The sequence below is a fragment of the Pseudomonas sp. NIBRBAC000502773 genome (genome assembly GCF_006517195.1).
Taxonomy (GTDB): domain Bacteria; phylum Pseudomonadota; class Gammaproteobacteria; order Pseudomonadales; family Pseudomonadaceae; genus Aquipseudomonas; species Aquipseudomonas marginalis.
Genome location: NZ_CP041189.1, coordinates 3,517,726 through 3,631,546, shown reverse-complemented (window position 1 = coordinate 3,631,546; position 113,821 = coordinate 3,517,726). Strand labels below are relative to the sequence as shown.

Below are 113,821 nucleotides of genomic sequence, written 5' to 3'. Positions count from 1 at the left end.
GACACCGCATCCGCCGCCACCGACCAGCCGTGATAGGCCTCCAGCACACTGAGCATGTCGCGCCCGCCGCTGTAGGCCCAGGCCAGGCGGATGGCCAGGTCGTTGGCCTCGGTGCCGCTGTTGACCAGGAACACCCGATCCATGCCCGGCGGCGCCAGCGCCAGCAAGCGCTCGGAAAACTCGGCAATGGCGGCATAGTGAAACCGCGAGTTGGTATTGAGCAGCGACCATTGCCGCGCCGCCACAGCCGCCATACGCGGGTGACCGTGCCCCAGCACGGCGACGTTATTGAGCATGTCCAGGTAGGAACGGCCCTGCATATCGATAAGGTGGTTGCGCCAGCCGCGCTCGATGCGTGGCGGGTCGACGTAATAGTGCTTCTGCGAGCGGGCGAAACTGGCATCACGCCGGGCCAGCAGGGCATGGGGGTCGAGTTCCGGTTCGGCATCGCAGGCCAGCCCCAGTAACCCTGCAGGCGAGGGGCACAAGGCTTGCCAGGCCAAGGCCCGGGACGGTGTACAAAACAGCGGAGGTTCGAGGTCGGCACGGCACAGTTGCACGGTCAGAGGCCCATGGACCTCACCGAGAACCTGCCCCTCCACCAGCAATGAACCGTGCTTCAACCGGGTGTCCACGCCCCACAACCGCACGCTCAGCTCCACCCCTTGCACGCTCACAAGGCCATCGGCGTCCTGATGCAGCGTTCCGGCAAAAGGCGCCTCCAACACCGTGCCGTGGGGCAGATGCAGCTCTACGTGGAGGGGGAAAGTCTGCGGTTCGGTGGCACTGTCCGGGCAGGTACGCGACAGCCGATATTGGCCATAACGACTTGCCGCCAGCCCATGCACGGCCGCCGCCTGATCCAGCAGTTGCCGATCAATGCCGGGCAGTTCCCAGTTGCCGGCTTCGAAATGCGGGCTGAGCACACCCAGGTCGATCAGCGCGAACTCACGCCCCACCAGGCCCGGTAGCAACGGCGCGAAGTCCTGGCTGGCAATCGACGGCAGCGTCTCACCGACACTGCCGAGAATCGCAGCCTCCATCAGTTCAAACGGCACCGACGTCGCCACATGGAAAATTTCCCACTCGTGTTCGGCGTTTTTCAACAGGTAAGTGTTGTCCGGATCCAGGCGTTGCTGCTGTTCGCTGCTTAATACCAACACTGCCGCACGGGCGACGATCAGCGGCCACAACGCCTGCAACTCCTCGCGCTGCAGTGGGGTCACGGCATGGCAGGCCCGGACCGCCGGCAGGATGGCAAACGGGTCGCCCTCGGCATGGTGCAACAGGGCCGCGCAGGTCACCGACAGGTCGGCAATCCGCCAGGTGTGCACCAGGTCGCCGAAATCGATGACGCCTTGCAGTTGCCAGTGCCGTTGCGCATCGCGCTGCCACACCACGTTGTCATCGGTGATGTCCATGTGCACCGCTTGCCAGGGCAGACGGTCGGCCAGGGGGCGAATACGCTGCTCAACCTGCTCGGCCACCTGTTCCAGCGCGGCGCGGTGGGGCAGGTTTTCCAGGGTGGCCAACAGATGGGGGATCAGTTCCCGGGCATGGCGCGGGTCCCATTGCAGGGTGCGGTCCAGCCCTGGGTGCGAGAAATCAGCAAGCGCGAGGCTCATGCGCCCGCACAGGTCGCCGAAGCCTGCGATCACGTCGCGTCCCAAATGCGGCAGATGGGTCAACGGCTGGCCGTCGATATAGTCCAATAGCCGCACGTGCAGGGGCTGGCCATCGACCGTCACGCTCAGCAGCTCTTCACCGCTCAGGGCCTTGATGACCTTGGGCACCCGCACGCCCTGCAGGGTGTCGAGGGCCGCGTGCTGGGCCTGCAGCTCAATCGCCGCATAGTCGCCCCGGCAGATTTTCAGAACAAACCGACCGCGGGCACTGTCGATTTTGTAATTGAGGTCTTGCTGGCTGCCCAGTGATTGCAGTGTGCCCGTGAGGCCGTAGTGCTGCTCGAGCAATTGCGCTGCCTGGTCGGGGCCTACTTGCGGGCAGGGTAGACTGGCACGATGGATCAACGTGGCGAGCAGCATGGGGGATGACCTCGAATTTTTAGAGGTGTATATCGCCACTTTTCAGGGGGGTTACGCAACCCCCATACACATGCCGTCCTGCCCGTCACGCCAACACAGGCTATGCTGCACTCGCTAAACGTTCGTCTAAGGAAAGGGCCCCCGACATGCGCATTCTCATTACCGGTGGCGCCGGTTTTATCGGTTCTGCTTTGATACGTCACTTGATTCAGCATACTGAGCACGAAGTGCTCAACCTCGACAAGCTCACCTACGCCGGCAACCTGGAATCGCTGACCAGCATCGCGTCCAATAGCCGTTATGAATTCGTTCAGGCCGATATTATCGATCAGGCCACCGTCAGCGCCGTGCTCGCACGCTTTGAACCCCACGCGATCATGCACCTGGCCGCCGAGTCCCACGTAGACCGTTCGATTGACGGCCCGTCGGATTTTATCCAGACCAATATCGTCGGCACCTACAGCCTGCTGGAGGCCGCCCGCGGCTATTGGCAAACACTCGCCGAGCCAGAAAAACGTGGATTTCGCTTCCACCATATTTCCACCGACGAAGTCTACGGCGACCTCCACGGCGTGGACGACTTGTTCAGCGAAACCACGCCCTACGCGCCCAGCTCGCCCTACTCGGCCAGCAAAGCCGCGTCCGACCACCTGGTCCGCGCCTGGCACCGCACGTACGGCCTGCCTGTGCTGCTGACCAACTGCTCCAACAACTACGGGCCTTTCCACTTCCCCGAAAAGTTGATCCCGCTGGTTATCCTCAACGCCCTCGCGGGCAAACCATTGCCGGTCTATGGTGATGGCTTGCAAGTGCGCGACTGGTTGTTTGTCGAAGACCATGCCCGGGCACTGCTCAACGTCGTGACACACGGCGTGGTCGGCGAGACCTACAACATCGGCGGCCACAACGAACAGAAGAATATTGACGTAGTACGCAGCATCTGCACCCTGCTGGAGGAATTGGCACCGCAACATCCCCACGGAGTGGAGCAATACACCGACCTGATCACGTTCGTTAAGGATCGCCCAGGCCACGACCAACGCTACGCAATCGATGCAGGCAAGATCGAACGCGAACTGGGCTGGGTACCCGAAGAAACCTTTGAAACCGGGCTGCGCAAAACCGTGCAGTGGTACCTCGATAACCTGGAATGGTGCCGCAGGGTCCAGGACGGCAGTTATCAGGGTGAACGATTGGGCAATACCGACACGAGGGATCTGATCGCATGATGAAAGGAATCGTATTGGCCGGTGGCTCCGGCACTCGCCTGCACCCCATCACCCTGGGAGTGTCCAAACAGCTGTTACCGGTGTATGACAAGCCGATGATCTACTACCCGATCTCGGTGCTGATGCTGGCAGGCATCAAAGAGATCCTGGTGATTTCCACCCCGGCGGACTTACCGCAATACCGCAACCTGCTGGGCGATGGCAGCCAGTTTGGCGTCAGCTTCAGCTACGCCGAACAACCGCAGCCGGACGGCTTGGCACAAGCTTTTCTGATCGGCGAACAGTTCATCGGCAACAACCCCGTTTGCCTGATCCTGGGCGACAACATTTTCCACGGCCAGCGTTTCAGCGAGCAGTTGCATGCAGCGGTCAAGCGCGGCAAAGGCGCCACGGTATTTGGCTATTGGGTCAAGGATCCGCAGCGCTTCGGCGTGATCGACTTCGACAGCGAAGGCCGCGCCCTGTCCATCGAAGAAAAACCGACCACGCCCAAATCAAGCTATGCCGTCACCGGACTGTATTTCTACGACAACGACGTGATCAACATCGCTAAAGCCGTCAAACCCTCAGCCCGCGGCGAGCTGGAAATCACCGACATCAATAACGCCTATCTAAAGCGTGGAGACCTTCACGTCGAGCGCTTCGGCCGTGGCTTTGCCTGGCTCGACACCGGCACCCACGACAGCCTGCTGGAAGCCTCACAGTACGTGCAGACCATCGAACATCGTCAGGGCCTCAAAGTGGCGTGCCTCGAAGAAATAGCCTATGGCAACGGCTGGATCGACCGCGACCATCTGCTCGAACGCGCCAAATACTTCGGCAAGACCGGCTACGGTCAATACCTGTACACGTTGGCGGGAGACAACCGGTGAACGTCGTTGACACCTCACTCCCCGGCGTACTGATCATCGAACCCAAGGTGTTCGGTGACGAGCGCGGTTTTTTCTACGAAAGCTTCAATGCTCGCGCCTTTGCAGCGGCCACCGGGCTCAAGCGCGAGTTTGTCCAGGACAACCACTCGCGCTCGCAGAAAGGCGTGCTGCGGGGCCTGCATTACCAGTTGGAGCACACCCAGGGCAAACTGGTACGGGTTACCGCCGGTGAAGTGCTGGACGTGGCCGTGGACATCCGCCGCAGTTCGCCGAATTTCGGGCGATGGGTGGGCGTGCGTCTGTCGGCACAGAACCATCGCCAGTTGTGGGTGCCGGAAGGGTTCGCCCATGGCTTTGTGGTGTTGAGCGACTCCGCCGAGTTCTTGTACAAGACCACCGACTACTACCAGCCCAGTGCGGAACGCAGCATCCTGTGGAACGACCCGACGTTGGCCATCGACTGGCAACTGAGCGAACCGCCGCAACTGTCCGCCAAGGACCAGGCTGGAAAACTGCTGATGGACGCCGATCTATTCCCATGAAAATCCTGATCACCGGCCAATATGGCCAAGTCTCCCAGGCGCTGCAAACGCAGCTCCAGGGCCTGGACGAACTGATTGTGCTCGGCCGCGAGCAACTCGATCTGGCCGACGCCGAGCGCATCCGCCAGCAGGTGCGCGCTCACCGCCCCGACCTGATCATCAACGCCGCCGCCCACACGGCCGTGGATCAGGCCGAAAGCGAAGCGGACCTCGCCTTCGCCATCAACGCCACCGCCCCCGGGATTCTCGCCGAGGAAGCCAAGACCCTGGGCAGCCCGTTGATCCACTATTCCACCGACTACGTGTTCGACGGCAGCAAGCCTGGGCCCTACACCGAAGCTGACACGCCCAATCCCCTGGGCGTCTACGGCCAGAGCAAACTGGCGGGTGAACAGGCGATTGCCACAGTGGGAGGCCAGTACCTGATCCTGCGTACCAGTTGGGTCTACTCCAACCACGGCAAGAACTTCCTGCTGACCATGCAGCGCCTGCTGCAAGAAAAACCCCACCTGCGTATCGTCGCCGACCAGATCGGCGCGCCGACGTGGGCCGGGACCATTGCCGCCAGTACGCGCGCCCTGATCGAACGCTGGCAGGCGGGCAAGGCCGGGGAATGGGGCATCTACCACCTGACCGCCGAGGGTGAAACCTCGTGGTTCGGCTTTGCCCAGGCGATCGGCGAACACCTGCGCGCCAGTGGCCGCGCGTCTGCCGAACTGGAGGCAATCCCGTCCAGCGCCTACCCGACGCCTGCCCGGCGCCCGCTGAACTCACGCCTCGATTGCAGCCACCTGCGCCAGCAATGGCACGTCAGTCAGCCCTTGTGGCAAGACGCATTGCGCGAGTGTCTTGCCGGGCAGCACTAGGCATAATGCGCCTGTACCCACAGGCGCACGACTCCCATGACTCCACCCCTTCCGCGAAGACCCCGCTGGCGCAGCCTTGCCCTGCTGGCCCTGTGCCTGGCACCGCTGCTGTGGCCGCTGGAGCACTTGGCCGAGCGTTACTATCGCAGCGAACTGACCGGGCAAAACCGCCAGACCCTCGATCTGTACGTCGCCAACCTGCTGGGCACCCTGCATCGCTATGAAGTGCTGCCGCAGATCCTCGGCGACTTGCCGGCCTTGCGCACGGCACTGGGCGCACCGCAGGTCAGCACCAACCTGGTCAACGCCAACATGCTGCTCAAGGACGTCGCCGCCCAGGCCGGGGTGGAAGTGATGTATTTGATGGACACCACCGGCAAGACCCTCGCCGCGTCCAATTGGGACAAGCAGGACAGTTTTGTCGGGCGCAACTTCTCGTTCCGGCCCTATTTCAGCGAAGCCATGGCCGGGCGCCTGGGACGGTTTTTCGGGCTGGGCACCACCTCGGCCAAGCGCGGCTATTTCTTCGCCGCCGCCGTGCGCGATGGCGACACGATCATCGGCGTACTGGTGGTCAAGGTCGACCTGGACCACACCGAAAGCCTGTGGGGCAATACCCCGGAACAACTGCTGGTCACCGACCACAACGGCGTGGTGATCCTCACGTCGCGCCCGCAATGGCGCTTCCGTGCCACCCGGCCGCTGACCGCCGAGGAACGCCAGGCCATCATCGCCATCCAGCCCTACCCCACGCGCGACCCGCAACCCTTGAGCCTGAGCAGCAGCGCATGGCTGCGCCAATCCACCGCCATTGCCGAGACCGGCTGGAATGTGGAGATCCTTGCACCGCAATCCTTGATCAGCCGCCCGGTGCGCACGGTGGTCGCCGTGGGCGGCGCCACTCTGCTGGTGTTGATGCTGCTGCTGGGCCTGTTGATGCAACGCCGCCGCCACTACCTGGAACGCATCGCCTTCGAAGCCAAGGCCCGCCGCGAGCTGGAGATGCGCGTGGTCGAACGTACCAGCGATCTGGAAGGCCTCAACCGGCGCCTCAAACAGGAAGTGCTGGAGCGCGAACACGCCCAGCAGGAACTGGTGCGCGCCCAGGATGACCTGGTGCAGGCCGGCAAGCTGTCAGCGCTGGGCACCATGTCGGCGAGTATCAGCCACGAACTCAACCAACCCCTGGCGGCGATTCGCAGCTACGCGGAAAACGCCGAGATCCTGCTCGACCACGAGCGCACCAGCGATGCCCGGGGCAATCTCAAGCTGATCAGCGAACTGACCGGGCGCATGGCCTCTATCATCGCCCACCTGCGCGCCTTCGCCCGGCGCGACCGGCACGCGCCGGAGAGCGTGGCCCTGCAACCTGCCCTCGACGACGCCCTGGCACTCCTGGCCAAGCGGCGGCGCTCGATGGAAGTGGAACTGATCCGCGATTTGCCGGAAGCGACCCTGTGGGTGCAGGCCGGCGAAACCCGCCTGCGCCAGGTATTGGGCAACCTGCTGGCCAACGCCCTCGACGCCCTTACCGAAAAAGGCCCGCCGCGCAAACTGTGGCTGAGTGCCGAAACCACCGCCCAGGGCGTCAACCTGTACATTCGCGACAACGGCCCAGGCTTTTGCATGGAAGCACTGGGCCGCGCCAGCGAACCGTTCTACACCACCAAGACCCGCACCCAGGGCTTGGGCCTGGGCCTGGCGATCTGTGACACCCTGATGCGTGCCTTTGGCGGCGAACTGCTGTTTGCCAACCACAAGGAAGGTGGCGCGCTGTTAACCTTGAAATTGCGTGCCGGCTCGCCGGGCGTCAGTCTGCAACCGTCCGAGGACCGCAGTGTATGAGTATCGATAACCAGATTCAGGTGGTGCTGATCGACGATGATCCGCACTTGCGTCAGGCCCTGTGCCAGACCCTGGACCTGGCCGGGCTGAACGTCCTGACCCTGGGCGAAGCCACCGGCCTCACCGCGCGCCTGTCGCGGGATTGGCCGGGCGTGGTGGTCAGCGACATCCGCATGCCCGGCATGGACGGCCTGGAGCTGCTGGCCGAGCTGCACGGCCAGGATCCGGACCTGCCGGTGCTGCTGATCACCGGCCACGGGGACGTGCCGCTGGCGGTGCAGGCCATGCGCGCGGGAGCCTATGACTTCCTCGAAAAACCCTTCGCCAGCGACGCCCTGCTCGACAGCGTGCGCCGCGCCCTGGCCCTGCGCCGGCTGGTGCTCGACAACCGCAGCCTGCGCCTGGCCCTGAGCGACCGCCAACAACTGAGCACCCGCCTGGTGGGGCACTCGCCACAGATGCTGCGCCTGCGCGAGCAGATCGGCGCCCTGGCCGCAACCCGCGCAGATGTGCTGATCCTCGGCGAAACCGGCGCCGGCAAGGAAGTGGTGGCCCGCGCGCTGCACGACCTGTCGAGCCGGCGCAGCGGGCCGTTTGTGGCGATCAATGCCGGGGCGTTGGCCGAGTCGGTGGTGGAGAGCGAACTGTTCGGCCATGAGCCCGGCGCCTTTACCGGCGCGCAGAAACGCCGCATCGGCAAATTCGAATTCGCCAATGGCGGCACGTTGTTCCTCGATGAAATCGAAAGCATGAGCCTGGACGTGCAGGTCAAGCTGCTGCGCCTGTTGCAGGAGCGTGTGGTGGAGCGCCTCGGCGGCAACCAGCTGATCCCGCTGGATATCCGCATCATCGCCGCCACCAAGGAAGACCTGCGCCAGGCCGCCGACCAGGGCCGCTTCCGCGCCGACTTGTACTATCGCCTCAACGTCGCGCCGTTGCGTATTCCGCCACTGCGCGAGCGCGGTGAAGATGCGTTGATGCTGTTCCAGCACTTCGCCGACGAAGCCAGCAGCCGCCATGGCCTGCCGTTGCATGAGCTGCAACCGGGCCAGCGTGCCCTGCTGTTGCGTCATAGCTGGCCGGGTAATGTGCGCGAATTGCAGAACGCTGCCGAGCGCTTTGCGTTGGGCCTGGAGCTGGCGCTGGACAGCACCCCGGACAACCCCGCCAGCGGCGTGCTGACTTCCACGCCGGGCGGCTTGAGCGAACAGGTCGAGCAGTTCGAAAAAAGCCTGATCGCCGCCGAACTGACCCGCCCCCACAGCTCCATGCGCAGCCTCGCAGAAGCCCTCGGCGTACCGCGCAAGACCCTGCACGACAAACTGCGCAAGCATGGCCTGAACTTCGCCAACCCAAGCACTGACGACGAATGACCCTCCCCACCCACCAAGAGGCCGCCATGAGCCGCGACAGCCGTTACCTGGAATCCATCCTCCACCACGACATCCCCTGACCCGCGAAATGGGCCTCAAGGTACTCGACTGGCAAGACGGGCAACTGCGGCTGCACCTGCCCTTGCACGCCAATATCAACCACAAGAGCACCATGTTCGGCGGCAGCCTCTATTGCGGTGCGGTGCTGGCGGGTTGGGGCTGGATGCACCTGCAACTGCGCGAGGAAGGGATTGAAGACGGACATATCGTGATTCAGGAAGGGCAGATCAGTTATCCGCTGCCGGTGACGCAAGACGCGACCGCCATTTGCGCGGCGCCGGAGGAGAAGGTGTGGAAGCGCTTTTTGGCGACCTACAGGCGCTATGGCCGGGCGCGGCTGGCGTTGGACACCTGGATCGTGAATGAGGGCAGTGAAGAGCGGGCCGTTACGTTCACCGGCCAATACGTCTTGCACCGCTAGAAGCCAATACACAAAAAAATATGGGAGGGGGCTTGCTCCCTCCCACATTCAGATCGGCTGAGGTATTAAGAGCGGGCCAAGGTCAGCAACCGCTCACGCCACGCCGCCTTTGCCGGCAACGCCAGGAAAAACGGATTCAGCAACGACGCCCGCGCCGGATAGCTGAACGGCTCGCCACTCAACTCCAGCACCTCGCCGCCCGCCCCTTCCAATACACCCTGGGCCGCCGCCGTATCCCACTGCGAAGTCGGCGCCAGGCGCGGGTAGCAATCGGCACTGCCCTCGGCCAACAGGCAGAACTTCAACGAACTGCCGATATTCGCCAGCTTCAACTCACCCAACCCTTCGCTCAAACCGTCCAGCAGGCGCTCTTGCTCGGGGCTGGTATGCCGGCGGCTGGCGACCACGGTGAACGCCTCACCCACTGCCGGCGCCTCGCGCACCTGGATCTGCCTGGGCGCTTCGTTCACGTCGGAACGCCACGCCCCCAGGCCGGCACCACCGAAGTAGCAACGGCCACTGGTGGGCATGGACACCACGCCGAACACCACGCGGCCCTGTTCGACCAGGGCAATATTGACGGTGAATTCTTCGCTGCCGGCGATAAATTCCTTGGTGCCATCCAGCGGGTCCACCAACCACCAGCGCTGCCAGCCGGCACGTACGTTCTGGTCGATGTCGGCGTCTTCTTCGGACAGCACCGGGATGCTCGGGTCCAGTGCGGTAAGGCCCGCGAGAATCAGATGGTGGGCGGCCAGGTCGGCCGCCGTGACCGGCGAATCATCGGCCTTGGAGGTCACCGCCACATCGGCGCGCCAGTACGGCAGGATCACTTCACCCGCCTGGCGGGCCAGTTCGATCACAGGGGCGATAAACGGGTGGCCTAAAAACAGTTCGCTCATGGGGTAAACGCTCCACGCTGAATCAACAAATCTCGTACCAGGTATAACGCCGCCAGGGCGCGGCCTTCGCTGAATTGCTCGTTTTGCGCAAGCTGCGACAGCTCGCGCAGGTTGACCCGGTCCACACGCATCGGCTCGGGCTCATCGCCTTCCAGGCGTTCTTCATAGAGTTGGGTGGCGAGCACCACCTGGATTTTCTGGCTCATGTAGCCAGGAGACAACGACAGCTCGGTAATGTGTTCCAACTGCCGTGCGCCGTAGCCGGCTTCTTCCTTGAGTTCACGGTCTGCCGCCGCCAGCACGTCTTCGCCGGGTTCGATCAGGCCCTTGGGCAATGACAGCTCATACTCATCGGTGCCGCCGCAGTACTCCTCAACCAACAACGCATGATCTTCGTCGATCATCGCCACGATCATCACTGCGCCGTAGCCGGCACCGCGGCCCACCAGGCGCTCGTAGGTCCGTTCAACGCCATTGGAAAAGCGCAATTGCACTTCCTCCACGCGGAACAAACGGCTACTGGCGACTATTTCGCGGGCGAGGACGGTGGGTTTCTGGCGCATAAGCGGCTCCTTGGCGTGATCGGGTTACTATACCGTGGCTTTTCCGATTGTCTGTGTCGGATATCTTTACTTACATGAGACCGCACCATGCCCTCTTTGCCCTGGCACGCCATCGACACCGTCCTGCTGGACATGGACGGCACCCTGCTCGACCTGCATTACGACAACCATTTCTGGATGGAACACCTGCCCCAGCGTTACGCCGAGCTGCACGGGGTGAGCCGAGCCATGGCCGAGATGGAGTTGCAGCCTCTGTTCGAGCGTAACGCCGGACAGTTGCAATGGTATTGCCTGGATTTCTGGAGTGCGGAACTGAACATCCCGGTGCGCGAACTCAAGCTGGAAACCGCCCACCTGATCGCCCTGCGCCCGGATGCCGACACCTTCCTGGCGTCGATCAAACGGGCAGGCAAGCGCGTGATCCTGATCACCAACGCCCATCGTGATTCGCTGTCGTTGAAATTGGAGCGCATTGAACTGGCGCCGTACTTCGAGCGATTGATCAGCTCCCACGACTACGGCTTCGCCAAGGAAAACCCGCAGTTCTGGGATGCCTTGCAGGCTGACATCCAGTTCGATCCGGCTCGCAGCCTGTTTATCGACGACACCCTGCCGATCCTGCGCAGTGCCCAGGCGTTTGGCGTGGGGCATTTGCTGGCGGTGAAAGAACCGGACAGCAAAAAGGGGCCAAAGGACACGGCTGAATTTGCAGCAGTCGGTGACTACCGCGATCTCATTGTCGGGCTCTGAACCCTGTGGGAGGGAGCAAGCCCCCTCCCACCTTTTCGCCCGTGTATTACTCAGGAATACGCAGCGTCTGCCCTGGGTAAATCTTGTCTGGATGGGACAACAGCGGCTTGTTGGCCTCGAAGATCTTGTTGTACAGGTTGGCGTTGCCGTACACCGTCAGGGAAATCGCGCTGAGGGTGTCACCCTTTTTCACCACGACGAAACGGGCGGCGGCCACTGCCGGACCGGTTACGGTGATCTGGTCATCCACACTGGCCACGCCTTGAATGTTACCCAGCGCCAGCAGAATCTTCTCTTTCTCTTCCTGGGTGGCGACTTCACCGGTCACGGTCACTTTGTCGCCATCCACCGTAGTCTGTACATTCGGATTCCCCAGACCCACCTTCGCTACGTGTTCCTTCAACTGCTCACTCGCGTTGGCGTTACCCGGCGTCAACAGGTCGACAATCTTTTCGCCGGCTTCTTTGATAAAGCTGAAAATGCTCATAGTGCGCTCTCCTTGGTAGTTGATTTCCAGATGCCCAAGACTAGACCAGTCCGGCAGACTTGGGTTCCAGCCCGGCCAAAGACGCAAACGCGCTAGAATCCCCCCGCCATTGGAATAAGCCCTGGAGCGAAGATGGACATCAAGCAGCTGAAATTCCTCATCGCCCTCGACGAGACCCGTCACTTCGGCCAGGCCGCGGCGCGTTGCCACATCACCCAGCCAACCCTGTCGATGCGCCTGCGCAGCCTTGAAGAAGAGCTGGACTTGCCGCTGGTCAATCGCGGCCAGCGTTTCGAAGGGTTCACCGCACCCGGCGAGCGCGTGCTGGCCTGGGCACGCACGGTGCTGGCGGCCTATGACGGCTTGCAGGCCGAAGCCGCCGCCTGCCGTGGCAACCTGGTGGGTACGTTGCGCCTGGGCGTGGTGCCGTTGTCGAGCTTTGATCCGCTGGCGTTGATGCAACAACTGCACAAGGAGCATCCGAGCCTGCGCTTTGAGCTGTCGGCCCTCAGCTCCGAGCAGATCCTCGAACAGTTGGCGAGCAATCGCCTGGACCTGGGCGTGTCCTACCTCGACCGCCTGGACAACGAGCGCTTCGACTCCCTGGCCCTCGGCGAAACCCGCATGGGCCTGCTCTACGACCAGCGCTATTTCAGTTTTGGCGACAAGCCGCTGAGCTGGGAGGCATTGATCGAACTGCCCCTGGGCATGCTCACCAGTGGCATGCACTTCCGTCAGTCCATCGACCACAACTTCCACAGCCGGGGCCTGCACCCGCAGCCGCTGTTACAAACCGACGCCGTCCATCAGTTGTTACAAGCGGTGCATGGCGGACTCTGCTGCGCCGTCATGCCGTTGGACGGCGGCCTGGACGCCCTCACCGAACATTTGCGCCTGCAACCCATCGAAGACGCCCACACCCTGGCGCGCCTGGGCCTGATCATGCGGCGCAGCGCGCCGCGTTCGGCATTGGCAGAGGCGTGTTTCGCGCTGTTTCAGAAATCGCAAAAAGAGTCTTGATCGACGTCATCTATCGGTAGATCAGTACTGGCAATTAGACGCGACGCTTTGTCGCGCCTAGTCTAAACACTGATCAATCCGCCGGTGGTACTGCCCCATGAACGCCAAGCGCCCAGTCTGCGCGGCGCCTGCTCCGGAAGCGTCCGCGCCCGTCGCCAGCCAGAGCTACCAGTTTTGCAACCTTGAGCACACTGAAGTCGCCAGCACCGCCTTGGCCGAAGAAGTGGCGTTGGCGATTGCCTATAACGACATCAGCCAGGCAGTCATGCTGGTCACGCCCACGGACCTGGAAGACTTTATTGTCGGGTTCAGCATCGGCAGCGGCATTATCGCCGACGTCAGCGATATTTATGATCTCAAACTCAGCGGTTCGGGTTCGGCCCAATACGCTCAGGTGCAGATCTCCAGCCGTGCGTTCTGGAACCTCAAGCAGCAGCGCCGCCAGCTGGCAGGCACCAGCGGTTGCGGCCTGTGCGGAGTGGAAGCGCTGGAGCAGGCGCTGCCGGACCTCCAAGTGCTGCCCGGCGCGCCCTTGCCGCCTGCCGAATGGCTCGACGGCCTGCGCCAGCGCATCAGTGCGTTCCAGCCTTTGGGCCAGTACAGCGGCGCTGTGCATGCGGCCGTGTTCATGAATAACCAGGGCGAATTGCTGATGGGCCGTGAAGACATCGGCCGGCACAACGCCCTCGACAAGTTGATCGGTGCGCTGATCCGCCAACGGGTCCCCACCGACGGCGGGCTGGCGATTGTCACCAGCCGTTGCAGCCTCGAATTGATCCAGAAAGTCCTGCGCGCGGGCATTCAGACCCTGGTCAGCCTGTCGTCGCCCACCGGCCTGGCCCTGCAATGGGCTCGCCGGCATCACCTCAATCTCATCCACCTGCCGCAGAAAAGTGCGCCGCGGGTCTACAGCCCTGCGATGGAGAACCAGCCGTGAGCAATCATCATCAAGCCGACCAAACCCCAACCCCGCGCTACAAGCCCTACAAGGGCCCGGCTGGCGGCTGGGGTGCGCTGATCAGCGTGGCACAGGCCTGGTTGACCAGCGACAACGCGCTGAAAAACCTGCGCATGATGCTCAAGACCAACCAGAACGGCGGCTTCGACTGCCCGGGCTGCGCCTGGGGCGACTCGCCGGAAAGCGGCATGGTCAAGTTCTGCGAGAACGGTGCCAAGGCGGTCAACTGGGAAGCCACCAAGCGCCGCGTTGACGCAGCGTTTTTCGCCAAGCACAGCGTCACCGCGCTGCTGGAGCAAAGCGACTATTGGCTCGAGTACCAGGGCCGCCTCACCGAGCCCATGCGCTACGACGCCGAAACTGATCGCTACCAGCCCATCAGCTGGGAAGCCGCCTTCGACCTGGTAGGCAAACACCTCAACGCCCTGCCCAGCCCGGACATGGCCGAGTTCTACACCTCGGGCCGTGCCAGTAACGAAGCGGCGTACCTGTACCAGTTGTTTGTGCGCGCCTACGGCACCAACAACTTCCCGGACTGCTCGAACATGTGCCACGAGGCCAGCGGCGTGGCCCTGGCCCAGAGCGTGGGCGTCGGCAAAGGTACCGTGACTTTTGATGACTTCGAACATGCCGATGCGATTTTTGTCTGGGGCCAGAACCCCGGCACCAACCACCCGCGCATGCTCGAACCGCTGCGGGAAGCGGTCAAACGCGGTGCCCAGGTGGTGTGCATCAACCCCCTCAAGGAGCGCGGCCTGGAGCGCTTCCAGCATCCGCAGCATCCGCTGGAAATGCTCACTAACGGCGACAAGCCGACCAACACCGCATACTTCCGCCCGGCCCTGGGTGGCGACATGGCGATCCTGCGCGGCATGGCCAAGTTCCTGCTGCTGTGGGAGCGCCAGGCTCAGGCCGAAGGCAAGGAAGCCGTGTTCGATCACGACTTCCTCAATGAACACACGGCCAACGTGCTGGATTACCTGGGCCAGATCGACGATACCTCGTGGGATGAAATCGTCGAACAGTCCGGCCTGACCCTGGTCGAGATCGAGCAAGCGGCGCGCATGTACGCCAAGGGCAAGAACGTGATCATGTGCTGGGCAATGGGTATTACCCAGCACCGCCACTCGGTGCCGACCATCCAGGAAATCGCCAACCTGATGCTGCTGCGCGGCAACATCGGCCGCCCCGGCGCCGGTCTGTGCCCGGTGCGTGGCCACAGCAACGTGCAGGGCGACCGCACCATGGGCATCAACGAACGCCCTCCGGTGGCGTTCCTCGACGCCCTGGAGCGACGCTTCCAGTTCCAGGTGCCGCGCACCAACGGGCACAACGTGGTGGAAGCGATCCACGCCATGCTTGAAGGTCGCTCCAAGGTGTTTATCGGCCTGGGTGGCAACTTCGCCCAAGCCACGCCGGACAGCCCGCGCACCTTTGAAGCACTGCGCAATTGCGACCTGACCGTGCAGATCAGCACCAAGCTCAACCGCAGCCACCTGATGCACGGCAAGGACGCGCTGATCCTGCCGTGCCTGGGCCGCACCGACATCGACATCCAGGCCGAAGGCCCGCAAGCGGTGACGGTGGAAGACTCGTTCAGCATGGTCCACGACTCCAACGGCCAACTGCAGCCGCTGTCGAAGTTGATGAAATCGGAACCGGCCATCCTCGCCGGCATCGCCGCCGCAACCCTGGGCAGCAAACCGGTGGACTGGAACTGGTTGGTGGCCGACTACAGCCGCATCCGCGACCTGATCGCCGATACCATCCCAGGCTTCAAGGACTTCAACGAACGCCTGAAACACCCCGGTGGTTTCTACCTGGGCAACTCCGCAGGTGCTCGGCGCTGGAACACGCCTTCGGGCCGTGCCAACTTCCGCCCGAACATCCTGCCCAAGGACCTGATCCACGAGCGCACCCACGCCACGGGCCACGTGCCGGATCTGATCATGCAATCGATGCGCTCCCACGATCAGTACAACACCACCATTTATGGCCTGGACGACCGCTATCGCGGGGTCAAAGGCCAGCGTGACGTGCTGTTCGTCAACGAAGCCGACATCATCCGCCTGGGCTTCAAGCCGGGGCAGAAAGCCGACATCGTGTCGTTGTGGGAAGACGGCCGCGAGCGTCGGGTGAAGGGCTTCACCTTGCTGGCGTTTGATATTCCGGCAGGGCAGGCTGCGGCTTACTACCCGGAAGTGAACCCGTTGGTGCCGCTGGAAAGCACCGGGGATGGCAGCCATACACCGACGTCGAAGTTCGTGGCGATACGTTTGGAAGCTGCCAGTGACAATGGGCTGATCATGGCGCGTTCCGCCTGACTGATCATTTCGGGCACAAAAAAGGCCGCTTTTGCATAAAAGCGGCCGTTCCGAAGTAGCTAAAGACTCGCAAAAACCACTTAAGTTCCCGAGCTAAAACAGTAACTTAGAGAATTGTGTACAACTCGTGTTACTGGTCGGATTTCTATTGTAACCATGTCAATACAGCCTCAGGATCGCGCCGTCATCCTCTTGAGGTCTCTCTATGAAGTTCTCCTCGATTCTCTTGTTGTCCCTTGGCCTGGTCAGTGGCGCAGCCATGGCCGGTGGCACCACCGAAGCCGGTGTGGGCGGCGCATTGGGCGGGGTTCTAGGCTCGGTTGTCGGCCAGCAGTTGGGCGGCAACACCGGTTCGACCATCGGCGCGGCCCTGGGCGGCGCAGGCGGTAGCGCGGTCGGCGCAGACAAGCGCAGCCGCGGCGAAGCAGCCATTGGCGGCGCACTGGGCGCAGCCGGCGGCAACGTGGTGGGCCGCAGTGTCGGCGGCAGCACCGGGGCACTGATCGGTTCAGCGGCCGGCGGTGGCGCGGGCGGTGCGCTGGGCAACTACATGGGCAACAAGAGCGATGACGATGATCGTCGTAGTCGTGATAACCGCCGTTATGACCGCGACGACCACCGCGGCCGCGGCCATGCCTACGGGCATCGCAAGAACAAGCATCACTACCGTCACCGCTAAGCGCTAAAGAACACTGCAAAATCAATGTGGGAGGGGGCTTGCTCCCGATAGCAGAGTGTCAGCCACCCGTGTACTGGCTGACCCACCGCTATCGGGAGCAAGCCCCCTCCCACATTGGGTTCCGTGGTTCCTGCAACGCCGAAGTCAGACAACCAACCGCTGCAACGCCTCGCGCAACATCCCCGGAATCGTCACCGGCTGGTTCGTCCCCCGATCCACGAACACATGCACAAAGCGCCCCGCCGCACAGGCCTCCTCTTCGCCTGCCTTGAACACCGCCAACTCGTACTGCACGGAGCTGTTGCCCAGCTTGCCCACCCGCAGGCCGATGTCCAGGCGGTCGGGAAAGGCAATAGACGCGAAGTAATCGCACGCCGAACTCACCACAAACCCCACCACCTCACCGTCATGAATATCCAACCCACCCTGTTCGATCAGGTAGGTATTCACCGCCGTGTCGAAGAAGCTGTAGTAGGTGACATTGTTCACATGGCCGTACACATCGTTGTCGTGCCAGCGCGTGATGATCGGCTGGAAGTGACGGTAATCGGCGCGTTGCGGCATTGAGTCAGGCATGGGCACGTCTCATGAAAGTAGGGTTACAGGTCACTCAAGTGGGCTTGGGCCCACTCACGCACGTCGGCGTAGGGGTAGTCTTCCAGCGCTGCGAAACCGGGAATGCCCCGCGCCTTCAACTTGGTAAACAACGGCACGCTGATACCCCCCAGGAACCGTGTCAGCCGCTCAGCGCCCGGCAGTTGGCCGGTGTGCTCATGATGCCTGTGGATAAAATCACCGCACAGTCCCATGAAGTTTTTATCCACAAGTGGCGGCAGGCTCGGCGGCGCCGGCAAATGCGCGACATGGCCGTGGCACACAGAGCAGTGCCCGCAGCGCTGCGGTGCATTTTCATCACCAAAGTAATGCGCCAGGCGCTGCCCCAGGCAATGTTCGGTGGCGAACAGATCGAGCATGGCGTGGATCCGTGCCACCTCCGTCACCTCGTGCTGCTTGAAGCCTGTGTATAACTCGGCGCTCAACACCTGTGGATCAAACTCGGTATCCAGCAGGCTGTAGACCTCCGTCATCTGCTTGCTTTCCAACTCGATCAGGCCTTGTTCCTGGAAGTAATCCAGGGCCTTCACCACCCGGCTGCGTTCGGCATTGTGTTGCTGGTAAAGCGCGTCGAAATCCACGGTCGCCCAGGTTTTCGCACGCTTGCACACCTGGATGATCGCCGCGACAAACTGCTGGCGCTCGCCGGAAAAACGCGCCAGCAGAGCCTCGGGCTCGACCAGGTACTTGAAGCGGTATTCGGCATAAAACGCGTAGCGCGGCGCGATCACGCCCTTGAGCTCCAATTGCACCAGCAGTGTCTTCAGTGGCAGTTCGCGGATGTTGCTGTGGTCCGACAGCGACCTCAGCAGGAACTCCCACTGCCCTTCACTGCGCGCTGCCTGCAACTCTTCCAGCACCCGCCGAATACCGTCCTGCTCCGGCGTATCGCCGTACACGAAGTTTTCCAGCACATTGAGGCTGTCACGGTTGGCCAGCACCAGGCAGTCCGAGGGCTGCCCATCCCGCCCCGCGCGGCCGATTTCCTGGCTGTAGTTCTCGATGGATTTGGGCAGGTCAAAATGCACGACGTTGCGGATATCGCTCTTGTCGATCCCCATGCCAAACGCGATGGTAGCGACGATGCAATTGGAGCGCCCGCCCATGAATCGCTGCTGGATGCCCTCACGCCTGTCGTGGGGCAAGCCGGCGTGATACGCCTCGGCCTGGATACCGTTGCGGTTCAGGTGCTCGGCAATCTGCTCGGCGGTTTTCTGCAAGGTGACGTAGACGATGCTGGGCTGGTTGGCTCGCTCGCTCATCCACTGCACCAGGCGACGACGCTTCTCCGCACCGGCGACCGGCTCCACCAACAGGTTGAGGTTGGGCCGATAGAAGCCCGTGGTGACCACGTCATCCGGCGCAATGGCGAACTTGGCCTGCATGTCGGCAATCACCTTGGGCGTGGCCGTAGCCGTCAGCAGCAGCGCTTGCGGGATCTTGAACTGGCGCTGGTAGTCCGGCAGCTTCAAATAATCCGGGCGGAAGTTGTGGCCCCACTCGGAAATACAGTGCGCCTCATCCACCACCAGCAGCGAGATCTGCACACTTTGCAGGAAGTGGCGAAAACGCTCGTTCTTCAAGCGCTCCACGGAAATCATCAGGATTTTCAGCTCGCCCGACCGCGCGCGGGCCATCACGTCATTGGCGTCCTCGCGGCTTTGCGCCGAATCGATACTGCCCGCCGAAATACCGTGACGTTGCAGGAAGCCCAATTGGTCCTGCATCAATGCCAACAATGGCGACACCACCAGCGTCAGGTGCGGCAGCAACACCGCCGACAGCTGATAACACAGGGACTTGCCCGACCCCGTAGGAAAAATGGCCGCAGCCGAACGACCTGCCAGTACGGCGCTGACCGTTACTTCCTGGCCCGGACGAAACTGTGGATAACCAAAGACCTGCTGGAGGGTGTCGTGCATAGGCTGTCACTCCATTGACCGCTGAAGGTGGCTTAAAAACGTAGCCCAGCACGTTCAGCGAATCGAGAAAGGTCGCATGGAAAAAAGAGACAGGATGATACACAGGGTGGGGGACGGCCTAGGGCCGAATCGGGAATAAACTGAGGAGGTTGCAGGAAAGACACAGATCCAAATGTGGGAGGGGGCTTGCCCCCGATGGCAATGGATCAGTTACCAATAACTGACTGACCCACTGCTATCGGGGGCAAGCCCCCTCCCACATTTTCAGACCTGCGCTACAGCTGAATCAGCGGTTCTGCACCCGCTCAATCGCCGTGTCATACACCGGGTTGGCCTTCTGCTCCTTGGCCAACTGGTAGTGACGCAATGCATCCGGGAACTGCCCCGCCGCTTCGTAGATCCGCGCAATGTTGTAGTAGGCACCTGCACGTACGGTGGCAGCATTGGCACCAGTGGCGAGGGCGATAGCCTTGCGATTGGCCCAGATCGACTCGGCAGTGTTGCCGGCTTTCTGATACGCCAGGCCGAGGTTGCCGTAGGCCTTGCCGAAGCCATTGTCCAACTCGATAGCCTGGCGGAACAGGTCGATGGCCTGGTCCAGCTTGCCGGCCTGGTAGGCCGCTTCACCCTGCAGGTTCAGACGCTTCGCATTGGTTTGTACGGAAGAACTGACGGTGACGGCGGTGACCGCCACGCTGTCATCCAGCAGCGGTTTGACTTCGTTCAGCACATTCGCCGCATTCACGGTCACGCCACTGAAAGTGTTGATGTCCTGGAAGTCGCCGCTGCCGGTCATGCGGAACACCGTCCACAGGTTGCCGCTGCGGTTCTTGGGCACGTAGTAGGTACGCACCAGCGATTGGCCCATGTACACGAACACCTTGGCTTCGCTGTCGGATAACTGGCGCGAGCCTGGGTTGCCGCCATTGCTGTAGTCATGCACGGCATAAACGTAGCTTTCGCCGTAGTGTTTTTTCTGCAGGGTGATGGTTTCCGGGCCGTAGCTGTCGGTGTCATCCACATCCAACTCGGCATCGGTACCCTTCTGGTTCTCGAAGTAGATGTTATTGCCGGGGAAAATCATGTGGGAGTCGAGGTCACTCGGCGTCTTGCCCCACGTCAGCACCACACGCAGGCCATCGAGGTTTTCCATCACCGGGCTGATGGCGTAGGTCATGCCCGCGCAGGGGCACTTCACCACCAGGTTGGAGTAGCCAGGCTTCTTGATGATCAGCAGGTTGCTCGCATCATCGGCGGCCTCACTGGTCAGCGTCACTTGGCCCTGGGCGTTGGTGCGGCCCACCACGTTCTGTGCGCCGTTACGTTGCAGCAGCACTTCGGCATCGGCGATTTTCTGGTCCTTGACCACCGCACTGAGCACTTCGATCGGCAACTGCCCGGCCTGGACCGAAAAAGCCACCGCACACAATGACATCGCCGAAGCAACACGAAGCAAACCCATGCCTAACTCCCTTTAAGTCGCGGGCGGAAATCGCCCTGCAAGATTTTGCGGTGAAACATACGCTGAATTCCGGGTGTCGGCGGACTTTTTATACAAAATGTGACGTGGTTTTTATCCCGCCTGCCCATTGAAGCATTGCGCTACAATCAAACCTTGCTACCCAGGAGTACGCTGCGATGAGCGAACTGACGTTTGAGCAAAAACAGGATCATTACCACAAGATCCGCCGTTCCAATTACCTGGCCAGCCTGCGCCTGGAAGGGTTCGACACCCAGCCGGCCGACGTCGACAAACCCCTGCCGACCCGCGAAGCCGTCCTTGCCAAGTACCGCAACACCCCACGCTGATGCTCGACAAATACGGGGTGGGCCAGGATCCGTACTGCTATCCCGGTAGCAGCGTCCTGCGCAACCGCCTCGATTTGCTCGACGACGCCCGCCTGCACCAGGCCGAGCGGGAATTATCCGAAATCGCCGTAGGCAGCCTCCCCCTCTTCCCCCCGCCCTACAACCTCGACCGCCTGCAACACATCCACCGCACGCTGTTCGGTGACATCTACGACTGGGCCGGTGAGTTGCGCAGCGTGAACATCCAGAAAGGCGACACCCTGTTCTGCACCCCGGAGCGCATCCCCCCGGAAGCCGCGAAGATCATCCGGCAGATGGAAGAAGCAAACTGGTTTGTCGGTGCCAGCCAAACCGAGTTGATAAGCAGGATTGCCGAAGCCTATGGCGACCTCAACGTCATCCACCCCTTCCGCGAGGGCAATGGCCGGGCGCAGCGGATTTTGTTCGAACAGATCATCGTCAACGCGGGGTTTTCAGTGAACTGGTGGCTGGTGAAACACGCGGCATGGATACCAGCGAATATTGATGCGGTGGCGTGTGATTATCGGGGGTTGGAGGCGATTTTTGAGCGGTGTGTCAGCAGGCCTGCAGGGCAGTGATCGTTCCTCACGCTCTGCGTGGAAATGATCTTGATCAACGGCGAGGCGATGGACCAGAAGAAACAGAGCGCCCTTGAGTTTTTCGCGAGCAATCTCGCTCCTACAAGCACTGCCAAGCCACAAATGCCGGAAACCGTTGTAGGAAACCTCCAAACACCGCGACAGCCCCTTCCCAAACTGCTCCAAACACCCGCTTGACCCTCTACAGAAGTTACCCGTAGCTGAATGAAAATAGCGCGGTCTCAACTTTCTCGGCAGAAACCTGTGAACATCGAAAGGGCTCAACACATCGGCCACTATGGCGTCATCTTCACAGTGACTCGCTTCACTGTTGTGCCTGACAATCGGCATGCTTTGGCCAATCTATCCCTGTTTGAAATAAAAACGGCAGCGCGACAAGTGCGCGATCAGATACGTAGGCTGTACGAAAAAATGCTGGCCAGAGACTTGCCATGGGAAATGGCGGTCGCGATTTCCCATCCTTTGAGACGGAATCAGGCCGATCGGTTAAACGACCAAAACGTGCTCATCAAACAAATAATCTCCGGAGCGGTTAAAGCACCGGGGATTGCCATTTCAACCGTAACCGCCGGCTTCGCTGGCGATACGATTTCCGGCAAGCTTCGTAGATATCACGCTGGAGACATCATCATCGGTCTGGATGCCAGTGTGAGAGGAGGCATAGGGCCTCAGCGGTCAACACTCTCAATGCATGTCTACTCGGACGGGTCTTAGTGACATGGCCCTTTACCTTCAATCCGCTTCCTTTCTCCTTATCTATTTGATGCTGCACTACCAAATCACAGACCCAATGCTCAGAAAGCACTTCGCAGTCACATTTCTTACAACAGGCCTTATTTTGACGTTCCTACTACCCTATGTAGCGGTGATCCTCAGAATGCCCCTCCTACCTGTCTTTGTATTTTTGATAGGCTTGGCGCTCTTCATCACTCGAAACAAATACCGCCTCCAACGCAACCAGCCCCTTCATCAACTCCTGCGTGCCCCCACCATGAACCTCGCCCCCAACTTCCCCGAAGACCCCGTGATGCAGCAACTCCTGCAACTGCTGCACGAAGAAATCGGCCTGCCGAAACACAAGACCATCCGCCTGCAAACCTCACTCAATTTCGACCTGGGCTGTGACGGCAGTGAAGCCAAGCAACTCATGGAAGCGCTGGAGCAGGAGTTCGCCCTCGACCTCGGCGACTACGACACTTATCGTTACTTCAACCCACCGGTCTTTGACGTGTTCCTCAAGCGTCGGGGCAAGGGGCATGGCGACAAGGTCCCGCTAACCATCGGCATGCTCTACCTGGCCATCAAGACCCACAGCTGGGACACTCAGACGCTGGAAAACCTGAGCTGAACGAAGATCAGCTCCAGGCACACCGCAACTCAAAGGTGGAGGGGCAATGATTCTGCGTATCGTCGACTAACCCTTCGCGCACAAAAAAGCCGCCCACTAGGGGCGGCTTTTTAACAGCTTGCGAATCTTACAACTTCGGACCCGCAGCCTTGATCGCATCGCTTACTTCAAACTTCTTGAAGTTCTCGATGAACAGACCAGCCAGCGCCTTCGCTGCTTCATCGTAAGCGGCCTTGTCAGCCCAGGTGTTACGTGGGTTCAACAGGCCGGTTTCAACGCCCGGTACGGCCAATGGCACGTCGAGGTTGATGGTGTCGAGGTGTTCGGTTTCAGCACCGATCAACGCGCCGCTCTGGATCGCCGCGATCACGCCGCGCGTGGTCGGGATGTTGAAGCGCTTGCCAACGCCGTAGCCGCCGCCGGTCCAGCCGGTGTTGACCAGGTAGACCTTGGAGCCGAAGCCGCGGATGCGCTTGATCAGCAGCTCTGCGTATTCGCCGGCCGGGCGTGGGAAGAAGGGTGCGCCGAAGCAGGTGGAGAAGGTCGACTTGATGCCGCTGCCGGAACCCATTTCGGTCGAGCCCACCAGTGCGGTGTAGCCGGACAGGAAGTGGTAGGCCGCTTGTTCTTCGCTGAGGATGGACACAGGCGGCAGTACGCCGGTCAGGTCGCAGGTCAGGAAGATCACCGCGTTTGGCTCGCCGCCCAGGTTCTTCTCGGAACGCTTGGCAACGTGCTCCAGCGGGTAGGCGGCGCGGCTGTTCTGGGTCAGGCTGACGTCGGCATAGTCGGCGTGCTTGGCCTCGTCGATCACGACGTTTTCCAGCACGGCGCCGTGCTTGATGGCTTTCCAGATAACCGGTTCGTTCTTCTCGGACAGGTCGATGCACTTGGCATAGCAACCGCCTTCGATGTTGAACACCACGCCTTCGCCCCAGCCGTGTTCGTCGTCACCGATCAGGTAGCGGCTTTCGTCGGCGGACAGGGTGGTCTTGCCGGTGCCCGACAGACCGAAGAACAGGGTCACGTCGCCTGCTTCGCCAATGTTGGCGGCGCAGTGCATCGGCAGTACGTCGGAAGCCGGCAGCAGGTAGTTCTGCACCGAGAACATGGCTTTCTTCATTTCACCGGCGTAGCGCATGCCGGCGATCAGCACTTTTTTCTGGGCGAAGTTGAGGATCACGCAACCGTCGGAGTTGGTGCCGTCACGCTCTGGCACGCACTCGAAGTTGGCCACGTTGAGCACTTGCCACTCGTCACGACCGGCCGGGTTGTACTGGGCCGGGTTGATGAACAGGCAACGACCGAACAGGTTCTGCCAGGCAGTCTGGGTGGTCATTTTCACGGCCAGGTAGTGGTCTTCGGCCGCCCCTACGTGAACGTGGGAAACGAAATGCTCTTGCGCGTTGTTGAACGCCTCGACGCGGGCCCACAGGGCATCGAACTTGTCGGCCGGGAACTTGCGGTTGATCGGGCCCCAGGCGATGGAATCCTGGGTGGAAGGCTCTTCAACGATGAAACGGTCGACTGGCGAACGGCCGGTACGGTGACCGGTTTCCACGACCAGCGCGCCGGTATCGGCAAGCACGCCTTCACCGCGCTGCAGGGCTTCTTTGACCAGATCGTCAACACTCAGATCGGTGTATACGGCGTTATTGGCTTGCGTCATGAGGTTCCCCGTCGGCCTGTGGCCGAGTGCTCCAAACGTTTTGTAGTAGAAAGTTGCGCACTACTACCGCGAAAAAAGTGGGCCGGATTATGCCAGAAAAGCCCAAAAAGAGTAGGGCCCTCCCGTCAGAACGCCTCTAATCCGGCATTTGACAGGTGATTTACCTGTGCTTAAACGTTTTAGTGGCGGGTGTCGGAAGGCGTGTCGATACCTGCGCCGGCGAACAATTGCGCTACATCGGCAGCGTCGAACAGGTAGCGCTCGTTGCAGAACTGGCAGTCGATCTCAATATTGCCACCGTGTTCCACCACCAGGTTCTGCGCATCTTCCAGGCCCAGGCTGACCAGGGCGTTACCCGAACGCTCGCGGGAGCAGCTGCAGTGAAAGTGCAAGGTCTGCGCGTCGAACAGGCGCACGGGGTCTTCGTGGTACAGGCGGTGCAGGATGGTTTCGTTGTCCAGGCCCAGCAGTTCTTCGGCTTTCAGGGTATCGGCCAAGGCAATGCAGTGCCGCCAGCTTTCAGCGCGATCTTCGTCGTCCTTGATACGGTCGGCCGGCAGTTGTTGCAGCAACATGCCACGGGCGCGCTTGCCGTCGGCGTTAAGCCAGAACTTGGTGCCCACTTGCTGGGACATCACGAAATAGTTGGTGAAGCATTCCGACAGCGTTTTGCCGTCGAGGTCGACGATGCCCTGGTAACGCTGGCCTGAGGTCGGGTCGACGGTGAGCGCCAGGACGCCGTTGGGCATCAGCTCGGCCAGGCTGGCGTCCGGGGCAATCTGGTCGGCTTCATAACGGGCCAGGCCACGGATTTCGCGCTCGCTGGAGCACTCGATCATCAGCAGCGGAATCGGCCCTTCGGAACGGGCTTGCAGGATCAGCAAACCGTCGAACTTCATGGTGCCCACCAGCAACGCAGCAGCAGCCATCAGCTCACCGAGCAGTTGTGCGACCGGCTCCGGATAGGGGTGCTTGGCGAGGACTTCGGCGTAGCTGCGCTCCAACGAAACCATTTCGCCGCGGGCGTCGCTCTCGTCGAAGATGAAGCGTTGGGTGAAGTCGGTATCCGGTAGATCAGTCATAGGTCTGGGTATCTGAATTGATGACAAATTGGTTACAAGGTTTATAAAATTAAACGCTTTAGCACCATCTTGGTGCGGCTTTCTCCTGGAAACAGAGAGCTTATTTAGAGCGAAGAGGGACAGTTTATGAACAATCCGGGTTTGTTCCAAGCCAAGTGGAACCTCCGGCGATGGGCTCTGTGCAATCTACTCGCTATCGGGCTGCTGTGTTTTTGGCTGTGGCCCACGGGGCAGATGCTGTGTGTGATTTTCGACGAGTGGCTATTTCACCTTCTCAACGACCCGCTGACGAGCAGCGCGACATGGCTGCACGTGTGGGCCGTGGCCAGTCTGCGGCCGTTTGATGCGGTGGTCGGGGTGATCCTGCTGATGCTGCTGATTCGCGGCGACTGGGTGTTCAAAGCCGCGCAGGCACGCCAGGCCCTGTTAGGTTTTGTCGGTATTTTGTTGCTCTTGCTGTTTATCCGCACGCTGTTTTCCAAACTCGCGGCGCAGATGGGCTGGCAACACAGCAGCCCGTCGATGGTCATCGCCGGGGCGATCCAGATGAGTGACTATTTCCCGGGGCTGGAGAAGACCTGGGAGCTGAAGGACCGCTCAAGCCAAAGCTTTCCGGGGGATCACGCCTCGGTGTTGCTGATCTGGGCAATGTTCATGAGCGTGTTCGCCAGACGTATCGGCCAGGTGCTGGTGATCTGGGGCCTGGCGCTGTTGTTCATGATGCCGCGGCTGGTGGCGGGCGCGCATTGGGGGCAGGACGATTATATCGGCGGGGTGCTGCTGGCACTGTTGGCGTTGGGCTGGGGTTATTACACGCCATTTGCGGCGAAAGTGTCGGCCGCGTTGTTACACGTGACGACGCCGATCTTCAGGTTACTTGGCAAGCTGCCAGTGATCAGTGGATTGAGCGTCGTGCGTACATCCCCTTAACGCTGCAAGCCCCCTCCCACATTTGAATGGGCCGCTGCGCAATCAGTCATCATTGCCACTGCCGCGAAACTTGAACAGGTCGCGGCGCTGCTTCTTGCTCGGCTTGCCATCGGTGGTCATCCCCGTGGCGCCCGCCTTGCGCAGGGCAGCCGCATTTTCGCGCCTGGCAATGCTGGCTTCGGTTTCGGTGTACATCGCCTGCGCTTCGGGGGCGCCACGGCGCACAGTGGAAAGTGCCTGAACCACCACGGTCTTTTCGTCAAAACCTATCCGAATCTGCAGCTCATCACCGACACGTGGCTCCTTGCCCGGTTTACAGCGCTCGCCTCGATGATGCACCTTGCCGCTCTCAATCGCGGCCTTGGCCAAGGCACGTGTCTTAAAGAAACGCGCCGCCCAAAGCCACTTGTCCAGACGGACCTTTTCTTCCTCTTCCTGCTTTTGAGCCACTTGAATTCCTCGCTCTGACAAATGTCGCAACTGTAACGTTGAAACCCTTCGACGCATAAACCTCAAGGCTCACCTAAGATACGCCAGGTAGCACCCTGTTTTCGCGAGGATACGCCGTGACCGACTTTCCTACTTCACTCACCTCGCCTGAACAGCGTTGCGCAGGCTGCCAGCAAAGCGAACCCCTGGGTTTCGAGTTTGCTTTCGCCTACCAGCCTATCGTAGACCTTCGGGACCATTCGATTTTTGCCCACGAAGCCTTGGTGCGCGGTACACAGGGCGAAGGGGCATTGTCGGTGCTGGACCAGGTCGACGAAAGCAACCGCTACCGCTTCGACCAGCGCTGCCGCACCCAGGCGATCGCCGGTGCTGCGGCCCTGGGGATGCAAACCCACCTTTCCATCAACTTCATGCCCAACGCCGTGTACCGTCCGGAGTTGTGCATCCGCAGCACCCTAGAGGCAGCTCGCGCGCACAACTTCCCGCTGAACCAACTGATTTTCGAAACACTGGAAAGCGAGCATGTAGATAACTATCGCCATTTGACGAATATTCTGCGTGAATACCGCGAGTTCGGCTTCAAGACCGCCATCGACGACTTCGGCGCGGGCTATTCGGGGCTGAATCTGCTGGCCGATTTCCAACCTGACTTGATCAAACTCGACATGGCGCTGATCCGCGATGTCGACCAGGATCGTGTCCGCCAGGTGATCGTTCAGGGGATTGTCACAATCTGTGAGCAGTTGAACGTTACTGTCATCGCCGAAGGCATCGAAAGTGCCGGCGAGCGCGACTTTCTGTCTGACTGTGGAATATTTCTGATGCAAGGCTACTGGTTCGCCAGGCCTGCATTCAACGCCCTGGCCGAGGTTTCTCCTCAGGCCTGGGCGAATTGACCGGTTACCCATATTGAAGACATTTGACCATTTGACCGTTGTAGGTCTGCGTGAGTGGGTGGCACTTCCCGACTTGGGAGTGGCAGGCCTGCGAGCCAAGATCGACACCGGTGCCAGCACCTCCAGCCTGCATGCCACCGACATCGAGCCTTTTGAGCGCGACGGTGAGAAGTGGGTGCGCTTTACCGCGCACCTGGGCAGCGTTGTGCAACTGCGTCACCGCCGCTGCGAAGCGCCCCTGGTGACGATGAAAACCATCAAGAGCTCCAATGGCCATGCGCAGGTGCGCTACGTGATCAGCACCACCCTGGCACTGGGTGATCGGGTATGGCGGGTGGAGTTCACCCTGGCCTGCCGCAAAGCCATGCGTTACCGCCTGTTGCTGGGCTCCAAGGCGCTGATTGACGGCCACCTGGTGGTCAATCCCGGCGTCAAGTACGTTCAAGACAAGCCGGTGTTCCCGGTCTCTACTATTTCTGCCCCAGGTGCTGCATGAAGATTGCTGTGCTGTCGCGAAACCCGCGTCTGTATTCCACCCGCCGCCTGGTCGAGGCCGGCACCGAACGTGGCCATGAAATGGTGGTGATCGACACGTTGCGTGCCTATATGAACATTGCCAGCCACAAGCCGCAGATCCATTACCGCGGTAAACCGCTGGAGGGGTTTGATGCGGTGATCCCGCGGATTGGCGCCTCGGTGACGTTCTATGGCTGCGCCGTGTTGCGCCAGTTCGAAATGATGGGGGTCTTCCCCCTCAATGAATCCGTGGCCATTGCACGCTCGCGGGACAAATTACGCTCGTTGCAACTGCTCTCGCGGCGGGGCATCGGCCTGCCGGTCACCGGCTTTGCCCACTCCCCCGACGACATTCCCGACCTGATCGAAATGGTCAACGGCGCGCCGCTGGTGATCAAGGTGCTGGAAGGCACCCAGGGCATCGGTGTGGTGCTGTGTGAAACCGCGACCGCAGCGGAATCCGTGATCGAGGCATTCATGGGCCTCAAGCAGAACATCATGGTCCAGGAGTACATCAAGGAAGCCGGTGGCGCGGATATCCGCTGCTTCGTGGTGGGCGACAAGGTGATCGCGGCCATGAAGCGCCAGGCCAAGCCCGGAGAGTTCCGCTCCAACCTGCACCGCGGCGGCAGCGCCAGCCTGATCAAGATCACCCCGGAAGAACGCATGACCGCGTTGCGAGCGGCCAAGGTCATGGGGCTGGCAGTGGCGGGTGTGGATATCCTGCGCTCCAACCATGGGCCACTGGTGATGGAGGTGAACTCGTCGCCGGGCCTGGAAGGGATAGAGACCACCACCGGGAAGGATGTGGCGGGGATCATCATCCAGCATCTGGAGAAAAATGGTGGGCCGAATATGACCAGGACCAAGGGCAAGGGCTAGAGACGCGGCTGTCAGCTTCAAGCTATAAGCTGCAAGAGAAAGGGCAAAAGCTGTCTGCCTTTCTCTTGCGGCTTCAAGCTTGAAACTTGCAGCTGTTTCTAGACCGCATCTCTGGGCAGCATCAGCCCAAGCGGCAAGCGTACCCGCGCCTCAAGGCCACCGTCTTCGCGGTTACGCAACTCGACATTGCCGCCGTGCATCGACGCAATCCGCCGTACGATCGCCAGCCCCAAGCCGGTCCCCTTGCCACCCCGGGCACGGTCGCCACGGGTGAAGGGGTTGAAGATACCCTCCAGTTCGTCCGGATCGATGCCCGCTCCCCGGTCCATCACACTCAGCACCACGTACGGCGCAGCACTGTCGCCAGACACATACGCAGCCACTTCAACATCCGAACCGGCATGGTGCAAAGCGTTGCCGATCAGGTTGTTCAGCAGGCGCTTCATCGACACCCGACGCAACGCAAACGGCTGGATCGGCTCAAGGCGCATGCGCACTTGCTCGCCATTCTGGTTGTAGGGCGCGACAACCTCACGCACCAGGTCCGTGAGATCGACTTCCTCCACCACCTCGTCACGACCATCGCGGATAAACGCCAGGAACTGGTCGAGAATCGCGTCCATGTCTTCGATGTCGCGAACCATGTCGTCGGTGAGGTCGCTATGGTTGCCCATCAGCTCCAGGGACAGGCGCAATCGCGTCAAGGGTGTGCGCAAGTCATGGGACACCCCCGCCAGCATCAGCTCGCGCTCGCGCCCGGCCTGTTCGACATCCTCCGCCATCTGGTTGAAGGCGCCATACACCTCGGTCATTTCACTGGGCGTATCGCTGACCGGCAGGCGCACGCTGCGCCCCTGGCCCAATTGGCGGGCGGCAAACACCAGCCGCTTAAGTGGTTGGTTAAGCTGGCGAACGAAAATCCACGCGGACGCTGTGGAAAGCAAGCCGATGGCCAGGAACCAGCCCAACACGTTCCAGATCTTCTGCCCTCGTAAAGGGTGCGGATACAGCGGGACCTTGATCCAGGCATCGCCAAGGCTCGGCGCCCTTACCCACAGCGCAGGTGAAACATGCATGCGCAAGCGCACCTCGGTGTCCTCGCCCAGTTCGGCCTGCATCTGGCGCTGGTAGATCTCGCTGTAGGGCCAATGCTGCTCACCCTCGGGTACACCAGCCCCGTCAACGCGGGTCAACGTCGAGGCCTTGGCTACCTTTTCGCGGTTCTCAGGGTCTACGGCCCAGTAACCACGCAGCGTCAAGGCGACACCGTGGCTGTACTGCCGGTCCACCAGCACGTCTTCGTTCATCAGCAGATAAACCAGTGTCAGCGCCTTGGAAAACAGCACGACGATCAGCACCAGCCAAAGGGTGCGGGAGAAGAAACTTTGCGGGAACCACAGAGGGGTTTTCATAGAAGACAGCTGGACACCTTGCAGGAACGAGCGGCGCTCGCAGAATTGCAGACGCCGGGCATCCCGTCGACCCTCATGGAGTCAAGCGCCAGGATGCCCGCCCTGCAAATCATCGGTCACTTGGTTGCGGTGCCATCCGGCACAAACACATAGCCCACACCCCATACCGTCTGGATATACCGAGGTTTGGACGGGTCCGGCTCGATCATCCGGCGCAGACGGGAAATCTGCACATCGATGGAGCGCTCCAGGGCGTCCCATTCGCGACCGCGTGCCAGGTTCATCAGTTTGTCGCGGGTCAGCGGCTGACGCGCGTTCATCACCAGGGCCTTGAGCACGGCGAATTCACCGGTGGTGAGCATGTGCACTTCGTCGCCACGCTTGAGCTCGCGGGTTGCCAGCGACAGTTCGTAGTCGCCAAAGGTAACGCTTTCGTCTTCGCTGCCCGGCGCGCCCGGTACCGGCGGTGCCTGACGACGCAACACGGCTTTGACCCGCGCCATCAACTCGTCTGGGTTGAAGGGTTTGGCCAGGTAGTCATCGGCGCCCAGCTCGAGGCCCTTGATGCGGCTCAGCTCATCGCCCTTGGCGGTCAGCATGATGATTGGAATCTGGTTGTTAGCGCCGCGCAGGCGCTTGCAGGCGGTGAGGCCGTCTTCGCCGGGCAGCATCAGGTCGAGTACGACCAGGTTGAATACTTCACGCCCCAGGAGACGGTCCATCTGCTCGGTGTTCGGCACCGCGCGGGCACGATAGCCCTTGGAGTTGAAGAAACGCTCCAGCAGGCTGCTCAGCCCCGGATCGTCATCAACGATGAGAATTTTTTCGCCTTCAGCAGTTTGTGCAGTGCTGCTCATTGGATGCTCCTCTTATCTCGGCGCGCATTATGGCGTAGCTGCCGTTATACGCACCGTGTGCATTGTTAGCAGATTTTTCCTCTACTGCCAGCGAACCCGCGCCTTCCAACCACTGGCGCAGTACCCCCAAGAGCAGAACGCTGGTTATAATGCGGCGCCTTCATGCAGGGCAACGTCAGATCGTTGCCGTTTAATGCCGGGCTTTTTTTCACCCGCTTGTCGTGATTTTTTCGATTTCGAGGGTCAATAGGCTGCCTCTTGACCCAGGTAGCGGCGCCGGTCGGGCCGCTCAACCAGCCGCGCAAGGCCTTGTTTTCCGGGCCTGCGGGCTGCTTTTCAGAATTTCAGGTGGTTTTATGGACAGCATCAACAGCCGCATCGCCGAAGAACTCGGCGTACGCCCACAACAGGTCGAAGCGGCCGTCGCTCTACTGGATGAAGGCTCCACGGTGCCCTTCATCGCCCGTTACCGGAAAGAAGTGACCGGCAGCCTCGACGACATCCAGCTGCGGCACCTGGAAGAACGCCTGCGCTACCTGCGAGAACTCGACGAACGGCGTATCAGCATCCTCGCCAGCATCGAGGAACAGGGCAAGCTGACCCCGCAGTTGGAACGCGACATCAAGCTCGCCGACACCAAGACCCGCCTCGAAGACCTTTACCTGCCATACAAACAGAAACGCCGCACCAAGGGCCAGATCGCCCTGGAAGCCGGCCTGGGCGAACTGGCCGACGGTCTGTTCAACGACCCGTCGCTGACCCCGGAGACCGAAGCCGCGCGCTTCGTCAACGCAGAAAAAGGCGTCGCCGACGTCAAGGCCGCCCTCGAAGGCGCCAAGTACATCCTGATGGAGCGCTTCGCCGAAGATGCCAACCTGCTGGAAAAACTGCGCAACTACCTGAAACAGGAAGCCACCCTCAGCGCCCGCGTCATCGCCGGCAAAGAGGAAGAAGGCGCCAAGTTCCGCGATTACTTCGAACACGACGAACCGCTGAAAAGCATGCCGTCCCACCGTGCGCTGGCGATTTTCCGTGGCCGCAACGAAGGCATCCTCAGCTCCGCGCTGAAAGTCGGCGACGAACTGCCGGGCACCATGCACCCGTGCGAAGGCATGATCGGCCAACAATTCGGCATCCAGAATCAGAATCGTCCTGCGGACAAGTGGCTCGGTGAAGTCGTGCGCTGGACCTGGAAGGTCAAGCTCTACACCCACCTGGAAACCGACCTGCTCGGCGAGTTGCGCGACGGCGCGGAAACCGAGGCGATCAACGTATTCGCCCACAACCTGCACGACCTGCTACTGGCCGCCCCGGCCGGGCCACGCGCCACCCTGGGCCTCGACCCGGGCCTGCGTACCGGCTGCAAGGTCGCCGTGGTCGATGCCACCGGCAAGCTGCTGGACCACGCCACCGTGTACCCACACGTGCCGCACAACAAGTGGGACCAGACCCTCGCCATCCTGGCCGCCCTGTGCGCCAAACATTCGGTGGACCTGATCGCCATCGGCAACGGCACCGCCAGCCGTGAAACCGACAAGCTGGCCGCCGAACTGATCAAGAAATACCCAGCCATGAAGATGACCAAGGTGATGGTCTCCGAAGCCGGTGCTTCGGTGTACTCGGCATCGGAACTGGCCTCCAAGGAATTCCCGGACCTCGACGTGTCGATCCGTGGCGCGGTGTCCATTGCCCGTCGCTTGCAGGATCCGCTGGCAGAGCTGGTGAAAATCGATCCTAAATCCATCGGTGTCGGCCAGTACCAGCACGACGTGTCACAGCTGAAACTGGCACGCGGCCTGGATGCGGTGGTGGAAGACTGCGTAAACGCCGTGGGCGTGGACGTGAACACGGCCTCGGTAGCGTTGCTGGCGCGTATCTCCGGCCTCAATGCCACCCTGGCGCAGAACATCGTCACGCATCGCGACGAAAACGGTGCGTTCAAAACCCGCGCCGCGCTGAAAAAAGTCGCGCGCCTGGGTGAAAAAACCTTCGAGCAAGCCGCCGGCTTCCTGCGCGTGATGAACGGCGACAACCCGCTGGACTCGTCCGCCGTTCACCCGGAAGCCTATCCATTGGTGCAACGTATCGCCGCCGAGACCGACCGCGATATCCGCTCGCTGATCGGCGACGCCGCGTTCCTCAAGCGCCTGGATCCAAAGAAGTACACCGACGAAACCTTCGGCGTGCCGACCATCACCGACATCCTGCAAGAGCTGGAAAAACCTGGCCGCGACCCGCGTCCCGAGTTCAAGACCGCCGAGTTCCAGGACGGCGTCGAAGACCTCAAGGACCTGCAACTGGGCATGATCCTCGAAGGCGTGGTCACCAACGTGACCAACTTCGGCGCGTTTGTGGATATCGGCGTGCATCAGGACGGTTTGGTACACATTTCTGCGCTTTCGGAGAAGTTCATCAAAGATCCGCGCGAAGCGGTGAAAGCCGGTGATGTGGTCAAGGTCAAGGTCATGGAAGTCGACATCCCGCGTAAACGCGTTGGCCTGTCGATGCGCATGGGCGACACCCCCGGCGAAAAAATCGACGGCGCCCGTGGTGCACGTCCTGGCTCGGCACCGCGCCAGTCGCAGAACCGCTCCGAAAACAGTCAACCGCGCAAGGAAACCGCCACCGCAGCGCCAAGCAACAACGCCATGGCCTCGCTGTTCGCCAACGCCAAGCAGTTGAAGAAACGCTGATGGAAATCCCCGCCGGTTTGACCCAGAGCGCGTTCAGCGAACTGATCGGCTGCCGCCTGCAACGCCTCGAAGAAGGCGTTGCCGAGGTGGCCCTGACCCTGGAGCCGCACCTGCGCAACCGCGCGGGCAAGCTCCATGGCGGGGCGATTTTCAGTCTGGTGGACATCACCATGGGGCTGGCCTGTTCCAGCGCCCATGGGTTTGACCAGCAGAGCGCGACCATCGAATGCAAGATCAACTACATCCGCGCCGTGGAAGACGGTGACGTACTGTGTACCAGCCGCGTGATTCACGCCGGTCGGCGCACGCTGGTGGTCGAAGCCGATGTGTATCAGGACGAAAGACTTGTCGCAAAAGCACAGGGCACGTTCGCTGTCCTATAGCTCCCCGCCCCCGATTTGAGTTAATTTCGGCGCTGCGATAACAGCGTCGGAATTTTCTTGCTGCGCTATAGCCCAATTCATGGAGTGAAGTAGGCTTTTTTAACGCGGGTCAAATCGACTCAAAACCAGGCGATCACGCCAGTTTTAACTTCACCCTTGTAGACCGTCCTGCCCACCCCCATATTGGGGCGACTGACGCGTGAAGGAATCCAACTTGAGCGAACTTCTCAACCGCCGCCTGGCCCTGCTCGGCAAGCGCGAACACCTCTCCCTGCTAGAGCAGTGCTTGCACGGCATCGAGCGTGAATGCCTACGTGTCACCGGTGAGGGTCGCCTGGCGCAAACGCCGCACCCCGAAGCCCTGGGCGCCGCGTTGACCCATGAACAGATCACCACCGACTACTCGGAATCGCTGCTGGAGTTCATCACTCCGGCGCTGCCCAACCCGGCCGACACCCTGAGCAGCCTGGACAAGATCCATCGCTTTGCCTACACCAAGCTCGGCAGCGAATACCTGTGGAGCCCCTCGATGCCGTGCCCGTTGCCGGCCGAGGAAGACATCCCGATCGCCTACTACGGCACTTCCAATATCGGACAGCTCAAGTACGTGTACCGCAAGGGCCTGGCCCTGCGTTACGGCAAGACCATGCAGTGCATCGCGGGCATCCACTACAACTTTTCCCTGCCGGAACAGCTGTGGCCGCTGCTCAAGGAGACTGAAGGCTTCGTCGGCACCGACCGCGACTATCAGTCCACGGCCTATATCGCGCTGATCCGCAACTTCCGCCGCTACAGCTGGCTGCTGATGTACCTGTTCGGCGCATCGCCGGCCCTGGATGCGGGTTTCCTGCGTGGTCGCTCGCACCAATTGGAAGTGCTCGACGCCGACACCCTGTACCTGCCGTACGCCACCAGCCTGCGCATGAGCGACCTGGGTTACCAGAGTAACGCCCAGGCCGGCCTGACGCCGTGCTACAACGACCTGGCCAGCTACACCGACAGCCTGCGCGAAGCAGTGGCAACGCCCTACGCGCCCTATGTCGAAGTCGGCACCCACAAGGACGGTGAGTGGGTACAGCTCAACACCAACATCCTGCAGATCGAAAACGAGTACTACTCCAACATCCGCCCCAAGCGCGTGACCTACACCGGCGAGCGGCCGATCCAGGCGCTGATGGCCCGTGGCATCCAGTACATCGAAGTGCGCTGCCTGGACATCAACCCGTTCCTGCCGATGGGCATCGACCTGCCGGAGTCGCGTTTCCTCGACGCATTCCTGCTGTACTGCGCGCTGAACGACAGCCCGCTGTTCGCCGACAACGAGTGCGGCAACGCCACGTCCAACTTCCTCAGCGTGGTCAAGGAAGGCCGGCGCCCGGGCCTGCAATTGCAGCGCAAGGGCCAGGCGGTGGACATGAAGGAATGGGCCACCGAGCTGCTGGAGAAGATTGCCCCGTTGGCTGCGCTGCTGGATGAAAGCCACGGCATCACCGAACACAGCCAGGCACTGGACGCCCAACTGGCCAAGGTCAAGGACCCGTCCCTGACCCCCTCGGCGCAGGTATTGGCAGCGATGGCCGAGCGCAAAGAGAGTTTCGCGCAGTTCTCCCTGCATCAGAGCGAGGTGCACGCCGAGTACTTCCGCCGCGAGCCGTTGCCCGCAGAAGAGCAGGCACGCTTTGAAGAGCTGGCGCGCACGTCGCTGGCGCAGCAGGCTGAGCTGGAGCAGAACGAAGTGGGCGACTTTGATGTGTTTGTCGGCTCGTACCAGGCGAGCATTCTGGCCATCAGCAACTAACTGAAGCCGAACCCGGCTCAAAATGTGAGAGGGGCTTGCCCCTCCCACATTTGCCCTCATCAAGCTCAAGATTCGCTTCAACCTTTCGCCCATAAGCTAATTCGAAAATGTTATTTATTTTCGGATTCTTAGATCATTTAGTCTCCTCACACGCCGACCCTCGGCCGCCTGATTGAGGAGCTTCCCCTTGAAACTGTTAACCCCTCTGCGCCTCCTGGCCGCGTTGTCCCTGGCCGGTGCCAGCCTGTTTGCCCAGGCGGCGGATGTAACCATCGCTTACCAGACCACCGTAGACCCGGCCAAAGTTGCCCAGGCCGACGGCGCGTATGAAAAAGCCACTAACGCCAAGATCGACTGGCGCAAATTCGACAATGGCGCCGATATCATCGCCGCCATCGCCTCCGGCGACGTGCAGATCGGCTACCTCGGTTCCAGCCCACTGACCGCTGCGATCACCCGCAAGGTGCCGGTGGAAACCTTCCTGGTTGCCACCCAGATCGGCGGTGCCGAAGCCCTGGTGGCGCGCAATGGTTCCGGGATCAACAGTCCCCAGGACCTGATCGGCAAGAAAGTCGCCGTACCCTTCGTTTCCACCGGCCACTACAGCCTGTTGGCCGCGCTGAAGCACTGGAACATCGACCCATCGAAAGTGACCATCCTCAACCTCGCACCGCCGGCGATCATCGCGGCCTGGAAGCGCGGTGACATCGACGCTACCTACGTATGGGACCCGGCCCTGGGCGTGGCCAAGGAAAACGGCAAAGTGCTGATCACCTCCGGCGAGCTGGCCAAGTTCGGCGCGCCGACCTTCGATGCCTGGATCGTGCGCAAGGACTTCGCGCAGAAGCACCCGGAAATCGTCACCGCCTTCGCCAAAGTCACCCTGGATGCCTACGCCGCCTACCGCAAAGACCCACAAGCCTGGCTCGCCGACACAGGCAACGTCGACAAACTGGTGAAACTCTCCGGCGCCAAGGCCAGCGACATCCCGCTGCTGCTGCAAGGCAACGTCTACCCGCTGGCCGCTGACCAGGTGACCCTGCTGGGTGCACCGACCACCAAGGCCGTGACCGATACCGCTGCGTTCCTCAAGGAACAAGGCAAGGTCGACGCCGTGCTGCCGGACTACGCCCCATACGTCAGCGCCAAGTTCATCACTAACTGATCCAAGGAGTTCATCGCGATGGCCTTGCTACAACTGGAGCGCATCAGCGCACAGTACCCAGGCGCCACAGAACCGGTACTGTCCGACATTTCACTCGACCTGGGGCCCCAGCAATTGCTGGTGGCCCTCGGCCCGTCCGGCAGTGGCAAGACTTCGCTGTTGAACCTGATTGCCGGCTTTGTCGAGCCTTCTGCCGGGCGCATCACCCTCGATGGCGTACCGGTCAAAGGCCCCAGCGCCGAACGTGGCGTGGTGTTCCAGGACGACGCCCTGCTGCCCTGGCAGGACGTGTTGGCCAATGTCGGTTTCGGCCTGGAACTGGCCGGCATGCCCAAGGCGCAGCGCGAAGTACGCGCCCGGGAAATGCTCGCGCTGGTGGACCTCGCCGGCTTCGACAATCGCCGCATCTGGCAACTCTCCGGCGGCCAGAAGCAACGCGTCGGCCTGGCCCGCGCCCTGGCCGCCGACCCGCGCGTGCTGCTGATGGACGAACCCTTCGGCGCCCTCGATGCCTTCACCCGTGAGCAGATGCAGGAACTGTTGCTGCAAGTCTGGCGGCGCACGGCCAAGCCGGTGTTCCTGATTACCCATGACATCGAAGAAGCGGTGTTCCTCGCCACCGACCTGATCCTGCTGGCGCCCAACCCGGGCCAGATCGTCGAACGCCTGCACCTGGACTTCGGCCAGCGCTACGCGGCCGGTGAGTCGCCGCGGGCGATCAAGTCCGACCCGCGCTTTATCGAAACCCGCGAACACGTGCTGGGCAAAGTGTTCTCACAACGGCAGGTGTCCGCATGAGCAGCTACGAACTCCCCGCCACCGCTGCCAAGCCGGTGGCCCACACCGTTATCCCGGTGCGGCGCAGCCTGAGCACACGCTGGATCAGCCTGTTGACCCTGGTGGCCTTGCTGGCCCTCTGGTGGGCCGTCACCGCCACCGGCCTGATCGAACCGTTGTTCCTGCCACCGCCCTCGGCCGTGCTGCAAAAAGGCTGGCTGCTGGCGACCACGGGCTATATGGATTCCACCTTGTGGCAGCACCTGGGCGCGAGCCTCAGCCGGATCGGCCTGGGCCTGGGCTTCGCGGCGCTGACCGCCGTGCCGGTAGGCATTGCCATCGGCGCCAACCGCATCGCCCGCGGCATTCTCGACCCGCTGATCGAGTTCTACCGGCCGATTCCGCCCCTGGCTTACCTGCCGTTGATCGTGATCTGGTGCGGTATCGGCGAGCTGTCCAAGGTGCTGCTGATTTACCTGGCGATCTTTGCGCCGATTGCCATCGCCACCGCGACCGGCGTACGCACCGTCGACCCGGCCAAGCTGCGGGCGGCGCAGTCGCTGGGTGCCACCCGTGCGCAGCTGATTCGCCATGTGATCCTGCCGAGCGCCCTGCCCGACATCCTCACCGGGGTGCGCATCGGCCTGGGTGTGGGCTGGTCGACCCTGGTCGCCGCCGAACTGATCGCGGCCACCAGCGGCCTGGGTTTCATGGTGCAGTCGGCGGCGCAGTTCCTGGTGACCGATGTGGTGGTGCTGGGGATCCTGGTGATCGCCCTGATCGCCTTCGCCATGGAAATGGGCCTGCGCGCCTTGCAGCGTAAGTTAGTGCCTTGGCATGGCCAGGCACATTGAGTGAGAACAGCATGAGCAGCCTGACCGTTACCCCCTTGAGTACCGCCCTGGGCGCCCAGATCAGTGGCGTCGATATCACCCAGCCGCTGAGCGCCGAACACCGCGATGCCATCGAACAGGCGTTGCTCAGCCATTCGGTGCTGTTCTTCCGTGGCCAGCCGATCACCCCGCAGCAACAGGCGCGGTTCGCGGCGAACTTCGGTGACCTGCACATCCACCCGATCTACCCCAACGTGCCGGAACAGCCCGAAGTGCTGATCCTAGACACCGCCGTCACCGACGTGCGCGACAACGCCGTGTGGCACACCGATGTGACCTTCCTGCCCACCCCGGCCCTCGGCGCGGTGCTGAGTGCCAAGCTGCTGCCGGCGTACGGCGGCGATACGCTGTGGGCCAGTGGCATCGCGGCGTACGAGGCGCTGTCCGAGCCGTTGAAGCGGTTGCTCGATGGGCTGACGGCTACCCACGACTTCACCAAATCCTTTCCGCTGGAACGCTTTGGCAACAGCGCCGAAGACCTGGCGCGCTGGGAAGAAACCCGTAGGAAAAACCCACCGCTGTCGCACCCGGTCGTGCGCACGCATCCGGTGAGCGGGCGTAAGTCGCTGTTTGTCAGTGATGGGTTTACCACCAGGATCAATGAACTGGAACCGGCGGAAAGCGAGGCGATCCTCAAGCTGCTGTTCGCCCACGCGACACGCCCGGAATTCACCCTCCGCTGGCGCTGGCAGGAGAACGACGTGGCGTTCTGGGATAACCGCGTGACCCAGCATTACGCGGTGGATGACTACCGGCCGCAACGGCGGGTGATGCATCGGGCGACGATTCTTGGGGATGTGCCGTTCTGACGATCTGATGAGCGGGCTCGCCGCACTCGAAAGCAAGCCGCTATGCTAGCAATGATTTCATTGATTGCACGAGGGCATTCACATGGCGAGCCTTACCATCCGTAATTTAGATGACAGCATCAAAGAGCTTCTGCGCATTGAAGCAGCCCACAATGGGCATTCCATGGAAGAAGAGGCGCGTCTTATCCTGCGCAAATCACTCATGAGCGTCGGCAAGGGGCGGGGGTTGGGCAGCAGGATTCACGCACGCTTTGCGCAGGCAGGAGGGCTGGATGCGGACGTGCCGGCACGCAATGCGCCCATCAGGACGGTGGAGTTCGATGAATGATCCTACTCGACACCAATGTCCTCTCTGAATTGATGCGACCCGAGCCTGCAACAGCGGTGCTTGATTGGATTGACAGCCATGCCGCCGAAGAGCTGTTCACCAGTTCAATGACCATGGCGGAGATTCTTCATGGCATTGAGCGGCTGCCCGACGGGAAGCGTAAGCACAGCCTGCACACTCATGCAGTGGCCATGTTTCAAGACGAGTTCGCCGATCGCATCCTTGCGTTCGATGCCTACGCAGCCGTCCACTACTCAAAGCTGGTGACCGCTCGCGAACAGTCTGGAAAGCCCATTGGACTCGCTGACGCTCAGATAGCCGCAATCTGTCGTGCCCAGCAGGCAAAGCTCGCAACAAGGAACGTCAAGGACTTTGAGGGCACCGAGGTGGATGTCATCAATCCCTGGACGGCGGCAATGGCTGGTTAACCCTGTGCTGAGATAGCGGCCATAGCAGAAATCAAATGTGGCAGGGATTTGCCCCTCCCACATTGACCCGGTGCTATCAGGTTATTCCGCGCTGGACGGCTTTTCCCACAGGTTAATCCCACCTTCCTGCGCAAACCGATCGATCTCCGCCAGTTCCTCCGCACTGAAGCTCAAGTTCTTCAACGCGCCGACGTTCTCGATGATCTGCTCCGGCCGGCTCGCGCCAATCAACGCGCTGGTCACCCGTGGATCGCGCAGGGTCCAGGCCAGCGCCAATTGCGCCAGGCTCTGGCCGCGGCGCTGGGCGATTTCATTCAACGCACGCACGTGGGCGATATTGGTTTCAGACAGGTGCTTGGCCTGCAACGAACCACCACCCGGGCGGTTGACCCGGGCGTCGGCCGGTACGCCATTGAGGTACTTGTCGGTGAGCAAACCCTGGGCCAGCGGCGTGAAGGCAATCACTCCGGCGCCGAGTTCTTCGGTGGTGTCCAGCAGGTCTTTTTCCACCCAGCGGTTGAGCAGGTTGTAGGCTGGTTGGTGGATCAGCAGCGGCACCTTCCACTCTTTGAGCAGCGCAGCGATTTCGCGGGTTTTCACCCCGGAGTAAGACGAGATACCGATGTACAACGCCTTGCCCTGTTGCACGGCGGTGGCGAGGGCGCTGGCGGTTTCTTCCAGGGGCGTGTCGGCATCAAACCGGTGGGAGTAGAAAATATCCACGTAGTCGACGCCCAGGCGTTGCAGGCTCTGGTCCAGGCTGGCCAGCACGTATTTGCGCGAGCCGCCTCCCTGGCCGTAAGGCCCCGGCCACATGTCCCAGCCGGCCTTGCTGGAGATGATCAATTCGTCGCGGTAGTGCTTGAAGTCTTCGCGCAGCAAACGACCGAAGTTGATCTCGGCGCTGCCGTAGGGTGGGCCGTAGTTGTTGGCCAGGTCGAAGTGGTTGATGCCCAGGTCGAACGCGGTGCGCAGCAGGGCGCGCTGGGTGTCGATCGGCGTGCTGTCGCCAAAGTTGTGCCACAGCCCCAGGGACAGTGCCGGCAGCACCAGTCCACTGCGGCCTACGCGGCGATACGGGATAGATTCATAGCGGTTTTCGGCAGCAATGTAAGTCATCGAATCCTCTCTTGGACGTAGGCAAATAAGGCCTGGGAATAACGATATTCCCAGGCCTTTTAACCAGCTGAATCGCTTAAGTCTGCCCTTTCGTTTTACAGCAATTTCCTACCAGAGTGGAACGACATAGCTGACATAAAAGCGGTTTTCATCCTGCACGGTGGCACCGGTAATGTCCGGACTGGCATGGGCGTTTTTCCACGTGACGCCGAGGCCTTTGAGGGTACCGGTCGGCACTTGATACGCCACCGCCACGTTTCGCTCCCATTCGCTGGTGGTGCCCTGGGCGGTGCGGATGTCATCGCCGTGGGCGTAGGCGGCGGAGAAGGTCAGACCGTTGAGGCCGAGTTTGCCGAAATCATATTTGTACTGCGCCAGCCAGGTGCGTTCGCCGGCATGCTGGAATTTGTTCAGCTGCATGTTGGTCAGCGCCGGGGTGTCGGCACCCGAGCCTGGGCCTTGGCGCGCGTCACCGCTGTTAAGGCCGGAGTCGAGGTACGGGAAGTCGCTGTCGCCGCTGTTTTTCTGGATGCCCAGGCCGACGGTATGGCCGTCCAGGCTGTAGCTCTCCAGCAGGCTGACGGTGGACTGATTGACGCGACCCTTGTTCACGCCATCGCCATACAGGCCCGCTGCGGCAAAGTCCTTGTCGCCGTCGGCGTTGCCGCCCACACCCAGGCTGCGGAACACGCGCACGTCGGTATCGATCGCACCGACCGACAAGGCGTCATGGCGCTTGGCGCCGAGGAAGAACTGCTGGTAGTAATCCTCAAGGTTGGAGTACCACAGGCTGACAGTGGTGTTCTGTATGCCGGTGTAATCCGCACCGCCGAACAGGAAGCGGTCGCTCTCTTTGGTCCCGCCAGCGGTGATCATGCCCTGGTCGCCGGTTTCGTTGCGGATCTTGGTCTTGAAGATATCGCCGCCGGTGAAGGTGAAGTCGCTGAGGTCCTTGGACACCAGTTGCACACCGGTATTGGTCTGCTGGTACAGGCGCCCGTCGGTGTTGGCGAGTATCGGGTTGTTGCCGTACAGCGTACCGGCGCGCAACTCATCCTTGGCAAAGCGCATCTTGAACGTCGGGCTGAGCACGCCGAACTGGTCGGCGGACTTGCCATTGTCCAGTGGGAACATGCTGCCGGGGTAGCGGCCCTGGTGATCCTTGTCGTTGAGGTCGCCGCCGGAGTCGAGCTTCAGGCCGTAAAACGCCTGCAGATCGAGGCCGAAGCCCACCGGCCCCTCGGTGTAGCCGGACTTGAAGTTGAATTCGAACCCCTGGCCCCAATCGCGAATGCTATGGGCCTTGGCATTGCTGCCCACCACGTCGCGTCCCTGCTGGTTGAGATAGCGGTTGAGCAGGGTCACGTCGGCGTGGCTGTCATCGATAAAATCCGCATGGGCGGACAGCATAAAGCTCGCCATGGCGGCTCCCACCACAGGGCTTAAAAACGTCTTCATGGGTACCGGTCTCCGTCACTGTTCTGAAATGAAAGCGTCAAACGCTTCACACAATTACGCAGTGGCCAGATGACAGTTACGCGTCAAAACAGCGTCTTGACGGATGAAATTAAGTTTAAGAAAGCCCCGTAGAACGGGGCTTTGCGGGGAGTTTAACGTCAGCGCACCAAGTGCAGGAACTGCAGGTGGCGCTCGTACTGGTCGAGGATGTCGTTGATGATCTGCTCCTTGGTGTAGCCCACCAGGTCGTAGTCCTGGCTGCCCTCGCTCAAGTGCACTTCCGCCCGGTAGTAGCGGCGATTGTTGAGCTGCTTGGACCCCATGCCGCCGCGTGCAAATGAGGGCGTGAAATAGCCGCGCATCTGCACCTGGTACACGAACGGATGCTCTTCGCCGTGGCCGATTTCCAGGCTGACGCTATCGTTGGACGGGTCGGGCTGGGTGACGACATTGAGGCCTTTTTCGACAAACACCGCCGTCACTTCTTCGATCGCCGGACGCACCGTGGTTTCAAGGAAGCGGTACACCTCGTCCCGCGACGGGAAATGCACGGCCTGGCTCAAACGCTGGCGCCAACCGCCGGTGCCCTTGCGGGAGCCCGACACCGGCGCCAGCGAATGCAACTGCGCAATCTGCTTTTGCGACTCGAGGTAGAAGGCCTTGTGCAGCCCCCACATCATCAGCAGCAGGATCAGCGAGAACGGCAACGAGGTCAGCACCACCGCCGATTTCAGCGAATCGATGCTGCCGGCAAACAGCAAGGCACTGGTGACCAGCGCGGTCATCGCACCCCAGAACACCCGCAGCCATTTCGGTCCATCTTCATCGGCGTTGCCGCCTTTGGACGAGAGGGTGGACAGCACTACGGTGCCCGAGTCAGCGGAAGTTACGAAGAACACGAAGCTGATGAACACCGTGACCGCGATAACCGTCTTGCTCCACGGGTAGGTTTCCAGCAGCAGGTAGAGGCTCATCGACGGATCATCGATGGCCGACTGACCGAGGGCGGCCATGCCGTGGTTGAGCACCTGGTCGATGGCGCTGTTGCCGAAGATCGACATCCACGCCAGGGTGAAGCCCAGCGGGATCAGCAGCACGCCGAACACGAATTCGCGGATGGTCCGGCCACGGGAAATGCGCGCGATAAACAGGCCTACGAATGGCGACCATGCAATCCACCAGGCCCAGTAGAACACCGTCCAGCCGCCCAGCCAGTCGCTCGGTTTGTCGTAGGCGTACACATCGAAACTCTTGGTCGGCAACGCGCCCAGGTAATCACCGATGTTCTGGATCAGGGTGTTGAGCAAGTGCTGGGTGGGCCCGGCGAACAACACGAACAGCAGCAGCGCGCAGGCCAGCAGCATGTTGATGTCGGACATCACCCGCACGCCCTTGTCGACGCCGGCCACGGCGACTAGGATCGCCGCGCCCATCATCAGAGTGATCAAGCCGACCTGGATCCACTGGGTGTGGGCAACGCCGAACAGGTAGTCGAGGCCGGAATTGAGGTGCAGCACGCCAAAACCCATGTCGGCCCCCAGGCCGAACACCGTGGCAATGATGCCGAAGCCATCCACCGCATAGCCGATAGGGCCATTGATGCGCTTGCCGATCAGCGGGTACAGCGCCGAGCGCAACGCCAGCGGCAGGTTATGCCGGTAGGCGAAATACGCCAGCGCCATGCCGACAAAGGCAAACACGCCCCAGCCGTGCAGGCCCCAGTGCAGGAACAGCACCTGCATGGCCTGGCGCGCGGCGTCGGCATTCATGGCCTCGCCCTGGGGCGGTTGCACCAGGTGCGTCAGCGGCTCGGACACGCAGAAGAAGAACAACGTGATGCTGATCCCGGCGGCGAACAGCATGCCGGCCCAGGACAGGTAACTGAATTCGGGCTCGTCGTGGTCGGCACCGAGTTTTATCTTGCCGTAGCCCGATAGCGCGGTGACCACCACGAAGACCAGATACAGGGTCATCGCCAGCATGTAGTACCAGCCGACCGTGTTGGCCGCCCAGTTTTGCGCCGCCAGCAACCAGGCACCGGCCTGTTGCGGGATAGCGATGACAGTGATGCCGAACAGCAAGATGAAGGTGGCGGCAAAGTAGAAGACCGGCGCATTCATGCGCACCAGGCCGCTGGATGGGGTGGACGATGCACTCATGAACAATGCACCCCGAGGGTGAGGGATGTGGCTGTATAAAACGGACTCAGCAAAGGTAAGCCTCCTGTTGTGAGCGGGCAGCGAACCACCGGGTTTAACTTGAACGAACGTTCAAGTTAAACATGAATAGGCGGTTTGGGGCTAATCGCAGGGCTGAGTGGTATGACGGGTGAGCAAAGGAAATCGTTCAGCGACTGCTGACTGAAATACGGCCTCCATGTGGAATGCCGTCAAAATGTGGGAGGGGGCTTGCCCCCGATGGCGGTGGTTCAGCCAATTCATTTTTGACTGACACTCCGCTATCGGGGGCAAGCCCCCTCCCACAGGGTTTTGTGTGATTTTTAAGACCGGCGCTATTTTTGCGCCCCATCATCATGCTGCAGATTCGCCTGCGTAATATTCGCCCCCGCCGGCACACTGCGGGTCAGCCACACATTGCCGCCAATGGTCGAGCCCTTGCCGATGGTGATGCGCCCGAGGATCGTCGCCCCGGCATAGATCACCACGTCGTCCTCGACAATCGGGTGGCGCGCATGGCCCTTCTGCAACTGCCCATCTTCGTCCGCCGGGAAGCGCTTGGCCCCCAAGGTGACGGCCTGATAGATGCGCACCCGCTCGCCGATGATTGCGGTTTCGCCGATCACCACGCCCGTGCCGTGGTCGATGAAGAAGCTCGGGCCGATCTGCGCGCCGGGGTGGATATCGATGCCGGTGGCCGAGTGGGCGATTTCCGCGCTGATCCGTGCCAGCAGCGGCAAGCCGGCGCGGTACAGGTGGTGGGCCAGGCGATGGTGAATCACCGCGAGGATCCCCGGGTAGCACAGCAGCACTTCATCCACGCTGCGCGCGGCCGGGTCGCCGTGGTAGGCGGCGAGCACGTCGGTGTCCAACAGGCTGCGCAAGGACGGCAAGGCCAGGGCGAAATCCTGGATCAGCCGGATGGCATGGGCGTCGATCTGGCTGTCATCCTCGCCGCCCTGGCGCGCGGCATAGCGCAATTCCAGGCGCGCCTGGGCCAGCAAGGCATTCAGCGCAACGTCGAGGGTATGGCCGACGTAGAAATCTTCACTTTCTTCACGCAAGTCCGCAGGCCCCAGGCGCATCGGAAACAGCGCACCGCAGAGGGACTCGAGAATCTGGGCAACGGCTTCACGGGACGGCAATTCGCGGCCGCCATGCTCGCCGCTCAAGCGGCCATTGCGTGTTCGCCACTGGTCACGGGCGCTGCGCAGTTGGCTGACGATGGTCTGTAATTGCCAATGGCTGGAACGCTCACTCACGGTATTCACTCCTGACGTAATGGCCATCACTTTACGGTATCCACCCTGGCCGCCCTTAAGAACCAATGGTGTGATGCTAAGAACCATCAGGCATAAGCGATTGGCGGTTGCCCGATGAAAAGTGCCTGCCTATAGTCGCTCCATCCCTCAGCCACCGTGCGTAGCCATGATCAAGCAACAGCTCGACCGTTTTAACCGCCTGGAACTGCTCGGCGGCGCCACCGCCCTGGAAAAACTCGAACGGCTGTCGACCTGGTTGGGACGCGACATCTACGTCAAGCGCGACGACACCACGCCGCTGGCCATGGGCGGCAACAAGCTGCGCAAACTCGAATACCTGGCAGCCGATGCCATCGCCCAGGGCGCCGACACCCTGGTGACCGCCGGCGCGATCCAGTCCAACCACGTACGCCAGACCGCCGCCCTCGCCGCCAGGCTCGGCCTGGGCTGCGTCGCCCTGCTGGAAAACCCCACCGGCACCGAAGACCCCAACTACCTGGGCAACGGCAACCGCCTGCTGCTGGAGCTGTTCGATGCCAAGGTAGAGTTGGTGGAAAACCTCGACAACGTCGACGACCAACTCAACGCCCTTGCCGATCGCCTGCGCAGCAACGGCAAGAAGCCATACCTGGTGCCCATCGGCGGCTCCAATGCCCTCGGTGCCCTCGGTTACGTGCGCGCCGGCCTGGAGCTGGCCGCACAGATCGAAGACAGCGGTATCGAATTCGCCGCCGTGGTGCTGGCCTCCGGCAGCGCCGGTACCCACAGTGGTCTGGCCCTGGCCTTGAGTGAAGTGCTGCCGCAACTGCCCGTGATCGGCATCACCGTATCGCGCACGGAAGAAGCGCAGTTCCCGAAAGTCCAGGGCCTGGCCGAGCGCACGGCCGAGTTGCTCGGCGTGGACATCCCCGACGCGTTCAAGGTGATCCTGTGGGACGAATATTTCGGCCCCCGTTATGGTGAACCGAACGCCGGCACCCTGTCGGCGGTCAAGCTATTGGCGAGCCAGGAAGGCCTGCTGCTGGACCCGGTCTACACTGGCAAGGCCATGGCCGGCTTGCTGGACGGTATCGGCCGCCAGCGCTTCGAAGATGGTCCGATTATTTTCCTGCATACCGGTGGGGCACCGGCGTTGTTTGCCTATGACTCGGTTTTCAACTGAATAAATGCGGGCTAAATGTGGGAGGGGGCCTGCCCCTCCCATATTAGACTCGCCAAATATTCCTAAATAGAATATCAAATAAGATTTATATTATTTTCAAGTCTTAAAACCCGGCTTTATCATCGCGCCGTAGGCGAAGACGCGCTACGCGCTTTAAGGCAGGATACGACTACCGCGTCACCTGCTTCGCTCAACATAAAAAACACAGGGGCTCTTCATGACTATTTCTGTATTCCGTCGCACGTTGCTCGTTGGCACTTTGGGTCTGGCGCTCGGTGCCGGTTGGCTGGGCCAGGCGGTTGCCGGCGAGCAACTGGGCAACATCAAAAAGGCCGGCGAGATCAAAATCGGCCTGGAAGGCACTTACCCGCCGTTCAGCTTCGTCGATGAAAGTGGCAAGCTCAGCGGCTTCGAAGTCGAGCTGTCCGAGGCCCTGGCCAAAGAGCTGGGCGTGAAGGTCAAGCTGCAAGCCACGCCATGGGACGGCATCCTCGCCGCCCTGGAATCCAAGCGCCTGGATGCGGTGGTCAACCAAGTCACCATCTCCGAAGAGCGCAAGAAGAAATACGACTTTTCCACGCCCTACACCGTGTCCGGTATCCAGGCGCTGGTGCTGAAAAAGAACGTCGACACCATCAAGACCGCCAACGACCTGGCCGGCAAGAAAGTCGGGGTAGGCCTGGGCACCAACTACGAACAATGGCTCAAGGACAACCAACCCAAAGCCATTATCAAGACCTATAACGATGACCCGACCAAGTTCCAGGACCTGCGCATCGGCCGTATCGACGCCATCCTGATCGACCGCCTGGCCGCCCTGGAATACGCCAAGAAAGCCCCGGACACCGCCGCTGCCGGCGACGCCTTCTCCCGCCAGGAAGCCGGTATCGCCCTGCGCAAAGGCGAGCCCGAGCTGCTGGAAGCGGTGAACAAGGCCCTCGACAAGCTGCGCGCCGACGGCACCTTGAAGAAGCTGTCCGAGAAGTACTTCAACGCTGACGTCACTCAATAATGGAAGCAGGTTTCCAACTCGCGCTGGACTCCGCGCCCTTTCTGCTCAAGGGCGCGTACTACACGGTGATTCTCAGCCTTGGCGGGATGTTTTTCGGCTTGCTGCTGGGCTTCGGCCTGGCCTTGATGCGGTTGTCGCGCTTCAAACTGCTGAGCTGGACAGCCCGCGTCTACGTGTCGTTCTTTCGCGGCACGCCCTTGCTGGTACAGCTGTTTTTGATCTACTACGGCTTGCCGCAAGTGGGCATCGAGCTGGATCCGATCCCGGCCGCCATGATCGGCTTTTCGCTGAACATGGCCGCCTACGCCTGTGAAATCCTGCGGGCCGCCATCGCCTCCATCGAGCGTGGCCAATGGGAAGCCGCCGCCAGTATCGGCATGACCCGTGCGCAGACCCTGCGCCGGGCCATCCTGCCGCAGGCAATGCGCACCGCCCTGCCACCGTTGGGCAACAGCTTTATTTCGCTGGTCAAGGACACCGCGCTGGCCGCCACCATCCAGGTGCCAGAACTGTTCCGCCAGGCTCAACTGGTGTCTGCGCGTACCTTCGAAATTTTCACCATGTACCTGTCCGCCGCCCTGATCTACTGGGTGCTGGCCAGCATCCTGGCGCATTTCCAAAACCGCCTGGAAGACCGGGTCAACCGGCATGACCTGGAGTCTTGAAGCATGATCGTGGTTGAAAAACTGACCAAACAATTCAACGGTCAGGTGGTACTCAACGGCATCGACCTGGAGGTCAAGGAAGGCGAAGTCGTCGCCATCATCGGCCCCAGCGGTTCCGGCAAAACCACCTTCCTGCGCTGCCTGAATTTCCTCGAAGAACCCACCAGCGGCCGGATCAAGGTGGGCGACATCCAGATCGACGGCAGCAAACCGCTCAACCAGCAACAAGGCCTGGTGCGGCGCCTGCGCCAGCACGTGGGTTTTGTGTTCCAGAACTTCAACCTGTTCCCCCACCGCACAGCACTGGAAAACGTCATCGAAGGGCCGACCGTGGTCAAGAAGATGCCGCGTGAAGAAGCTATCGCCTTGGGGCGCAAGTTGCTGGCCAGGGTCGGCCTGGCGGGCAAGGAAGACGCCTACCCACGGCGCCTGTCCGGCGGCCAGCAACAGCGCGTGGCAATCGCCCGCGCGCTGGCCATGGAGCCGGAGGTGATCCTGTTCGACGAACCCACCTCGGCGCTGGACCCGGAGCTGGTGGGCGAAGTGCTGGCGACCATCCGCAGCCTCGCCGAAGAAAACCGCACCATGGTCATCGTTACCCACGAAATGAGCTTTGCCCGCGATGTGGCCAACCGGGTGATCTTCTTCGACAAGGGCGTGATCGTGGAGCAAGGCGAAGCCAAGGCGTTGTTCGCAAACCCCAAGGAAGAACGCACCCGGCAGTTCCTGAGCAAGTTCCTCGCCCACTGATGTGCCGAGGGAGCTTGCTCCCTCACCACACAATCTGCTCCTACAGGAAATCCTCGCCATCCACGCGTAAACCCGCCGTCTCGCCGATCCAAAAATCCCCTGCCCAGTCAGACCCTTCTGAATCTGCTCCAACCCGCCGTTTAGCCTTTTGCCGCCATTGACGCTCCGTGGCCAACCCTCTTATCTAGCGTCCAGAGGATTGGATCCTATCCCGGCTACTCACTGAATCGTTCCTTTCAGTCCACCTGCGCACCCGCGCCGCGGGGCTGGAACGATTGCTGCTGGCTGCATCAAGGAGATTACTTATGACGCGCACTGCAACCCCGGCCCTGCTCACGGCCCCCACCTTGCCCCAGGCTAACCGGCACGGCATCAACGCACTGGCGGCCAGTCAACTTCAGGTGGACATCGCGCCTTACCCCGGCATGGATGAGGGCGACCTGATCGAACTGTTCTGGAACAACTGCTTCGCCGCCTCACGCAGGGTGAGCGCGTGCAAGGTCGGCTCGCCGACCCATCTGCGGGTGCCGGAAAGTTTTGTGCTGGACGGCCCGGCCCAGGTGCATTACCAGGTCATGCAAGTCGGTCGTGCACCTGCCCGCTCGGCCGTGAAAGGTGTGTGTGTAAAGACCCGATACCCCGGCGGCCAGCCCTCCCCCCTGTACAGCGACGAAAACCACAACCTCGCCCCCGTCGGTTTGCCCGAGACCATCCGTCGCTACGGCGTCAACGGTCGCCAGGTGCGACGGGGTATTCCGCTGACCATCGCGCCTTACCTGAACATGGCCACGGGCGATGCCATCACCCTGCGCTGGGGAGATGTACGCATGGACCTGCCTAGGATCCAGGCCAGAGCCGTCGGGGTGGTCGTGCAGGTGTGGGTGCCTTCGACGGTGATTGTCGAGGCAGGTGACGACAGCCGCCTGGAGGTGACGTACTGCATTCTCGATCGTGTCGGCAACAATTCGCGCTGGGCGCCCACGCGTACGTTGCGCATTGCCGCCTGCGCGCCGAGCCAGCCGGCCGGGACCGCGCGGGCCTACCAACCACGGCCCCTCGGCTCACCCTGTGAACCGGGGTGACAGACCTTCTATGCATATTCCCAAAAGTTAGTTTATTTAAATATTTAACACGCTTAGGGTATATGCACCGGACCACCGGACATCTCTGATTTTTCTGTTTTTATTTCATTGAATGCGAGGTCGGTATGGTCAGAATTACCCCGGTGCATAACGCCAGGGCATTACGTGCAGCCAAGGAGCGGCGCTGATGTCTAACTTGGCTCTAACACCCCCCCAGAGTGATCTGGACGTTGCTCCCCTGCTGTTGCCGGCCACCGTGCTGCGCAACGATGCAGAGGCGCTTAAGGCTGCCCACGAGCTGGCCCAGGCCGCGCGCCTGCACGCCGCCCAGCGTGACCAGCAACGCAAGCTGCCGTGGGCGCAGATCGAACAATTCACCCGCAGTGGGCTGGGCAGTATTTCCATCCCCCGCGAATACGGCGGCCCACAAGTCTCATTCGTGACCCTGGCCGAAGTCTTCGCGATCATCAGCGCGGCAGACCCCGCCCTCGGGCAGATCCCGCAGAATCATTTCGGCATCCTGCAGGTGTTGCAGGGCGCCGCCACAGAGCGCCAGAAAGAGCAGCTGTTCCAGAGCGTCCTCGACGGCTGGCGCATCGGCAATGGCGGCCCGGAACGCGGCACCAGGAACACCCTGGAGCTCAAGGCGCGCATCACCGCCCAAGGCGACGGTTACGTGATCAGCGGCCAGAAGTTCTATTCAACCGGCGCACTGTTTGCCCATTGGGTGGCGGTGAAGGCGCTGAACGACGATGGCAGGCAGGTCATGGCGTTTGTACGCCGTGGCACCGCAGGGCTGCGCATCGTGGATGACTGGTCGGGCTTCGGCCAACGCACCACCGCCAGCGGCACCGTGCTGCTGGACCGCGTGCCCGTGGACGCCGAACTGGTCGTAGAGAACTGGCGCATCGGCGAAAGCCCGACTATCCAGGGCGCCGTTTCGCAACTGATCCAGGCCGCCATCGACGCCGGCATCGCCCGTGGCGCGCTGGATGACACCATCGCCTTTGTGCGTGAGCGTTCGCGCCCGTGGATCGACGCCAAGGTCGAGCGTGCCAGCGATGACCTCTACGTGATCGCCGATATCGGCAAGCTGAAGATCGAACTGCACGCCGCCGAAGCGCTGTTGCGCAAGGCCGGGCAAGTGCTGGACCAGGTCAGCGCCGCGCCGATCACCGCACAGTCCGCCGCGCGTGCGTCGATTGCCGTGGCCGAAGCGAAGGTGCTCACCACAGAAGTGTCGTTGCTGGTCAGCGAAAAGCTCTTCGAACTGGCCGGCAGCCGCGCCACCCTCGCCGAATTCAACCTCGACCGTCACTGGCGCAACGCCCGCGTGCACACCCTGCACGACCCGGTGCGCTGGAAGTATCACGCCGTCGGCGCCTATCGCTTGAACGGCACGTTGCCGGCTCGCCATTCCTGGATTTAACCGACCAGACCTCTGGAGAAACTCATGACCTTTTCTCACCGTGTCGCGGTTATCACCAGCGACGAACAGGCCCTTATTGTCGCCAGCGACCTGGCCGAAGACTTGCGCCGCGACAGCGCCCAGCGCGACCGCGAACGCCGCCTGCCGCTGCCCGAGCTGGACGTGTTCTCGCGCTCCGGCCTGTGGGGCATCAGTGTGCCCAAGGCATTTGGCGGCGCCGGCGTGTCCAACGTGACCCTGGCCAAGGTCATTGCCCTGATCGCCCAGGCGGATGCCTCCCTGGGCCAGATTCCGCAAAACCATTTCTATGCCCTCGAAGTACTGCGCGTGAATGGCAGCCCTGAACAGCAACAACGCCTGTACGCCGAAGTGCTCGCCGGCCAGCGTTTCGGCAACGCCCTGGCGGAACTGGGCACCAGGACCGCCCATGATCGCGTCACCAAGATCACCCGCGACGGCGACGGCTTCCGCATCACCGGCCGCAAGTTCTACGCCACCGGCGCGATCTATGCCCAGCGCATTCCTACCTCGGTGGTGGATGAACACGGCATCCAGCAACTGGCCTTCGTGCCCCGCGACAGCGAAGGCTTGACGGTCATCGACGACTGGAGCGGCTTCGGCCAGCGCACCACCGGCAGCGGCTCGGTGGTGTTCGATAACGTGTGGGTTGCTGCCCACGACGTGATCCCGTTCCAGAGCGCTTTCGAGCGCCCGACCACGGTCGGCCCGCTGGCTCAGATTCTTCACGCCGCCATCGACACCGGCATCGCCCGCGCCGCCTTTGAAGATGCGCTGCACTTTGTGCGCACCAAGACCCGCCCATGGATCGACTCCGGCAACGACAAGGCCACCGAAGACCCACTGACCCTGAAGAGCTTCGGCCACCTGAGCATTCGCCTGCACGCCGCTGAAGCCTTGCTGGAACGTGCCGGTGTTTACCTCGACCGCGCCCAGGCCGACAGCAATGCAGAGACCGTGGCGGCGGCGTCCATCGCCGTCGCTGAAGTGCGCGCCTTGAGCACCGAGATTTCCCTGGCCGCCGGCAGCACCCTGTTCGAGCTGGCCGGCAGCCAGGCCACCCTCGCCGAGCACGGCCTCGACCGCCACTGGCGCAACGCCCGCGTGCACACCCTGCACGACCCGGTGCGCTGGAAGTACCACGCGGTGGGCAATTACTACCTCAACGCTGAAAACCCGCCACTGCGGGGGACCATTTGATGGCAAAGAAAAAGATCCTGCTCAATGCCTTCAACATGAACTGCATCGGGCATATCAACCACGGCATGTGGACCCATCCACGGGACACGTCCACCCAGTACAAAAGCATCGAGTACTGGACCGACCTCGCGCAAACCCTGGAGCGCGGACTGTTCGACGGTTTGTTCATCGCCGATATCGTCGGCGTGTATGACGTGTACCAGAACTCCATCGATGTACCGCTCAAGGAGTCGATCCAGCTGCCGGTCAATGACCCGCTGCTGCTGGTTTCGGCGATGGCCGCCGTGACCAAAAACCTCGGCTTCGGCCTCACCGCCAACCTCACCTATGAGCCGCCGTATCTGTTCGCCCGGCGCATGTCCACGCTCGATCACCTGAGCCGTGGCCGGGTGGGCTGGAACATCGTCACCGGCTACCTCGACAGCGCCGCCAAGGCCATGGGCCTCACCGAACAGGTCGAGCATGACCGGCGCTACGACCAGGCCGATGAATACCTGGAAGTGCTCTACAAACTCTGGGAAGGCAGCTGGGAAGACGACGCAGTGCTCAACGATCCGCAGGCGCGGGTCTATGCGCAGCCGGGCAAGGTGCACAAGGTCGAGCACCATGGCGAGTTCTACCAGGTGGAGGGTTATCACCTGTGCGAGCCGTCGCCGCAGCGTACGCCGGTGCTGTTCCAGGCCGGCAGTTCAGACCGTGGCCTGTTGTTCGCCGGGCGCCATGCCGAGTGCGTATTCATCAGCGGGCAGAACAAGGCCGCGACCAAGGTGCAGGTGGACAAGGTGCGCGCCAGCGCGGTCGAGGCCGGGCGCAACCCGGATGACATCAAGGTGTTCATGGGGTTGAACGTGATCGTCGGCGCCACCGAAGAACTGGCCTGGGCCAAGCATGCCGAGTACCTGAGCTATGCCAGCGCGGAGGCCGGCGTCGCGCACTTTTCGGCGTCCACCGCGATTGATTTTTCTCAATACGAAATCGACGAACCGATCCAGTACGTGAAGAGCAACGCGATCCAGTCGGCCACCAAGAACCTGCAGAACAACGACTGGACCCGACGCAAGCTGCTCGAACAGCACGCCCTCGGCGGGCGCTATATCACCCTGGTCGGCTCCCCCGAACAGGTCGCTGACGAGCTGGAATCCTGGATCAGCGAAACCGGGCTGGATGGCTTCAACCTCACGCGCATTGTCACGCCGGAAAGCTATGTGGACTTTATCGATCTGGTGGTGCCGGAGTTGCAACGACGGGGCTCGTACAAGACCGCTTATGAGACCGGCACGCTGCGCGAAAAAGTCTTCCACGCCAGTGCTCGCTTACCCGAACAACACACCGGCTCGACCTACCGCCACTGATTGGAAAATGTGGGAGGGGGCTTGCTCCCGATAGCGGAGTGTCAGCAAACCAATCCGGTGACTGATACACCGCTATCGGGAGCAAGCCCCCTCCCACAGTGGATCTCCACTGTTTGTACAAATACCTTATGACTGGAAATCGACCATGAAAAAAACACTGCTCTCCCACCCAGTCAAAGCACTGGCCCTGGCCTTCGGGTTGTTCAGCTCGGCGGTGTTCGCCGCCGATGCACCGTTGAAAATCGGCACCACCGCCGCCTTCGCGATCCCCCTGGAAGCCGCCGTCGCCGAAGCCGGCAAGCAAGGCTTGAAGGTCGAGCTGGTGGAATTCACCGACTGGATCGCGCCCAATGTCAGCCTGGCCGCCGGCGATATCGACGTGAACTACTTCCAGCACATCCCGTTCCTGGAAAACGCCAAGACCGCCGCCGGTTTCGACCTGGTGCCGTACGCGCCGGGCATCATCAACAACGTCGGGCTGTATTCGAAAAAGTACAAAAGCATCAACGACCTGCCCCAGGGCGCCAGCGTGGCGATTGCCAACGACCCGATCAACAGCGGTCGCGGCCTGCAACTGCTGGCCAAGGCCGGCTTGATCACCCTCAAGCCGGGCGTGGGCTACAAGGCCACCGAAGAAGACATCGTCAGCAACCCGAAGAAGATCAAGATCCTGCAAGTCGAGGCCGTGCAACTGGTGCGCGCCTATGACGACGCGGACCTGGTGCAGGGCTACCCGGCCTACATCCGCCTGTCCAAGACCTTCGATGCCGAGTCGGCGCTGCTGTTCGACGGCCTCGACCACCCGGAATACGTGATCCAGTTCGTGATCCAGCCAAAAAGCAAAACCGACCCGCGCGTGATCAAGTTCGTCGACATCTACCAGCACTCGCCGGTGGTGCGTGCCGCCCTGGATAAATCCCTCGGCAAGCTCTACCAAGTCGGTTGGGAAGATAAAAAATGACCGCCGCCCACGCTCGACTGCGCGACCTGGGCTCACCGCCCAGGGACGCCGAACAGACAGAACTGCATCCGGACCTGAACCGCGCGCACGTGCGCTTTATCAACCTGGGCAAGACCTACGACGGCGGCGTGCATGCCTTGCAAGGCATCGACCTGGCGATCCAGCGCGGTGAAGTGTTCGGCATTATCGGCCGCAGCGGCGCCGGCAAGTCCTCGCTGATCCGCACCATCAACCGCCTGGAACAACCCAGCAGCGGGCGCGTGCTGATCGATCAGGTGGACATCGGCGACTTCGACGAAGACCACCTGGTGGCGCTGCGCCGGCGTATCGGCATGATCTTCCAGCACTTCAACCTGATGTCGGCCAAGACCGTGTGGCAGAACGTCGAATTGCCGCTGAAAGTCGCCGGCGTGCCCAAGCCCCAGCGTAAGCAAAAGGTGCGTGAGCTGCTGGAATTGGTCGGCTTGCAGGACAAGCACAAGGCCTACCCGGCGCAGCTGTCCGGCGGGCAGAAACAGCGCGTGGGCATCGCCCGTTCGCTGGTGCACGACCCGCAGATCCTGCTGTGCGACGAAGCCACTTCGGCCCTCGACCCGGAGACCACCCAATCGATCCTCGGCCTGTTGCGCGAGATCAACCGGCGCCTGGGCCTGACCATCGTCTTGATCACCCATGAGATGGCGGTGATCCGCGACATCTGCGACCGCGTGGTGGTGCTGGAACACGGGCGCATCGTCGAGCAAGGCCCGGTGTGGCAAGTGTTTGGCAACCCGCAACATGAGGTCAGCCAGACCCTGCTGGCGCCGCTGCAACATGGGCTGCCGGAAGAACTGCAAAGCCGTTTGCACACCCAGCCTGAATCACCGGACGCCTCCGTGGTACTGCGCTTGCAGTTCACCGGCAGTGCCAGCGATGAACCGGACCTGGCCGCGCTGTTCAGCGCCCTCGGCGGGCGTGTGCGTCTCCTGCAGGGCGGTGTCGAACGGATTCAGGGCCACGCACTGGGGCAACTGCTGCTGGCGGTGAATGGCTCGCCCCATGGCACCGAAGAACTGCGCAACCGCGCCGCGAACTGGGCACAACAGGTGGAGGTGCTGGGCTATGTGGTTTGATCGTTTAGTGCAAGGCGCCATCGACACCTTGTTGATGGTCGGCGTGTCGTCGTTGATCGCCTTGCTGGTGGGCATTCCGCTGGCGGTGTTTCTGGTGACCAGCGACAAAGGCGGCATCTACCAGGCACCGGCGCTGAACCGGGTGCTGGGGGCGTTCGTCAATCTGTTCCGCTCGATTCCGTTCCTGATCCTGATGGTGGCGCTGATCCCGTTCACGCGGCTGATCGTCGGCACCACCTATGGCGTGTGGGCGGCGGTCGTACCGCTGACCATCGCCGCCACGCCGTTTTTTGCGCGGATCGCCGAAGTGAGTCTGCGCGAGGTCGACCACGGCCTGATCGAAGCCGCCCAGGCCATGGGTTGCCGGCGCTGGCACATCATCTGGCATGTACTGCTGCCCGAAGCGCTGCCGGGGATTGTCGGCGGGTTCACCATCACCCTGGTGACCATGATCAACTCGTCGGCCATGGCCGGGGCGATCGGGGCCGGTGGCTTGGGCGACATTGCCTATCGCTATGGCTACCAGCGCTTTGATACGCAGATCATGCTTACGGTGATTGTGCTGCTGGTGATCCTGGTGGCGGTGATTCAACTCGGCGGCGATCGCCTGGCGCGAGTGCTGAACAAGAGGTGAGGTATAGTCGGGCCATCTCAGCGCCCGGTATTCATCACCATGCCCCTCAAGCCCGACGACCTCGACCAGATCACGTCCACCACCCTCGGCCACTACAACAGCGTGGCCGAGAGCTTTCGTGAAGGCACCCGCGATCACGATGTGAGCCAGAACATCGACGCGCTGCTGCGCCATATCCAGGGCTCGGCGCCCTTTACCGTGCTGGATTTCGGCTGCGGGCCGGGGCGGGACTTGCAGACCTTTACGCGCCTGGGGCATATCGCCGTCGGCCTGGATGGCTCCGAGCGGTTTGCGCAAATGGCGCGCGAAGACAGCGGCTGTGAGGTGTTGCAGCAGGACTTCCTCAAGCTGGATCTGCCCACCGAACGCTTTGACGGGATCTTTGCCAATGCGGTGCTGTTTCATATCCCCAAGCAGGAACTGCCCCGTGTGCTCAAGCAACTGCATGGGGCGCTGAAGCCCGGCGGTGTGCTGTTCAGTTCCAATCCACGGGGTGAGAACCAGGAAGGCTGGAATGGGCCGCGCTATGGTTCCTATCACGACCTCGAGGCGTGGCAGGCACTGCTCACCGCCGCCGGCTTCGTGGAACTGGAGCATTACTACCGACCCGCCGGGTTGCCTCGACCCCAGCAGCCCTGGTTGGCCAGCGTTTGGCGCAAGGCTTGAGTCAGCCCACATTTGGAATGCATGCCCCTGTGGGAGGGGGCTTGCCCCCGATGACGGACTGATACACACCCCTACCGTACCTGATACACCACCGATGTCCCATCCACCACCGCTGTCACACTCCTTGCCGCAAACCCCTCTCTGGACCCCGTGGAAAAATTCGCCACCAACCGCGTGCCATCGGCAAACGTGGTTTCCTGCACCTGCCGATCCGCCGTCAGCCAGCGAAACCCGGTCATCGCCTGGGTGGCCAGGCGCTCATGCAGCGGTCGGAAAAATCGATCCTGGCGCTGGATCAGCGACAGCCGCGCCTTGAGCGTCGCAGCACTCAGGTGATACAGCGGCGGCACGTTGTAGAGCAGTTGGGTCAGCTCATTTTCAGCCCGTACATTGCTCAGCTTGAGGCTGTCGAACAGCCAGTGATGGGTGGTGATCACCGAGCCATGGAACACCGCCTGATACAGCGGCAGGCGCAGCGTCGGGTCGAAGTAGAGCGTGCGAAACGGCTCGTTCAGCGGCACCGATTTGAAGAACACCGCCGGTTGCTCCGGCGGGTACCAGTTGCCCACGTAGTAGGGCGACTGTTTGTCCTGGGTCATGTCGCGATCCCCCCAGCCCAGCACCGGGGTTTGCATGCCATGGGCGAACAGGATGCCTTGGGCGGTGATGGCGTTGCCGTCTTCGGAGCCGGTCGGCAATTGCAGCGTGGTGTTCAGCCAGCGGGACGCATCGATATTGCCTTCGGCGTTTTGCGCCTGGGTCATCGGTGCGCTGGCGCGGTAGCTGTCGAACAGCATGCTGGTGGCGTACGCATCGAGAAACCAGGCGTTGAAGCCGGCCACGGCCTGCACGGCTTTCACCCGCGCCTCCAGCAGAGGCCGCACGCAGCGCGGGTCGGTGTAGTGGCCGGACTGCTGGAAGCCGGTCTTGAGTGTGCCGTCCTTCAACACGATGGCGCAGTCGCGGTAAGCCTGGCTGCCCAGATGGGCGGTGGTCCAGTCGGGGTTTTCGGTGGCGGACAATGCGGTTTGGTAGGAGTCGTAGGGCGCCATCAGGTAGCCGACGTCGACACCAACGCGGATGGTCTCGGGGTGCCAGAGGCCGCCTTCCCAGCCTTCGCCCAGGGTCAGCATCAAGCGCGGCAGCCCGGCGTCGCGCAGCGTCTGTACCACCTGGCTGCCCCAGGTGCCGGGGCTATCGCGCAGGGCACCGGCAAAGTCCACGGCCAATTCGCGACGCAACTCGCCGTAGCGCGCGGCAAGACGGGTCATATCGGGCTCGTCCACCTGCCAACTCTGCCGGGCCTTCCTGTTGATCGCGGCGTTGAGGCCGCGTAACAGCACGCTTTGTTCGTAGCGATTCAAGGCGCGGGGCTGCGCCAGCAGCGCTGCGGAGTCCTTGTCCAACAGGCCTCTGAGTTCATGAGCGCGCAAGCGCTGGAGCAACAGCGGCCAATCACGCACATCCTCCGGCGCCAGCAGGTCATTGCCCCACAGGTAGACATGGCTGGCGCCCAGCAGCTTTTCAGCCCCAGGGGTTTGCCGCAGCTTGTCTGCCAAGGTCTCATAGCGACCCTGCGCGACCAGCCATTGGCGATAGCGCTTGGCCCCGGCCAGCGGATCGCTTTCGCCCAGGTGCAACAGCAGTGTCATGGGGGCGGCAGGCCCGAGCGAGGTGAACTCATGGGCCAGCGACAACGCCCGGCCCCGCCAGCGCAGGCGGTTGTTATAGGGATTGGTCAGCAGCCAGTTGAGGGTGAAGGCGCCGTGATCGACGCCCCACAGCGGCAGGCTGAGGTCCTGGGTGGTGTTGATGTCACCCTGCGCCACCAGGAAAGCGTTCCACATGGCATTGCCGGCCGGCACGTAATGCCCTTCGGCCAACGGCCATATCAACCCTCGGCCCATGGCGCTCGGCGGTTGCAGAAGAATCGGCAGCTCACCGGCTTCCCGCGCCGTGATCGACAGCACCAGGTCGCGCTGCTCAAGGCTGGCAGTCACGCGATAGGCACCGTCATCCCATTGCCAACTGGCCTGTTGCGCGTTTTGTGCGAGTTGGCTGACGGCACGCGCCGCTACGCCGTTTGATGCTTGCACCTGGGGCTGGCCACTGGGTGTCACACGGATGGCGAGGGTGGCCGGGTCGAGTTCGACTCGCCACAACGGGTTTTCCAATACGGTGCCGGCAAAGGCCAGGGGCGACAGGAAGCAGCAGATCAGCAAGGTATGACGCAGACGGTTCATGGCAGGCGATCGTTGAGAGGTGGAGACCGGAGGGTAAAGTACTCAACGGTTGGCTAAGGCAACAGGCGTCACTTCCGGAAATTTCCCACGTCTCACATGCCCAGCTGAGATCAATTGTGGGAGGGGCGGTGCGACGATTCGACTTGCTCCCGATGGCGGTGGGTCAGACAAATATTTTTTGCTGACCCACCGCCATCGGGAGCAAGTCCCCTCCCACATTTTTAACCGTGTTGTTCCTGTTGTTCCTGCTTTGGCTCGCGGATCTTGTACCAGGCCACATACAGCGCCGGCAGGAACAACAGCGTCAGCAAGGTGGCGATGATGATGCCGCCGATCATCGCGTAGGCCATCGGCCCCCAGAACACTTCGCGGGCAATCGGGATCATGCCCAGGCTCGCCGCAGCCGCCGTGAGCAGGATCGGCCGGCGCCGATGCTCGGTGGCTTCCACCACCGCGTCCCACGGCGTGTAGCCGGCCACTTCATATTCGTGGATCTGCGTCACCAGGATCACCGAGTTGCGGATGATGATGCCGATCAGCGCCAGGATGCCGAGGATCGCCACAAAGCCCATGGGCGTGCCCGTGGGGATCAACGCCAGCACCACGCCGATCAGCCCCAGCGGCGCGACACTGGCCACCAGGAACATCTTCTGCACGCTGTGCAACTGGATCATCAGGAACGTCGCCATCAGGAACAGCATCAACGGCACCACGCTGGCAATCGGGCCTTGGGCCTTGCCGCTTTCTTCCACGGTGCCGCCGGTGGCGACCTTGTAGCCCACCGGCAGGCCGGCGCTGAACCTGTCGATCTCCGGCTTGAGCTGCTTGACCAGGTCGGTCGGCTGCATCTCATCGCGCACCGAGGCCTTGATGGTGATGGTCGGCTTGCGGTCGCGACGCCACACCAGTGGCTGCTCCAGCTCATAGCGCACGGTGGCGAAGGCCAGCAGCGGAATCGAGGTGCCGTTGGGCGTGACGATCTGCAGGTTCTGCAAGGTTTCCGGGGTACCGCGCTCGGCGTCTTCGGCACGGCCGACCACGCTGATCAGGTAGATATCGTCGTGCACCTGGGTCACCGACGCACCGCTGACCACGCTGTTCATCAGTTGCGCCACGTCCTCGGAGGACAGCCCGAGCTGGCGCGCCTTGTCCTGGGCAATGTCGATGCGCAGCACTTTGCCCGGCTCGTTCCAGTCGTAGATGATCTCGCCCAGGTGGGTGTTTTTATCCAGCAGGGTCGCCAGTTCAATGGCGTGTTTGCGCACCTGGTCAGTGTCTTTGCCGGACACGCGATACTGGATCGGACGCCCCACCGGCGGGCCCATTTCCAGCGGCTGCACAAAACTGCCGATGCCCACGAAGTCGTCGCGCAGGCGCTTTTGCAGGCGCGCAATCAAGGCTCCGCGCTCTTCCAGGCCTTTGCTGACGATCACCAGTTGCGCGTAGTAGGGGTTTTCCAATTGCTGGTCGAGGGGCAGGTAGAAACGGATCGCGCCCTGGCCGATATACGTGCTCCAGCGAGCAATGTCCGGGTCGTCCTTGATAATCGCCTCGAGGCGGTCGACGGCCTTGCGCGTCTCGTTGATCGAGGCGTTTTGCGGCAGGTTGAGGTCGACGAGGATTTCCGGGCGGTCCGACGACGGGAAGAACTGGTTCTGCACAAACTGCATGGAGAACACCGACGCCACGAACAGGCCCACAGTGATACCGATGGCCCACCAACGGTTGCGCATGGCCCAGAGCATGCCGCCATTGAATGCGCGGCCGATGCGCCCCGGCTCGGCGCTGTGGGGTTTCACCTTGGCGCTGAGGATATGCACGCCGATCACCGGCGCAAACAGCACTGCCACCACCCACGACACCAGCATCGCCACGGCAATCACCGCGAACAGGGTAAAGGTGTACTCGCCCGCCGAACTGGCGTTGAGGCCAATCGGCACGAAGCCGGCCACGGTCACCAACGTACCGGTGAGCATCGGGAATGCCGTGGAGGTGTAGGCGTAGGTCGCCGCCTGCTCCTTGGTTTCGCCTTTTTCCAGGCGCGTGATCATCATCTCCACGGTGATCATCGCATCGTCCACCAGCAGGCCGAGGGCGATGATCAACGCACCCAGCGACACACGCTGCATGGTGATACCGCTGTATTCCATGAACACGAATACCAGCGCCAGCACCAGTGGAATCGAGCACGCCACCACCAGCCCGGCGCGCATGCCCAGGCTGATAAAGCTCACCACCAGCACGATGATCACCGCTTCGAACAGCGCGCTGGTAAAGCCGCCGACGGCCTCTTCCACCACTTCGGCCTGGTCGGAGACCTTATGCACACCGACGCCCACCGGCAGGTCGGCGGTCAGTTCGTCCATGCGCGTGTGCAGCGCCTTGCCAAACGACTGGATATTGCCGCCCTTCTGCATGGCGATGGCCAGGCCAATCGCCGGCTTGCCGTTGAAGCGGAACATCGGCCGCGCCGGGTCGACGTAGCCACGGCTGATCTCGGCGATATCCGCCAGGCGATAGAAGCGGTCATTGAGGCGCAGGTTGACGTTGGCCAGGTCTTTCTCCGAGGCGAACTGCCCCGAGGTACGCACCGAGATGCGCTCCGGCCCGGCCTCGATCACCCCGGCGGGGGTCACCGCGTTCTGCGATTGCAGGCTTTGCACCACCTGGCGCTGATCGATGCCTAGGGCCGCCAGTTTGCGCGTGGAGAAGTTCAGGTAAATCACTTCGTCCTGCTGGCCGATCATCTCGACCTTACCCAGCCCCGGCACCGAACGGATTTCGGCGCGCACCTGCTCCACGTAGTCGCGCAGCTGGCGCATCGACAGGCCGTCGCCGGTAAAGGCGTACACCGAGCCGAACACATCGCCGAATTCGTCGTTGAACGACGGCCCCTGCAAGCCCTGGGGGAAGGTGCCGCGAATGTCGTCGATCTTCTTGCGGACCTGGTACCAGATCTCCGGAATCGCCTTGGCGCTGGTGGTGTCCTTGAGGAACACGAACACCGTGGATTCACCCGGTCGCGTGTAGCTTTTCACATAGTCGAGGGCGTCGAGTTCCTCGAGCTTTTTCTCGATGCGGTCGGTGACCTGCTTGAGGGTTTCTTCCTGGGTCGCGCCCGGCCAGCGGGTCTGGATCACCATGGTCTTGATGGTGAACGAGGGGTCTTCCTCGCGGCCCAGGTTCATGTAGGAGAACACGCCCATCAGCAGCGCGACGAACATCAGGTACCAGACGAAGGACTGATGCTTGAGGGCCCAGTCGGATAAGTTGAAGCTGCCTTTCATCGCGGGCTGTCCTCGTCGATTTTGACTTTCTGCCCGGGCTTCAGGCTGTTCACGCCGGCGGTAACGATACGCTCGCCGGGTTTGACGCCGCCGTTGAGCAAGGCGCTGTCAGCGTCACGGCTAAGCACCGTGATATCGCGCGGTTGCACGGTCTGGCTTTGGGTATCGAGGATCCAGATGCGGGTCTTGCCGTCGACGTCCTGCAAGGCGCTCAGGGGCAACTCGATGCGTGGGGCGATGGCTGAACTCAAGGTCACGCTGATCGCCGTACCAAGGCGGAATGCGGGCGGTGTTTCGGCCAGGGTCAGGCGCGCGCGACGGGTGCGCGTGGCGCTTTGGGCCTGGGGTTCGATCTCGCGCACGATAGCGGTGGTGTGGACGCTGGGGTCGAGTTGCCCGGCGACGAGGAATACCACGTCCGGCGGCAGGCGCTCTGCAAGACCGGCGGGCAGGTCGATCACCGCCTCCTTGATGTCCGGGCGCGCCAGGGTCACCACTTGCTGACCGGCGCTGACCACCTGGCCGGCCTCGGCATTCCAGGCGGTGACGATGCCGGCGTGGTCGGTGCGCAGCTCGGCGTAGTTGAGTTGGTCCTTGGCCTGGTTGACCGACGCCTGGGCCTGGTCGAGGGAGGCCTGGGTGGTTTTCAGGTCGGTCTGGGCCACGTCCAGTTGGGCCTGGGCGCCGACGCCACGGTTGAACAGCTCCTGCTGGCGACGGGCATTGGCCTGGGCGTTGATGAACTGGGCCTGCACCCGTGCCAAATCGCCTTGGGCGGCGCGCAACTGGTTCTGTTGGTCGGTAGGGTCGAGCACCGCGAGCAAGGCACCCTTGTCCACTTCGGCGCCTACATCCACGGCACGCCGGGCGATGCGACCGGGGACGCGAAAGCCCAGATTGCTTTCATAGCGCGCCTGGATGGTACCGGCGAAACGGCCGAGGGTTTCCTGGTCCTCGGACTTCACCTCCATGGACAGCACCGGGCGCACGGGCTCGGGCGCCGGCTCTTCCTTGGAGCAGGCCATCAGCAACAGGCTGGCGGCGAGTACAACCGTCAGGCGCTTCATGGCTGGGCTCCTGGCTGGGCGATCTCGACCAGCATGCCGGGGTGCAGCAATTGCCCACCGGCCACCACGACTTTTTCGCCACCCTTGAGGCCGTCGCCAATAATCACTTTGCCGGTGAGGTAACGCGCCACCGTGACCTTGTGCAGTTGCGCCTTGCCCTCGCCGTCCACCAGCCATACGGCGGGCTCGCTGAGGTCTTTGGTCAACGCCGACCACGGCAGCTCGATACTCGCTTTGGCCGGGCCATTGGCGGTGGCACTGACCACCGAACCAAGCCGCATGCCTTCGGGTAACGATTGCAGGGCGATCTTCACTTGCACCGTGCCGGTATTGGCGGCCACGGCAGGTGTGACTTCACGCACTTTACCCACGGCCTTGATGCTGGGGTTATCCAGCAGGCTGACGGTGATCGGCGCATCGGGCGGCGGCTCAACCAGCAGTGACTCATAGACGTTGAACACCGCGTCGCGCTCGCCATCGCTGGCCAGGCTGAAAATCGGCACGGTGGCCTGCACCACCTGACCGACTTCGGCCTGGCGGGCGGTGATCACCCCCGGCGCATCCGCGATCAGCGCGGTATAGCCGAGTTGTTCACGGGCGTTGGCCAGCTGCGCCTGCGCGGCGGCCAGGGCACTTTGGCTGCTGCGCAGCGCGGCCTGGGCGGAATCGTATTCGCTGCGGCTGGTGTAGCCCTTGGGCAGGAGCTTTTCCTGGCGCACAAACGCAGCGGCGGTTTGCTTGACCCGCGCCTGCTCGGCCACGACCTGGGCCTGGGCGGAATCGACGTTGGTCTGCAAATCCTTGGGATCGAGCCTGGCCAGCACTTGCCTGGCGGTCACGCGGTCACCCACATCCACCATGCGCTGGATGATCTTGCCGCCGACGCGGAAGGACAAATCGGTTTGCACGCGGGCCTGGATATCTCCGGTCAGCGTGACGGCCGCGGCGAAATCGGCGGGTTGTACGGTTTGAACAAAGACCCGCGAATGGGCCTTGGGCTCAGCTTTTTCCTGGCCACACGCGCTCAGCAACACCACTAAACCCAGACCGACGATACAGATGGAAATACGACCGCCCATGCAGACTCCTTGTGCGCGATGCGATGTGCCAGTGTGTATGCGACTGTGAGCTTAGTTCAGGGTTCCTTATCTGCATGGGGAAGGCGTATTGAGGTGAGTTCATCGGCCTCATCGGGGGCAAGTCCTCTCGCACATGTGACGTGTGAATACATTCAAATGTGGGAGGGAGCTTGCTCCCGATAGCGGCATAACAGTCAGCGCAGAACTAGCCCTGCCACTTCCCGCCTTCAACGATCACGCTCTCAGGCTTGGTGTCATCGCTCAGCTCCTTGCGCACATATTGGTCGTAGAGCTTGAGCAGGAATTTCTCCTCACCCAGCTTCGCCAACTCGGCATTCACCCAGTCGCGCAGTTCGATATTGCCCTTCTTCACCGCCGGGGCGATGGGCGCTTCGTCACCGAGTTTCTCTTCCAGCACGCGGTAGCCCGGGTTCTGCTTGGCCCAGCTGAACAGCACCAGGTTGTCTTGCGCGTAGGCATCGCCACGCCCGGCCGACAGCGCTTGCAGCGATTCGGAGTTTTTCTCGAACTTGAGCAGTTTCCAGTCCGGGTGGTTCTTGGTCAGCCAGATATCGGCAGTGGTGCCGGTGGTGACGATGGTGGTGCGGGTGGCCAGGTCATTCAGGCTTTTCACCGCGCTGTCCTGGGGCACCAACGCCTGCACCGCGACTTTCAGGTTGGGGTTGGTGAAGTCCACCGCTTCCTTGCGCTCGGGCGTCACGGTCATGTTGGCGAGGATCAGGTCGACCTTGTCGCTTTGCAGGAACGGAATACGGCTGGCCGGCTCGACGGCGACGAATTCGACTTTGTTCTCATCGCCCAACAGGTCCTTGGCGAATTGGCGGCCGATGTCGGTATCGAAACCGACATAGCGGCCCGCTTCGTTGACGAAGCCAAACGGTGGCTTGTCGGTGAATACGCCGACGATCAGCTTGTCGCGCGCCTTGATCTTGTCGAGGTAGCTCACGGCGGCAGCAGGTTTAGCAGGCTCTTCGGCCTTTTTATCGCAGCCGGCCAGTAAGGCGACAGCCAACAGTGGCAGCAGTAACTTTTTCATAGCAGCTCCAGTTCCTTGGTTTTCTTGGGCAGTGTTGAGACAAAGGAAAACTTCTCCAGGAACTGCTGCGCGCGTGCGGTTTGCGGGTTCGTAAAGAATTCTTCGGGGGTGTTGTGTTCGAGGATGCGACCGGCCTCCATAAACACCACGCGGTCGGCGACGGCGCGGGCGAAGGCCATTTCGTGGGTGACGATCAGCAGGGTCATGCCATCGCGGGCCAGGCCCTGGATCACCTCCAGCACTTCCTTGACCATCTCCGGGTCGAGGGCGGCGGTGACTTCGTCAAACAGCATGACCTGAGGGTTCATGCACAGCGAACGGACGATGGCGATGCGTTGCTGCTGGCCGCCGGAGAGCTGGCGCGGGAAGGCGTCGCGCTTGTCCGCCAGGCCGACGCGCGCCAGCAGTTTCTCGGCTTGCTCGCGGGCTTCGCGCGGCTCGCGCTTTTGCACTTTCAGCGGGCCGAGCAGGATATTGTCGAGCACGCTCATGTGCGGGAACAGGTGGTAGCTCTGGAACACCATGCCCACGTCCTGGCGCACCTGGCGCCAGTCGGTGGTTTTATCCAACAACTCTTTGCCGGCAAACCGCAGGCTGCCGCTATGGGCCACTTCCAGGCCGTTGAGGCAGCGCAGCAAGGTGCTTTTGCCGCAGCCGCTGGGGCCGAGGATCACCATCACTTCGCCGCTTTGCACACTCAGGTCGATACCCTTGAGCACCTGCTGGTCGCCGAAGAATTTGTTGAAACCCTGGAACTCGATCAATGCGCTCATGCTTGGGCCCAGCGCCGTTCCAGCACCTTGGAGGCGGCCGACAACGGGTAGCAGATAAAGAAGAAAAACAGGAACAGCGCGCCGTAGATCAACACCGACTCATAGGTGCGCTCGATGATTTGCTGGCCGACCTTGATCACGTCCACCACACCGATCAGCACCGCCAGGGAACTGGTCTTGATGATGCGCGTGTAGACGTTGATGGTCGGCGGCGTCATGCGCTTGAGGGCCTGGGGCAGCAACACGTAGCCGTACAACTGCGGGTCGGACAAGCCAATCGACAGGCCGGCTTCGCGCTGGCCGCGGGGCAGCGAATGCAACGCGCCGCGTACCACTTCGCCCACTTCGCTGGCGCCCCACAGCGACAACACCAGCACCGCGCACCAGAAGCTGGGGATGCTCAGGCCAAAGAAGATCGGCAGGCCAAAGAACAGCAGGTACAACCACACCAGCACCGGAATCGCCCGGAACAGCTCCAGGTAAACCCGCAGCACCGCGTTGACCAGCCTGTTGTTCAAGGTGCGCAGCACGCCATACAACACGCCGCCGACCGTACTGAAGGCGATGCTCAACAACGAAATCGACAGGGTCTGCGCAGCGCCCTTGCCCAATTGCGGCAACGACACCCACAACAACTCAAGACCCGAACTGGCCATGCTGGAGCCTCCGTTCCAGGCGGCTGAGCAGCAGCGACAGCGGCAAGAACAGCAGCACGCAAATCAGCGTCAGCACGGCGAGCATTTCGTAGGTCTTGTAGTAGAGGGCGATGTAGCTCTTGGTGGTGTAGAGAATCTCCGGCACCGCCACGGCAGAGACCACGGTGGTCTCCTTGAGCAGAAAGATGAAATTGGCGAACAACGCCGGCAGGCTGAGGATGCCGGCCTGGGGCAGGATCACATGGCGCAGCAGTTGCCAGTCCGACAGGCCGATGGACTTGCCCGACTCGATCTGCGCCAGCGGCACCGCTTCCACACCGGCGCGCAGCACTTCGGTGAGGTAGGCACCGCCTAGGAACGTCATGGTGATGATCGCCGCCCAGAACCCGGAGATATTCAAACCCAGGGCCGGCAAGGCGAAGTACACGAAGAACAGCTGGATCAGCAGCGGTGTATTGCGCGCCAGTTCCACATAGAGCGCCACCAGGCGCGACAGGTACGGCGTGCGAAACACCAGCAGTGCGGCGTTGATCAGCGCCACCAGCAACGAGGTGGCAATGGCGATCAGGCCCACTTGCAGCGTGACGCCCACGGCTTTCAAAAACGCCGGCAGGGTGCTGAGGATAAAAGCGAAATCGAAGGTCATTGTGAGTCCATGACGCCGCAGGGGTAATGCGGCGAGCGCCGTCCGATCCGGCGTGGGTAACGCCGGGTAGCGCGAACTTTAAAGGTATAAAAAGTAAAATTTAAATACCGAAATAGCATATTGATATCACCCAAAAAGATAACCTCGGGATTCGCGGGGTTGGCGGGTGGCAGCTATGGTTGAGGGGTCTGTGTTTCGAGGGAATGAACGATGAACAAAGCGAAACCGATTGATCCGCAGGAGCTGGTGAAATGGTTGGTGGCGTTGCGCAGGGCGATCAATAGCCGCGCGCTCTGAAACGCTGAAGATCCACTGTGAGATGAAGATCAAATGTGGGAGGGGGCTTGCCCCCTCCCACATTTTTATTGCCTTCCAAATTCCAGGCATAAAAAACGCCGACGCTGTAGTAGCCGCCGGCGTTGAAACCTTGAAGGGGGTTTTGGCTTACATCAGAACGCGGGCACGACTGCGCCGTTGTACTTCTTCTCGATGAAGGCTTTGACTTCCGGGCTGGTCAGGGCCTTGGACAGTTTCTGGATAGCGTCGCTGTCCTTGTTGTCCGGGCGCGCCACCAGGAAGTTCACGTACGGCGACTTGGCATCTTCGATGATCAGCGCGTCCTTGGCTGGGTTCAAGCCAGCTTCCAGGGCGTAGTTGGTGTTGATCAAGTCCAGGTCAACCTGGTCCAGCACACGTGGCAGCAGGGCCGATTCCAGCTCTTTGAACTTCAGGTTCTTCGGGTTGCTGGCGATGTCTTTCGGCGTGGCCAGGGCGTTGGTCGGGTCTTTCAGGGTGATCACACCGGCTTTCTGCAGCAGCAACAGGGCGCGGCCGCTGTTGGAGCCTTCGTTCGGGATAGCCACGGTGGCGCCATCCTTGAGCTCGGAAATGTTCTTGATCTTTTTCGAGTAACCGCCGAAGGGTTCAACGTGCACGCCAACCACGGTGACCAGGTTGGTGCCCTTGCCCTTGTTGAAGTTTTCCAGGTACGGCAGGGTCTGGAAGTAGTTGGCGTCCAGGCGCTTCTCGGCAACCTGTACGTTTGGCTGTACGTAGTCGGTGAAGACTTTGATTTCCAGGTCCACGCCTTCTTTGGCGAGGGTTGGCTTGACCAGCTCAAGGATCTCGGCGTGCGGGATCGGGGTGGCGGCCACCACCAGTTTCTCGTTGGCCTGGGCGAAGCTTGCAGTCAGGGCAGCCGCCAGTGCGGTAAACAACAGAACCTTTTTCATGCAGTGTCCTTATCGGAATTCCGGGGCGTCTCTGACGACCGTTTTTTAGGTGGTGTGCCAGCGAAGTGCTATCGCGGCGTGGAATGGACAATACCTATATTTTTTATTCCCGAACAATATCTTTTATTCACGTTGATATTCCATTTTGCTCATGTAGCTGCTTGTTCGCGTAGAAAGCTGCGCAAGGGTTCCTGCTCAGCCGGGCTGGCATTGGCGAAGATGCGCTGCACTTGCTCCAAGGGCGACCCCGCCACCGGCAGGTTCAGGTGTTCGGGCAGAATTTCGTCGCCGCTGCTCACCAGCAAGGCGAAGTGGATGACGTTCTCCAGCTCGCGGGTATTACCCGGCCAGCTGTGGTGTTCCAGTACGCGCTGGGCCGCATCGCTGATCAGCGGCACCGGCAGGTCCAGGCGCTGGCTGTAGATGCCGAGGAAGTATTCGGCCAACGACAGGATGTCCCCCACCCGCTCACGCAATGCCGGCAGATCCAACTGGCCTTCGCTCAGGTAATGGAACAGCCGCTCATGAAACTTGCCGGCGGCCACGGCCTGGGCCAGGTCGATGCTGGTGGCGGCTACCAGGCGCACGTCCACCGGACTCGGCTGGTGGGCGCCCACGCGGGTGACTTCATGGTTTTCCAGGGCCGCCAGCAGTTTCACCTGGATAGGCAGCGGCAAGTCGCCGATCTCATCCAGATACAAAGTGCCGCCATTCGCCGAGCCAAACCACCCGGCCCGGCTGCTGGCTGCGCCGCTGTGGGCGCCGGCGGCATAGCCAAACAACTCGGCGTCGGCGTAGGTTGGGCTGATGGCGCCGCAATTGACCGAGACAAACAAACCGGAGCGGTCGCTGCCCCGGTGAATATGCCGCGCCAGTAATTCTTTACCACTGCCGGTCTCGCCCCGAATCAATACGGGCAAGGCGCGCGGCGCCAGGTTTTCCAGGTCTTCGCGCAGCTTGCGCGAGCGCGGGTCGACAAACACCAGCGCCTTGGCGCGGATGCTCAGCGGGCTTTTTTCGGCGTCGGGGAAGGTCAGCAGTGGCTGACCGAAGGTTTCATGCAGACTCATGGCAGGCTCCCGCCCCAAATCCACTCAGGGACGGGGCGTTGAAAAATATCAGGCGGTGCGCCGGGCGTGATGCTCGAGGCGGCTTTGCAGGCGATACAGGTAGGCAAACCCCTGCTCCCAGCGCTGGTGACCGGACTTCACATTGATATGCCCGGCCCCCGACAGAATGCCGGCTTCGGCCCCCCAATTACGCGCCAGCTCCAGGGCCCGGGGGGCGCTGACGGCGCTGTCGTTATCGGAACTGACCACCTGGCTGGGAAACGGCAGCAGGTCGGTCGGGATCGGCGCAAAGTTGCGCAACGCCGGCGAGCAGGCTGGCCGTTCAACGTCCGCCGGAGCCACCAGCAAGGCCCCGCGCACCTGCCGCAGGAACTGCACCGGGGCAGTGGCCGCCCAATGGGCCACGGTGATGCAGCCCAGGCTATGGGCGATCAGGATCACCGGCGTGCTGTCGGCGGCGATCGCCTCGGCCAGCGCGGCGACCCAATCTTCACGGCGCGGTGTGAGCCAATCGGCCTGCTCCACCCGTGCGCTGTTGGGCAGGCTGTTCTGCCAGTGACTTTGCCAATGATCTTCTGGCGATCCTTGCCAGCCCGGCACGATCAGATAACGAATCAACTCGCTGTGCATGGGTGTGCCCTCCTGCAGCGTTTAACGTTGTAGGACAGTATAGGGACGAGGGTTATATTCGTTAAGGAATAAGAAGCTATTTATTAATAACCAAAAACTCAAACCCGCATGAGATCAAAATGTGGGAGGGGCTTGCCCCCGATGGCGATGGGTCAGCCACCTATTTTTAGCTGACGGACCGCTATCGGGGGCAAGCCCCCTCCCACATTGACTCGATTTCACATTCAATTTGCAGTGGTTTCAGATGACGTGATTGGTACGAGGCATGCAGTCGATGGTGCGATCCACCACGGTCTTGGCCATTTCCAGCAAATGCCGCACCGCATGGACTTTCGCGCGGTCGTGCGGCTGCAGGTGCTCACAACAGTCCCATACGGTGGCCGATGCGCTGTGGATCAGGTGAGCGATATAAAGTTGGGCGTCTTCGAAACTGAGGTTTTCGTTGGCGACAAGGCAGTCAACGGGTGGGTCGGGAAGTGCTTTGGTCATGGTGTAACTCCTATTGAACACGGGAGCGACCACTAACGCTGCTAAACGATAGGTGGCAGCTGTACGCGGGTTAGCAGACTGGCCAATAGGAACACCAGCGCACCCGAGGGTGCCCCACGCACAGCCACCATAAACGCGGATGTGAACCGTGTGCCTATTGAACTCAGGCTGCCAAACCCGATCGCTGAAAACCAGCGACGGGCCGAAGACTAGCCATCCATTCCAACAGTCACAAGGCGGCGGGGATTGTCTCGGAAACGTCCTGCAATTTAAAGGGACACGGCTTGCTGGCCCTTTACAACTCATGACGAATGCCAGCATCGATCACCTGATGAACTTTCTTGTAGGAAATATCTTCCATGACGGTTTTTTATGGCTCCGCTGACGACTTTTCGCTTTTCCGGAGAGTGGTGAGGTTAGTTAAATATTGACTCCAACCAACCCCGTAAAAAATCGCAATGAATATAAATATAAGTACTTTCCACCACGAAATTTCTAAAGTCAGGCTTTCTAAAACCGCATTCAACGAACTACTGAGCGCAAAAGCCAGCTCCGAACCGGATGATCAAACTAATCGATTCGATGCAAAGCCTGCTTACATCGCCCCCCATCACTCGCAGACCCTCAGCGCAGAACTGCGCAATATACGAAAAATCGTTGATCACGAAAAACACGTCCTTATCCTAGATGGATTTAAAGTCGATGATCTTGCAGGCTTCAAATCTTTGATATGGACGTTCGGCTCTTTGCTGGGAGCGCCAATGGTGCAGAACCATCTTGGCCATAGGGTTATTGAGGTGTATGACCGGGGAGGTAAAAGCATTGAAGAAGGTGCGAGATATCATCAGACCCGTCAGGGCGCATATATCCATAACGATGGCGTAAGCGATCCGCTCCCTATCGATTATTTGATTCTGGCTTGTGGCCAGAAAGCCTTACTCGGCGGCGAAAGTATTCTGATAGACGCAAGTGCGGTATACGCTGAATTAATGGCATTCCCTGAGGTACTGGAAGAACTTAAGTGCGATTTCTATTTTGAAAATCGAGGTATGGCGGAGGAAGAACAATTATTCAAAGCGCCAATCTTGAGCTTTTCAAATGAGGGCATCCCTTTGATTAGGTACTTCCGCGCCTATATCGAATCGGCCCACATCAAAGCGGGGGTGCCATTAACCCTGGCGCAAATACATGCATTGGATTTTCTAGACACAGTCCTTGATCAATCTTCAGTTCAACATCGAGTGCTGCTTGAACCAGGGCAGGTTCTTATTTCAGCTGACAACAAGTTTCTCCATACCCGAACGCATTTCATCGATAAGAGCGCTCCGCGCTTAGAGATTGATGACGCAGTCTCTTTGAAAGATCTCAATCGATACATGTTACGAATGTGGTTGCGCAAACGATGATCCCTCGCTGGCCATAAGGCACAACTTCATATTCCCCTCACAAGCCGAGCCCCGTGGACAACTCCAACATCGCGATCACCCTTGTTTTGATCTCCGCCTTCATGCACGCCACCTGGAACGCGGTCGTCCGGGCGGGGAGCAGTCGCTTCATGACCTTGGCCATGGTCGATGGTACGGCGTTGCTGATCTGCCTGGCGGCGCTGCCGCAGGTGAATACGCCAAGCCTGCAGGTGTGGGGCTACGTGCTGGTTTCCGTGGTGCTCAACACGGCCTATCGATTGTTTCTGATCAAAGCGTATGAAACCGGCGACTTTGGGCAGGTCTACCCGGTCATGCGCGGGGTGCCACCGGTTTTAGTCGCGCTGTTTTCCTATTTCCTGCTGCACGAGCAGCTATCGTTTCATGCCATGGCGGGGGTGTTGCTGATTTGCGTAGGCATTATCAGCCTGACATTCGTGCGCAGGATGTCCGCGCGTATGTTCAAACCAATTCTGATGGCGGTGTGCGCAGGTGCTTTCATCGCGTCCTACACAGTGGTGGATGCCAAAGGTGTCAGAGCCAGTGAGACGGTGCTGCAATACATCATCTATCTGACGGTATTCCAGAGCATTCCGATTCCGGCGCTGGCGTTTTTCAAGAAACGTCTGGAATTCACAGAGGCCATTCGCAACCATTGGAAAGTCGGCGTAATGGGCGGCGTTTTTTACCTCACTTCCTACGGCCTGGTGCTGTTCGCGCTGTCGCTGGATGCGGTGGCCAAGGTCTCAGCGTTGCGGGAAACCAGTGTTATTATCGGCGCCATTATTGCCGCGCTGTTTTTTCACGAGCGGTTCGGCTGGCGGCGGATGCTTTCGGCGTTCGTCATTGTTTGCGGGATCATCCTGATCAAAGTGAGCACCTGATGGGCCAACGTCCGCCACCTACACCCATGCTGCAAGCCTTTGTCAGTGCTGCACGAACAGGCAGTTTCGCCCGCGCAGCATCAGAGTTGAGCCTCACCGCCAGTGCCATCAGTCATCAGATCGCAGGTCTGGAAGAGTGGTGGGGCGTTCAGTTGTTCGAGCGCCATTCGCGGGGCGTCAACCTCACAACCGCCGGGCAGGCTTTGTTGCCGGTGACCGATGATTTTTTCAAAACCCTTGAGACGGTGTTGCACTCGCTGAATCCGCGCAAATCTCAGCCCCTTTATCTTTCGTGCACTTCGTCCCTGTGTTCGACCTGGCTAATCCCCAGAATGCATGGTTCCCACACCGACGCTTCATTCAATCTCGACCTGGTATTGACCAGTGCGGATATGAATAGCGCCAATCTCGGTGCCCATCAATTCGATGTTGCGATTGTGATGGGGTACGGCGACTACCCGGATCATCATGCCGAGCTTCTGATGCGCGATGCCGTGTTCCCGGTTTGCTCACCGGAGTTTCAACGCATGAATGGCGATATTTCGCTGACGGATATCGCGCGGTATCCACTCATTCACCGTGTGGACGATCAAGTGTGTCCAGGGTGGGAAAGCTGGTTTGCGTTCCAGGGCCTGGCAGCTGCGCCTTATCACCATGGGCCGCGCTTTCCGGACTCAAGCCTGGCAATCAGTCTGGCGGTGAAGGGTGGCGGGATTGCGCTGGCCAGGACAGCGTTGGTGTATGACCAGTTGGAAGAAGGTGCATTAGTCACACTAGGCGGCCCGCTGATGATGTCGCCGGCGGCGTACTACGTTATTTGTAGGAATGGGCGGCAGTCGGAACCTGATATCGCTCGGTTGATTGACTGGCTTAAAGAGAGCGCTAGAAAGTTTCAGCAAGAAGTTGAAATCCGGTATCCGCAAATCGCTGGGGTTGGCGCACTTTGATCGTGTGATGTTACTGAAACGAATGCAAAAAAAAGGCCGCACCCTGCCAAGGAAACGGCCAAAAAATTGTCGAGGCTTTTGCAACTAACGTGCGGTAATCACCGACAGCTTGGTAATCCCCGCGCGCTCGATAGACGCCATGGCTCGCGCCACTTCGCCGTAGTTCACACCATCATCGGCCTGCAATTGCACCCGCACATCGGGGTCCTTGGCCTTGGCCGCCTGCAGGTTGAATTCCAGCAGGTCCGGCTGGATTTCGTCCTTGTTGATAAACAGTTTGCCGGCGCCGTCGATGCTCACCACCAGCGGGTCCTTCTGCTCCACCGGGGCTACGGCCTCGGTCTTGGGCAGGTTGATCGGGATCGCGTTGGTCAACAGCGGCGCGGTGACGATAAACACCACCAGCAGCACCAGCATCACGTCCACCAGGGGCGTGACGTTGATCTCGCTCAGTACCTCATCACTGTCTTGTGTGGAGAAGGCCATTTCAGGACGCCTCCTTCACTTTTTGCGGGTTGCCCGGCGCATGTTTAGTCAGGGCCGGGTGCAGCAGCACACGGAAGGAGTTCTTCTGCGCCAGGCTGTAGAAGTCGTGGGCAAAGTCATCCAGGTCCGCCGCCGTGAGCTTCAGGCGACGCAGGAAGTAGTTGTAGACCAGCACCGCCGGCACCGCGACGGCGATCCCCACGCCAGTGGCAACCAGGGCGGCACCGATGGGGCCGGCCACGGTTTCAAGGCTGGCGGAGCCGGCGGCGCTGATGCCCTTGAGCGCTTCCATGATCCCCCACACGGTGCCGAACAGGCCGATAAACGGCGAGGTGCTACCGATACTGGCGACCACGGCCAGGCCGGTTTCCAGGGAGCGGCGCTCACGTACGATCTGCTGGCGCAGGGCACGCTCGAGGCGGTCCTGGTGGTTGATCGCCTGGCTCAGGTCGGCCGCATGCGGCGCTTCCCCGACCTGGATCGCGGCGTAACCGGCCTGGGCCACACGCGCAGCGGCGCCGGGCTGGGTTTCGGCCAGCTCGGCGGCCGAGTCGAGGCTCGACGCCGCCCAGAACTGTTTGTGGAACTTGCGATCCTGCGCTTTAAGGCGACCGAACTGCACGCCCTTGAGCAGGGCCAGGCCCCAGGTGGCGACCGAAAAGACCACCAGCAGCCAGATCACCGCGCTTTCGATGGATTCAAGTGGAGATGCTAATGCCATGATGTTTTCCCTCTGTACAAGTCGCGGCGTGTGGTGCACACCGCAGCGCAATAGTTAGTGAATCTTGAAGTCGATCGGTACGCTGACCCAGCCGTCCTGGGCCACATCGCCCTGCTTGGCCGGCACGAAGCTCCACCGCTTCACGGCGGTCAGTGCGGCGTCGTCGAGTTGCTGGCGACCGCTGCTTTTCTGGACCTGGATCTCGCCCGGCTTGCCGCTGGCCAATACATGCACCCGCAACAACACCGTGCCTTCCCAACCGCGACGCTGCGCCAGTGACGGGTACTCCGGCGCCGGGTTCTTGAGGTACGCGGCGTTGGCCGAAGCCGGTGTCACCGGGGCTGGCGCGGGCGGAGCGGGCGCGGGTGCCGGTGGCGCCGGTTGCGGTGGCGTGGGCGCCTGCTCGACGGGTTTCGGTGCGGGCTTGGGCTCAGGCTTTGGCACCGGCTTCGGCTTGGGTTTTGGAATCGGCTTGGGCGGCGCCGGCTTGGCGGCCAACTCATCCACAACCGGCGGCGGTGGCTCGACCACGGGCGGCGGCGGTGGTGGCGGCACAGGCGGTGGCGGTTCCACCACGGGCGGTGCCGGCTGGGAAAATTCGATGGTCATCGGCGGAATTTCCGGCGGCACAATCGGCAGCACCGGCGTGGGTTTCTGGCTGACCCAATAAATCACTGCACCGTGCAGAGCCAGTACCAACAAACCGAGCAGGATCCCTTCGCGGCGGCTGGAGAAGCGCTTCGGGGTTTGCTGCGTTCGCAATTGCCCCAACGGCGCGCGGTGCGGCCGGCCAAGGTCGACCAACTCACCACTCGGTGCCTGGCGCCATTGCGCCTCGGGTGCACTGGCGGCGGTCTGGACATTGCCCATTGATTCACTCCCTACGGTTTCGAAACAAAAAAACCGACGGGCCTGCGTGGAAGGCCGTCGAGGGCTGAATCATCGGGGCCAGACGCTTATCTCTTAAAGTAATCTTTGAAGTTATAGATAGATCAAATTTGAATAAACGAATGCTCTGCAAACGCCAAAGCCCCGGCCCACGGGGCCTGGCGCCGAGGTGGTTTTTTTTGATGCTTTTCAGGCATACAAAATATTCAGTTAAGGCATGGCTCAACGGGGCTGTTTGCGCACAAATCGAACAGTTCAGCCTGCAAGCACTGCCCCGCAGCACTGAGGCCATGACGGGCATACAACGCCAGGCGCACGCCTTGCACCACGGGCAAACCGCTGTCCGGCCCCAGTTCCACATGCCCTGGCTGCACGACCCGTCGCGGCAACAGACTCACACCCAACCCCGCCGCCACCGCCGAACACACGCTGGCCAGGCTCGCGCTGGAATAACCGATGCGCCAGCGCCAGCCGCCCACTTCCAGGTGGTGCAGCATTTCATTGCGGTACAGGCCGCCCACCGGGAATGCCACCAACGGCAGAGGGTCGCGCCCCAGGCACGGCGTGCTGCGGCTGTCGACCCAACACAGCGGCTCGGGCCACGAGGCCAGGCAGTCATCGCTGCTGCCCATCTGCTTGACCAGCAACACGTCGAATTCACCACTGCGGTATTGGCGCTGCAACTCGGGGCCGAGACCGCTGGTGACCTCCAGGCGCACCCGTGGATACGCCAGCACAAATGCCGACAGCAACGGCATCAGGCGCTCGGCGGCAAAGTCTTCCGGTACGCCGAGGCGCAGCACGCCGTCGCTCTGTTGGTTGATCAACACATCGGTGGCTTCTTCATGCAGCGCGAGGATGCGCCGCGCATAGGCCAGCAAGCGTTCGCCCTCGGCGGTGGCGACCACGCGGCGCTGGTCGCGGTCCAGCAACTGGCACGCCACCGCCTCTTCCAGGCGGCGGATCTGCTGGCTCACGGTGGACTGGGTCAAGTGCAGGCGCTCGGCGGCGCGGGTGAAGTTGCCGCAGTCCACCACGGCGACAAAGCTGCGCAACAACACGGGATCGAACATCAGCGTCACCATTCTCTTTGCCACTGGTTGGCATGGTTATATTTAATTTCAGAATACCTTGGGTGCTGGCCATACTCACGCCTCATTTGCCGACTGCAAGAGCGTTGCATGACCCTGAATAAATCCCTCGCCGGCTGGGGCCTGCTGGTGGTGCTCGGCCTGAACCTGCGGCCGATCCTCAGTTCCATCAGCCCGTTGCTCGGCGAAATCCGCCAGGCCACCGGCCTGAGTTTCCAGAGCAGCGCCCTGCTGACCAGCCTGCCGGTGGTGTGCATGGGGCTGGTGGCGCTGGTGGGCGTGCGCGTGGAAGCCCGCCTTGGCGAACGGCGCGGCATCGCCCTGGGCCTGATGATGATCCTGCTGGCGTGCCTGGCACGCTGGCTGATGGGCCAGGCGTCGGCGCTGCTGGTCACGGCGTTGCTCGGCGGTGCGGGGGTGGCGCTGATCCAGGCCTTGGTGCCGGCGATGATCAAGCGCGAATTCCGTCATCGGGTGCCGGTGGCGATGGGTGTGTACTCGGCTTCGCTGATGGCGGGCGGCGGGCTGGCAGCGCTGCTCAGCCCGATGGTGGCCACGCATTTCCAGGAATGGCAGGCGGGGCTGGGGGTGTGGCTGCTGCCGGCGTTGGGCGCCTTGCTGCTATGGGCCTGGCTGCCCCTGGGCGCGGCCAGAAATCCACAGGTGGTGCCGGCCTTCAAGGACCTGCGCAATCGCCGCGCCTGGTTGCTGGCGCTGTATTTCGGCCTGGTCAACTGCGGCTACATGAGCCTGGTGGCGTGGCTGCCGGCCTACTATCAGCAACTGGGCTGGGGCGTGCTGCCCAGCGGTTCGCTGCTGGCGTTCATGACCATCTTCCAGGTGCTCGCCGCGCTGTTGATGCCGGTGCTGGCGCAGCGCGGTATCGACCGTCGGCCGCTGCTGGGCATCGCCCTGCTGGCCCAGACCGTGGGTTACCTCGGCCTGATCGTCGCGCCGCAGGAATATCCGCACCTCTGGGTGGCGTTGTGCGGCTTCGGCCTGGGCGCGTGTTTCGCCCTGAGCCTGCTGCTGACCCTCGACCACCATCGCGACCCACGCCAGGCCGGGCAACTGGCGGCCTTTGTGCAAGGCGTGGGCTTCTTGATCAATGCGGTGTCGCCATGGCTGACCGGCTGGCTGCGCGGGCTGACCGGCAACTTTGTCAGCGCCTGGGTGGTGCTGACGGTCACGGCGGTGGTGATGCTGGTGGTGACGCGCGTGTTCAGCCCGGCCACCTATCGCACGGGGCTAGAAGTCATAGCGCCCGGTCACCCCTAGCGTGCGCGGCGTACCGAGCAGGCCTTCGTAGCCGCCGTTCCCCCCCGTCCACAGCGTGGTGTAGTAGGTCTTGTCGAAGGCGTTTTTCAGCCATAACGACACGTCCCACTGCCCCTGCTCATAGTTGCCGCGCAGGCCGGTGGACAGGTTGACCACGGCGTAGGCAGGAATCTGTCCATAGTCGGAGTCCTCCACGGTGCCCACGGCCTTGGAGCGGAAGGCATAGCTGGCGGTGACGTAGGGTTCGAAGCCGTTATCCAGGTTCCACTTGTATTCGCCGTTGGCGTTGGCGATCCACTTCGACGCCCCCACCACTTGATGCCCGCTCAGGTCGCAGGAAGCCGGCGCACCGGGGCGCAGACTGACTTCCGGCGGGCACGGCGCATCTTTGTAAGACAGGTAACTCACATCGTTGAACGAGCCGTTGAGGTTCAGCGTCAGGCCCTTGATCGGCACCAGGGTGCTTTCCACCTCGACGCCCCGCGAGCGCACCGAACCGGCGTTGGTCAGGTACTGCACACGGTTGTCCTGGTCATAGGCATTGGTCTGGTAGCCGTTGACCTGGGTCCAGAACAGGTTGGCATTGAGCTGCAGCCGCCGGTCCCACAGGGTGCTTTTGAAACCCAGTTCGGCGTTATTGGCGCGCTCGGTGCCGATCAACAGCGAGTCGGCCCCGGCCGTCGGTGCCGAGCCTACCGCCAGGTTGACCCCGCCGGACTTCTCGCCATGGGACAGCGTCGCGTAGCCCAGCAGGTTTTCGTTAAAGCGATAGCTCAGGTTGAGCAAACCCGAGGGGCTGGTGCTGTATTGCGTGAGGTCGCCGGAATCGTACGCCCCCGCGCGGCCGCGTCGAGCCGTCGCGGCAGCACCGGTGACCGCCGCACCGCCGAGGGGAGTGTTGCGCGTGACCCAGGCACTTTTTTCTTCATAGGTGCCACGCAGGCCGGCGGTGAAATCCAGGCGCTCGGTGAGGTGCCAGGTGCCCTGGGCAAACAAGGCAAAACTGTCGGTGCGAATGTGCCCGTTGCCGACGCTGCTGACGTTGGCCAATGCGCCGGCTGGCGTGCCGTTCCAGATGTCGGCCTGCGGCCCGTAATAGCTGAAGGATTTGTTATCCAGCGAATTACCGAAGTAGTAGGCACCGAGCACGTAATCGAAGAAACCGCCGGTGGGCGACGCCAGCCGGAATTCCTGGGACCACTGCTTATCTTCCACCGACACCCCGGCGTTGTACGACGCCGGCACGTTAAGGCCGTCGTCGTTACGCGGGGTGAAATTCCAGAAGCGATAGGAACTGACCGAGGTCAGGGTGAAATCACTCGGCAACGTCCAGTTGGCCTCCAGCGACGTACCGCCCTGGAACACGGTGACGTGCTGGTCGCTGTCCAGGTTGACCTTGCGGTGGGTGCCATCGACCAGGGTCGCGCCTGCCGCGTTGGCCCGCGACTGGTAGAGGTTGGTGCCGTTGATGGTCGGCCCGGTGCTGTACAGCACACGGGTGCCGGCGCTGGAATCCTCTTCGTTGTAATCGCCGATCCAGCGCAGGTTGAACGCCTCGCTGGGCTTGTACAGCAGTTGCCCGCGAAAGCCCTGGCGCGAGCCGCCGTTGAGGTCATGGCCGTTGTATTCGTTCTTGATGTCGCCGTCGCTGCGGGTGCGATACGCCGAGAAACGCCCCGCCAGGTCATCGGTGAGCGGGCCGGAAATCGTGCCCTTGGTCTGGAAGTAGCCGTCCTCGCCCAGCGAGGTTTCGATGCTGCGCTCCGGGGTAAAACTCGGCGCGCGTGTGCTGATGTTGATCACCCCGGCGGTGGTGTTTTTGCCGAACAAGGTGCCTTGCGGGCCGCGCAAGACTTCAAGTTGTTCGATGTCCATCAGGTCGAACACCGCCATGCCCGGCCGCCCCAGGTACACGTTGTCGATATATAGCCCTACGCTGCCTTCCAGGCCGTCGCTGGCCGGGTTATTGCCAAGCCCACGGATCGACACGCTGGACTGGCGCGCATGCATATAGGCGACGTTGACGCTGGGCACCAGTTGCTGCAGATCCTGAATCCGATACACCCGCTGGCTCTCCAGGGCCTGCCCGCCGATCACGCTCATGGGCGTCGGCACTGCCTGGGCGCTTTCGGTGCGTCGCCGGGCGGTGACGGTGACCGTCTCCAACTCGCCGCCGGCGCTCTCGCCCTTGCTTACCGGCGCGGGCGTTTCGGCGGCCTGGGTCGGCGACCAACTGGAACTGCCGGCCACCAGAATGGCCAGGGGCAAGGACTTCAACAGACTCATAAGCGGCTCCGGAACCCGGAAATATCCATCGAGAGATATTCCTTTAGGTTATTTATTTATGTTTTTACGAACATTTACTGCATAAGAGATAGCCTTTATAAGGAGTCGACCTAATGCATAGCCAATGCATTTCCCGGATATTTTTGATGTGAAAAATGCATATCGATTTGCGCCAGCTTCGTCACTTCATCGCCCTTGCCGAACAACGCAGTTTTGTCGCCGCCGCGTTGACGGTGAACCTGTCGCAATCGGCGTTCAGTCGCAGTATCCAGGCCCTGGAACACAGCGCCGGTTGCCAGCTGATTGACCGTGGCCGCAAAGACCTGGCGCCGACCAAACAAGGCCAGGTATTGCTGGAGCATGCCCGGCGCCTGGTCAGCGGTGCGCAGCAGTTGGCCAATGAGATCAGCCAGTTCAATGGCCTGGAGGCGGGAGAATTGCGCTTCGGTTGCGGCCCGGCACCGGCCGGCGGCCTGATCCCCCGCGCCATCGGCAGTTTTATCGGGCGCTACCCCAAGGCACGGGTGCAGTACCAGGTGGACGACTGGCAAAGCCTGAGCAAACGTCTGCTCAGTGAAGAGTTCGAGTTTTTCGTCGCCGACACCCGCCACTTCGAAGCCAACCCTGACTATCACACTCACCGTCTGCGCCCGCGCCGCTGGTATTTCTGCTGCCGCGCCGGCCACCCGCTGGCCGGGCGTGGCAGCGTAAGCGCCGCCGAGCTGATGAGTTACCCACTGGCCGTGACCATCCGCCCGCCCAACCTGCGCAAGGTCATCGTCGACCTCAGCGGCCGGCCCGATTTCCTGCCCAATGTCGAATGCGAGAACGGCTATAGCCTGATGGGCGTGGTGCTGCGCTCCGACGCCATCGGCATCGTCAGCGCCAACAGCGATGTGCTGCACATGGCCCGGGGCGAACTGGTGTGCTTGACGATCGAGGGCCTGGCGGAGGATCTGGAGGAGCGTTACACCCGCTACGGCATCGTCAGCCGTGCGGGGTATCGCTTGTCGCCGCTGGCGGAAGCGATGATCGAACAGATCAAGCAGATCGATGAGTTGGATGAAGAGGTGTGCGCGCTGGAGAACGTCGCGGTCTAGGCCATGCATTCACTGCATCAAACCCAGTCCCCAAATGCACTTGCCAGCCCCCTGCCCGAACGGCGAAAAACCTCACCTGTCCTCCGTCTGGTGAAGCCCCATGTCCCACCCCCAACCCGTGCGCAACGTGCTGTACATCATGTGCGACCAACTGCGCCGCGATTACCTGTCGTGCTACGGCCACGCCCACTTGCACACGCCGAACATCGATCGCCTGGCCGCCGCCGGTGTGCGCTTCAGCCGCGCCTACACCCAGGGCACCATCTGCGGGCCCTCGCGCATGTCGGCCTATACCGGGCGCTACGTCAGCAGCCACCAGGTGGCGTGGAACGCAGTGCCGTTGCCCCTGGAAGAACTGACCCTCGGCGACTACCTGCGCCCCCACGGCATCCGCACGGCGCTGGTCGGCAAGACCCACGCCACGCCCAATGTGGACGCCTTGCAACGCCTGAACATCGACCCTGACAGCAAGCAGGCCGAGCCGTTGAACGAGGTCGGCTTCGAGGCGTACCTGCGTCACGACGGCATCTACCCCGACAGCCCGCTGTTCGAGGATAAACGCGAGTCCGCGCCCTACACCCATTACCTGCGCGAGCAAGGCTACAGTGGCGCCAACCCGTGGCACGAATGGGCCAATGCGGCAGCCGGTGAAAACGGCGAAGTGCTCAGCGGTTGGCACATGCGCAATGCAGGCCGCCCCGCGCGCGTGGCCGAGGAACATTCGGAAACCGTCTACACCACCGACCGCGCCATCGACTTTATCCGTGAGCAGGCCGAACAACCGTGGTGCCTGCACCTGTCCTATATCAAGCCACACTGGCCCTACATCGCACCGGCGCCCTATCACGCGCTGTATGGCGCCGAGCATATCCAGGCACCGATCCAGCCAGGGGAGACCAGCGATCACCCGGTGTACCAGGCGTTCCGCCAGCACCAGGAGAGCCTGAACTTTTCCCGTGACGAGGTGCGGCTCACGGTGATTCCCACCTACATGGGCTTGATCAAACAGGTCGACGACCAACTCGGGCGCCTGTTCGATTTCCTGCAAGGCAACGGCCGTTGGGACGACACCCTGATCGTGTTCACCAGCGACCACGGCGATTTCCTCGGCGATCACTTCCTCGGCGAAAAAGAATTTCTGCTGGAACCTGCGGTGGGCATTCCGCTGATCGTGCGCGACCCACGCGCCGCCGCCGATACCCGCCGTGGCACGGTGGACGCGCGTCTGGTGGAAACCATCGATGCGCTGCCGACCTTCCTCGACGCCCTGGGTTTGCCAGCGGCCGAGCATCGCCTGGAAGGCCGCTCGCTGATCCCGCTGCTGCACGGCCAGGAAACCAGCTGGCGCCGCTACGCCATCGCCGAGTACGACTACGCCTTCCAGGCCCCGGCCCGCGAACGCCTGGCGCAACCCATCGACCGTTGCCGGATGACCATGGTGCGCAGCGAACGCTGGAAATACCTGGCGTACGACGGCTTCCGCCCACAGCTGTTCGACCTGGAAAACGACCCGCAGGAACTGCACGACCTGGGCAACGACCCGGCCTATGCCGAAGTGCGCGAAACCCATTTGGGGTATCTGTTCGAATGGCTGCGCGGGCTGAAGCGGCGCACCACCATCAGCCACGCAGAGATCGATCTGCGTGGCCAACGGTTTCGGTATGGTGAGCCGGAGGCGGAGAAGGTGGTGCAAATCGGCGTGTGGTAAACCACACATCGAATGTTGGGGGCCCCACTACCTCTTCGAAGTAGCGTTGTCGCGCAGCAAACGGGTACCTCTGTGGTGAGCGGGCTTGTCCCGCGTCGGGGTGCGAAGCGCCCCTGATGAAGACGAATGCGGTGTATCAGGCAATCCTCTGCGCCTGGTTCTGGGGCTGCTTCGCAGCCCAACGCGGGCGGTGCGACGATTCGACAAGCCCGCTCACCACAGGTACGGTGTTCGCCATTGACTGACTGGCATCAGGGCTTGCCCCCTCCCACATCAGAGACCTTTGGTGGTCTGGCTGCGCTGCCCGTGCACGCCCACCGGCACATCGCCCTTGAGCGTCACCCGGCGCACGATGCGTTCCTGGGTGCCGTAGTCGTCCACGGCGTAATGCTGGGTGGCGCGGTTGTCCCAGATCGCCACGTCGCCAGTGTTCCAGCGCCAGCGCACGGTGTTTTCCAGGCGGGTGACGTGGCTTTGCAGCAGGTTGAACAGCTGGGTCGAGTCCGCCTGGGAATAACCTTTCAGGCGCTTGACGAAGTGCCCCAGCAACAGGGTTTTCTCGCCACTGACCGGATGCACGCGCACCACCGGGTGCTCGGTTTCGTATACCGTCGAGGTGAACACCTTGCGGTATGCCTCAAGCCGCTCGGCCGACACATCCGGCTTGAGCGCGGCGTAGTCGTATTCGTTGCTGTGCACTGCCCACAAGTTATCCGCCAGGGCGCGCAGTTCGACGCTGAGGTCGTTGTAGGCGCTCGAGGTGTTGGCCCAGACCGTGTCGCCACCGGACTTGGGCGCCAGTACCGAACGCAGCACCGAGGCTTTCGGGTAGGCGTCGACGAAGGTCACGTCGGTGTGCCAGGAATTGGCCCGCTGGCCACGGGTGCCGTCCAGCTCCATGAGGAAGCGCGTGCCGTCGCGCACCGGCACCGTCGGGTGGGCAATCGGCTCGCCGAGCAGATGGGCAAAGGCTTCCTGGCTCTGGTCATCGAGGTGAGTCTGCTCGCGAAAGAAGATCACCTTGTACTGCACCAGCGCCTGCTGGATGGCTTCGACCGTGGCGGCATCCAGATCGCCGGACAGTGTGATACCGCGAATCTCGGCGCCGATGCGGCCGGCGACCGGGTGAATATCCAGCGCCTGGGCGACGGGTTGAACAGCTAATGCGGCGTTGCTCATGGTGGTGACCCTCTTGTGCCTGCTGATGGGGACGCTTTCCGACAACGCTCTATCCATATGCAATTTAGGTCTAGCAAATGAACCAATGCTTCATTGACGGAATAAGAGCTTGCATTTAAAACCTCTGCTCCCGTGGTCGCAAATGCCTTCGACCTATTTTTAAGATGCAGGGAAAGCATATGGATCTTCGCCAACTGCGCTACTTCATCGCCCTCAACGAACACCGCAGTTTCGTGCGTGCGGCGGACGCCATGGGCATCACCCAACCGGCGTTCAGCCGCAGCATCCAGGGGCTGGAACAGGAGTTCGGCTGCGTGTTGGTCGACCGTGGCCACAAGGACCTGCGCCCCACGCCGGAGGGCCAAGTGGTGCTGCAACATGCCCTGTCCCTGGTGCACGGCGCCGCCTTGCTGAGCAGTGAAGTGACGCGCATGACCAAGCTCGACGCCGGCGACCTGCGCTTTGGCTGCGGACCGGCACCGGCGGTGAAACTGGTGCCGGATGCGGTGGCGCGCTTTATCAGCGCCCACCCGAAAATCCGCACCAGTTTCCAGGTGGATAACTGGGAAAAACTCAGCCGTGCCCTGAGCCGTGAAGAGATCGAATTCTTTATTGCCGACATCCGCCAATTCGAAGCCGACCCGAATTTCCAGACCCGCGCGCTGACCCCCAAGCGCGGGGTATTTTTTTGCCGACCGGGGCACCCGTTGCTGGCCAAGGACAGCCTGTCGACCAACGACATGTTCGACTACCCGCTGGCGGCGCCGCTGATCTCACAGGGCATTCGCAAACTGTTGGCGAACCTGAGCGGGCGCATGGATTTTTCCCCGAGCATCCAGACCGAACATTTCCCGGCGCTGGTGAAGATCGTGCTGCAGTCCAATGCCATCGGCGTCGGCACCGAGGAGGCATTCGCCGAAGACATCGCCCAGGGCACGCTGAAGCTGCTGCACTGGCGCAACCTGCCGCAGAACATGGAGACCATGAGCGCCCGCTGCGGGATTGTCAGCCGCACCGGTTCGCGGTTGTCGCCGGCGGCGAAGGCGATGATCGAGACGCTGGTGGAGGTGGACAGGCAGGAGGTGAGCGTGGCGGTTTGAAGGGCCTCATCGGGGGCAAGCCCCCGATGGCGATAGCCCAGGCACCACCCGACTCAAAGCCCCGCCGCCGACAGATTCGGCGCCACCCAGTCACTCACCTGGAACGGCTTGCGAATCAGCTTCTCCTTGGAAGCCAGGTCCACCGAACCCTGCAATTTAGCCAGGAACACCGGGTCCAGGGTCGACGGGAAAATCTCGCTGAGGGTCTGGTCTTTCAAGTCATTGGTGAGGATCACCGGCGGGTAACTGGCCAGCCCGGACACCAGCGCAATGTAGGCTTGCTTGTTGTTGTCATCGGTCAACCAGTGCACCGCCTGCTGCTGGGCCTTGAGCAGCTTGGCGACGGCGTCGGGGTGCTCGTCGACAAACTGTTTGCTGCCCACCAGCACCGCCTGGATGCTGCCGGCGCCACCGAGGTCCTTGGTGGTCAGCGGTATTTCAGCCAGCCCCTTGGCTTGTAACGCCGTCAGGTTCGAACCGCCCCAGGTGGCGTCGATCTGCTTGGCGGCCAACGCGGCATTGGCGGCGTTGTAGTCCAGGCTGATGACTTTGAAGTCCTTCTCACTCAAGCCCTGGCTGGCCAATGCACTGTCGAACGACAACTGGCTGGCCGTGCCACGGAACACCGCGACGCGCTTGCCCTTGAGGTCCTGCAAGGTCTTGATGCCAGAACCCGGCACCACGCCGAGGTACTGCTTGATGTCCCGTGCGGTGGCACTGAGCAGGCGCGTCTCCAGGCCATTGGAGCGGCCGATGATCGCCGCCAGGTCGCCCAGGTACGCCAGGTCCACCTGCCCGTTGGCGAAGGCTTCGTTGATCACAGGGCCGGCGCCCTTGAAGTAATTCCACTGGATCTTGATGCCTTGGTCGGCAAAGGCTTTTTCGAAGATCTGCTGCTCGCGCAGCACGTCCGTTATGCCCCCGCCGCTGTGCTGGCTGCCTGCGCTGAGGTCGGGCACGGCGATGCGGATTTCCTTGAGGTCGGCAGCCTGTACCAGGCCCGCCAGTGCGGTGCCTGCGACCAGGGTGATCAGACGTTTGAATGGCAGTTTCATAAGCGCAGCTCCTTGTGGGCGAGGGTCGCCTGGGGAGCAGAAAGTAGGCATAACCTGATCAAAACTTTAAATACTATAAATTCACAATTTAATAGCTTTTAGAACTATACGAAGGGAAACGCAGGCTCCAGAGGGCTATGCATGAATAGCATCGAAAATATTCTTCGAATGCATTGGATGCGTGCCGGAGCGAGGCTTTAAATGGCTTTTCTTATCCCTCAATCATCTTGATTACATTTTTATAAGATCGAAATCACATAACGCCCTTGGCGACAACGGAGGTCCTCCATGGCCCGAATCTCACTTTTGAGCCTCCCGCTCGCGGCTCCCGGCGCCACGCCACGTTGGCCGCTGCGCAGTGAACGGCTGTTGCCATGGTTGCTGCCGGTGACGCTGTTTGCGCTGTGGTGGCTGGCCAGCCGCAATCACTGGATGAGCGAGCAGATCCTGCCGCCACCGTCCCTGGTGTGGAGCAGCGCCGTGGAACTGGCCGGCGGCGAGCTGTGGAGCCACCTGGCGATCAGCCTGCAACGCCTGTTCTGGGGGTTGCTGGCGGGCATTGGCGCCGGGGCGCTGCTGGGGGCGGTGCTGGGTTTCAGCGCGCGCGCCGAGCGCCTGGTGTTTCCGACGTTCAGCGCGTTGTCGCAGGTACCGACCCTGGCCTGGATTCCACTGTTCATGGTGTTCTTCGGCATTGGCGAAACCCTGAAACTGGTGGTGCTGGTGAAGGCGATCGTGGTGCCCGTGACCCTGCATACCCTGGTGGGCGTGCGCGACGCCCAACCCCAGTTGCGTGAAGCCGCCCGCGTGCTGCGCCTGCCCACGCACCTGTTGATCCGGCGCCTGATCCTGCCTGCCGCGCTGCCCGCCTTTATGGCCGGCGTACGCCTGGCCCTGGCGGCCGGGTGGACCTCGCTGCTGGCGGTGGAGTTGCTGGCCTCCAGCGAAGGCATCGGCTACCTGATGGTGTGGGCGCGCCAGCTGTTCATGCTCGATATCGTCTTCGTGTGCATCGTGGTCATCGGCGTATTCGGCGTGGTGATGGACCGTGGCATTGGCTGGCTGGACCGCAAATGGGTGCACTGGCCCCATCCTGCCACGGCGCAGATTCGTCGCGGCCCGCGCTATCAAGGCTGGCAGCGCCTGCAACCGTGGTTGCTGCCCCTGCTGTTGCTGGCGCTGTGGCAGGTCGCGACGCAACAAGGCTGGGTCGACCCGAACATTCTGGTCAGCCCTTGGGTGGTGCTGCACACCACCGTCGCCGGTGTGGTGGATGGCAACCTCAGCGGTGCACTGGGCACCAGCCTGGGGCGAAGCCTGGGCGGCTTGCTGCTCGGTGGCGGTGTTGGCTTTGCCATGGGCCTGTGGCTCGGACTGTCACGGCGCAGTGAGCGGGTACTCGGGCCGACCCTGAGCGCCTTGCGCCAGATCGCGATTTTCGCCTGGGTGCCATTGCTCACTGCCTGGTTTGGCCTGGGTGAGTTGGCCAAGTGGGTGTTTATCGCCCTCGCCGCCTTCTTCCCGTTGTTTATCGCCACTCAACGCAGCGTGCTGAATCTGTCGCCACAGCTCAACGAAGCGGCGCAGGTGTTGCGCCTGAATCTGTTCCAACGGCTGCGACGCCTGGTACTGCCAGGCGCCGCAGCCGGGATTTTCGCCGGCCTGCGCCTGAGCCTGATCTACGCCTGGCTGGGCACCATCGGTGCGGAATATTTCATGCCGTCCAACGGCGGTATCGGCAGCCTGATGATCGGCGCCCAACAACTGCTGCGCATGGACCTGATCATGAGCGGCATGCTCCTGGTCGGCCTTACCGGCGCGGCCCTCAACCTGATCGGCCAGCGCATCGAAACCCGCGCCACCCGCTGGAGACACGCATGAACGCACCTATCGTCAGCTTCAACCATGTGGGCAAGACCTTCGACGTCGACGGCTTCGAGCTGGAGGCCATCCGCGAATTCAACCTGGAGATTGCCGAAGGCGAATTCGTTGCGATTGTCGGCTCCAGCGGCTGCGGCAAATCCACCCTGCTGCGTTTGCTGGTGGGGCTGGATACGCAGTTTCGCGGCGAGATCCGCGTCGACGGTAAGGCCGTGAGCGGCATTGGCGGCGAGCGCGGCATCGTGTTCCAGGAGCATCGTCTGTTCCCCTGGCTCACCGTGGCGGAAAACATCGGCCTGGGCCTGGTCAACGAGCCACTGAGCGAAGCAGAGCGCAATCGACGCATCAGCGATTTTATCGAGCTGGTCGGCCTCACCGACTTCACCCGCGCCTATCCGCACCAACTGTCCGGCGGCATGGCGCAACGGGTGGCGATTGCCCGCGGCCTGGTGGCCAGCCCGCGCATCCTGCTGCTGGATGAACCCTTTGGCGCCCTCGACGCCCTGACCCGCCAGCAGATGCAGGACGAACTCCTGGCGATCCGCGCCCGCGCCAAAATCACCACGGTATTGGTGACCCACGATGTGGAGGAAGCGATTTTCCTCGCCGACCGCGTGGTGGTAATGGAGCCCCGGCCGGGGCGGATCAAGCAGGTGGTGGACGTCGCCCTGCCACATCCACGTCAGCGCAGCAGTTTTGAATTCCATCAACTGCGCGAAGAACTGCTGCATGAATTGACCAACGATGGCCACTACCAGCCGCCGGTGCGCGAACAGATCCGCGATCTGCCATTGGCCTTTATTGCCTGCTGAAAAAAGGAGTGCCTTGATGCCGCAACGTCCCAATTTTCTCGTGATCCTGGCCGATGACATGGGCTTCTCCGACCTCGGTGCGTTTGGCGGGGAAATTTCCACGCCGCACCTGGACGCACTCGCCCTGAACGGCCTGCGCCTGACCGACTTCCACACCGCCCCGACGTGCTCGCCTACCCGCTCGATGCTGCTCACCGGCACCGACCACCATATCGCCGGTATCGGCACCATGGCCGAGGCACTGACCCCGGAGCTGATCGGCAAGCCCGGCTACGAGGGCTACTTGAATGACAAGGTGGTGGCACTGCCGGAGTTGCTGCGCGAAGCCGGTTACCAGACATTGATGAGCGGCAAGTGGCACTTGGGCCTGACCGCCGAACTGGCGCCCCACGCCCGCGGTTTCGAGCGTTCGTTCTCGCTGCTGCCGGGGGCGGCCAACCACTACGGCTTCGAACCGACCTATAACGACGACACCCCGGGCCTGCTCAAATCCACCCCGGCGCTGTACATCGAAGACGACCGGTTCGTGGAGCAATTGCCAAAGGACTTCTATTCCTCCGATGCCTTCGGCGACAAGCTGCTGCACTACCTCAAGGAGCGCGACCAGGCCCGGCCGTTCTTCGCCTACCTGCCGTTTTCCGCGCCGCACTGGCCGTTGCAGGCGCCTGCGGACATCGTCGAAAAGTACCGTGGCCGCTACGACGCCGGCCCCGAAGTGCTGCGCCTGGAACGCCTGGAAAAACTCAAGGCATTGGGGCTGATCGACGCCAATGTCGAACCCCATCCGTTGATCGAGCTGAACACCCAGTGGGCCGCCTTGAGCGACGATCAGCGCCAGGTGTCGGCGCGGGCCATGGAGGTGTATGCGGCGATGGTCGAGCGCATGGACTGGAACATCGGCCGAGTGGTGGATTACCTGCGCCAGCAGGGACAGTTGGACAATACGTTCATTGTGTTCATGTCCGACAACGGCGCCGAAGGTGCGCTGTTGGAGGCGTTCCCTAAGTTCGGGCCGCAGTTGCTCACTTACCTCAACCAGCATTACGACAACAGCCTGGACAATATCGGCCGCGCCAACTCCTACGTCTGGTATGGCCCGTCGTGGGCGCAGGTGGCGACGGCGCCGTCACGCTTGTTCAAGGCGTTCACCACCGAGGGCGGGATTCGCGTGCCGGCGCTGGTGCACTATCCGCAGTTGTCGCTCAAAGGTCGTATCAGCCATGGGTTCGGCACGGTGATGGACATCACGCCGACCATCCTCGACCTGGCCGGCGTGCGTCATCCGGGCAAACAATGGCGTGGCAAGCCGGTGGCGCCGCTGCGGGGCAAGTCCTGGTTGGGCTTCCTCTCCGGCGAGACCGCCCAGGTGCACGACGACAACACCGTAACCGGCTGGGAACTGTTCGGCCGCCGCGCGATTCGCCAGGGCCAGTGGAAAGCCGTGTACATCCCCGGCCCCGTGGGCCCGGCGACCTGGCAGCTGTATGACCTGGGCCAGGACCCTGGAGAAATCCACGACCTGGCCTTGAGTCATTCGGACAAACTCGCCACGTTAATCGGCCACTGGCAGCAGTATATGGACGAAACCGGCGTGGTGCTCAGCGCGTCGCCGTTTCAGCCGGATTGAGCCGGGCCTGGGGCGACGCCATGGGCTCGAGCCGATTGGCCCGCGCAAATGTGCCGAAATCATTGAAACGCACGCCCATCTCGGCCATGACCTTATGCGCCACCTTGGCCGTCATCTGGCGGATGTAGAACGGCTCCTTCACCACAAAATGGTGAATCCCGTGGGTGCTGCCGAAGTTGAAGCAGAACGCCTGCAACGGCCACAGCCACCACGGGTTCAACACTTGGGTTTGCTGGATCACATTGCCCGGCTCCACATCGCCGTAGTAGTGCATGTTGGAGCTGACAAAGTGCAGGCAAAAGGTGCGCAGCACATTGGGGCCGATGATTACCACGGCGGCGATGTCGATCACCTGCATCATCTGCAAGGTGCCGGTGGACCAGTCGATCGGGGTGCCCAGCAGGCTGGCGATGCCGTTGGCGGCATGGAAGCCGAGGAAGATATACCACGCGCCCCAATGCAGCAGCGCCAAAGGTGCGTAGACCAGCAGCGAGCGCTTGAGGATCTTGAGTTTATGGCCCCAGGTCCTGGCGCGCAGCATGCGGATAAACGCCGACATCACGTTATCGCCCACCATCAGCAACCGCGCCAGGCCCCAGGGCTCGCCGTTGGTGATCGCACGTTCCTCCATATCGGTCTCGGTGCCGGAGACCTTGTGGTGATTGAGGTGCAGGTGGCGACGGATCCACGGGTTGATGGTGCTCGGCCGCGCCAGCCACACCAGGCCCATCATCAGGTTGTGGGGCACGCGCTGTTTGCGAAAGTACATGCTGTGGATCAGGTCGTGTTCCAGCTCGTGGGTCAGTGAGGCCAGGAACGCATTGAGCAGCAGGCAGGCCCACCAGGCCATGTGACCGCTGATATAGAGCGCCGCCGAGCCGATCATGCCGAGCAGGGCAAAGGCCAGGATGCCCGCGCCCAGGGCGTCCTGATGCTGCAACCACGGGTGCCGGCGGCGCAAGCGCACGCCTTCGGCGAGCACCACCTCACGGATATGCGCCGAACGCTGTTGCGCGTTCATCTGCTGGGGACTTGCAGAAGTACCGTCCATGCTCCCATCCTCTTGGTTATTGAGGGTTACATCCTGCACCCGTGCCCCGCGCAGGACGCTAGCCCCACACGCCAACCTGTTGACCGCAAGCGCCAATCGCCATGACCGAACCCACTTCCCTCGCCAGCTGGACCCGCGCCCTGCGCAAGCAGCTCGATGCCCTGGGCCTCGACAGCGCCGCGCTGTGCGCCCAGGCCGGGCTCGATCCGCAGCAGATGGACGACCCCAATGCGCGTTACCCGCTGTCGGCCACCACGCGCCTGTGGGAACTGGCGGTGCAGGCCAGCGGCGATCCGGCCATCGGGTTGCGGGTGTCGCGGTTTGTCAGCCCGACCACCTTTCATGCGCTGGGTTATGCGCTGGTGGCGAGTGGCAGCCTGCGCGAGGTGTTCGAGCGCATCGTGCGGTATCACCAGGTGGTCAGTGATGCCCTGAGCCTGGAACTCAGCGGCGATGGCGAGCGCTACCGCTTTCGCCTGCTGCAACCGCCGGGCAGCCCGGCGCCGGCGCTGGAAGCTATCGATGCATTTGCCGCGATCTATGTGCGCACGTGCCGCAATCGCCTGGGCCGCGACTATGCGCCGCTGGCGGTTTACCTGCGGCGGCCGCAACCCGCCGACCCCAAGCCCTGGCACACGGTGTTCCGCGCACCGGTATTTTTCGGCGCCGAGGAAGACCGCCTCGAATTCGCCGCCAGCGATTTCGACAGCCACCTGGACGACGCCAACCCGGAACTGGCCGAACACAACGAAACCGTGCTCAAACGCACCCTGGCGCAACTGCAACCGCTGACCTGGGAACGCAAGGTGCGCGCAGCCATCGAGGCCCAACTGCCCGATGGCGAGCCGAGTGCCGAGCGGATTGCCCAGGCGCTGCACTTGAGCCTGCGCAGTCTGCAGCGGCATCTGGCGGATGAGGGGTGTCGGTTTGATGCGTTGCTCAATGAGTGTCGCCAGAACTTGGCGTTGCTCCACTTGCGTGATCCACAGTGTTCATTGGCCGAGGTCAGCCATCTGTTGGGATTTGCCGATACCAGCAGCTTTAATCGGGCGTTCAAGCGCTGGACGGGGATGACGCCGGGGCAGTTTCGGGATGGGTTGCGGTAGGGGGATGTGTGGGGAGGCTGAAGGCCTCATCGGGGCATGGGTATCTACACAACTTTTCAGCCCCTGACAAATCTCACTGTGGCGAGCGGGCTTGTCCCGCGCTGGACTGCGTAGCAGCCCCAAAACCAGCCTCTACAGAGTGTCTGATACACCGCGTTCTTCTTTACTGGGGCTGCTAAGCAGCCCAGCGCGGGACAAGCCCGCTCACCACAACAGCCCTATCTGCCGGGCGTTCAGTGTTGAGCCCGAGTTGTGTAGATACCTATGATCATCGGGGGCAAGCCCCCACATTTGAAATGCGTTCTCCTGTGGGAGATTCTATGTTGCAGGACAACCCTGCAACGGCCGATTCGGTTGGTATTCGCTCTGGTTTTTCATCAGGGCGAACGCCACCCGTGCGAGTTTTCGGGCAAGAATTACCAAGGCCTGAGTCTTCTTGAATCCTCTGGCCAGGTACCCTTCATAAAATGGTTTCCAGGTCGCTGAACGACAGGCAGCCATGGCCGAGTTGTGGGCCAGACGCCGTATTTCCGGATCCCCTTTCTTGGTCAGACTGCGACTCCCCGTCTTTTTTCCCGAGTCATCGACCCTCAAGTCCATGCCCAAAAAAGCGATGAAGGCATTGCTATCCTTAAACTCGCCACGCAAAAAAGCCGTCGCAAATCCGGTTGCCGTCAGTACTCCGACGCCTTCAATGGCCTTGCAACGCTCAATATTTTCGGCGACTCCAGCCTCTTTGCTCAGGTCGCGCAGCTTTTTTTGAATGGCCAAATCCGAGTGCTTAAACGTCTCCATCAGACATTTCAGCTCCTCTTCCAGGCGCGGCTCATCGGCCCAGCTCTGAGCCAGACTGACGCGCGCCTTGATCAGTGCTGCCCGTCGATGAAGCAGACTTTGCAGGGCCTTGTAAGCCTTGGGTGGCGGGCTCCAAGCGCGTAATCCACCCTGTTCATGCGCCAGGTACCGAGCTAGAAGACGAGCATCGCACGGATCATTTTTAGCTCGTTGGCCGACACCGCGACGGTAATGACTCAAGCGATAACCGTCCACGACGTAGACCTGATGACCCAACTCATGGGCCAACTCAACCGTGTCCAAGTGGTAAATATTGGTGGCCTCGACGGCAATGCCACTTTGGGCGGGCAGCGTCTTGAGCCAGCGTTTGAGTGCTGTTCGATTATTGGGGATGGCTTGTGTGGTTTGCAGATCGGCACGATAGACGAGCACCTCAGCCTTGGCCACATCAACACCCACGACCGTTTGCGAAGTAAGGATTGTCATGACGAATCCTCGGAGCTAGGGTTTAAGAGCTTGTTGGGGTCTACCGTTGCGCTGACTTGTCTCTATCGTCGGCCTTGCCGATGAATTCCTTATTGGCGCTTTTGGGTAGAAGGGGTGGGACGAAGTCTCCCACGGTCTGTACTGGTTAGAGTCAGAATCGGGCTTTTAGTCCCACCCACCCCTTCAAGTCTAAACATACAAGGGGGCTTGCTCCCGATGGCAATCTTTCAGGCACTACAGTAGTGACGGGATCAATCAGCGACCCCGATCGCGCCGCAACAGTTTCCTGACTCGCATCACCAACCCCTTGGCCTCAAACGGCTTGAGCAGGTAATCATCCTCATGCAACTCCAGACCGCGCAGGCGATCTTCAATCCCGCCCGGTGTGGTCAGAAACAACACCGGTGTCTCACCCTTCTGCCGGATCGCCTGCTGCAGCTTCCAGGCATTCAGGCCAGGCAACATCACATCCAGGATCACCAGGTCGTATTCGGCGCTTTCGACAAAGCGCTGCGCGGCCATGCCGTTGGCCGCGACTTCCACGGTGTAGCCGGCCTCGTTCAAGCCCCGGGCCATCCGCTGTGCCTCTTCGGATTCATGTTCCACTAACAGCACACGCATAACACACCTCGATTAATCAGGTTTGCAGGCTAACACCCTCAGGTGTGCGCCGCCTCTCGTAGCCGCTGTGCATCGAGGATTTCGATCTCGCCGTAGCCCAGGCGCACGATGCCCTGGGCTTGCAGGTCCTTGAGCAAGGCATTGGTGGTCTGGCGCGACAGGCTCAACATCGCCGCCAGGTCTTCCTGGGGCAGTTGCAGCACGCGTTTTGAAGGCGCCATGTCGCCGTAGCCCTCAACAATCATCAACAGCCGGTGGGCCAGGCGCACCGAAGCGGGCATCAGGCTGAGCTGTTCGAGGCCGATAAAACTCAGGCGCAGCTTCTGGCTCATCAGCAGCGCCAGGTCGCGCCAGTAGCAAGGGGATTCATCGAGGATCTTCAGCAGCGCCTGCTGCGGCACCTGCACCAGCGTGCACGCCCCCGTGGCGCAGGCGTCGTGGGTGCGCGGCAAGCCGTCGAACAGGCAGATCTCGCCGAACCAGTAGGGCGCCCCCACCAGGCTCAACAGCGCTTCCTTGCCGTGCTCATTCACCGCACTGACACGCAACGTGCCCTCGAGCACCGCATACAAGCCGCAGGGCGGGTCGCCGCGCGTGAACAGGTACTGTCCCGCCGTCAGCTGCCGCAGCCGCGCATGGGCCAGCAGACTATGCTGGAAAGGTACGGGCAGGTGACTGAACCAGTGGCCGACGGCCAACCGGGCGTGCCATTGCGTCGCATCCATGAGAACTCCGAAGATTGTCGCCCAACTGACAGTTAGTCCCAGGCTGACAGGGCATGATCAAGCATCCTACAGGAGGAACAACAATGAAAAGCCTCGTCGATCACCTCAGTCAATACGCCGCCTACCACCGCGACCCGCGCAATATCGCCAGCCACTTCATTGGCATCCCGCTGATTGTGGTCGCCGTGGCCGTGCTGCTGTCACGCCCCGAATGGGCGGTGGGCGGGCTGTGGCTTTCCCCGGCAGTGATAGTGGCGCTGTTTTCCGCGTGGTTTTACCTGCGGCTTGAACTGGCCCTGGGCGTGCTGATGACGGTGTTGATGGGCTTGTCGGTGTGGGTCGGGCACGTGTTGGCGGCGCAGAGCACGATGGTGTGGCTCAGCAGCGGGGTGGGAATGTTCGTGGTGGGCTGGGTGATTCAGTTTGTCGGGCATTACTACGAGGGCAGGAAGCCGGCGTTTGTGGACGACGTGTCGGGGCTGATTGTGGGGCCGTTGTTTGTGGTGGCGGAGGTGGCGTTTTTGCTGGGGCTGCGCAAGGGTTTGAAGCAGCAGATCGAAGAGCGCTCGGGACCGGTGGTTCGCCGCGATCTGAAGCCGAGACAGGTCTGAATGTGGGAGGGGGCTTGCTCCCGATGGCGGTGTTTCAGTCAGCTTATCTGCTGCTGACCCACTGCTATCGGGGGCAAGCCCCCTCCCACATTTGGTTCCAGTTTCAGAGTTGGTTTTGCGGTGAACTCAGGCTTTTTGCCAGACCTTGGGCTTGAAGAACAGGGTCTCGCCACGGGCCAGGCCGGTCAGGCTGTCGTGGTCCTTCACCACTTCGGCTTCGATCAGCTCGCTCTGGCCTTCGACCTTCAAGGTGACCCGCGTGGTCGCGCCCAATGGACGAATATCACGCACCTCGGCCGCGTGATGATCTTCCAGTTCGTGGCGCGACAGCGACACTTCGTGGGGGCGGAACAGCACGTGCTTGTCTTCACCCAGGTGCAGGCGGTTGGAGTCGCCGAGGAAGTGGTAGACGAAATCGCTGGCCGGGTTTTCGTAGACGTCGCCCGGTGAGCCGATCTGCTCGATCACGCCCTTGTTCATTACCACGATGCGGTCGGCGACTTCCATGGCCTCTTCCTGGTCGTGGGTCACGAACACCGAGGTCAGGTTGATGTCTTCGTGCAGGCGCGCCAGCCAGCGGCGCAGTTCCTTACGCACCTTGGCATCGAGGGCGCCGAAGGGTTCATCCAGCAGCAGCACTTTCGGCTCGACCGCCAACGCGCGGGCCAGGGCGATACGCTGGCGCTGGCCACCGGAGAGTTGTTCCGGGTAACGGTCGGCCAGCCAGTCCAGCTGCACCATGTTCAGCAGTTCGTGAACCTTGGCCGCAATCTGGCTTTCGCTCGGGCGCTGGTTCTTCGGCTTCATGCGCAGGCCGAAGGCGACGTTGTCGAACACGGTCATGTGGCGGAACAGCGCGTAGTGCTGGAACACAAAACCGACGTTGCGATCGCGCACGTCGTGGCCGGAGACGTCTTCACCGTGGAACACGATGCTGCCGTCATCCGGGGTTTCCAGGCCGGCGATGATGCGCAGCAAGGTGGTCTTGCCGCAGCCGGAAGGCCCAAGCAAGGCCACCAGCTCGCCACTCTGGATATCCAGGTTGATGCTGTCCAGGGCCTTGAAGGCGTTGAAGTTCTTGCTGACGTTACGGACTTCGATCGACATGACTTATTCCTCAGCCGCACTGGCGCGCAGGCGATTAATACGGTTCTCGCTCCACTGCTTGAGCAGCAGGATGAAGAGCGCCAGGATCAGCAGCAGACTCGCCACCGCAAACGCGGCAACGTGGTTGTATTCGTTGTAGAGAATCTCGACGTGCAGCGGCAAGGTGTTGGTCACGCCGCGAATATGGCCGGACACCACCGACACCGCGCCGAACTCCCCCATGGCCCGCGCGGTACACAGCACCACGCCGTAGATCAGGCCCCATTTGATATTCGGCACGGTGACATGCCAGAACATCTGCCAGCCATTGGCACCCAGCAGGCGCGCGGCCTCTTCTTCCTGGGTGCCCTGCTCCTGCATCAGCGGGATCAGTTCGCGGGCGACGAACGGCACGGTGACGAAGATGGTCGCCAGCACGATGCCGGGCAAGGCGAACACGATCTGGATGTCATGCTCCTGCAACCACGGGCCAAACAGGCCCTGGGCGCCGAACATCAGCACGTAGACCAGGCCGGCGATCACCGGGGAGACCGAGAACGGCAGGTCGATCAGCGTCACCAGGATGCTCTTGCCACGGAACGAGTACTTGCTCACGCACCAGGCCGCGCTGACGCCGAATACCAGGTTGAGCGGCACCGAAATCAGCACGGCGATCACCGTGAGTTTCAGTGCGGACAACGCGTCCGGTTCAAGGATCGCGGTGAAAAACGCACCGAGGCCGTTCTTCAAGCCCTGGGACACCACGATAAACAGCGGCAGCAGCAGGAACAGGAAGAACACCAGCCAGCCCAGGCTGATCAGGATGCGCCGGGAAACAGCGCTGCCACGGCGGGCTGCGTTGGCCGAGGATGCCGCGGAAATAGACGATTGGGACATGTTCCGCGCCTCCTTATGGACGTTCGATGCGCCGCTGCAACAAGTTGATCAGCAGCAGCAGGACAAAGGAAACCACCAGCATCAGTACGCCAATGGAGGTGGCGCCGCGGTAGTCGTACTGGTCGAGCTTGACCATGATCAGCAGCGGCAGGATCTCGGTTTTCATCGGCATGTTGCCGGCGATGAAAATCACCGAGCCGTACTCACCGACGCCACGGGCAAACGCCAGGGCGAAGCCGGTCAGCCAGGCGGGCAGCAGCGCGGGGACGAGGATGTAGCGGAACACCTGCAACGGCTTGGCGCCCAGGCAGGCGGCGGCTTCTTCGATTTCCCGGGGGATATCGGCGAGTACCGGCTGCACCGTGCGCACCACGAACGGCAGGGTCACGAAGGTCAGCGCCAGGGTGATGCCCAAGGGGCTGTAGGCGATCTTGAAGCCCAGGTCGGCGGTGAACTGGCCCACCAGGCCGCTCGGCGTGTACAGGGCAGTCAGGGCAATACCGGCCACGGCGGTGGGCAGGGCGAACGGCAGATCGATCATCGCGTCGATGATCTTGCGGCCGGGGAAGGTGTAGCGCACCAGCACCCAGGCCAGCAGCGTGCCGATCACGCCATTGATCAGGGCGGCGTACAGCGCGGTGCTGAAGCTCAGCTTCAACGCCGCCAGCACACGGGGTGCGGAGATGATGTTCCAGAACTGATCCCAGGTGAGTTGAGCGGCGTGTACGAACATCGCCGCGAGGGGGATGAGTACGATCAGGCTGAGGTACACCACGGTGTAGCCCAGCGTCAGCCCGAAGCCGGGTATGACGGGGGAAATACGACGCGACATAAGAGTCCTTGGTTAGCGGAACTGACACACAAAACCCGCAGGTGAATGCGGGCTCTGTGGGCGGGTTGTTGCTCGGCTTACTGCGCCGTGTAGATCTGGTCGAACACGCCACCGTCGTTAAAGAATTTCGGCTGGGCAGTTTTCCAGCCGCCGAAGTCTTTGTCGATAGTCACCAGGTCCAGTTTCGGGAACTGCTGGGCGTATTTGGCGGCCACTTTTGCATCCCGTGGGCGGTAGAAGTTCTTCGCCGCAATCTCCTGGCCAGCCGGGCTGTACAGGTGCTTGAGGTATTCAGTGGCGATCTCGGTGTTGCCCTTTTTCTCGGCGTTCTTGTCGACCACGGCCACCGGCGGCTCCGCGAGGATCGACAGGGACGGCACGACGATGTCGAACTTGTCGGCGCCGCCGTCTTCTTTCAGGGCCAGGAAGGCTTCGTTTTCCCAGGCCAGCAACACGTCGCCCTGACCGTTGTTGACGAAGGTAATGGTCGAGCCGCGCGCGCCGGTGTCGAGGATCGGCACGTGCTTGAACAGCTCCTTGACGTATTCCTGAGCCTTGGCTTCGCTGCCACCGGATTTCAGGCCGTAGGCCCAGGCGGCAAGGAAGTTCCAGCGCGCACCGCCGGAGGTTTTCGGGTTAGGCGTGATCACCGACACGTCTTTCTTGATCAGGTCGCCCCAATCCTTGATGCCTTTAGGGTTGCCCTTGCGCACCAGGAACACGATGGTTGAGGTGTAGGGCGTGCTCGCATCCGGCAGGCGGGTCTGCCAGTTTTCCGGCAGGGTCTTGCCCAGCTTGGCGATTTCGTCGATGTCACCGGCCAGGGCCAGGGTCACCACGTCGGCGCGCAGGCCGTCGATCACCGCCCGGCCTTGCTTGCCCGATCCACCGTGGGATTGCTGGATCTTGACGGTGTCGCCGGGGTGGGACTGTTTCCAGAAGTTGGTGAACTCAGCGTTGTAGTCCTGGTACAGCTCACGGGTAGGATCGTACGAAACGTTGAGCAACTCGTAGTCCTTGGCAACCGCGGAACCGGCAAACACGGCGCTGGCCAGGGCGGCCAGGGCATAACGGCGAATCGACGACATAGAAGCTCCTGAAAATTCTGGGTGTTGGCTTTTTCTTATAGTGACGGGGTCTATCGCCGTTATTGCTTAGCTCGGTTTGTTACCCGGGTTCTGCAAACGGAATTTTTCCTTGCGTTCGATCTGTACCACTTGAGCGTTGTGCACAGTGATTTCCACCGCGCCAAACCGCAGATCGCGCAAGGCGCTCTGGATCTCGCGCAAAATGGCTGCTTCGTCCTGGCCGTCGACGCTACGTAGAGATGCGCTCATGGTCTCGCTCCTGAAATGAATAGTGCCTCGCAGTGGCGGCACTGCTTGCGGCGTAGGGCGATAGTAGATAAGCGCGGATATTCTTAAAAATACTATTTAAGAATGTTTATATAACCAGAAAGAATTTTCTGGCAGGACGTGGGGTTGCGCGCTTATTTTGCGACCGAGCGCTGAAATAACGCCTTGTGAATATCCAAATGTGGGAGGGAGCAAGCCCCCTCCCACATTTGAATGCATTTCAAGCCTGGATGGCGGGGGCGCAGTCCCAGTCAATGGCCTGCGCCGGCATCGGCCGCCCAAACCAGTACCCCTGGCCCATATCGCAGTGCTGCTCCAACAAGAACCGCGCCTGCTCCATCTGTTCGATCCCCTCGGCATGCACCTGCATGCCCATGCTTTTCGCCAGGGCGATCACCACCCGCACGATGGCGGCATCGTCTTCGTCCCACGGCAGCCCGGCGACAAAGCCCTGGTCGATCTTGAGTTTCTGCACCGGCAGGCGCTTGAGGCGCAGCAGGGAGGAATAGCCGGTGCCGAAGTCATCGATGGCCAGGCGCAAGCCCAGTTCGCGCAGGCGGTGCAGTTGTTCCAGGGCCACTTCGGGGTCGTCCATCACCGCGCTTTCGGTGACTTCCAGCTCCAGGAAGGCCGGATCCAGGCCGGTAGCGTGCAGCACCTGGGCGACTTGATCGTAGAGTTCGCGCCGGGCAAACAGGCGGCTGGATACATTGATTGCAATAAAGCTCAGCGGCGCGCCGTCGGCCAGCCATCGGCACATCTGTCGGCAGGCCTGGTCCATCACCCATCCATCGATCTCGGCAATCAACCCGGTGCGTTCGGCGATGGGGATGAAATCACCCGGCGGCACCAGGCCACGCTCAGGGTGTTGCCAGCGCACCAGTGCTTCGACGCCGATCAGGCGGCTGGTGTGCAAGTCGTGCACCGGCTGGTAGTAGACGCGCAGTTCCTGTTGTTCGAGGGCGCGGCGCAGTTCGCTGGCGATTTCCACCCGGTTCTGCGCGTGGGCGGTGAGTTCTTCGGTGTACAACGCGTAGCCTTCGCGGCCCACGCTTTTGGCCTTGAAGAGCGCGGAATCGGCGTTGCGCAACAATTGCTCGGCGCTCAGGGCATCATTGGGGAACAGGCTGATGCCGATGCTGGCGCTGATAAACAGCTGATGGCCGTCAAAGATGAACGGCTGCTTCATCACATCCAGCATGCGCTGTGCCAAAGCCGCCGCCTGCACCACCTGTGAGCAGTTTTCCGCGAGCACCGCGAACTCATCCCCGCCCAGGCGCGCCAGGGTCACGCCAGGGCCGAACAGCGCCTTGAGCCGCTCGCCCACCAGTTTGAGCAACTGGTCGCCCACATTATGGCCAAGGCTGTCGTTGATGATCTTGAAGTGATCCAGGTCCAGCAACAGCAGGGCGCAGCCGCGCTTGTGGAGTTGCGCCGAGGCCAGCGCCTGCTCGGCGCGGTCGGTGAACAGCAGGCGGTTGGGCAGGTCGGTCAGCGGGTCGTGGTGGGCCAGGTGAGCCAGTTCGTGCTCGGAATCCTTGATGGCGCTGATGTCGGAAAACACCGCGACGTAATGGCTGATATGGCCCAGGTCATCGCGAATCACGCGAATGGTTTGCCACTGTGGATAAATCTCACCGCTTTTGCGCCGATTCCAGATTTCACCGCTCCATTCACCGGTGTGTTCCAGGGTCTGGAACATCTGTTGATAGAAATTCGACGAATGGCGACCGGACTTGAACAGGCTCGGCTGCCGGCCCATGACGTCTTCGCACTGGTAGCCGGTGATTTCCATGAAGGCCCGGTTCACATGCACGATCAGGCCCTTGGCGTCGGTGACCAACACCCCTTCGCGAGTGCAATCGAACACGGCAGCAGCCTGGCGCAGGCGCTCGCGGTTCTCTTTCAAGGGTTGCTGCTGGTCGGCCCGGGCAGATCGGGCACAGATCAGGTAGATCAACCAGGCACTGAGCGCCACCCACACGTAACCGCGCACCTGCAACCACTGGTGCAGGTCGGTCGGATTATCGAGAAACTCGATCAATACCCGATGAGTGAGGCCTATCCAGACGCTCGAAGCCAGCAGGTATACCAGCCCAGCACGCAGGGCTCCTCGGTATGAAAACAGCATATGCCCAGTAATCCTTACTAAAAGCCCAGAATCGTCCTACAAAGAATGGGGATTATAGGATATGTAACATCTCGTAAGTCTTATCTGAAAGGGCCGCTGGTTTTCTCTGTAGGCTTAGTGATAATGCGTGTGCTGTTCTTTTCTTTATCTGAGGGCCATACAGCCTATGTGGTACAACGGTTTTCTTGACTTGTCGGCCTGGCAACTGGTGGCAGTCACCCTGTTGATGACCCACGTGACCATCGTTGGGGTCACGGTCTATCTGCACCGCTATTCAGCCCATCGCTCCCTGGAGCTCAATGCCGGCCTGAAACACTTCTTCCGCTTCTGGCTGTGGCTGACCACAGCGCAGAACACCCGCGAGTGGACCGCCATCCACCGCAAGCACCACGCCAAGTGCGAGACCGTCGACGACCCGCACAGCCCGGTGATCAAGGGCCTGTCCACCGTATTGCGCAAAGGCGCCGAGCTGTACCGTGCCGAGGCCGAAAACCCCGAGACCCTGCGCATCTACGGCAAGAACTGCCCGGACGACTGGATCGAGCGCAAGCTCTACACTCCTTACCCGCTGCTGGGTGTGGCGATCATGGGCGTGATCGACCTGCTGCTGTTCGGCGCCATCGGCATCACCATCTGGGCAATCCAGATGATGTGGATTCCGTTCTGGGCCGCCGGCGTGATCAACGGCCTGGGCCACGCCGTGGGCTACCGCAACTTCGAATGCCGTGACGCCGCCACCAACCTGGTGCCGTGGGGCATCATCGTCGGCGGCGAAGAGCTGCACAACAATCACCACACCTACCCCAACTCGGCCAAGCTGTCGGTGAAGAAGTGGGAATTCGACCTGGGCTGGGCATGGATCAAGGTGTTCAGCTTCCTGCGCCTGGCCAAGGTGCAGCGCGTGGCACCGATTGCCCACCGCGTGGAAGGCAAGGGCCACCTGGACATGGACACCGCCATGGCGATCCTCAACAACCGCTTCCAGATCATGGCCCAGTACCGCAAGTTGGTGATCGGCCCGTTGGTCAAGCAGGAGCTGGAAAAAGTCGATCACTCGGTGCGCCACCAGTTCCACCGCGCCAAACGCCTGCTGTCGCGGGAAACCAGCCTGCTGGATGACCGCCACCACCTGCGTATCCAGAGCATGCTGGAACACAGCCAGGCGCTGAAAGTGATCTACGAAAAACGCCTGGCGCTGCAGCAGATCTGGCTCAAGACCAGCTCCAACGGCCACGACATGCTCGCCGCCATCAAGGAATGGGTGCACGAGGCCGAGGCCAGCGGCATCCAGTCCCTGCGGGATTTTGCCCACCAATTGAAGACCTATTCGCTGCGTCCTGCGGCGGTCTGACAGTCGCGTGGGAGGGCTTGCCCTCCCACCCATCAGCTTTTTGGCGCCATTTCTCGGACACCGTCAATCGAGCCTGTTGACGGAACTTCACTGCAATTCGCCTCTCTCAATGAACACTTCGCCATCATGGTGGCCCCTTGTAGTGACCGCTGCTCGATCTTGCGGCGCGCCCAGAGAGAGTTGTGCCGATGGTTCTCGAAAAGCCCTTCACCGCCGACAGCCCTACCGCTGACCCTCCGCGTCCGGCCGCGGCAGCAACCCTGCTGGCACTGGTACATGCCCAGGGCGAAGTCGAACGACTGAGTGAGCGCGAACAATTGCTCAGTTCTCTGCTGGTCAGCGTAAACGCCGTGCTGTGGGCCATCGATTGGCAAACCCGCCGCGTGCTCTACGTCAGCCCGGCATACGAGCGGATTTTTGGACGTTCCGCCGGCCTGCTGCTGGCCGACCACCGCGAATGGCGCAACAGCATTCACCCCGAAGACCTCGATTACGCCGAACACAGCCTGGCGCGCGTGCTGGAGCAGGGGGCCGTGGAAGACCGCGAGTACCGCATCATCACCGCCGACGGGCAGATCCGCTGGCTGAGCGACAAGTGCTACATCAACCAGCAGGTCGAACCCGGCGAGCCGGTGATCGTCGTCGGCATGGCCGAAGACATCACGGAAAAAAAACAGCTGGAACTGGAGCTGCACCGTCTCGCCACCACCGACGTGCTGACCCAGAGCAGCAACCGCCGACACTTCTTCGAATGCGCCAACCAGGCCTTCGACAGCGCCTGCGCCCAAGGCGCGCCGCTGGCCTTCCTGCTGCTGGACATCGATGACTTCAAGGACGTCAACGACACCTACGGCCACCTAGAGGGCGACCAGGTGCTGCGGCGTATCGCCGAGAGCGGTCGCGGGGTCCTGCGCCGTGGCGACCTGTTCGGGCGCATTGGCGGCGAAGAGTTCGCCGCAGTCCTGCCAGGTTGCGCGCCGGAGATGGCGCTGCAGGTGGCCGAGCGCCTGGGCAAGGAGATTCAGGCGCTGAGCTTCAGCTATGAGGGCCAGGCGTTCAGCGTGACCATCAGCCAGGGCCTGGCCAGCCTGACCGAGGAAGACTCCACCCTGGACAGCCTGTTCGCCCGCGCCGATGCCGCCATGTATGAGGCCAAGCGCCTGGGCAAGAATCGCGTGATCGCTGGCTGAATGCCGATCACTGTGGGAGGGGGCTTGCCCCAATGCCGGTCAGGTAAGGGACAGAACGGGCAACCCGTCATCTGTGGCGAGCGGGCTTGTCGAATCGTCGCACCGCCCGCGTTGGGCTGCGAAGCAGCCCCAAAACCAAGCGCAGAGGAGTGCCTGATACACCGCATTTTGTTTTTATTAGGGGCGCTTCGCACCCCAGCGCGGGACAAGCCCGCTCACCACAAGAATGCGGTTGCCTGAAATTGTTTATGCAAGACTCAGGATTTTAGAGTGAAATTTTTTACCCTTTAAAATCAGTAAGTTATTTTAAATTTGATAAGAGCTGGCTTGCTTCAGGCACAAAAAAACCCGCCGAAGCGGGTTTTTCTTATCGATCAAGCCAACTTGCGCTTACAGCTCGGAGAAGCACTCTTCGATGATCGCCAAGCCTTTGTCCAACTGCTCGTCCGGCGAGGTCAGCGGCACCAATACGCGCAACACGTTGCCGTAGGTGCCGCAGGACAGCAGGATCAGGCCCTTGTCACGCGCCTTGGCCACCACGGCGGCAACGGCCGCAGCGTTTGGCTTGTGGCTGTCGCCGTCTTCGAACAACTCGACCGCGATCATCGCGCCCAGGGCACGCACGTCACCGATTACCGGGTACTTGGCTTGAATCGCCTTGAGGCCAGTCACCAGGCGCTCGCCGACAGCCTTGCAGCGGTCCAGCAGGTGCTCTTCCTCAAACACGTCCATCACCGCCAGCGCAGCGGCGCAAGCGATCGGGCTACCGGCGTAAGTGCCGCCCAGGCCACCAGGGGCAATGGCGTCCATGTATTCGGCCTTGCCGCACACACCGGCCAGCGGGAAACCGCCAGCGATGGATTTGGCGAAGGTGGTCAGGTCGGCGGCAACGCCCATCTGTTCCATGGCGAAGAAGGTACCGGTACGGCCGGCACCGGTTTGCACTTCGTCGGCGATCAGCAGGATGCCGTGCTTGTCGCACAGTTCGCGCAGGCGCTTCATGAACGGCTTCGGCGCGACGTAGAAACCGCCCTCGCCTTGGACCGGCTCGATGATGATGGCGGCAATATCGCGCGGCTCGGCATCGTTCTTGAAGATGCGTTCGATACTGGCGATGGAGTCGTCGTCGCTGACACCGTGCAGTTCGTTCGGGTACAGCGCGCGGAACACGCCGCCTGGCATCAGGCCCATGCCGGCCGAGTAAGGCACGACTTTACCGGTCAGACCCAGGGTCATCATGGTGCGGCCGTGGTAGGCGCCAGTGAAAGCGATCACGCCGGCACGGCCAGTCGCGGCACGGGCGATTTTCACGGCGTTTTCAACGGCTTCGGAACCGGTGGTGACCAACAGGGTTTTCTTGGCGAAATCGCCGGGGACCTTGGCGTTCACTTTCTCGCACACTTCGACGTACGGCTCGTAGGCCAGTACCTGGAAACACGTGTGGGTCAGCTTGTTCAGCTGTTCGGTCACGGCGGCGATGATTTTCGGGTGCACGTGGCCGGTGTTCAGCACGGCGATACCGCCGGCGAAGTCGATGAACTCGCGACCTTCAACGTCGGTTACCGTGGCGTTCTTCGCGGATTCGGCGAAGATCGGGTGAATCTGGCCAACACCGCGCGGTACAGCGGCTTCGCGGCGTTTCATCAGGGAAGCGTTGGTCTTGCTCATAAAGTCCTCATTCGCCACTCATCGGGTGGCGTTGCTCAAGGAATACGTGGCGGGGAGGCAACTACGGCAGCATGCGATGATCGACTGCCACAGCTTTCCCGGCCACTACGAATAACGGTGTGAAACACGCAAAGGGTCAGCGCTCTCGTGCCCTTTGCGTTTACTGCAATCCCTTCCCGGCTTAGATGCCCAGGCAGAGGTATTTGATTTCCAGGTAGTCCTCGATCCCGTACTTGGAGCCTTCACGGCCCAGGCCCGAGGCCTTGATGCCGCCAAACGGCGCCACTTCGTTGGAGATCAACCCGGTGTTGACCCCGACCATGCCGTATTCCAGGGCTTCGGCCACACGGAACACACGGCCCAGGTCGCGGGCGTAGAAGTAGGACGCCAGGCCGAACTCGGTGTCGTTGGACATCGCGATCACTTCGGCTTCGTCTTTGAAGCGGAACAGCGGCGCCAGCGGGCCGAAGGTTTCTTCCTTGGCGACGGCGGCGTTTTTCGGCACGTCGACCAGGATGGTCGGCTCAAAGAAGTTGCCCTCCATGACCTTGCCACCGGCCAACAGCTTGGCGCCTTTGCTCAGGGCGTCGGCGATGTGTTCCTGGACCTTGGCCACGGCTTTTTCGTCGATCAGCGGGCCGGTGGTGGTGCCTTCTTCCAGACCGTTGCCGATCTTCAATTTGGCCACCGCGACTTTGAGTTTTTCGGCGAACGCGTCGTACACCGAATCCTGGATGTACAGGCGGTTGGCGCAGACGCAGGTCTGGCCGTTGTTGCGGTACTTGGAGATGATCGCGCCTTCGACGGCCTTATCCAGGTCCGCGTCGTCGAACACGATGAATGGCGCGTTGCCGCCCAGTTCCAGGGAGACTTTCTTGATGTCCTTGGCGCATTCGGCCATCAACTGGCGACCGATTTCGGTCGAGCCGGTGAAGGACAATTTGCGCACGATCGGGTTGCTGGTCAGCTCGCCGCCGATGTCGCCAGCGCTGCCGGTGACCACGCTCAGCACGCCTTTCGGGATACCGGCACGGTGCGCCAGCTCCACCAGGGCCAGGGCCGAGAACGGGGTTTGCGAAGCCGGCTTGATCACCATGGTGCAACCGGCGGCCAGGGCCGGGCCAGCTTTACGGGTGATCATCGCGGCCGGGAAGTTCCACGGAGTGATGGCGGCGGTCACGCCGATAGGCTGCTTGATCACAATCAGGCGCTTGTCGGGCTGGTGGCCGGGAATCACGTCGCCATAGATGCGCTTGGCTTCTTCGGCGAACCACTCGATAAAGGACGCGGCGTAGACGATTTCGCCCTTGGCTTCGGCTAATGGCTTGCCTTGTTCCAGAGTCATCAGGCGACCGAGGTCGTCCTGGTTTTCGATCAGCAGCTCAAACCAACGGCGCAGCTTGTTGGCGCGCTCCTTGGCGGTCAGCGCACGCCAGGCCGGCAGCGCCTTGTCGGCGGCTTCGATAGCGCGGCGGGTTTCCGCAGCGCCCATCTTTGGCACCGTGCCGATAATCTCGCCCGTGGCCGGGTTGTTGACCTTGATGGTCTGACCGTTGTCCGCATCCACCCAAGCGCCATCGATAAAGGCCTGCTGGCGGAACAACTGGGAATCTTTGAGCTGCATGTCGGCTTTCCTTAACAGCACCGCGCGCACGCGGAGCGAATTAGAGTTGTTGAAAGGCGCCTTGTGGGCTGCCGTCAGGGAAATCAGCCCCCGCGCGCGCGATCAGTGAATAGCGCACGAGAGACAGAGCGTTTGAAATCTCAAACGAATCCTAGGATCAATGGGGGTACAGGGCAATAGTCTGTTCGAAAAAAAGAACGAAAACGGCGCATTTGCCGGATTTTTCTGATCAGCGTGATTCGAGCCCGTTCCGCCGTGTTGACCAACGGTGCCCGGCGCAGGGCCTCTGCGCGGCAAATGCCTACGCTTGAACGGCCAAAGACCGGCATGGACGCCCAAGGTCGACATGGGTATGATGTCGCCCGCACAAGCATCCGTAGCTCAGCTGGATAGAGTACTGCCCTCCGAAGGCAGGGGTCGTGGGTTCGAATCCCGCCGGGTGCACCACATACTGGTTTCTGGCTGTCTCAGACAGTCTACGAAACACCCCAAGAAGCCCGCCCTGTGCGGGCTTTCTTGTTTCTGGCTATCCGTCCCTGTCTACCCCTATAACTTCCCGCCGTGTATTCGCCTTGCCGGAAGCCGGTCAGGACGCAATGCCCGCAACGACCTACAGGGTTATCTCGGCGGGTTCGACAGGACCCAGCGCGCACGTTTGGTGACGCGCTTGGGCTGGCACGACAATGCGTTTCTATTGCCCGAACAACAGATCGGTTCGCACTCCGAACACCTGCATTTTTATGAGGCCAGTGCGCAGCTGCCGCAGATCTGCGAAGCGGGTTCTCTGGAGAAATGGCAGCAGCAAATCGGCGCGCTCTGCGTTGGTAATCACCGCTTGGCGTTTGTCGTCTCTGTGGCCTTTGCAGGGCCTCTGCTGAACCGGCTCGGACATGAAGCAGGCGGCTTCCACCTGTACGACGACAGTTCCGAAGGCAAGACCGCTCACCTGCAAGTTGCTGCATGGGTTTATGGCGGGCCGCGCCTGGTGCGTTCGTGGCATTCGACAGATAACGCCCTGGAGTCCATCGCCGCTGCACACTCAGACGGCCTCCTGGTGCTGGATGAAATCGGCATGTGCGATCCGCGCATTATTGGCGAGACGGTGTACATGCTCGGCAACGGCACCGGTAAGGCCCCGGCGAATGATCGAGGACAAGCGGGCCGACAGGTGCAGGAGTGGCGCTTGCTGTTTCTCTCGACCGGCGAGAAGACGTTGGCGCAGCACATGGCGGATGCAAACAAGGAGCTGAAAGCGGGTATGGAGGTGCGCATGCTCGCCGTGCCTGCGGATGCCAGCAAAGGCCTCGGCATGTTTGATGTGCTGAACGGTTTCGAGGACGCTGCTGCCCTCTCCGATGCACTCAAGGCCCGCGTAGCCAAATACTACGGAACGCCCCTCACCGACTTCCTGCACGCACTGTGCGCGCCTGGAGAAATGCTCAGGTGGTCGGTGATCGTTCGCCGCACGGTAGAGCAGTTCATCACCCAAAACCTGCCCACAACTGCCAGTGGGCAGGCGCAACGTGCGGCCCTTCGCTTCGGGCTCGCGGCAGCGGCCGGAGAGTTGGCGACCGCCTTCGGCGTCACCGGCTGGCCCGATGGCACCGCCACGACCGCCGCACGGGTATGCCTGCATGCGTGGCTGGCTGAACGCGGCGGCGCCGGTAATTTCGAGGGTGATTCGATCTTGGCTCGACTGCGCCAGGTCATCGAGCGATTTGGAGAAAGCCGCTTTACCCGCTGGGAATCTGCCGCCGCCAAGATCGATGAGCACGGCCCACGCACGATTGATCGGTTGGGCTTTCGCAAGACGATGGAACACGGCATGGGTGATGCCCTGCACACCACCAACACCTACTACGTGCTGCCTGAAGCCTGGAGGGCCGAAATCTTCAGGGGCATGAATATCAGCGCGGTGAACAAGGAGTTGCTGCAACGCGGCGTCCTCGAGCCGGGAAGCGACGGAAAGGCTTACAGCTTGATTCGCCTGCCAGGGTTAGGACCTCAACGCTGCTACGTGGTGAAGACGGTTCCAGGAACGGATGAAGGCGAGGCCAAGGCCGCCTGACGGCATGCCTGCTGATAGAGGTAGCGCCGGCTCATTCTCGGCCTAGCCAGCCGTTCGACAACCATCCCTATCAACCGCAGTAACCAGAGACGATACAGATGAACACTATCCAAGAACTGAAAGACCGCCGCGACAAACTGACCCTCGAAATGGAGAGCATTCAGCGCGACCTGACGCCCTTCGAAGCGGCGCTGGAAAGCCCAGAAGTTATCCAGCAAGGGCGTCAACGGGCTGTGCAGGATGAAATCAAC

The 113,821-nt window shown here is 61.6% G+C and carries 103 protein-coding genes, 1 tRNA gene and 2 pseudogenes (2 of these 106 running past the window's edge); 59 read left to right on the top strand and 47 right to left on the bottom strand.

Going from position 1 to position 113,821, the window contains the following annotated elements:
* Positions 1 to 2,045, bottom strand: partial view of an aminotransferase gene (locus NIBR502773_RS16815; protein WP_141156491.1) — the 5' portion only. 856 nt of this gene lie to the left of the window's left edge; the window shows 2,045 of its 2,901 coding nt (coding positions 1-2,045); its start codon is at positions 2,043 to 2,045; its stop codon lies beyond the left edge, outside the window.
* 146 nt (positions 2,046 to 2,191) lie between these two features.
* Here NIBR502773_RS16815 and rfbB point away from each other — a divergent pair, with 146 nt between their 5' ends.
* The 7 genes and pseudogenes from rfbB to NIBR502773_RS16780 all read left to right on the top strand — a co-directional run bounded on the left by rfbB (position 2,192) and on the right by NIBR502773_RS16780 (position 9,253).
* Complete coding sequence (gene rfbB, locus NIBR502773_RS16810) at positions 2,192 to 3,274, top strand: dTDP-glucose 4,6-dehydratase (protein WP_141156490.1); 1,083 nt, start codon at positions 2,192 to 2,194, stop codon at positions 3,272 to 3,274.
* Entirely contained in the window at positions 3,271 to 4,146 is an 876-nt protein-coding gene (rfbA, locus tag NIBR502773_RS16805) for a glucose-1-phosphate thymidylyltransferase RfbA (RefSeq protein ID WP_141156489.1), read from the top strand. The genes rfbB and rfbA overlap by 4 nt, the downstream gene beginning before the upstream one ends.
* A complete protein-coding gene (gene rfbC / locus NIBR502773_RS16800; RefSeq protein ID WP_065941121.1) occupies positions 4,143 to 4,688 on the top strand; it encodes a dTDP-4-dehydrorhamnose 3,5-epimerase in 546 nt (181 codons plus the stop codon). Before rfbA ends, rfbC begins: the two co-directional genes overlap by 4 nt.
* Positions 4,685 to 5,554, top strand: a complete 870-nt coding sequence (gene rfbD, locus NIBR502773_RS16795; RefSeq protein ID WP_141156488.1) for a dTDP-4-dehydrorhamnose reductase — start codon at positions 4,685 to 4,687, stop codon at positions 5,552 to 5,554. Before rfbC ends, rfbD begins: the two co-directional genes overlap by 4 nt.
* A 36-nt stretch (positions 5,555 to 5,590) precedes the next feature.
* Positions 5,591 to 7,399: an ATP-binding protein gene (locus NIBR502773_RS16790; protein ID WP_141156487.1), complete on the top strand. Its 1,809-nt coding sequence runs from the start codon at positions 5,591 to 5,593 to the stop codon at positions 7,397 to 7,399.
* Positions 7,396 to 8,772 (top strand): sigma-54 dependent transcriptional regulator, encoded by a 1,377-nt coding sequence (locus NIBR502773_RS16785; RefSeq protein ID WP_141156486.1) that lies wholly within the window; start codon positions 7,396 to 7,398, stop codon positions 8,770 to 8,772. Before NIBR502773_RS16790 ends, NIBR502773_RS16785 begins: the two co-directional genes overlap by 4 nt.
* A 26-nt stretch (positions 8,773 to 8,798) precedes the next feature.
* Positions 8,799 to 9,253: pseudogene (locus NIBR502773_RS16780) on the top strand (YiiD C-terminal domain-containing protein).
* 65 nt (positions 9,254 to 9,318) lie between these two features.
* Here NIBR502773_RS16780 and cysQ read toward each other — a convergent pair.
* Together cysQ and nudE are read right to left on the bottom strand one after the other, a co-directional pair.
* The gene (gene cysQ, locus NIBR502773_RS16775; RefSeq protein ID WP_141156485.1) at positions 9,319 to 10,155 is read right to left on the bottom strand and encodes a 3'(2'),5'-bisphosphate nucleotidase CysQ; all 837 of its coding nucleotides are present in this window, start codon (positions 10,153 to 10,155) and stop codon (positions 9,319 to 9,321) included.
* Positions 10,152 to 10,718 carry an ADP compounds hydrolase NudE gene (gene nudE / locus NIBR502773_RS16770; RefSeq protein ID WP_065941117.1) on the bottom strand — a complete coding sequence of 189 codons (567 nt, stop codon included), beginning with the start codon at positions 10,716 to 10,718 and terminating at the stop codon, positions 10,152 to 10,154. The genes cysQ and nudE overlap by 4 nt, the downstream gene beginning before the upstream one ends.
* 87 nt (positions 10,719 to 10,805) lie before the next feature.
* Between nudE and yrfG the strand changes: the two genes are divergently transcribed.
* Positions 10,806 to 11,468: a GMP/IMP nucleotidase gene (gene yrfG / locus NIBR502773_RS16765; protein ID WP_141156484.1), complete on the top strand. Its 663-nt coding sequence runs from the start codon at positions 10,806 to 10,808 to the stop codon at positions 11,466 to 11,468.
* 46 nt (positions 11,469 to 11,514) lie between these two features.
* On the opposite strand, the gene lysM is transcribed toward yrfG, so the two are convergent.
* Complete coding sequence (gene lysM / locus NIBR502773_RS16760) at positions 11,515 to 11,955, bottom strand: peptidoglycan-binding protein LysM (protein WP_027605136.1); 441 nt, start codon at positions 11,953 to 11,955, stop codon at positions 11,515 to 11,517.
* 132 nt (positions 11,956 to 12,087) lie between these two features.
* Here lysM and NIBR502773_RS16755 point away from each other — a divergent pair, with 132 nt between their 5' ends.
* From NIBR502773_RS16755 to NIBR502773_RS16740, 4 genes are all read left to right on the top strand, one after another.
* Positions 12,088 to 12,975: a LysR family transcriptional regulator gene (locus tag NIBR502773_RS16755; RefSeq protein WP_065941114.1), complete on the top strand. Its 888-nt coding sequence runs from the start codon at positions 12,088 to 12,090 to the stop codon at positions 12,973 to 12,975.
* Positions 12,976 to 13,072: 97 nt separating this feature from the next.
* Positions 13,073 to 13,912 (top strand): formate dehydrogenase accessory sulfurtransferase FdhD, encoded by an 840-nt coding sequence (gene fdhD / locus NIBR502773_RS16750; RefSeq protein ID WP_141156483.1) that lies wholly within the window; start codon positions 13,073 to 13,075, stop codon positions 13,910 to 13,912.
* Positions 13,909 to 16,257: an FdhF/YdeP family oxidoreductase gene (locus NIBR502773_RS16745; protein WP_141156482.1), complete on the top strand. Its 2,349-nt coding sequence runs from the start codon at positions 13,909 to 13,911 to the stop codon at positions 16,255 to 16,257. Before fdhD ends, NIBR502773_RS16745 begins: the two co-directional genes overlap by 4 nt.
* A 205-nt stretch (positions 16,258 to 16,462) precedes the next feature.
* Positions 16,463 to 16,936, top strand: coding sequence for a glycine zipper domain-containing protein (locus NIBR502773_RS16740; protein WP_053140314.1), 474 nt, complete (start codon positions 16,463 to 16,465; stop codon positions 16,934 to 16,936).
* A gap of 144 nt (positions 16,937 to 17,080) precedes the next feature.
* Here the strand turns inward: NIBR502773_RS16740 and NIBR502773_RS16735 are convergent, their stop codons facing one another.
* The 3 genes from NIBR502773_RS16735 to NIBR502773_RS16725 all read right to left on the bottom strand — a co-directional run bounded on the left by NIBR502773_RS16735 (position 17,081) and on the right by NIBR502773_RS16725 (position 20,935).
* Complete coding sequence (locus tag NIBR502773_RS16735) at positions 17,081 to 17,512, bottom strand: thioesterase family protein (RefSeq protein ID WP_065925806.1); 432 nt, start codon at positions 17,510 to 17,512, stop codon at positions 17,081 to 17,083.
* Positions 17,513 to 17,535: 23 nt separating this feature from the next.
* On the bottom strand, positions 17,536 to 19,473 hold the full coding sequence (locus tag NIBR502773_RS16730; protein ID WP_141156481.1) for an ATP-dependent DNA helicase RecQ: 1,938 nt from the start codon (positions 19,471 to 19,473) through the stop codon (positions 17,536 to 17,538).
* 286 nt (positions 19,474 to 19,759) lie between these two features.
* Positions 19,760 to 20,935: a tetratricopeptide repeat protein gene (locus NIBR502773_RS16725; protein ID WP_141156480.1), complete on the bottom strand. Its 1,176-nt coding sequence runs from the start codon at positions 20,933 to 20,935 to the stop codon at positions 19,760 to 19,762.
* A 176-nt stretch (positions 20,936 to 21,111) separates the two neighbouring features.
* Between NIBR502773_RS16725 and NIBR502773_RS16720 the strand changes: the two genes are divergently transcribed.
* The 4 genes from NIBR502773_RS16720 to NIBR502773_RS16705 all read left to right on the top strand — a co-directional run bounded on the left by NIBR502773_RS16720 (position 21,112) and on the right by NIBR502773_RS16705 (position 23,250).
* Complete coding sequence (locus tag NIBR502773_RS16720; protein ID WP_003236014.1) at positions 21,112 to 21,282, top strand: YhfG family protein; 171 nt, start codon at positions 21,112 to 21,114, stop codon at positions 21,280 to 21,282.
* Positions 21,282 to 21,881 carry a putative adenosine monophosphate-protein transferase Fic gene (locus NIBR502773_RS16715; RefSeq protein WP_141156479.1) on the top strand — a complete coding sequence of 200 codons (600 nt, stop codon included), beginning with the start codon at positions 21,282 to 21,284 and terminating at the stop codon, positions 21,879 to 21,881. The genes NIBR502773_RS16720 and NIBR502773_RS16715 overlap by 1 nt, the downstream gene beginning before the upstream one ends.
* 264 nt (positions 21,882 to 22,145) lie before the next feature.
* Positions 22,146 to 22,616 (top strand): hypothetical protein, encoded by a 471-nt coding sequence (locus NIBR502773_RS16710; RefSeq protein ID WP_141156478.1) that lies wholly within the window; start codon positions 22,146 to 22,148, stop codon positions 22,614 to 22,616.
* A gap of 277 nt (positions 22,617 to 22,893) precedes the next feature.
* Positions 22,894 to 23,250, top strand: coding sequence for a DUF1493 family protein (locus NIBR502773_RS16705; RefSeq protein ID WP_027605145.1), 357 nt, complete (start codon positions 22,894 to 22,896; stop codon positions 23,248 to 23,250).
* Between the two features lie 127 nt (positions 23,251 to 23,377).
* Here NIBR502773_RS16705 and NIBR502773_RS16700 read toward each other — a convergent pair whose 3' ends face one another.
* Positions 23,378 to 24,919 (bottom strand): phosphoenolpyruvate carboxykinase, encoded by a 1,542-nt coding sequence (locus NIBR502773_RS16700; RefSeq protein ID WP_027605146.1) that lies wholly within the window; start codon positions 24,917 to 24,919, stop codon positions 23,378 to 23,380.
* A 179-nt stretch (positions 24,920 to 25,098) separates the two neighbouring features.
* A complete protein-coding gene (gene hslO / locus NIBR502773_RS16695; protein ID WP_027605147.1) occupies positions 25,099 to 26,001 on the bottom strand; it encodes an Hsp33 family molecular chaperone HslO in 903 nt (300 codons plus the stop codon).
* Between the two features lie 126 nt (positions 26,002 to 26,127).
* Here hslO and NIBR502773_RS16690 point away from each other — a divergent pair, with 126 nt between their 5' ends.
* Entirely contained in the window at positions 26,128 to 26,931 is an 804-nt protein-coding gene (locus tag NIBR502773_RS16690) for a phosphatase PAP2 family protein (protein ID WP_141156477.1), read from the top strand.
* Positions 26,932 to 26,973: 42 nt separating this feature from the next.
* On the opposite strand, the gene NIBR502773_RS16685 is transcribed toward NIBR502773_RS16690, so the two are convergent.
* Complete coding sequence (locus tag NIBR502773_RS16685) at positions 26,974 to 27,381, bottom strand: RNA-binding S4 domain-containing protein (protein WP_141156476.1); 408 nt, start codon at positions 27,379 to 27,381, stop codon at positions 26,974 to 26,976.
* 116 nt (positions 27,382 to 27,497) lie between these two features.
* On the opposite strand from NIBR502773_RS16685, the gene NIBR502773_RS16680 reads away from it, so the two are divergent.
* The 3 genes from NIBR502773_RS16680 (at position 27,498) to rimK (ending at position 29,675) form a co-directional block, all read left to right on the top strand.
* Positions 27,498 to 28,277, top strand: coding sequence for an EAL domain-containing protein (locus NIBR502773_RS16680; protein ID WP_115487865.1), 780 nt, complete (start codon positions 27,498 to 27,500; stop codon positions 28,275 to 28,277).
* 79 nt (positions 28,278 to 28,356) lie between these two features.
* Positions 28,357 to 28,773, top strand: a complete 417-nt coding sequence (locus NIBR502773_RS16675; RefSeq protein ID WP_236411421.1) for an ATP-dependent zinc protease — start codon at positions 28,357 to 28,359, stop codon at positions 28,771 to 28,773.
* On the top strand, positions 28,770 to 29,675 hold the full coding sequence (gene rimK, locus NIBR502773_RS16670; protein ID WP_003171022.1) for a 30S ribosomal protein S6--L-glutamate ligase: 906 nt from the start codon (positions 28,770 to 28,772) through the stop codon (positions 29,673 to 29,675). Before NIBR502773_RS16675 ends, rimK begins: the two co-directional genes overlap by 4 nt.
* A gap of 98 nt (positions 29,676 to 29,773) precedes the next feature.
* Here rimK and NIBR502773_RS16665 read toward each other — a convergent pair whose 3' ends face one another.
* Entirely contained in the window at positions 29,774 to 31,087 is a 1,314-nt protein-coding gene (locus tag NIBR502773_RS16665; RefSeq protein WP_115487864.1) for an ATP-binding protein, read from the bottom strand.
* A 116-nt stretch (positions 31,088 to 31,203) separates the two neighbouring features.
* Complete coding sequence (gene ompR / locus NIBR502773_RS16660) at positions 31,204 to 31,944, bottom strand: two-component system response regulator OmpR (protein ID WP_015373500.1); 741 nt, start codon at positions 31,942 to 31,944, stop codon at positions 31,204 to 31,206.
* A gap of 356 nt (positions 31,945 to 32,300) precedes the next feature.
* Between ompR and NIBR502773_RS16655 the strand changes: the two genes are divergently transcribed.
* The 9 genes from NIBR502773_RS16655 (at position 32,301) to NIBR502773_RS16615 (ending at position 41,218) form a co-directional block, all read left to right on the top strand.
* The gene (locus NIBR502773_RS16655; protein ID WP_141156475.1) at positions 32,301 to 34,637 is read left to right on the top strand and encodes a Tex family protein; all 2,337 of its coding nucleotides are present in this window, start codon (positions 32,301 to 32,303) and stop codon (positions 34,635 to 34,637) included.
* Positions 34,637 to 35,020: a PaaI family thioesterase gene (locus NIBR502773_RS16650; RefSeq protein WP_065925818.1), complete on the top strand. Its 384-nt coding sequence runs from the start codon at positions 34,637 to 34,639 to the stop codon at positions 35,018 to 35,020. The genes NIBR502773_RS16655 and NIBR502773_RS16650 overlap by 1 nt, the downstream gene beginning before the upstream one ends.
* A 214-nt stretch (positions 35,021 to 35,234) precedes the next feature.
* Complete coding sequence (gene gshA / locus NIBR502773_RS16645; protein ID WP_027605153.1) at positions 35,235 to 36,818, top strand: glutamate--cysteine ligase; 1,584 nt, start codon at positions 35,235 to 35,237, stop codon at positions 36,816 to 36,818.
* A gap of 187 nt (positions 36,819 to 37,005) precedes the next feature.
* On the top strand, positions 37,006 to 37,983 hold the full coding sequence (gene tauA, locus NIBR502773_RS16640) for a taurine ABC transporter substrate-binding protein (protein WP_027605154.1): 978 nt from the start codon (positions 37,006 to 37,008) through the stop codon (positions 37,981 to 37,983).
* 18 nt (positions 37,984 to 38,001) lie between these two features.
* A complete protein-coding gene (gene tauB, locus NIBR502773_RS16635; RefSeq protein ID WP_141156474.1) occupies positions 38,002 to 38,781 on the top strand; it encodes a taurine ABC transporter ATP-binding subunit in 780 nt (259 codons plus the stop codon).
* Entirely contained in the window at positions 38,778 to 39,614 is an 837-nt protein-coding gene (tauC, locus tag NIBR502773_RS16630; RefSeq protein ID WP_141156473.1) for a taurine ABC transporter permease TauC, read from the top strand. The genes tauB and tauC overlap by 4 nt, the downstream gene beginning before the upstream one ends.
* An 11-nt stretch (positions 39,615 to 39,625) precedes the next feature.
* A complete protein-coding gene (gene tauD / locus NIBR502773_RS16625; RefSeq protein ID WP_092358664.1) occupies positions 39,626 to 40,462 on the top strand; it encodes a taurine dioxygenase in 837 nt (278 codons plus the stop codon).
* Between the two features lie 82 nt (positions 40,463 to 40,544).
* Positions 40,545 to 40,790: a plasmid stabilization protein gene (locus tag NIBR502773_RS16620; protein ID WP_115487898.1), complete on the top strand. Its 246-nt coding sequence runs from the start codon at positions 40,545 to 40,547 to the stop codon at positions 40,788 to 40,790.
* The gene (locus tag NIBR502773_RS16615) at positions 40,787 to 41,218 is read left to right on the top strand and encodes a type II toxin-antitoxin system VapC family toxin (protein WP_115487859.1); all 432 of its coding nucleotides are present in this window, start codon (positions 40,787 to 40,789) and stop codon (positions 41,216 to 41,218) included. Before NIBR502773_RS16620 ends, NIBR502773_RS16615 begins: the two co-directional genes overlap by 4 nt.
* Before the next feature lie 81 nt (positions 41,219 to 41,299).
* Here the strand turns inward: NIBR502773_RS16615 and mgrA are convergent, their stop codons facing one another.
* The 4 genes from mgrA to epsC form a co-directional block, all read right to left on the bottom strand.
* The gene (gene mgrA / locus NIBR502773_RS16610) at positions 41,300 to 42,337 is read right to left on the bottom strand and encodes an L-glyceraldehyde 3-phosphate reductase (protein WP_027607827.1); all 1,038 of its coding nucleotides are present in this window, start codon (positions 42,335 to 42,337) and stop codon (positions 41,300 to 41,302) included.
* 108 nt (positions 42,338 to 42,445) lie between these two features.
* Entirely contained in the window at positions 42,446 to 43,795 is a 1,350-nt protein-coding gene (locus NIBR502773_RS16605) for an OprD family outer membrane porin (protein ID WP_168209003.1), read from the bottom strand.
* A 158-nt stretch (positions 43,796 to 43,953) separates the two neighbouring features.
* Positions 43,954 to 45,915 carry a choline transporter BetT gene (gene betT / locus NIBR502773_RS16600; protein ID WP_168209042.1) on the bottom strand — a complete coding sequence of 654 codons (1,962 nt, stop codon included), beginning with the start codon at positions 45,913 to 45,915 and terminating at the stop codon, positions 43,954 to 43,956.
* A gap of 392 nt (positions 45,916 to 46,307) precedes the next feature.
* The gene (gene epsC, locus NIBR502773_RS16595; protein ID WP_027607830.1) at positions 46,308 to 47,234 is read right to left on the bottom strand and encodes a serine O-acetyltransferase EpsC; all 927 of its coding nucleotides are present in this window, start codon (positions 47,232 to 47,234) and stop codon (positions 46,308 to 46,310) included.
* Positions 47,235 to 47,400: 166 nt separating this feature from the next.
* Between epsC and NIBR502773_RS16590 the strand changes: the two genes are divergently transcribed.
* From NIBR502773_RS16590 to NIBR502773_RS16535, 12 genes are all read left to right on the top strand, one after another.
* Positions 47,401 to 48,396, top strand: coding sequence for a D-cysteine desulfhydrase (locus NIBR502773_RS16590; protein WP_065948523.1), 996 nt, complete (start codon positions 47,401 to 47,403; stop codon positions 48,394 to 48,396).
* 217 nt (positions 48,397 to 48,613) lie between these two features.
* Positions 48,614 to 49,408, top strand: coding sequence for a cystine ABC transporter substrate-binding protein (gene tcyJ / locus NIBR502773_RS16585; protein ID WP_053140248.1), 795 nt, complete (start codon positions 48,614 to 48,616; stop codon positions 49,406 to 49,408).
* Complete coding sequence (gene tcyL / locus NIBR502773_RS16580) at positions 49,408 to 50,073, top strand: cystine ABC transporter permease (RefSeq protein ID WP_032884921.1); 666 nt, start codon at positions 49,408 to 49,410, stop codon at positions 50,071 to 50,073. Before tcyJ ends, tcyL begins: the two co-directional genes overlap by 1 nt.
* A gap of 3 nt (positions 50,074 to 50,076) precedes the next feature.
* Positions 50,077 to 50,823, top strand: a complete 747-nt coding sequence (tcyN, locus tag NIBR502773_RS16575; protein ID WP_053140245.1) for an L-cystine ABC transporter ATP-binding protein TcyN — start codon at positions 50,077 to 50,079, stop codon at positions 50,821 to 50,823.
* A 305-nt stretch (positions 50,824 to 51,128) separates the two neighbouring features.
* The gene (locus tag NIBR502773_RS16570) at positions 51,129 to 51,905 is read left to right on the top strand and encodes a hypothetical protein (protein WP_141156472.1); all 777 of its coding nucleotides are present in this window, start codon (positions 51,129 to 51,131) and stop codon (positions 51,903 to 51,905) included.
* A 187-nt stretch (positions 51,906 to 52,092) separates the two neighbouring features.
* Complete coding sequence (locus NIBR502773_RS16565) at positions 52,093 to 53,334, top strand: SfnB family sulfur acquisition oxidoreductase (RefSeq protein WP_115487856.1); 1,242 nt, start codon at positions 52,093 to 52,095, stop codon at positions 53,332 to 53,334.
* Between the two features lie 24 nt (positions 53,335 to 53,358).
* The gene (locus NIBR502773_RS16560; protein WP_141156471.1) at positions 53,359 to 54,552 is read left to right on the top strand and encodes an SfnB family sulfur acquisition oxidoreductase; all 1,194 of its coding nucleotides are present in this window, start codon (positions 53,359 to 53,361) and stop codon (positions 54,550 to 54,552) included.
* Positions 54,552 to 55,904, top strand: coding sequence for an LLM class flavin-dependent oxidoreductase (locus tag NIBR502773_RS16555; RefSeq protein ID WP_141156470.1), 1,353 nt, complete (start codon positions 54,552 to 54,554; stop codon positions 55,902 to 55,904). The genes NIBR502773_RS16560 and NIBR502773_RS16555 overlap by 1 nt, the downstream gene beginning before the upstream one ends.
* A 145-nt stretch (positions 55,905 to 56,049) precedes the next feature.
* Entirely contained in the window at positions 56,050 to 56,865 is an 816-nt protein-coding gene (locus NIBR502773_RS16550; protein ID WP_115487854.1) for a MetQ/NlpA family ABC transporter substrate-binding protein, read from the top strand.
* Positions 56,862 to 57,977, top strand: a complete 1,116-nt coding sequence (locus NIBR502773_RS16545; RefSeq protein WP_141156469.1) for a methionine ABC transporter ATP-binding protein — start codon at positions 56,862 to 56,864, stop codon at positions 57,975 to 57,977. Before NIBR502773_RS16550 ends, NIBR502773_RS16545 begins: the two co-directional genes overlap by 4 nt.
* Positions 57,967 to 58,611 carry a methionine ABC transporter permease gene (locus tag NIBR502773_RS16540; protein WP_016974994.1) on the top strand — a complete coding sequence of 215 codons (645 nt, stop codon included), beginning with the start codon at positions 57,967 to 57,969 and terminating at the stop codon, positions 58,609 to 58,611. Before NIBR502773_RS16545 ends, NIBR502773_RS16540 begins: the two co-directional genes overlap by 11 nt.
* Before the next feature lie 39 nt (positions 58,612 to 58,650).
* Positions 58,651 to 59,277 (top strand): bifunctional 2-polyprenyl-6-hydroxyphenol methylase/3-demethylubiquinol 3-O-methyltransferase UbiG, encoded by a 627-nt coding sequence (locus NIBR502773_RS16535; RefSeq protein WP_141156468.1) that lies wholly within the window; start codon positions 58,651 to 58,653, stop codon positions 59,275 to 59,277.
* Between the two features lie 71 nt (positions 59,278 to 59,348).
* Here NIBR502773_RS16535 and NIBR502773_RS16530 read toward each other — a convergent pair whose 3' ends face one another.
* The 12 genes from NIBR502773_RS16530 to NIBR502773_RS16475 form a co-directional block, all read right to left on the bottom strand.
* Complete coding sequence (locus tag NIBR502773_RS16530; protein ID WP_141156467.1) at positions 59,349 to 61,520, bottom strand: glycoside hydrolase; 2,172 nt, start codon at positions 61,518 to 61,520, stop codon at positions 59,349 to 59,351.
* A 221-nt stretch (positions 61,521 to 61,741) separates the two neighbouring features.
* A complete protein-coding gene (locus tag NIBR502773_RS16525) occupies positions 61,742 to 64,807 on the bottom strand; it encodes an efflux RND transporter permease subunit (RefSeq protein WP_141156466.1) in 3,066 nt (1,021 codons plus the stop codon).
* The gene (locus tag NIBR502773_RS16520) at positions 64,804 to 65,874 is read right to left on the bottom strand and encodes an efflux RND transporter periplasmic adaptor subunit (protein ID WP_141156465.1); all 1,071 of its coding nucleotides are present in this window, start codon (positions 65,872 to 65,874) and stop codon (positions 64,804 to 64,806) included. The genes NIBR502773_RS16525 and NIBR502773_RS16520 overlap by 4 nt, the downstream gene beginning before the upstream one ends.
* Entirely contained in the window at positions 65,871 to 66,953 is a 1,083-nt protein-coding gene (locus NIBR502773_RS16515) for an efflux RND transporter periplasmic adaptor subunit (RefSeq protein ID WP_141156464.1), read from the bottom strand. Before NIBR502773_RS16515 ends, NIBR502773_RS16520 begins: the two co-directional genes overlap by 4 nt.
* 205 nt (positions 66,954 to 67,158) lie before the next feature.
* On the bottom strand, positions 67,159 to 68,010 hold the full coding sequence (locus NIBR502773_RS16510) for a transporter substrate-binding domain-containing protein (RefSeq protein ID WP_115487849.1): 852 nt from the start codon (positions 68,008 to 68,010) through the stop codon (positions 67,159 to 67,161).
* The gene (locus tag NIBR502773_RS16505; protein WP_141156463.1) at positions 68,007 to 68,783 is read right to left on the bottom strand and encodes an amino acid ABC transporter ATP-binding protein; all 777 of its coding nucleotides are present in this window, start codon (positions 68,781 to 68,783) and stop codon (positions 68,007 to 68,009) included. Before NIBR502773_RS16505 ends, NIBR502773_RS16510 begins: the two co-directional genes overlap by 4 nt.
* The gene (locus tag NIBR502773_RS16500) at positions 68,780 to 69,439 is read right to left on the bottom strand and encodes an amino acid ABC transporter permease (RefSeq protein WP_027607849.1); all 660 of its coding nucleotides are present in this window, start codon (positions 69,437 to 69,439) and stop codon (positions 68,780 to 68,782) included. The genes NIBR502773_RS16505 and NIBR502773_RS16500 overlap by 4 nt, the downstream gene beginning before the upstream one ends.
* Positions 69,420 to 70,085 carry an amino acid ABC transporter permease gene (locus NIBR502773_RS16495; protein WP_057725386.1) on the bottom strand — a complete coding sequence of 222 codons (666 nt, stop codon included), beginning with the start codon at positions 70,083 to 70,085 and terminating at the stop codon, positions 69,420 to 69,422. The genes NIBR502773_RS16500 and NIBR502773_RS16495 overlap by 20 nt, the downstream gene beginning before the upstream one ends.
* 449 nt (positions 70,086 to 70,534) lie before the next feature.
* Positions 70,535 to 71,317: a MetQ/NlpA family ABC transporter substrate-binding protein gene (locus NIBR502773_RS16490; protein ID WP_027607851.1), complete on the bottom strand. Its 783-nt coding sequence runs from the start codon at positions 71,315 to 71,317 to the stop codon at positions 70,535 to 70,537.
* A 149-nt stretch (positions 71,318 to 71,466) separates the two neighbouring features.
* The gene (locus NIBR502773_RS16485; protein ID WP_141156462.1) at positions 71,467 to 72,387 is read right to left on the bottom strand and encodes a sigma 54-interacting transcriptional regulator; all 921 of its coding nucleotides are present in this window, start codon (positions 72,385 to 72,387) and stop codon (positions 71,467 to 71,469) included.
* Positions 72,388 to 72,435: 48 nt separating this feature from the next.
* Positions 72,436 to 73,017 (bottom strand): alpha/beta hydrolase, encoded by a 582-nt coding sequence (locus NIBR502773_RS16480; RefSeq protein ID WP_024072766.1) that lies wholly within the window; start codon positions 73,015 to 73,017, stop codon positions 72,436 to 72,438.
* Between the two features lie 240 nt (positions 73,018 to 73,257).
* Positions 73,258 to 73,506 (bottom strand): hypothetical protein, encoded by a 249-nt coding sequence (locus tag NIBR502773_RS16475; RefSeq protein ID WP_141156461.1) that lies wholly within the window; start codon positions 73,504 to 73,506, stop codon positions 73,258 to 73,260.
* A gap of 458 nt (positions 73,507 to 73,964) precedes the next feature.
* On the opposite strand from NIBR502773_RS16475, the gene NIBR502773_RS16470 reads away from it, so the two are divergent.
* The 3 genes from NIBR502773_RS16470 to NIBR502773_RS16460 are packed head-to-tail and all read left to right on the top strand — an operon-like array spanning position 73,965 to position 76,761.
* Positions 73,965 to 74,912, top strand: a complete 948-nt coding sequence (locus NIBR502773_RS16470) for a TauD/TfdA family dioxygenase (RefSeq protein WP_141156460.1) — start codon at positions 73,965 to 73,967, stop codon at positions 74,910 to 74,912.
* A gap of 53 nt (positions 74,913 to 74,965) precedes the next feature.
* Positions 74,966 to 75,814: an EamA family transporter gene (locus NIBR502773_RS16465; protein WP_141156459.1), complete on the top strand. Its 849-nt coding sequence runs from the start codon at positions 74,966 to 74,968 to the stop codon at positions 75,812 to 75,814.
* A complete protein-coding gene (locus NIBR502773_RS16460; RefSeq protein WP_090401130.1) occupies positions 75,814 to 76,761 on the top strand; it encodes a LysR substrate-binding domain-containing protein in 948 nt (315 codons plus the stop codon). Before NIBR502773_RS16465 ends, NIBR502773_RS16460 begins: the two co-directional genes overlap by 1 nt.
* Before the next feature lie 84 nt (positions 76,762 to 76,845).
* On the opposite strand, the gene NIBR502773_RS16455 is transcribed toward NIBR502773_RS16460, so the two are convergent.
* The 4 genes from NIBR502773_RS16455 to NIBR502773_RS16440 all read right to left on the bottom strand — a co-directional run bounded on the left by NIBR502773_RS16455 (position 76,846) and on the right by NIBR502773_RS16440 (position 79,929).
* Entirely contained in the window at positions 76,846 to 77,247 is a 402-nt protein-coding gene (locus NIBR502773_RS16455; protein ID WP_010565408.1) for a biopolymer transporter ExbD, read from the bottom strand.
* A 1-nt stretch (position 77,248) separates the two neighbouring features.
* A complete protein-coding gene (locus NIBR502773_RS16450; protein WP_027607855.1) occupies positions 77,249 to 77,968 on the bottom strand; it encodes a MotA/TolQ/ExbB proton channel family protein in 720 nt (239 codons plus the stop codon).
* A 54-nt stretch (positions 77,969 to 78,022) separates the two neighbouring features.
* Complete coding sequence (locus NIBR502773_RS16445; protein ID WP_012721645.1) at positions 78,023 to 78,838, bottom strand: energy transducer TonB; 816 nt, start codon at positions 78,836 to 78,838, stop codon at positions 78,023 to 78,025.
* Between the two features lie 224 nt (positions 78,839 to 79,062).
* Entirely contained in the window at positions 79,063 to 79,929 is an 867-nt protein-coding gene (locus NIBR502773_RS16440) for a LysR family transcriptional regulator (protein WP_065941143.1), read from the bottom strand.
* A 108-nt stretch (positions 79,930 to 80,037) separates the two neighbouring features.
* Here NIBR502773_RS16440 and NIBR502773_RS16435 point away from each other — a divergent pair, with 108 nt between their 5' ends.
* Positions 80,038 to 81,225, top strand: coding sequence for a CynX/NimT family MFS transporter (locus NIBR502773_RS16435; protein WP_141156458.1), 1,188 nt, complete (start codon positions 80,038 to 80,040; stop codon positions 81,223 to 81,225).
* On the opposite strand, the gene NIBR502773_RS16430 is transcribed toward NIBR502773_RS16435, so the two are convergent.
* Positions 81,196 to 83,511 carry a TonB-dependent receptor gene (locus tag NIBR502773_RS16430; RefSeq protein ID WP_141156457.1) on the bottom strand — a complete coding sequence of 772 codons (2,316 nt, stop codon included), beginning with the start codon at positions 83,509 to 83,511 and terminating at the stop codon, positions 81,196 to 81,198. The two genes, NIBR502773_RS16435 and NIBR502773_RS16430, sit on opposite strands and share 30 nt — an antisense overlap.
* 155 nt (positions 83,512 to 83,666) lie before the next feature.
* Here NIBR502773_RS16430 and NIBR502773_RS16425 point away from each other — a divergent pair, with 155 nt between their 5' ends.
* Positions 83,667 to 84,611, top strand: coding sequence for a LysR family transcriptional regulator (locus NIBR502773_RS16425; protein WP_065941066.1), 945 nt, complete (start codon positions 83,667 to 83,669; stop codon positions 84,609 to 84,611).
* Between the two features lie 100 nt (positions 84,612 to 84,711).
* The gene (locus NIBR502773_RS16420) at positions 84,712 to 86,319 is read left to right on the top strand and encodes an alkaline phosphatase family protein (RefSeq protein ID WP_141156456.1); all 1,608 of its coding nucleotides are present in this window, start codon (positions 84,712 to 84,714) and stop codon (positions 86,317 to 86,319) included.
* 273 nt (positions 86,320 to 86,592) lie between these two features.
* On the opposite strand, the gene NIBR502773_RS16415 is transcribed toward NIBR502773_RS16420, so the two are convergent.
* Positions 86,593 to 87,498, bottom strand: a complete 906-nt coding sequence (locus tag NIBR502773_RS16415) for a TauD/TfdA family dioxygenase (RefSeq protein WP_065941064.1) — start codon at positions 87,496 to 87,498, stop codon at positions 86,593 to 86,595.
* A gap of 179 nt (positions 87,499 to 87,677) precedes the next feature.
* On the opposite strand from NIBR502773_RS16415, the gene NIBR502773_RS16410 reads away from it, so the two are divergent.
* Positions 87,678 to 88,598: a LysR family transcriptional regulator gene (locus NIBR502773_RS16410; protein WP_065941063.1), complete on the top strand. Its 921-nt coding sequence runs from the start codon at positions 87,678 to 87,680 to the stop codon at positions 88,596 to 88,598.
* A 53-nt stretch (positions 88,599 to 88,651) separates the two neighbouring features.
* Here the strand turns inward: NIBR502773_RS16410 and NIBR502773_RS16405 are convergent, their stop codons facing one another.
* Positions 88,652 to 89,653: an ABC transporter substrate-binding protein gene (locus NIBR502773_RS16405; protein ID WP_115487840.1), complete on the bottom strand. Its 1,002-nt coding sequence runs from the start codon at positions 89,651 to 89,653 to the stop codon at positions 88,652 to 88,654.
* Positions 89,654 to 89,941: 288 nt separating this feature from the next.
* Here NIBR502773_RS16405 and NIBR502773_RS16400 point away from each other — a divergent pair, with 288 nt between their 5' ends.
* Genes NIBR502773_RS16400 through NIBR502773_RS16390 form a run of 3 tightly spaced genes read left to right on the top strand, consistent with a single transcriptional unit; the run spans position 89,942 to position 93,973 of the window.
* Positions 89,942 to 91,534 carry an ABC transporter permease gene (locus NIBR502773_RS16400; protein WP_065941061.1) on the top strand — a complete coding sequence of 531 codons (1,593 nt, stop codon included), beginning with the start codon at positions 89,942 to 89,944 and terminating at the stop codon, positions 91,532 to 91,534.
* The gene (locus NIBR502773_RS16395; RefSeq protein WP_065941060.1) at positions 91,531 to 92,346 is read left to right on the top strand and encodes an ABC transporter ATP-binding protein; all 816 of its coding nucleotides are present in this window, start codon (positions 91,531 to 91,533) and stop codon (positions 92,344 to 92,346) included. Before NIBR502773_RS16400 ends, NIBR502773_RS16395 begins: the two co-directional genes overlap by 4 nt.
* A gap of 16 nt (positions 92,347 to 92,362) precedes the next feature.
* Entirely contained in the window at positions 92,363 to 93,973 is a 1,611-nt protein-coding gene (locus NIBR502773_RS16390; RefSeq protein WP_141156455.1) for an arylsulfatase, read from the top strand.
* Here the strand turns inward: NIBR502773_RS16390 and NIBR502773_RS16385 are convergent.
* Positions 93,945 to 95,024: a fatty acid desaturase gene (locus NIBR502773_RS16385; protein ID WP_141156454.1), complete on the bottom strand. Its 1,080-nt coding sequence runs from the start codon at positions 95,022 to 95,024 to the stop codon at positions 93,945 to 93,947. The two genes, NIBR502773_RS16390 and NIBR502773_RS16385, sit on opposite strands and share 29 nt — an antisense overlap.
* Positions 95,025 to 95,125: 101 nt before the next feature.
* Between NIBR502773_RS16385 and NIBR502773_RS16380 the strand changes: the two genes are divergently transcribed.
* Positions 95,126 to 96,130, top strand: a complete 1,005-nt coding sequence (locus NIBR502773_RS16380; RefSeq protein WP_065926327.1) for an AraC family transcriptional regulator — start codon at positions 95,126 to 95,128, stop codon at positions 96,128 to 96,130.
* Positions 96,131 to 96,448: 318 nt separating this feature from the next.
* Here NIBR502773_RS16380 and NIBR502773_RS16375 read toward each other — a convergent pair whose 3' ends face one another.
* The 3 genes from NIBR502773_RS16375 to NIBR502773_RS16360 all read right to left on the bottom strand — a co-directional run bounded on the left by NIBR502773_RS16375 (position 96,449) and on the right by NIBR502773_RS16360 (position 98,757).
* Positions 96,449 to 97,411 (bottom strand): transposase, encoded by a 963-nt coding sequence (locus NIBR502773_RS16375; protein WP_141155450.1) that lies wholly within the window; start codon positions 97,409 to 97,411, stop codon positions 96,449 to 96,451.
* A gap of 255 nt (positions 97,412 to 97,666) precedes the next feature.
* Positions 97,667 to 98,032: a response regulator gene (locus NIBR502773_RS16365; protein WP_065926326.1), complete on the bottom strand. Its 366-nt coding sequence runs from the start codon at positions 98,030 to 98,032 to the stop codon at positions 97,667 to 97,669.
* Positions 98,033 to 98,070: 38 nt separating this feature from the next.
* Entirely contained in the window at positions 98,071 to 98,757 is a 687-nt protein-coding gene (locus tag NIBR502773_RS16360; protein WP_141156453.1) for a Crp/Fnr family transcriptional regulator, read from the bottom strand.
* Positions 98,758 to 98,840: 83 nt separating this feature from the next.
* On the opposite strand from NIBR502773_RS16360, the gene NIBR502773_RS16355 reads away from it, so the two are divergent.
* Complete coding sequence (locus NIBR502773_RS16355; protein WP_141156452.1) at positions 98,841 to 99,368, top strand: DUF962 domain-containing protein; 528 nt, start codon at positions 98,841 to 98,843, stop codon at positions 99,366 to 99,368.
* 126 nt (positions 99,369 to 99,494) lie between these two features.
* On the opposite strand, the gene NIBR502773_RS16350 is transcribed toward NIBR502773_RS16355, so the two are convergent.
* The 6 genes from NIBR502773_RS16350 to dibA all read right to left on the bottom strand — a co-directional run bounded on the left by NIBR502773_RS16350 (position 99,495) and on the right by dibA (position 105,669).
* On the bottom strand, positions 99,495 to 100,475 hold the full coding sequence (locus NIBR502773_RS16350; RefSeq protein ID WP_092490370.1) for a sulfate/molybdate ABC transporter ATP-binding protein: 981 nt from the start codon (positions 100,473 to 100,475) through the stop codon (positions 99,495 to 99,497).
* 3 nt (positions 100,476 to 100,478) lie between these two features.
* Positions 100,479 to 101,351 (bottom strand): sulfate ABC transporter permease subunit CysW, encoded by an 873-nt coding sequence (gene cysW, locus NIBR502773_RS16345; RefSeq protein WP_065926322.1) that lies wholly within the window; start codon positions 101,349 to 101,351, stop codon positions 100,479 to 100,481.
* Positions 101,352 to 101,364: 13 nt separating this feature from the next.
* Positions 101,365 to 102,183, bottom strand: coding sequence for a sulfate ABC transporter permease subunit CysT (gene cysT, locus NIBR502773_RS16340; protein WP_141156451.1), 819 nt, complete (start codon positions 102,181 to 102,183; stop codon positions 101,365 to 101,367).
* A gap of 77 nt (positions 102,184 to 102,260) precedes the next feature.
* Positions 102,261 to 103,271 carry a sulfate ABC transporter substrate-binding protein gene (locus NIBR502773_RS16335; protein WP_027607869.1) on the bottom strand — a complete coding sequence of 337 codons (1,011 nt, stop codon included), beginning with the start codon at positions 103,269 to 103,271 and terminating at the stop codon, positions 102,261 to 102,263.
* A 66-nt stretch (positions 103,272 to 103,337) separates the two neighbouring features.
* Complete coding sequence (gene oscA / locus NIBR502773_RS16330; protein ID WP_003170956.1) at positions 103,338 to 103,520, bottom strand: sulfur starvation response protein OscA; 183 nt, start codon at positions 103,518 to 103,520, stop codon at positions 103,338 to 103,340.
* Positions 103,521 to 103,758: 238 nt separating this feature from the next.
* Positions 103,759 to 105,669 (bottom strand): phosphodiesterase DibA, encoded by a 1,911-nt coding sequence (gene dibA / locus NIBR502773_RS16325; protein ID WP_141156450.1) that lies wholly within the window; start codon positions 105,667 to 105,669, stop codon positions 103,759 to 103,761.
* A 166-nt stretch (positions 105,670 to 105,835) separates the two neighbouring features.
* Between dibA and desA the strand changes: the two genes are divergently transcribed.
* Both desA and NIBR502773_RS16315 read left to right on the top strand, forming a co-directional pair.
* Positions 105,836 to 107,020, top strand: a complete 1,185-nt coding sequence (desA, locus tag NIBR502773_RS16320; RefSeq protein WP_027607871.1) for a delta-9 fatty acid desaturase DesA — start codon at positions 105,836 to 105,838, stop codon at positions 107,018 to 107,020.
* A gap of 188 nt (positions 107,021 to 107,208) precedes the next feature.
* Positions 107,209 to 108,210 carry a sensor domain-containing diguanylate cyclase gene (locus tag NIBR502773_RS16315; protein WP_065941053.1) on the top strand — a complete coding sequence of 334 codons (1,002 nt, stop codon included), beginning with the start codon at positions 107,209 to 107,211 and terminating at the stop codon, positions 108,208 to 108,210.
* Positions 108,211 to 108,600: 390 nt separating this feature from the next.
* On the opposite strand, the gene gabT is transcribed toward NIBR502773_RS16315, so the two are convergent.
* Positions 108,601 to 109,878 (bottom strand): 4-aminobutyrate--2-oxoglutarate transaminase, encoded by a 1,278-nt coding sequence (gene gabT, locus NIBR502773_RS16310; RefSeq protein ID WP_065926318.1) that lies wholly within the window; start codon positions 109,876 to 109,878, stop codon positions 108,601 to 108,603.
* On the opposite strand from gabT, the gene NIBR502773_RS30975 reads away from it, so the two are divergent.
* Complete coding sequence (locus tag NIBR502773_RS30975; protein WP_256097758.1) at positions 109,871 to 109,993, top strand: hypothetical protein; 123 nt, start codon at positions 109,871 to 109,873, stop codon at positions 109,991 to 109,993. The two genes, gabT and NIBR502773_RS30975, sit on opposite strands and share 8 nt — an antisense overlap.
* 66 nt (positions 109,994 to 110,059) lie before the next feature.
* Here the strand turns inward: NIBR502773_RS30975 and gabD are convergent, their stop codons facing one another.
* Complete coding sequence (gene gabD / locus NIBR502773_RS16305; RefSeq protein WP_027607874.1) at positions 110,060 to 111,502, bottom strand: NADP-dependent succinate-semialdehyde dehydrogenase; 1,443 nt, start codon at positions 111,500 to 111,502, stop codon at positions 110,060 to 110,062.
* 370 nt (positions 111,503 to 111,872) lie between these two features.
* Between gabD and NIBR502773_RS16300 the strand changes: the two genes are divergently transcribed.
* The 3 genes and pseudogenes from NIBR502773_RS16300 to NIBR502773_RS31315 form a co-directional block, all read left to right on the top strand.
* Positions 111,873 to 111,949 (top strand) — tRNA-Arg (locus NIBR502773_RS16300).
* Complete coding sequence (locus NIBR502773_RS16295; protein ID WP_141156449.1) at positions 111,942 to 113,570, top strand: DUF927 domain-containing protein; 1,629 nt, start codon at positions 111,942 to 111,944, stop codon at positions 113,568 to 113,570. The genes NIBR502773_RS16300 and NIBR502773_RS16295 overlap by 8 nt, the downstream gene beginning before the upstream one ends.
* Before the next feature lie 98 nt (positions 113,571 to 113,668).
* Positions 113,669 to 113,821 (top strand): annotated as a pseudogene (locus NIBR502773_RS31315) (chromosome segregation protein SMC) (it continues 689 nt past the right edge of the window).

Coding starts and splice junctions, on each gene's coding strand:
- rfbB (WP_141156490.1), top strand. CDS start 2,192: ATGCGCATTCTCATTACCGGTGGCGCCGGTTTTATCGGTTCTGCTTTG.
- rfbA (WP_141156489.1), top strand. CDS start 3,271: ATGATGAAAGGAATCGTATTGGCCGGTGGCTCCGGCACTCGCCTGCAC.
- rfbD (WP_141156488.1), top strand. CDS start 4,685: ATGAAAATCCTGATCACCGGCCAATATGGCCAAGTCTCCCAGGCGCTG.
- NIBR502773_RS16790 (WP_141156487.1), top strand. CDS start 5,591: ATGACTCCACCCCTTCCGCGAAGACCCCGCTGGCGCAGCCTTGCCCTG.
- NIBR502773_RS16785 (WP_141156486.1), top strand. CDS start 7,396: ATGAGTATCGATAACCAGATTCAGGTGGTGCTGATCGACGATGATCCG.
- cysQ (WP_141156485.1), bottom strand. CDS start 10,155: ATGAGCGAACTGTTTTTAGGCCACCCGTTTATCGCCCCTGTGATCGAA.
- nudE (WP_065941117.1), bottom strand. CDS start 10,718: ATGCGCCAGAAACCCACCGTCCTCGCCCGCGAAATAGTCGCCAGTAGC.
- yrfG (WP_141156484.1), top strand. CDS start 10,806: ATGCCCTCTTTGCCCTGGCACGCCATCGACACCGTCCTGCTGGACATG.
- lysM (WP_027605136.1), bottom strand. CDS start 11,955: ATGAGCATTTTCAGCTTTATCAAAGAAGCCGGCGAAAAGATTGTCGAC.
- NIBR502773_RS16755 (WP_065941114.1), top strand. CDS start 12,088: ATGGACATCAAGCAGCTGAAATTCCTCATCGCCCTCGACGAGACCCGT.
- fdhD (WP_141156483.1), top strand. CDS start 13,073: ATGAACGCCAAGCGCCCAGTCTGCGCGGCGCCTGCTCCGGAAGCGTCC.
- NIBR502773_RS16740 (WP_053140314.1), top strand. CDS start 16,463: ATGAAGTTCTCCTCGATTCTCTTGTTGTCCCTTGGCCTGGTCAGTGGC.
- NIBR502773_RS16735 (WP_065925806.1), bottom strand. CDS start 17,512: ATGCCTGACTCAATGCCGCAACGCGCCGATTACCGTCACTTCCAGCCG.
- NIBR502773_RS16730 (WP_141156481.1), bottom strand. CDS start 19,473: ATGCACGACACCCTCCAGCAGGTCTTTGGTTATCCACAGTTTCGTCCG.
- NIBR502773_RS16725 (WP_141156480.1), bottom strand. CDS start 20,935: ATGGGTTTGCTTCGTGTTGCTTCGGCGATGTCATTGTGTGCGGTGGCT.
- NIBR502773_RS16720 (WP_003236014.1), top strand. CDS start 21,112: ATGAGCGAACTGACGTTTGAGCAAAAACAGGATCATTACCACAAGATC.
- NIBR502773_RS16715 (WP_141156479.1), top strand. CDS start 21,282: ATGCTCGACAAATACGGGGTGGGCCAGGATCCGTACTGCTATCCCGGT.
- NIBR502773_RS16705 (WP_027605145.1), top strand. CDS start 22,894: ATGAACCTCGCCCCCAACTTCCCCGAAGACCCCGTGATGCAGCAACTC.
- NIBR502773_RS16700 (WP_027605146.1), bottom strand. CDS start 24,919: ATGACGCAAGCCAATAACGCCGTATACACCGATCTGAGTGTTGACGAT.
- hslO (WP_027605147.1), bottom strand. CDS start 26,001: ATGACTGATCTACCGGATACCGACTTCACCCAACGCTTCATCTTCGAC.
- NIBR502773_RS16690 (WP_141156477.1), top strand. CDS start 26,128: ATGAACAATCCGGGTTTGTTCCAAGCCAAGTGGAACCTCCGGCGATGG.
- rimK (WP_003171022.1), top strand. CDS start 28,770: ATGAAGATTGCTGTGCTGTCGCGAAACCCGCGTCTGTATTCCACCCGC.
- NIBR502773_RS16665 (WP_115487864.1), bottom strand. CDS start 31,087: ATGAAAACCCCTCTGTGGTTCCCGCAAAGTTTCTTCTCCCGCACCCTT.
- ompR (WP_015373500.1), bottom strand. CDS start 31,944: ATGAGCAGCACTGCACAAACTGCTGAAGGCGAAAAAATTCTCATCGTT.
- NIBR502773_RS16655 (WP_141156475.1), top strand. CDS start 32,301: ATGGACAGCATCAACAGCCGCATCGCCGAAGAACTCGGCGTACGCCCA.
- NIBR502773_RS16650 (WP_065925818.1), top strand. CDS start 34,637: ATGGAAATCCCCGCCGGTTTGACCCAGAGCGCGTTCAGCGAACTGATC.
- tauB (WP_141156474.1), top strand. CDS start 38,002: ATGGCCTTGCTACAACTGGAGCGCATCAGCGCACAGTACCCAGGCGCC.
- tauC (WP_141156473.1), top strand. CDS start 38,778: ATGAGCAGCTACGAACTCCCCGCCACCGCTGCCAAGCCGGTGGCCCAC.
- tauD (WP_092358664.1), top strand. CDS start 39,626: ATGAGCAGCCTGACCGTTACCCCCTTGAGTACCGCCCTGGGCGCCCAG.
- NIBR502773_RS16620 (WP_115487898.1), top strand. CDS start 40,545: ATGGCGAGCCTTACCATCCGTAATTTAGATGACAGCATCAAAGAGCTT.
- NIBR502773_RS16615 (WP_115487859.1), top strand. CDS start 40,787: ATGATCCTACTCGACACCAATGTCCTCTCTGAATTGATGCGACCCGAG.
- mgrA (WP_027607827.1), bottom strand. CDS start 42,337: ATGACTTACATTGCTGCCGAAAACCGCTATGAATCTATCCCGTATCGC.
- NIBR502773_RS16605 (WP_168209003.1), bottom strand. CDS start 43,795: ATGAAGACGTTTTTAAGCCCTGTGGTGGGAGCCGCCATGGCGAGCTTT.
- betT (WP_168209042.1), bottom strand. CDS start 45,915: ATGAATGCGCCGGTCTTCTACTTTGCCGCCACCTTCATCTTGCTGTTC.
- NIBR502773_RS16590 (WP_065948523.1), top strand. CDS start 47,401: ATGATCAAGCAACAGCTCGACCGTTTTAACCGCCTGGAACTGCTCGGC.
- tcyJ (WP_053140248.1), top strand. CDS start 48,614: ATGACTATTTCTGTATTCCGTCGCACGTTGCTCGTTGGCACTTTGGGT.
- tcyL (WP_032884921.1), top strand. CDS start 49,408: ATGGAAGCAGGTTTCCAACTCGCGCTGGACTCCGCGCCCTTTCTGCTC.
- tcyN (WP_053140245.1), top strand. CDS start 50,077: ATGATCGTGGTTGAAAAACTGACCAAACAATTCAACGGTCAGGTGGTA.
- NIBR502773_RS16570 (WP_141156472.1), top strand. CDS start 51,129: ATGACGCGCACTGCAACCCCGGCCCTGCTCACGGCCCCCACCTTGCCC.
- NIBR502773_RS16565 (WP_115487856.1), top strand. CDS start 52,093: ATGTCTAACTTGGCTCTAACACCCCCCCAGAGTGATCTGGACGTTGCT.
- NIBR502773_RS16560 (WP_141156471.1), top strand. CDS start 53,359: ATGACCTTTTCTCACCGTGTCGCGGTTATCACCAGCGACGAACAGGCC.
- NIBR502773_RS16555 (WP_141156470.1), top strand. CDS start 54,552: ATGGCAAAGAAAAAGATCCTGCTCAATGCCTTCAACATGAACTGCATC.
- NIBR502773_RS16550 (WP_115487854.1), top strand. CDS start 56,050: ATGAAAAAAACACTGCTCTCCCACCCAGTCAAAGCACTGGCCCTGGCC.
- NIBR502773_RS16545 (WP_141156469.1), top strand. CDS start 56,862: ATGACCGCCGCCCACGCTCGACTGCGCGACCTGGGCTCACCGCCCAGG.
- NIBR502773_RS16540 (WP_016974994.1), top strand. CDS start 57,967: ATGTGGTTTGATCGTTTAGTGCAAGGCGCCATCGACACCTTGTTGATG.
- NIBR502773_RS16535 (WP_141156468.1), top strand. CDS start 58,651: ATGCCCCTCAAGCCCGACGACCTCGACCAGATCACGTCCACCACCCTC.
- NIBR502773_RS16530 (WP_141156467.1), bottom strand. CDS start 61,520: ATGAACCGTCTGCGTCATACCTTGCTGATCTGCTGCTTCCTGTCGCCC.
- NIBR502773_RS16525 (WP_141156466.1), bottom strand. CDS start 64,807: ATGAAAGGCAGCTTCAACTTATCCGACTGGGCCCTCAAGCATCAGTCC.
- NIBR502773_RS16520 (WP_141156465.1), bottom strand. CDS start 65,874: ATGAAGCGCCTGACGGTTGTACTCGCCGCCAGCCTGTTGCTGATGGCC.
- NIBR502773_RS16515 (WP_141156464.1), bottom strand. CDS start 66,953: ATGGGCGGTCGTATTTCCATCTGTATCGTCGGTCTGGGTTTAGTGGTG.
- NIBR502773_RS16510 (WP_115487849.1), bottom strand. CDS start 68,010: ATGAAAAAGTTACTGCTGCCACTGTTGGCTGTCGCCTTACTGGCCGGC.
- NIBR502773_RS16505 (WP_141156463.1), bottom strand. CDS start 68,783: ATGAGCGCATTGATCGAGTTCCAGGGTTTCAACAAATTCTTCGGCGAC.
- NIBR502773_RS16500 (WP_027607849.1), bottom strand. CDS start 69,439: ATGGCCAGTTCGGGTCTTGAGTTGTTGTGGGTGTCGTTGCCGCAATTG.
- NIBR502773_RS16495 (WP_057725386.1), bottom strand. CDS start 70,085: ATGACCTTCGATTTCGCTTTTATCCTCAGCACCCTGCCGGCGTTTTTG.
- NIBR502773_RS16490 (WP_027607851.1), bottom strand. CDS start 71,317: ATGAAAAAGGTTCTGTTGTTTACCGCACTGGCGGCTGCCCTGACTGCA.
- NIBR502773_RS16485 (WP_141156462.1), bottom strand. CDS start 72,387: ATGAGTCTGCATGAAACCTTCGGTCAGCCACTGCTGACCTTCCCCGAC.
- NIBR502773_RS16480 (WP_024072766.1), bottom strand. CDS start 73,017: ATGCACAGCGAGTTGATTCGTTATCTGATCGTGCCGGGCTGGCAAGGA.
- NIBR502773_RS16475 (WP_141156461.1), bottom strand. CDS start 73,506: ATGACCAAAGCACTTCCCGACCCACCCGTTGACTGCCTTGTCGCCAAC.
- NIBR502773_RS16470 (WP_141156460.1), top strand. CDS start 73,965: ATGAATATAAATATAAGTACTTTCCACCACGAAATTTCTAAAGTCAGG.
- NIBR502773_RS16460 (WP_090401130.1), top strand. CDS start 75,814: ATGGGCCAACGTCCGCCACCTACACCCATGCTGCAAGCCTTTGTCAGT.
- NIBR502773_RS16455 (WP_010565408.1), bottom strand. CDS start 77,247: ATGGCCTTCTCCACACAAGACAGTGATGAGGTACTGAGCGAGATCAAC.
- NIBR502773_RS16450 (WP_027607855.1), bottom strand. CDS start 77,968: ATGGCATTAGCATCTCCACTTGAATCCATCGAAAGCGCGGTGATCTGG.
- NIBR502773_RS16445 (WP_012721645.1), bottom strand. CDS start 78,838: ATGGGCAATGTCCAGACCGCCGCCAGTGCACCCGAGGCGCAATGGCGC.
- NIBR502773_RS16440 (WP_065941143.1), bottom strand. CDS start 79,929: ATGTTCGATCCCGTGTTGTTGCGCAGCTTTGTCGCCGTGGTGGACTGC.
- NIBR502773_RS16435 (WP_141156458.1), top strand. CDS start 80,038: ATGACCCTGAATAAATCCCTCGCCGGCTGGGGCCTGCTGGTGGTGCTC.
- NIBR502773_RS16430 (WP_141156457.1), bottom strand. CDS start 83,511: ATGAGTCTGTTGAAGTCCTTGCCCCTGGCCATTCTGGTGGCCGGCAGT.
- NIBR502773_RS16425 (WP_065941066.1), top strand. CDS start 83,667: ATGCATATCGATTTGCGCCAGCTTCGTCACTTCATCGCCCTTGCCGAA.
- NIBR502773_RS16420 (WP_141156456.1), top strand. CDS start 84,712: ATGTCCCACCCCCAACCCGTGCGCAACGTGCTGTACATCATGTGCGAC.
- NIBR502773_RS16415 (WP_065941064.1), bottom strand. CDS start 87,498: ATGAGCAACGCCGCATTAGCTGTTCAACCCGTCGCCCAGGCGCTGGAT.
- NIBR502773_RS16410 (WP_065941063.1), top strand. CDS start 87,678: ATGGATCTTCGCCAACTGCGCTACTTCATCGCCCTCAACGAACACCGC.
- NIBR502773_RS16405 (WP_115487840.1), bottom strand. CDS start 89,653: ATGAAACTGCCATTCAAACGTCTGATCACCCTGGTCGCAGGCACCGCA.
- NIBR502773_RS16400 (WP_065941061.1), top strand. CDS start 89,942: ATGGCCCGAATCTCACTTTTGAGCCTCCCGCTCGCGGCTCCCGGCGCC.
- NIBR502773_RS16395 (WP_065941060.1), top strand. CDS start 91,531: ATGAACGCACCTATCGTCAGCTTCAACCATGTGGGCAAGACCTTCGAC.
- NIBR502773_RS16390 (WP_141156455.1), top strand. CDS start 92,363: ATGCCGCAACGTCCCAATTTTCTCGTGATCCTGGCCGATGACATGGGC.
- NIBR502773_RS16385 (WP_141156454.1), bottom strand. CDS start 95,024: ATGGACGGTACTTCTGCAAGTCCCCAGCAGATGAACGCGCAACAGCGT.
- NIBR502773_RS16380 (WP_065926327.1), top strand. CDS start 95,126: ATGACCGAACCCACTTCCCTCGCCAGCTGGACCCGCGCCCTGCGCAAG.
- NIBR502773_RS16375 (WP_141155450.1), bottom strand. CDS start 97,411: ATGACAATCCTTACTTCGCAAACGGTCGTGGGTGTTGATGTGGCCAAG.
- NIBR502773_RS16365 (WP_065926326.1), bottom strand. CDS start 98,032: ATGCGTGTGCTGTTAGTGGAACATGAATCCGAAGAGGCACAGCGGATG.
- NIBR502773_RS16360 (WP_141156453.1), bottom strand. CDS start 98,757: ATGGATGCGACGCAATGGCACGCCCGGTTGGCCGTCGGCCACTGGTTC.
- NIBR502773_RS16355 (WP_141156452.1), top strand. CDS start 98,841: ATGAAAAGCCTCGTCGATCACCTCAGTCAATACGCCGCCTACCACCGC.
- NIBR502773_RS16350 (WP_092490370.1), bottom strand. CDS start 100,475: ATGTCGATCGAAGTCCGTAACGTCAGCAAGAACTTCAACGCCTTCAAG.
- cysW (WP_065926322.1), bottom strand. CDS start 101,351: ATGTCCCAATCGTCTATTTCCGCGGCATCCTCGGCCAACGCAGCCCGC.
- cysT (WP_141156451.1), bottom strand. CDS start 102,183: ATGTCGCGTCGTATTTCCCCCGTCATACCCGGCTTCGGGCTGACGCTG.
- NIBR502773_RS16335 (WP_027607869.1), bottom strand. CDS start 103,271: ATGTCGTCGATTCGCCGTTATGCCCTGGCCGCCCTGGCCAGCGCCGTG.
- oscA (WP_003170956.1), bottom strand. CDS start 103,520: ATGAGCGCATCTCTACGTAGCGTCGACGGCCAGGACGAAGCAGCCATT.
- dibA (WP_141156450.1), bottom strand. CDS start 105,669: ATGCTGTTTTCATACCGAGGAGCCCTGCGTGCTGGGCTGGTATACCTG.
- desA (WP_027607871.1), top strand. CDS start 105,836: ATGTGGTACAACGGTTTTCTTGACTTGTCGGCCTGGCAACTGGTGGCA.
- NIBR502773_RS16315 (WP_065941053.1), top strand. CDS start 107,209: ATGGTTCTCGAAAAGCCCTTCACCGCCGACAGCCCTACCGCTGACCCT.
- gabT (WP_065926318.1), bottom strand. CDS start 109,878: ATGAGCAAGACCAACGCTTCCCTGATGAAACGCCGCGAAGCCGCTGTA.
- gabD (WP_027607874.1), bottom strand. CDS start 111,502: ATGCAGCTCAAAGATTCCCAGTTGTTCCGCCAGCAGGCCTTTATCGAT.